The following is a 95842-nucleotide window of genomic DNA, read 5'->3' on the forward strand; positions in this document are numbered from 1 at the left end:
TTTGACGGCGAAGAGATAGATGAGACCCTGATTCAAACGACCGGGAGGAAGAAGAAAAAGGAGAAACGTATAGGTTGACAAGGCAGCCGCTTTCAGAGATAGGGGAGGGCCTTCAGGCCCTCCCGAAAAGAGGGAGCAATTCGTAGGGGCGGATCTTTAGATCCGCCCGTATTGGGAGCATCTGAAGATGCTCCCCTACGAATCGGCATTCTGTTAGAGGCTCTTAGGCTGTCCCGATGACGCTACACTATTTCAATACGAGTGGGCCACACGCATCCACGCAATGAGGTTACGCCACATCAACAAATAGTCATAAATATATCAATAACTTATATGATCCATCGAAGGCATGGATGTTGCTATGTATTATCTCGGAATGAAAACAGGATCGATAGCAGCAACGATTGGTTGGATGGTTATGTCCTCAATTGTGGCTTCCTGCGGCGTTGACCCCATTGCCTCCTCCAACGAGCACTTGGCCCTTCTCGATCCACAGGCTACGCTCCAAGCGGATTCCGTTGACTCGGAATTGGCAATCGGCAAAGCAATTTATCGTGCGTCTTCCCGAGTGGGCGCCTACGAAGGTTTCGAATCCTTTGCCGATGGGTTTTCATTTCCACCGGGGTACTCCAGCAACGGCTTGGCGTATTATGCAAACGCAACCGCGAATAGGGTGACCGCACAGAATCCCATCGCCGGAACCCGGAGCCTCCAGTTCAGCTCCATCCTTAACGAAGGGTTGTTCATCTTGGTGGAAAACACGCAGGATTTCGGCACGGTCACCGGCGGCTACGTCCGTTACGCATTCGCCGTGGACAGCGGAGTGACTCAAGTGGACCTCGGCGGGTACAACTTATCCCTCATCGTGAATACCACCGGTCAAGTGGTGCCTTGGAGCTCCGTCTTGGGCGTGGAAGTACCGGCCCACTCCCTGATACTTAGGGATGGAAATCTGGACGTCCTGCTCAGCGAACCCTATGTGACCGGTTCCATCGTTTCGGTCGAGGCGGTGCCCGTCCTTGCCGATGGATCGGGTGGAACGCTCACGGTCAACGGCAACGTTCTCCAAGGCCTGGGGTCGAATCCATACCAGATCGGAACCTTCTCTACTGTCCCCGTCTCCGGATTCACCGGGACAACACTGCGCATTGATGAGATTGAAGTTCTGATCCAAGCTGACACCATCAAGCAGAAGAAAGACAAGAAAGACAAGAAGGACAAGAAAAAGTAGGCCGTCCTTCGGGCCCGTCCTCCCCCTCCCCGGTCTCTCGGCTTTGGTTTGTCCTTGGTTGTCCATTCTGATACTCTTTGGGCTGGAGGATGGGTTGAAGGAATTCCGCAAACCTTCTGTTCATGTGTTTTCAGACCGAGTGTTGAAGAATCACCGAACTGTGGGGAAAACTGACAAGGGGCGCGCCGCGGCGGCAGATGGTTTGAAAACGCCTCCGATTCGGGTTCCTTCCTCGGCTCCTAGTGGCGCGCTTCTTGCGCCAGCCTTCGGATCGGCATGAAAAGCTTCGGCGCCTTTGGTCGCACCGCACTCTTGTGTCTCCTTTTCGCGCCCTTCTCCTTTCGGGAAGTTTTGGCGGCGAGCGAGGGGATGGCCGCATTTGCAAGCGGAACGAGCACTACCCCCAACCACCGTACGTGGAACTCAACATTCAATAATGACTTGGATGCGGCCACGGCCACGGCCAACGCCGCGGCGGGGACCATCGAATACTCCGTACTGCGCCGCTGCCCGGTGCGTCGCGAATACATCCTGGGCACGCTCGATTCGGCCGGCACGATCACGATTCAAACCACTTCTGACGACGGAGCAACTTGGACGGCCCGGGGGTCCTGCTCCACCTGCCAAGGCACGACCAACGACGCCTTCGGCGGGCTCGACATCGCCTACGAGCAGTCCTCCGGTGAAGCCCTTATCGTTTTCGAAAATGCTACCGGCAACAACAAGCTCATCCGGTATGACCGGTGGGACGGCACCACGTACACGTCGGCTTCCACCCTCACCATAACGGGCGGGAACACTACCACGCGCTGGGTTCGCCTCAAGTCCCTTGCGGGAAGTGATCGCATTGCTCTTGCGGTCGCCGGCGCGAACAGCACCTTGAATGTCTCCGTGTGGAACGGCTCGACATGGGAGAGCACCTCGACCAGCCTGACGGCTTCTCTGGCCGCCGTGACGGTTAGGGCGTTCGATATCGAGTTCGAACAGTCTACGGGGGACATCTTGGTGGTGTACGGCTCGGGTACCACGCTGAGCCACCACACTTGCCCCGCTCCAGCCGCCTGCACTTGGAGCGGCGCCACCTCAAACAGCCCCTTCAACCCGGGCGTGGCCGTCAACTGGGTGGAAATGGCCGCCGATCCGGCCACGGACGATATCGCCCTGATCGCGCATATGAACGGAACCGGCTGCACAACCGCAACCTGCCGGGCTCAACATGACCTTTGGACCGGCGCCGGTTGGGTAGGGGGAACGACGGCCGACACTTCCGTCAACGTCACGTCCGCCAGCAGCCCCAATATCCCGGTCGCCGTGGCCTGGGAGAAAAGCAGCAGCACCGCCCTTTTCGCCTTCGTAGATGGAAGCTCGACCACTGCGGTGGACTACGTTACGGCCGCCGGCTGCTCGGGCGGTTGCACATGGACCCCCGCGACCGGCACAAACCTCACCAACGCCTCAACCACCACCCAAACCTGGCCGGGAGCAATACCAACGGTCCAGCTCGTCGGCAGCCCCAACGAGAATCAGATCTACCTCCTGGCGGAGAGCGTGGATACGGCCGCACCGGCCGACTATGAGCTCCAAGCCCTCCTCTGGAGCGGCGGGGCCTTTTCCCAAACCGCCACGCAAAGCCAAGTCTCCATCGACGTTGACTCCAACGCTTTCGCGCCGTTCAGTTTCGCGTGGTCCTATCCCTTCTTTCAGCAGGCCAACTACCAGTGGTTTCTGAACCAGAGCACCCCGGTGCTGAATCCGGCCGACCCGGGGGATCAGTTGGCCACGGACAATAACGTGGCTACGGGCGTCTACACAACGAGAGAAGTGAGGCTCCGCGTCAACTTCACCGCCCGAGGGGGGACGCTGGCATCGGGGAAAATCCTGCGGCTCCAGTACAGCAGCGATGCGACGAGTTGCACCACCGGCACATGGACCGACATCGGGAGCACCGAGACAACCAACATGATCTGGCGCGTGATCGGTTCCGGCGGTGTCCTGACGGATGAAACCTCGGTTACGGCCCAACGGGTGGACGGTTCAACCCTGAATGGGCTGTACACCGAGTCGGGAGACAGCACGACCGCCGCGTCCTACTCCCTGGGGGACACCCCGGAATGGGACTGGAGCTTCACCAACTTCCAGGCTCCTCCGAATACGGGATATCGATTCCGAATGCTCGAAGTGGTCGGCGGAACCCCCACGGTTACCGGGTCCTATTCGTCGAACTGCCCGCAGCTTTCGACCACGGATCCGGACGGATTGGTGGCGTACGCAACGACCTCGGGCGCCAACGAACCCAAGTATAAGAACTGGACGGGCACCCAGTTCGATGCGTCGGAGTCCGATGCCGGGACGCAGACGAGCACCATCCGATATGTGGTGCAGAAAACAGCCAAGGTGGCGAGCAACCTCAAACTCATGGGAACGCTCGACAGCACCGGCGCCATCACCTTCCGCTATTGGAACGGCGCCTCCTGGGCCGCCCCCGGCGGGAGCTGTACGTGCAGCACCTCGGCTGCGAACAGCGCCTATCGCGGGTTCGATATCGCCTTCGAGTCCAAATCAGGCGAAGGGCTCATCGTCTGCGATGACGGGACGGCCAACGACAGTGTCAACTACTGCACCACCACCGCAGGCGGGGCGACTCTCTCGAACGCCGGCTCGCTGACCGTTTCCACCGGCTCGGCCAACGCCAACTGGATCAGGCTCGAGGCCAGCCCGGCGGCCGACTACATCGTGATGGGCGTGTTGAACTCCAATACCACCGCCACGGGCGCGGTCTGGAACGGGAGCAGTTGGGTGACCAACACCACCTTTTCGGACACGACCAGTTCAGCTACCAACGAGGCCTTCGACGTGGCATGGCACCGTGTCACCAGCCGAGCCATGATCGCATACGGCACCGGCACTTCTACCAACTACTCCATCTGGCAGTCCGGAACATGGGGAACGCCGGCGGCGGCAGGTAACCCGGGAGCTGCCGTGAGTTGGCTTCAACTCGATGCGTCCCACGTGAGCGATTACATCCTGGAAGTCACGGTGGACGGCGGCTCGGACGTCGAAACGTTTGCCTGGAGCGGGAGCGCTTGGAGTACGCCCGGGAGTTGCGCCGATGCAGCCGCCAGCCTGCTCGCCAATCGGTCGATCGATGTGAAATGGGAAACCGTCAGCAGCGACGCCCTGATTGCCTATGTGGATGCGGCGGGCGGCGGAGGAAACGACAAAGTCACCTACTGGACCTACACGGAGGGTGGGAGTTGCGCGGCGGCGGCCACAATCGGAACATTCACGGACGTGCAGACGGTGCAACTCCGGAACTCGCCCGACGGCGACGAGATCATGCTCCTCGCGTTGGACAGCACGAGCGCCATCAAGGGCTTCATCTGGAGCGGCAGCGCGTTCTCCACGCCTACCGGCAGCGCTCTAACGGCGGCGGCCTCGGCGGCCGCATACGAACCGTTCATGTACGCCTGGAATGCCGGAGCGCCCACTCTCGTCGAACTCGTCTCCTTCGGGGGGTACAGCAGGAGCCGTGGGCTTCAGCCCGCGTCCGACGGTCCGGTAGGCGCAGGCTTTATGCCTGCGTCCGAAGACGCACCCGTAAAGGGTGCGGCTACCAGCGCTGGGGGATACGAAGTGGTCTTGGAATGGGAAACGGCGGCGGAACGCTCCAATGCAGGTTTCTACCTGCATCGGAGCGAGACGCGAGACGCGGGACGCAAGACGCAGGTCAATCAGAAGATGATCCAGGGCCTTGGAACAAGCGCCCGCGGCAAGAAATACGTCTTCGTCGACGACCTCTCCGATCTCATCACTCATCACTCATCACCCATCACGATTCAGTACTGGCTCGAAGACGTCGAATTCAACGGCACCCGCACGATGCACGGCCCGGTGGAAGTCCACGTCGGCCTCGATTCGGACGGCGATGGGATGCCGGATGATTGGGAACGCGCGTACGGATGCGCCTCCGCACTCGGTCGGTCTGCGATTCGTAGGGGCGGATCTTCAGATCCGCCCTCTTGGGGAGACCGTAGGGGAGCATCTTTAGATGCTCCTTCTCTGGGAGGGTCTAAAGACCCTCCCCTACAATGCCTCGATCCCCTCGTCGCAGACGCCGACGGCGACGCCGACGGAGATGGGATCAGCAACCTCCTCGAGTACCTCAACGGCACCTCGCCCACCGCCATCGAAAGCGGGGTGTGGATCACGGACCTTTCCGCGTTCAAATCTAGGGGTCAGGGGTCAGGGGCCAGGGGCCAGGAACTAGGAACCAGGAACCAGGAACCACCCGCTCACCCTGAGCCCGTCGAAGGGTGGCGGGTGACCAAAGAAGACTCCACCGGTATCGAGATGGAATGCACCGGAGAGGGTTGCTCCACTCCGGCCCGCCTCGCCGTCCCGCCGGGCGCCAAACTCCACGATTCTCCTGGTGTCGACGCGATTGCCGAAGGCATCTTCCGGGATCAAACCATTCTGCGAATAGCTTCAGCGGACAAGGAGGTAACCGGCATTCTCCGTGCGCGTCTGGAATTCGCAGGTCCCCACGTTCCGGTAGCCGCAGGCTTCAGCCTGCGTCCCGAGCGCACCCTGAAGGGCGCGGCTACCCCGGATCTCACAAGTCTCCTTGATTCCGTCGTCCTGAACAAGTTCCGTTGGGCGTTTGTCAGTAGGGGAGCATCTTTAGATGCTCCCTTCAACGCGGGCGGATCTAAAGATCCGCCCCTACAAGGCGGAGAGTGGCGATCTCCCTCGCGCTCGACCGGAACATCGCTGAAAGTTTCCGTGACCGAAACCGGCGTCTACAAAATCACCCGCGACGACATCGCCGACGCCGGCCTCGATCCGAATCTCTTCGATCCGGAAAAGGCGCAGGTGTGGGTTCCTGGTTCCTTGTTCCTAGTTCCTGGTGGAGAACGATTACAGCCCGTGAATGTTCAAGCGGACGGTGGGGCATTGTATTTCCTTGGGGAGCCCGCCGACTCGAAATACACCCGCACGAATGCGTATTGGCTTCTCTTGGATCCGTCGAACGTCGAACGTCGAACGTCGAACGAAATCCTGGATTTGACTCAACCGGGACCGGCCGACGAACCGTTCCAAGACGCGCTTCGGCTTGATCCCTCTGCTTGCGTCCTGCGTCCTGCGCCCTCCAGGATGGAGCAAGTGCCGCGAGAGGGCAGGAGCCCGGAGCGGCCGTCCTGCGCCCTCCTTTATTGGCAAGAAATGCCCGGCCCCTCAGACGCGGAACGGTTCTTCTTCGCCCCCGTCCTCAAGGACGGCGATTCACACGACTACGAGTTCGAGCTGCCTGAACTCGCGAGCAACGAGCAACGAGCAACGAGCAACCTCCAAGTAGGGCTTACCCTTCTCGGACTGGCCGAATCGAACGTGGCCCAGAGCCACAAAGTCGAAGTCTCGCTGAACGGTCTGACTCTTGGCGAAATGACATGGACCGGCCGGGATCTCTTCCACTCCTCACTTCGCACTTCGCACTCCGCACTTCGCACCGGACAAAATACAATGACCCTCAAGGTGCTGCTTGCGGAGGGCGCCCAGTTCGATCAAGTTCTGCTCAAAGGTGCGACGATTCCATACTATCGACCTTCGCGCCTCGCGCTCCCGGTCGTGAACCCATCACTCATCACCCATTACGCATCACGCGGCCTCTTGGATGCCACCAATCGGGCCGACTACATCATGATTCTGCCGGAGGCAGGGGTCGGCAAATCTGTAGGGGCGGGTCTTCAGACCCGCCCGGAGGGAGCATCTGAAGATGCTCCCCTACAAGAAGCCCTTCGGCCGCTGGTCGAATACCACGAATCCCACGGGCTCACCGTCAAAGTCGTTTCGCTGGATCAGATCTATGATGAATTCGGGGCCGGTCTCGCCACGCCGCACGCCATCAAGAATTTCCTCCATTTCGCATTTCACAATTGGCAATCTCCGAAACCCTCCTACGTCCTCCTCGTCGGCGATGCCTCATACGACTACAAGGGGTATGAGGATGGGGAACAAGTTCCTGGTCCCTCGTTCCTCGTTCCTAGCTATCTTCTCTATACCCCCTTGGGGGGTGAGGTGCCTTCAGACGCTTGGTTTGTTTCTTTCGATGGAGGGGCGCCCTTCGACAAGCTCAGGGTGAGCGGAGAACAAACCGCTCGTGGTGAGCTTGTCGAACCACGGGGCAACGAGATCGATCTCTTTCCCGATATGGCAATCGGGAGATTGCCGGCGAGGACTCCCGACGAACTCTCAGCAATGGTGGACAAGATCCTTCACTACGCGGACGACGATCCGGAATCGAATTGGCGCCGGAACGTGCTGCTGGTGGCGGACAACTTTCAATCCGATTTCGAAGGGGTTTCGGAAAGCCTCTTCGACCTTGCGCCGCCCAGTCTGCTCCTCACCCGAGGCTACCTCTCGCTCCTTCCCTCCGCGAGCGATCTGTCCGGCGCGATCGTCAAGGAGATCAATTCGGGCGCCTCCCTCATCAACTACCTGGGCCACGGCTCCGCCGAGTTCTGGGCCGCCGAGAAAGTCTTCGGCTCCGCGCAACTCCCTGCGCTGGAAAACCTGGGCCGATATCCTTTCATTTCCACGTTGACCTGTATCAACGGTTACTTTGTCTTCCCGCCGGAGCAGGAGTTTGAGGCCATGGCCGAAGAGTTCGTTCGGGCCCCCGGCAAAGGTGCGGTGGCATTTTTCGCTCCCAGTGGAATGTCCAGCCCCGCCGTTCACGGCGCGCTCAACCGCGCGCTCTACAAGGCGATCACGCAGGACCGAGTCAATCCGATCGGCGCGGCGATTCAGAAAGCCTATCTCGATGTGGCTTCGCAGGTCAGCGCAGGTCGATGGGAATACGTCCCCCAGATGTTCGTCCTCTTCGGCGACCCCGCGATGGACTTGGTGCTTCCGACCTCCGATGCCCCCGCGACTCACGACGCACAACGGACGACTGACGATTCCGGTTGCGGCTGCGCCCACATCGGCGCGCCGGCGGGATGGGCGGGAGGGCTGACGGGGTTCTTTGGACTTCTGGGCCTCTACGCGGTAACGCGGATTCTTCGTCGCCGGCGCCGAAGGTCTTGGCCTAAGTGCAAGTTCATGCGTATGTGCGGATTCGCAAACGGTGGCGCGGACCCTGAAGGGCCCGCTACAGAGCTCAAATCGTGTAGCCGAGCCTTCAGGCTCGGCAAGTCAACCCGCACAATGCGTTGTGCGGGTACGTAGAATCGGTTTTACAACCGTTCTCACGTGGTTCGACGGGTTCACCACGAACGATCCTCAGCTCACAAATCCTCCGTTCGCCCTGGACCTGCCGAAGCGCGGAGAAACGGGCTTGAGGCCGGTTCTGGGCGCGCCTCTCTGACCCTGTACTCCTGCGCACTGTTGTTGCTGGTTGCACTCCCCTATCTCAATACGTTTCGGGTCCCTTTCTACGAGGATGACAGACCACACATCACCAACAACCCTTCCGTGGTTGGAATGGGCGACCTTTCAGCGAAGCGCCTTTGGGATGCTGCTTTCACAAGCCCGCTGCCAAGTCGCCCGGTTCCGAACCTGACTCTCGGGCTCAACTACTATTTGCACGGCTTCAGCCTGCCTGGATACCATGCTTTCAATCAGCTTGTTCACTCGCTTTGCGTGGTCTTGCTCTTCCATGTCTTCTTTCTTCTCCTGACTTTCCACGAGAATCAGATCCTGATTCGGAACCGGCGAATGGTTGCGTTTCTCGCGGCCTTGTTGTGGGGGGTCCACCCTATTCACACGCAGGTGGTGACATACATCGTTCAGCGCATGACGTCCATGGCTGCGCTGTTCTATCTGTCATCTTTCAGGAGCTTCTTGATCTATCGAAATGAAGCTTCCAAGCATCCGAGTATTCATCGGATCCTATCCTGCCTATTCTATGTTCTCGCACTGGGGTCCAAGGAAACTTCGTTGACGCTTCCCCTATTGGTCCTGATCTACGAACTCTTGCTCGTCCCGGGCAAGCCCGGCCAGGCTCTCTGGAGGAGATTTTCCGGAACCTTCTTGTTCGGTGGATTGGCCGCAGGCGCATCCGTCTTCTACACCATCTTCTACGCAACCGGGTTCAACAAGTTCCAGGTTGCCCTTGGCGTTGAGTCTTTTCCGGGGATTCAAGCTTCACTGGGCATGCTGGTTTCGAGAGCATTGACGAACTGTCGCGCGTTGTTTTTCTACTTGGAGCTGTTGGGTACTCCCTCCCCAAAGAATCTGAGCCTCTTTCGGGAGTTCGAGGCTTCCCGCTCTCTCTTCGAACCTCCGACAACAACGCTCGCCTTGCTGGCCACGGCAGGTCTTGTCTGGGCTTGCGTCTCGCTTCGCAAGTCGAACCCGCTTGCCGTGTTTCTTGTACTCTGGTTTCCGGTGCACTTGAGCGTGGAAGGGGCCATGGCTGGACTCAGAGCCGTTTTCGATCATCGAATGTATCTCTCTTCGGCCGGCGTCGTCCTGTTATGTGTTGGCCTGCTCGCGCCCAGAATCCTTAGGAACAGAGCGGTCCTGCTCATGGGTCTGGCATCGGTCAGCCTTGCGTTGGGAACAATGACGTTACTCAGAAACAGGATTTGGGCAGATCCAGAAACCTTTTGGCAATTGGCGGTGAAAAATAGCCCCTCGCAGCCCGGCGCTTGGAACAATCTTGGCATCGTCTACGCGGAGAAAGGCCGCTACGAAGAAGCCTTGGGCTACTACGAAGAGAGCTTGCACAGGAACCCCAACTACCTGTTTGCTCACCAGAACCGGGCGCATGCCTTTATCCAATTGGGAGAATACGAGAAAGCACTGACAGCCGCTGAATTTGTGCTGTCGATCGATTCCGGTTGGGCAAAAAGCCACGAAATCGCCGCGATGGCCTGCGAAAAGCTGGGAGATAGCGCCCAAGCACTCTCCCACTACGAGAAGGCCGCCGCCCTCTCCAAGACTGCGCATAGCTATGCCCTGTTGGGCAGTTACCTGAGCAGGTTGGCTGAGTGGCAGGAAGCTGCCCACGCCTACCAAAAGGCCCTCGACCGAGACCCGAGGTACGAAGACGTTTACGTCAACCTAGGTGCGCTTTACCTGCTTAATCTGAACAAGCCCACGGAGGCTCGCAAGATCGCGGAAAAAGGTCTCGATCACTCCCCAGAAGACCCCGATCTTCTGGTTATTGCGGGCCTCTCGCACTGTCAACTCCTGGACTTTCCTGTCGCGCTAACCCTCCTGTGGAGAGCCAAGGGGCTTACCTCCCCCGGGTATCCGAGATTAGGACTCCTTGAGGATGGACTGGCCAAGGCTTCGAATGGAATCCGATGTTTCAGATAGACTTATCGCCGCCATGCTTTCATGGCGCCGCGGCACGTGCAAGGTATATATCTCCATCCTGTTCCCATGCGACAGTGACATTTCGGTCAGAATCCACGTGGATGGCAGGTCTAGTGTGGAATCGGCCACTGGAGAGTGAAACAGTGGGACCAAAAGTAGCGCCACCGTTCGAAGAGCGTCGTAGCCCGATGGAAGATGAGAGCAAGGATCCCACAGGGGGAAAAACTTCGGCCACAACGTAAACATTCCCCGCATTGTCGGCATCGACATCGGGTTCACCTCCGGACACTCCCGTCCCAAATATGTCCACCGGGATTGAGAATGTCGCGCCGCTGTCTAGGGAACGGCTAAACAAGAGTCTATAGGGGCAGGTGCTATTGGTACGGTCGCAGTCGCGCCAAATCGCATAGGTGCCTGTGCTGGCAGATGAAGTTGCTGGTATCTCGGACCACCCTGGATTATTGGATACATTTACGGGCGGGGAAAAGCTGACACCACTGTCAGCCGAGCGAATGAAGAAAATGTCGCGTTGCGTTTCCCAAGATCCTATGGGATAGCTCGCGACTACAGAGACAGCGCCTGGACCCGGGCCTGTCGCGACATCGGTGAAGGCTGGACCTCCCAGCGGCAGTTGCACGGCCGGCAGGAAGCTGGATTCAGCATCAGTTGAGCGTCTCAGCTTGATGGCCCCCGTAGCCAGTTCATTGTAAGTCACGTACACGGTTCCAATCACCTGCGTATCGGCTGCCACGATTATGTGGACCGGTCGCACGCCAGGAGTGGAGATGGAGATGGGTAAGGAAAAGGTACTCCCTCCGTCCAGCGAGCGGCGGAAGAGCACCTCTCCGGTGACTTGGTTGCGCGTCGCAACAAAGACCTGGCCTGCTGCATTCGCCGCTACGGATGGGGTGGACTCTAGATACTCCACCGTGAGGCCGGCGAGCGCCGTAAGGTCCATAGCAGGCGAGAAACCTACGCCTCCATCGGTTGACTTGGTGAACATGATGTGGACCTCGCCCCCCCCCAAATGTTGCTGCCATATTACGTAAATTGTACTCGGGGCAACACTTGCTACGGCTGCGAAACCTTTGCCTATGAGAGGCGTACCTGAAACGTTAATAGGGGTGGAAAACACCAGAGGGCATGTCCCGCAATCACTTGAACAAGATGAGCAGGTTTCCGCTGGCGCATCACAAACGCTCTGAGAGGTCGCGTTGGGCGAAAAGAGCACGCTTGGGGCAACACCCGAAACGTAGGTCCAGAGATACCCGAGCGAGGCCGAGGTTTGCTCCAGATCGCTGGAATGCACCCCGATGAGTTGAGTCGCTGGAAACCGGCTGGAATCTGCATCCGCGACAGCCGTTGGTGCCGTGTTCGTGGCACAAGCAGAGGTCCCCACACTTGGGGTAACGGGAGATGTCCCGTTGTTGTTTCCGACAACTTGGAAGTTCCGTAACTTCCCACCGGAGCCTATTGTAATACTCCCTGTGAAGTTTCCACCAACAAAGATATTCTCCACTGTCGAACCACCTTGGATGAAAATATCGCCGCTGAGGTTACCGTCGATCACGATGCTTTTCACCTCCGCGGGCCAAGATACCGTAATTCCGCTTCCAGGGTTCAGATTTCCGGTGATGTGAAGTGTACTTACGTCGGCGGAAATGTTTATGGGCTGATTTACATTTCCCGTGATATCAACGGTGCCTGTTGGGGCATCAATGTTCCAAGTGTTGGTGACAGCAGTCAATCCCCCCAACACGGCCAGCGAGCCAAGAGGGCCATCGATCGTCCCGACACCGAGAAAAGGACCACCCAGAACAATTTCGTGTAGAGTTCCCCCCATGAGTACTTCACGCGCGTGTCCTTTGACGCTGATCGAGGTGTGCGGGCCGACTGCGGAGGAGAGAATCTCGTCGACGTTACCTCTTGCGATAATCTGGATCGAGCGGTCGTTGGAACCCAATACCACCAGTCTTGCGACATGGTGCGGGATCGAAACGACTTGAGAAGAGATCAGGGAGATATCAATTGTAACGTCCTTCGGAGGGCCAATTGGAATACCCCCCCCCCCCCGCTGACACAATTCCGCCCACGTCGACCAGTCCAACAAAACCAATAACGGCTGCAAGAATCCAAGGCTTGATTCCAGACGCTCCTGAATGTTTCACTGTTTCACCTCCTTCATTTCGCTTGGCTAGCGGCCCGCCATGTCGAGAGCTCCCCTCCCCCCGATGATACGCAAACCCCCCCCCCTTTTGCACTAATCCAACCTCCTACGGCTTTCCTATGAGGTTCCCTTCTGTTTGTCAAGCTTGAAGTGTTTTCATGCGCTGAGGCTAATGCCGCTCGACCACCCAGGGGAATCCTACAGTCTTACCTACTACACCGCGGAACCGTTCGCGCGACTGACCGTGGGACGCTCCGTCTTTCGACGCCGCAGCCCCCACGCTCCCCCACGCCGTTTCCGAAGGGGAGCCGGCGCGCCGTAGGTGTATCGCTGGTAGTAGTAGTATTGCGAGGACATTCCCTTCAGATCGATGGCGTTCACCAGCACCCCGGCCAGATTGATGCGGTGGTCGCGCAGCACCTGCACACACCGCTGAAGCGTCTCGCGCGGCGCGCGGCCGGCCCGGTAGACGAGAATCGCCACGTCCGCTTTCTGTCCCACGATCGTCGCATCGGCGACGGCCATGACCGGCGGAGTATCCACAATCACAACATCGAACTGTGCTCGGAGATCGTCGAAGAAAGACGTGGCGATCAGTTGTTCCAGGCTTTCGGCGGGATGAGCATCGATCCCTCCCGAGGGAATGATCCGGAAATAGTCCAACCCCGGCCCGCTCGTCAGCATCTTTGAACTGATTCCCTGGGCGAAAAGATCGGAAACGCCCAGCGCGGCCTCGGACCACAGCCGCCCCTCATGGATGACGCTTCTCAAGCCATCCACCTCTTTCAACCCGAGGGTTTTCGCCAGAACGGGTCGGCGCATGTTGCATTCGACATAAATGGCCCGAAGCCCCGTCTGCGCAAAAGCCAGCGTCAGGCCCATCGAAATCATGCTCTTGCCCTCCTGCGGAGTGGCCGAACACACCATGATCATCCTGTTGCGCCCGAATTCGCGAAGGAGACGGGTCCGCAGGGAGCGGAACGACTCCGAGATCGTCGCCTTCGGCTCGGTGTGGACGACCCAGTAAGCCCGGCGATTTCGCGATTCTGCGTCCTCACCTTCCCCGGAACCCGGCTCAGGTTGGTAGTAGGGGACGACCCCCAAGACGATCGAGCCCAGGAGGGCCTCGATATCCAGGATGTTCGTGAGCGAGAAATCAAAACTTTCCCGCACGAGGGCAAGCCCAATGCCCACGATCAATCCCAGGATGACCGCGACGAGTTGAGGCCGCACCTGCTGCTTCCCGAACCGGGGGGTTCTGGGAAGGATGGCCGGTTGAATGATTTCGGCTCTCGAAACCGTGTAGGCGCTCTTGATCCGGTTTTCCTGGTACTCCTTCTCCAGAAAGATGGACATTTCTTCGATGACGGTCACCTCTTTCTCGAGTTTGTAGAGCTGGGATTCGAGGTCAAGGAGCGCGCGGTTCTGCTCCCGATACCTCTGGATCTGTTCCTCGAGTCGGGCGTCGTCCTCCAAGAGCGAGCGAAGAAGTCCCTCAAGACTTTGCACCAGGCTCCGGCGGGAGTTCTCGAGCCGGCCCATGGCCGATTTGACCGACGGATGGTTCGGGGTCTGGTCGTTCGAAAGGTCGATGACTTCGCGCAGGGAGGCGCGGATGTCATTCTCGGCTGCGGCCAGATCCGGATCGATCTTGCGGATCCGGAGTTCTTCCAGCATCTGGAGAGTGACCGCGCCCTTGTCCAGCGTATTCAAGGCCGTCGCCGTCTGCGCCCTCTTCACCTCCAGGGATTCCTTCTGGCGAATAAGCGCCTCGTGCCCTGCCACCGCTGCCGCGATCTGGGGCTGCAGACTCAGAAAGTTGTTTTGGAGTTTGAATTCGTTGAGCTTCCGCTGGGCATCATCGAGCGATCGCGCAAGCTCCTGTTTCTGTCCCCGGACAAACTTCAGGACCTCTTCGTTGGATTTCTGCGAACTCTGCGAGTAGTACTCCACGTAGGCTTGGGCAACGGCGTTGGCCAAGTCGCGGGCCCTCGGCGGCGAGGGGTCTACAACCGTCAGGGTAAGGATCGCGGAATTCTCCACGCGCGAGACCTTCAGCTTCCCCCTCAAATCGGTCAGGAGTCCGAGCCACTGCTCCGAGCTGCTTACCGTTTCCCAACCGATGTCGGGGGGAATCACGCCGACCTTTTTCAGTGCCTCCGTGAGGAGAGGGAAACTTTGAACCACCTGTACCTGGCCCTGGGCCTCGGCGGCCGCGCTGTATTCGACGAACCCCATCTCCTTCTCAAATTGCCCCTTGATTTCAACGCTGGCCTGGGCTTCGTAGACGGGCTCTCGGGCCGGTTTGAAAAAGAAGCTGGCTCCAAAAGACGCCAGCACCGTGAGGGCGACGATATACCGGCGACGATAGAGGATGCCCATGAAGCGCCGGATGTCCATCCCGGCCCCGGCGGGTTGCATGTGATGCACCACGGGCGGCGGTGTGGGGCGTGGAATGGCGGGCAGAACGGGGTCAGTCACGGTCAGGAAGTGGACAAGCTATCAAGTGATCGAGCGATCGAGGGGTCAAGGGTTCGAGTCCGGCCCTGGACCACTTGACCACTTGTCCACTCGACCACTTCCTACGCCGCCAGCTGAATGATGCGGAGTTGCGGTGAGGCCCGAAGATCCAGGTATCGGGGTTGGGTCCCGGGCCGCAACTGGGTTTCCACGCGCACCACGGGCCTCAGCGGCTCATCAGGGTTGACTTGAACCACCGTTCCCTGGGAACCGCTCGAAAGCAGAACGCGGCTGCCGGGCGGGTACAACGTTACGCACCGGAAGGAGGCTTTCCACAGGGCAGAGGAGAATCGGGCGCTCGAGGGATCGCTTCGAGAAGCGAAAAACTCCAGAATGGGCCGTGCGGCGCGCTGGGGCCGGGGCCGGGCAAGCGCTTCCATCTCGTCGGCCATCCCCACAATCTTGGACCAGGGATGGATCTCCTCCCCCCGGATGGCGTACGGGTAGCCGCTTCCGTCTTCCCGCTCGTGGTGCTGAACGGCAATGACGGGCAGCAGCGGAAAATCCTTCTCAATGTTGCGGAAGAAGGGCTGGGCCTCCATGGGGTGGATGCGGATCAGTTTGCGCTCGGGCCCGCGGAGCTCGCGGGGTTCCAGGATGAACGCCCATCGCCGGTCGAGCATCCCGATGTCGTGAAAGAATCCTCCGAGGGCCAACTCGAAAAGCTCCCAGCGGGATAGACCGAGTTCATGCCCCAGCATGGCGGAGATCAGCCCGACGTTCAGGCAATGATGGAGCTTGAAGCCCCGCTTGTACGAGGCCGGTGGACAATGAAAAATCCGGTCCAGGTACGCCGAGTTGTTCTCGGGAATGTCGTCGATCACCACTTGGAGGGCCTTTTCAATGGCCGGTGCGATGAGGAGGGCCTTGTAGGCCGAAGCTTCGGCCATGGTTCGCGTCAGGTGGAATCGCAGATTTTCATAGCGCTGCCCGGCGAGAAAAGATTCGGATTGGAAGTCTCTTCGCACGGCCGGGGAAAGGGCCGGCGCGAGGGGCGAGGGCACCGGCTGGGGACCGGACGCTGCGGGATGGAGATCTCGGACCGGCGCCGAGAGCCTCGGGTCCGGCATGCCGATGCCGTATCGCCGGGGTGCGGGGGGAGCCTGGGGGGCGCCGAGGAATGTGGCCAGGCGATTGAAGAGCATGTTCGACCGCTCGCCCATCTGCTCCGTCGTCTCAAGAACCAGCCGGAGCAGCGCCTTGTTGGATTCCGCATCGCGGCGTTCCACGAATTCATCCGGGGCCGGCTGGGGCCGTTGCTCGAACGCTCGCGTGATCCGCTCCAGCGTGGATGCGAATTCCTGCCGGCTTTCCTGCGACCGTTCGTCCATTTTCTGCACGGCTTCCAGCATGAGGCGGCGTGTGTCCCGCCCCTCCTCGGCGGCCCTCGCCGCTTCCTCCTGCGAGGACCGGCGTCGGGATTCCTCCGTGAGAACCGTGATACGTTCGAGCACGCCAAGAAAATCCTTCCGGTTCTCTTCCGCCCGCTTGTCCATTCGTTCAAGCGACTCCAGCACGAGCCGCCGGGTCTCCCGGGTTTCCTCCCACAGCCGGTTGGCCGCCTCCTCGTCTCGTTGCGATCGCCGGCCTCCAAGGTCCTGACGGACGGTTTCCACCAGCAGGTCCATCTGCTTGAGCAGCACGTCGCGCATCATGATCACGGATGCTGGGGCCGAGACCGCATGACTCTTTTGGCCGGCTTCAGTGGAGGCTGTGGATGAGGTTGGTGTGGCAGGAGGAGAAACCGACGGTTCGTCGGCGGTGCGAGAATCTTTTCCCCGATCGTCTTGAGCGCTCATCCTTGTCGCTCCCGGGCCCGGTCAAAGGACCGTCCCAAAAGTTCACAACATACTACCAGTAATTCTCAAAAAGTCAATCGGGAGGCGGGATTGGTGGTTGTCCTGAAGTTCGGAAACACGGGCAACCTTCACGCTTCATTCCCTTTAGGCCGGAATCGCGCGGCGGCGTGCGACGTCAAATCCCGTCCAAGGTGCGCGGCAATTTTCCAGGCCGCCCTCGCCGCCGCCGCGGCATCCACCGACACGCGCGCCCCGGAATTCTCGAGCGCGAAAACGACGTCTTCTGTGGCCACGTTTCCCGTCGCGCCGGGAGCATAGGGACATCCCCCCAATCCTCCTGCTGAGGTGTCAAAGGTCCGGATTCCATATTCTTCCCAGGCCGCCAGGATGTTGCTGATGGAAGTGCCATAGGTGTCGTGGAAATGGAGGGCCAGGACGCCGGGGGCAGTTCGCGTCAGGAGTTTGTCGAGAAGGGATCGAACGTCATTCGGGACCGCCTTGCCGATGGTGTCACCGATCGAGATCTCCAACACGCCCAAGTCGACGAGCATTCCGGCAACCTCCACAATCTTGGATGGGTCGATCTTCCCCTCGAATGGGCAGTAGAAGGCGGTCGAAACGTAGGCCCGCACCGGAAGGTCCTCCCGTTTGGCTCGTTCCACCACGGGACGGAATCGATCGATCGATTCCGCAATCGACGCATTGATGTTTTTCCGATTGAAGGTCTCGGAGGCAGCGGTGAACACCGCGATCTTGTCGACGTGGCATTCGAGCGCCCGCTCGAAGCCTTTCTCGTTCGGGACAAGCGCCGAGTATTTCACACCGGCCACACGAAGGATCGACTTGAGGACCTCTGCCGAATCGGCGAGCTGAGGGATCCACTTGGGCGAGACGAACGACCCCGCCTCGATTTCCACGACGCCCGTCCGCCCCAACTCGTTGATGAAATCGACCTTGGCGGCGGTGGGGACAATTCGGGATTCGTTTTGGAGACCATCCCGTGGGCCGACCTCGACGATCCGGATCGGTTGGACGGTTGACGATTGGACTGCTGATGCCGCGTCTCGTTCCATCCCGGTAGCCGCGGGCTTCAGCCCGCGTCCGAAGAGGACGCTGTAGGGGAGCAGCCTTGGCTGCTCCCTCTTGTTGGGAGGACCTGAAGGCCATGTTCCATGCCGCGCCATCCCTGGCGCGGCGACATTGCATGGCCCCGTGCCCTCCGTGGCACGGGGTCCTCCCCTACGAAGACGCCGCCCGTTTCCACAAAGGCGCGCGCTTCTCCAGAAACGCCCGGAGCCCTTCCTGGCCCTCGGGGGAGACACGAATCTTCGCGATGGCGTCTGCGCAAAGGGGCAGGGCCTGATCCAAACCAAGGCCACTCTCGGCCCGGACCAGTTTCTTGATGTCGCGCACCGCCTGCGGACTGTTCTTCAACAGCAACTCGGTGAGGCGCCGGATCTCCCCGTCCAGATTCGCGGCATCGGTGACGTGATGAACCAGTCCTATGAACAGCGCGGCGTCGGCCGGCAGAATTTCACCCGTAAGGAAGAACCGCCGTGCGTTGCCCTCGCCAATCTTCCGGATAACGAAGGGGGAGACGACGGCGGGAATCAGGCCGACCTTCACTTCGGTAAATCCGAAGGTCGCTTCGGTGGAGGCCACCACGATGTCGCACACGGCGACCACTCCCGCCCCACCCCCGTAGGCGGCCCCTTGCACGCGTCCGATCACGGGGTGTGGGCACTCATTGATGATCCGGAACATTTGGGCTACGCGGCGCGCGTCCTCCCGGTTCTGCTCGAAGGAGTAGCCGGCGCATTCCTTCATCCAGTTCAGATCGGCCCCCGCGCAAAACACGTTCCCCTCCGAGCGGAGGACCACGACTCGAACGGTTTCGTCTTTCGCGATCTCCGTGAAGGCCCGCGCCAGATCGGTGATCAGCTCGGCGTTGAAGGCGTTCTTGACTTCCGGCCGGTTGAGGACCACCTCAACAACGTCACCCGTCCGCCTTCGCTCGATCCCGGCCACGGCCTGTCGAACTACGCCCCGCGCTCTTTTCTTTCCCTGGCCAGCGACCGCGCCATCCGGTCCAGCTTGAAGATCGTGTTGAACTCGATGTTCTTGCTGATCCAGAGTTTTTTCGTGACCACCGAATCCGTGATGGCGCCTTTGTAGTTGAGGCCGTCCAGGAGAACCTTGAGGTCCTCGCAGGCCAACACGAAGTCCACCTTGGGGGTTTTGCCTTCTTTGACCTTGAAATCGCCGTTGTTGATGATCATGGCGCACTGGCCCGACTTGGTCTTGACGGCGACGTTTCGTTTCCAACCTTCAATGGCCTTCCGGGCGCGTTTCGACTTGTTGAGCTCTTTGGCCAGCGACTCAAGCTCTTTGTAGGATTTCTTAAACGCGGCCGCCTCTTCCTTCGAGGCCTTGCCGTACTTCGGCTCAACCGGCGAAGCCCAATTCAGCTCGGATTCGACCACGCCCTTCTTCGAAGCGAGTTTGGGAGACAGTTCCGAAAGGGGCACGGCGAAGATGTCGCTGATTTCGCCGATCCGATGGTCCTTGAAAATGATCTTCACCTCCGTCCCCTTCCTGATGAGCCCTGGCGTGAGAATTCCCGTGGTCGTGTAGAGCATGACGCTGAGGGCCGTGTCCGCCCCCTTGAGTACGACTCTCCCCCGGCCGAACGGGGCCTTGTCCAGGAAAAGGGAATTGGCGAAATACGTGACGGGAGGCGTACTGAGCATGACGCCCGTCTGTTCCACCTCAACCGACTCGGTGGGGGCGAAATTGCAGTCCGTGCAGTGCGTCACGAATGGGGGGCATCGCACGATCCCGCACTTCGTGCACTTGCAGGCGAGGATTGTTTTCTCATCCCGCATCGCGACGAAGAAGGGTGAGAACTCGCCGATGCTTCTCTCGTAGAAGGTGAACATGGCGTCGTTCATAACGAGGTACTCTTTCCCACCGATCTTCTGAAATCGGCCTTCACGGTTCGGAATGAATCCGAACGGAATCACTTTTTCTTTTTTTTGCTCCTTTTTTCCCATCGTCGTTCCTCCGACTACTCGTGTTCGAGAACCATGGCGACACCGTATTGGCAGATGGTGCTGCCCGTGCCGTGGACGAGACCGCCGCGATAGTTCTTCTTGATCATCTCATTACGGCAGGCCCAGGCGGACATGATGTTGCTGGCCCCAACCGCGTGGCCGCAGTAGATCAAGCCGCCGCTCGGGTTCACCGAAAGCGGGCCGCCGGGCATCATGATTCCATCCTCCACGAGGGAGTCGGCCTTTCCGATGGGCACGAATCCCATCTCCGCCATGCTGATTTCGAGCTGATGCACGAAGGCATCGTGGAGTTCCACCACCTGGATCGACTTGAGGGGATTCTCGATGCCCGCCATCTTGTAGGCCATCTTGGCCGCGGCGTGGTGCGACATGATCCGGCCCCAGTTGTTCTGGTTCTTGCCCGCAAACGAGGTCTCATTGGCCTCGCCCATGCCCGTGATCCAGATGACGGGTTGCCCCGTGTTCTTCGAAATCGCCTTTGCCGTATTCTCTTCCGCGAAAATGACGGCGGCGGCGCCTTCACTGTAGACGCAGATTTCGAGTTCCTTGAGAGGATACACGATGTAGCGCGAGTTCATCACTTCTTCAGGCGTGCACTGATCGAACTGGCGCTGCGCGAACGTATTGCCTTTGACCTGAAGGCTGAGCTGCGACGAGATTTTCGCGGTGATTTCGGGCTTGAGGTCGCCCGGATGCTGGTCCATGTAGGCGAGGATCACTTCGGAATAGCTGTCCGACGCGGTCCAGCCGATTTTCTGCTCGAAGAAACTGTCGCCCGACCAGCCGATGACCTTGATTACCTCCGGCGTGGAGGACATGGAGGTGAAATCGAAGCAGTCCGTGGCCTTCTCCACGCCGAGGACCATGACGCTGTCGTATCGGCCCGCGGCGACATACGCGTGGGCGGCCGACATCGCGTAGGCGCCCGTGGCGCCTCCGTTCGTCACCCGAAGTCCGGGCTTGTTCTGCATCCCGATGACGCCTTGAAGCGGATGCTCGGGGATGCACGTCCGCTCGAAGATGTCGTTGTAGATGCCGTAGACGACGGCGTCGACCTCCTTGGTGGTGATGGCCGCGTCCTTGAGGGCGTCCCGCACCGCCATCTGGGCGAGTTCGTAGTACGTCTTTTCGTACCACTTGCTTTTGAACGGCGTTACCGCCGCACCGACGATTCCGACTCTTCTTCCCATCTCGCCTCCTTCGTTTGGGCGGCATCCTATCGGCGGCGTCCCACCGGGTCAAGCCAGGCTTCGGAATCTTCCATGGATGCTTGTAGAGTGGGCTTGTCATGGAGCGGCGTATGATGCCATCATTGCCTGAATCGGAGAAAGGAGACCAAGGATGAACAATCCCCATCGTATTCGACGGGCGCTCTTCGGAACCCTGCTCGTCGCTTTACCATTGCACTCAATGACGGCCGAGGCAAAAGCGGAGGAGTACCCGAAAGCCAAGCTCGTCGCAAAAGGATTCATGGGGTATGGCCATGATTTCACCGATGGGGCGATGGACAAGAACGAGTTCGAGATCACACGGATGTATTTGGGCGCAAAGTTCGATTTTTCCGAAAATATGCGGGCCGCCATCATCCCTGATCTGGCGCCTTGGCGGGTTCCCGGCGTGACCGTCAAGGATGACGGCACACCCTTCTCCGCTACGGAGGACAAGGTGCGGGGCGATTTCAGTCCAACCCTCAAGGCCGCATACCTTGAATATGGCAATCTCCTGAACGTCATGGACACGCCCGTCATCAAGGCCGTCCGGTTCGGTCAGGCGGATCTGTGGATTCCGTTCGCCGAGGGGGCCTGGAAATATCGGTTCGTTCAGAAGATCATCCTCGACCAGGAAGGCAAGATGTTGTCGACCGACCTCGGTTTGTTTCTGGAAGGAGACATGCCCTCGAAGTTCGGAGGATACCATCTCGCGGTGGTGAACGGCGAAGGATGGCATGCCCCCGAGGCCAACAAGTTCAAACACGTCTATGCTCGGTTTACGCTGGTCCCCGCCCCCTGGATTGATCTCCTTGCCAAGTTGAGCTTGAGCGGAATGCTGTTCGTAGGCGACAAGGAGAAGGACAAGGAGGTCAACCGCTTTGCGGGCCTCATCAGCTACGCCTACGCCCCCGTCAGTGTGGGGTTCGAGCCTGCATGGACGAGCGACGCCGGCACGAAGGGCTTTGGCTGGAGCGCCTTCGGCGAGGTTGCCTTACCGGCGGACCTCTCCGTATTCGGACGCTTCCAAAGTTGGGATGCCGACACGGAGAAAGACCGTGATGCCTACAGCCGGATCGTGGCCGGCGTGGCGCACAGGTACAACGCTTATGTGAGGACGGCCCTCGACTACCAAGGGCGCATTTTCCAGGACGATGGCAAGAAGACCGAGCATGGACTGTTTGTCCATACCGAGCTCGTATATTAGGAGCGTCTAACAGACTGCGTAGGGGAGGGTCTTCAGACCCTCCCGACAAGAGACAGCATCTGAAGATGCTCCCCTACGAATCGGCATTCTGTTAGAGGCTCTGGGGCAACTCCGTGCTTCGATCGCATGGGGAAGCCGATCGCGGAGCTCAGTGTGCGGTGGACGCGCAGAAGGCTTCGTAGTCGATCAGCTTGTGGATGCTGGCTTCAGGCCCGCAAACGGGGCACTTGGAATCCCGGTGCAGCTTGACGGTCCGGAACGACATTTTCTTTGCATCGTAGAGGAGCAGCCGGTTCTTGAGCGGTTCCCCGATGTTGAGAAGAACTTTCAGGGCCTCGGTCGCCTGGATTGTCCCGATCACGCCCGGTAGGACGCCGAGCACGCCTGCCTCGGCGCAATTCGGCGCGAGATCGGGCGGCGGCGGCGCCGGATAGAGGCAGCGATAGCACGGCGTGTCGAACGGAACGAACACGGAGGCCTGCCCCACAAAACGCTCGATCGCGCCGTAGATCACCGGCTTCCTCAGCAGCACACAGGCGTCGTTCACCAGGTATCGGGTGGGAAAATTGTCGCTCCCGTCCACCACCAGGTCGTAGTCCTTGAAAATCTCCATGGTGTTCTCGCTGGAGAGCCGCTCCTGATAACCCACGACTTTCACATCCGGGTTGAGGGCGACCAAAGTCTCTTTGGCGGACTGGACCTTCGGTCGTCCCGCGTCGAACGTTGAGTGGAGGATTTGCCGCTGGAGATTGGATTCATCCACCACGTCGAAGTCGATGATCCCCAGTGTGCCCACACCTGCGGCCGCTAGGTAGTACGCCGCCGGGCAACCCAGACCACCCGCGCCGATCAGGAGAACTTTGCTCTTGAGAAGCTTCTTCTGCCCGGCCTCGCCGATCTCGGGGAGCTTGATGTGCCGGTCGTAGCGGCTGAAGAACTTGTCCTGATTGCCGTTGGTCTCCGTCATTTCGAAGGGGAATCCCGAACGTTTCCAGAGTCCGAACCCCCCGGACATGGAAAGTACATTCGTGTATCCGAGGTCCTGCATCGCCTTGGCCGCCATGGCGGACCGCACACCGCCCTGGCAGTAAACGATCACCGGACTCTCCTTGTCCGGGATGGCATCCTCGACCTTGATCTCCAGGAAACCGCGGGGGATGAACAGGGCCCCTTTCACATGACCCGCGTCGAATTCATCCTTCTCGCGAACGTCGAGCAAATGGACAGGCGTTCCCTCTCCAAGCTGCCGGTTCACCTGGGCAGGAGGGACCTCGCGAATGGAGGCCCGAACCTGTCTCATCAAGTCTTCAAACTTGGACATAACAAGAAAATATCACAAAGGAGGCTGGAGAGGAATCCCGGCAGGCGCGGCACACCGCGCCCCTACGAAGCATCCCGTAGGGGAGCAGCTTTAGCTGCTCCCTCTTCTTGGGAGGACCTGAAGGTCCTCCCCTACGACCGGAAGATCTTTTCGATCTTTTCCCGGCACTCGGCCGGGATGCCCTTCGACTGCTCCAGGATCCGCGCTTTGTCGACGGCCTTGTGGGTGACGCGGAGGCTCTCGATCCATCGTTCGCAGGGGGGGCACTTCTTGAGGTGCAGCCGGACTCGGAATCGGCGCAGGAACGACATGCGGCCTTCGAGATAGTCGCTGATCTGTTGCGCCGTTTCCTTGCAGGTTCCCGCAAGGACTGAAGGCATGATCATGTCCCTTCTCCTTTTGCCCAGGCCACCAATCGGTCTCGGAGGTGCAGTCGGGCTCTGTGGAGCAAAACCCTGAGATGAGTGTTGGTGATGCCGAGGGCGTTACAGATCTCCTCCGGATCCCACTCTTCGATGTATCGGAGGTGAAACGCGCTTCGCTGGAGGGGCGGTAACCGGTCGATCTGGGCGCGCACTTCGTCGGCGGATTCTTTCCGGAGTAGGATCTCCTCGGCGTTCCCGGCGTCCATCGGCGCGGAAGTGACGGGATGCCCGTCCGCGCTGAACTGGTCGTCGGGTGGGTAAGGCTCCTCGCCGATCGGTTCTTCACGCCACCCCTCGCGCCGCATCTCCCGGATGACGTTGTGGAGTATCCCGAACAGCCACGTTCGAACTTTGGATTGGCCCGCGAACTTCTCCGCGTTTTCGAGGCAACGGAGGGCGGTCCGGGCGACGGCTTCCTCGGAATCCTGGGGTGACCCGGTCATGCGGAGCGCGTAGCGATACAGCGCAGGGGCTTCCGCCAGGAAAATTTGGCCGATTTCTTCGCGGGTCAGGGGCATGGTCCTACTCCCAATCGGAGAGGGTTACGGGCGCTCGCCCCGCCTTCTTTTCGGACTGCGCATGCTTGTCCCTCAGCACCTTCTCCTTGGCTCGCCGGGATCGGCGCCTCTTCTGCCGGCGCATTTTCGCGACGCGGCGTTGCTCCTCCGACTTCCGCCCAAGAATACGATTCTCGATCTTGTCGGCCAGCAGACGCCGGGCGAGAAACCGGTTGAGGGCCTGCGATCTCTCCTGCTGGCATCGCACGGTGATGCCGGTCGGCTGGTGCCGCAGGACCACGCACGTGGCCGAACGGTTGACGTGCTGGCCGCCGGGTCCGGAGGAGGGGACGAAGCTCTCGCTCAGGTCTTCTTCAAAGATTCCCAACCGGGCCATACGCTCCGCAAGGGCCTTCTCTTTGGATTGACCGACGGGGAACATCAAGAGCCTCTAACAGAATGCCGATTCGTAGGGGAGCATCTTCAGATGCTCCCTCTTGTCGGGAGGGTCTGAAGACCCTCCCCTACGCATTCTGTTAGACGGGGTCCGGCCTCCGAGAGGAATCAGATCGCGGGGGAGAGGACCGCCTCGGGCTGTGAATTCCGCTGCCTGATATCCCTCGTCAGCGATCCGCCTTCCACCATGCCCCGAGGAAATTTCTGGAAAACGAGGCAGAGGATGTCCGAAAGAGTCCGGCGCTCTTGAGGCGGCAGGCCGGCGCCCTCCTTCGCCGCCTTGGCTTGCCAATCCGCCATGTTGTTCGCCTGGCCGTCCTGGCCCAGCCACCACAGAGCCACCTCGAGGAAAAGGGCGGCCACGGGACAGTGGTAGAGTTTCCACAGTCCGAACCACTGTCTGACGGCATTCTCCGGACGCCCCTCAATGGCGTCCAAAAGAGGGAGCATGGATCGGCGGACAGGTTCGTGGGTGGGACTGCACTCCGCCGCGAACAAGCCTCGGGCTTGGGACAGTTTCTCGTCGAAATTCCGTTTCAGTGAGCCATCCCGGGCGTCGGCGGTCTGGAGGGCCATGTTCAGGAGGGAGCGCCCGAGAAGGAATCGCGCATCACGAGGGTGGAGAGGGGGCTCCGCGGATGGATCCATGGCGCGGGTGACGAGAGATGCAAGTTGAAGGCCGCGGACCGGCAATGTGTGGCGTTCCTGGATGCTCTGCCAGCCGGCCAGAGCGATCGAGAGGCGTTGCTCATCGTGCTCCAGAAAGTAACGGATTTGGTCGAGCGCATCCTCCACGTCGTTGCACCGATAGAAGGCGAAATGCTCGCCCTCCCGGAACAATTGGAGCAAGTCGGAGGCGGGAGAATCAGCCAGGTGCATGGCGCCGTGGCCCATCGCGTCGAACACGCGCCCATTCAATCCCACGGCGTGAGGTTGAGGATGGAGCGGGTCCGGGACATAGGCCCATGCGGGACGGGTTGTGAAGTTGATCACGATTTTTGCCTGTGAGTAGATACTGCCGACCGGTCCCTCGTGCCGGCCCAGCAGAACGCGATACCGGTTCTTGAGGCGCTCGGCCAATCTCTGCATGAAGTCCACGCGGTGGGGCATGGCGAGCGGATTCATCGAGCCGATGAAGGCGACATCGATGGGACGCCTGGAATAGGGGGGGTGATGGCGGACCTCCTCCGCCGTGCCGTGGAAACAGGGCGGGCACCAGAGGATCGAATTGGGGTTGTTTCTCCAGAAGTAGGGCGCTGCGCTGTGGACCTCGAGAACCGTGGTGTGGAACAGCGGAGCGAGTTCAGCTTGCCAGGTGAAGGCGTAGTGGGAATCGATGAAATGGCCGATGCTGCGGCTCGGAAGCGCCTCCCAACCTTCGTAATCTCCCGCGAGGCTCGGATTCCAGAAGTAGTACAGATCAGGATCGAGACCGGATTCGGCGACCCGACGCAGAAGTTCCGGGAGGCGGAGTCTGTCCTGTCCAGCCCGGAGGAACTCTTCCGCATATCGAAGATCGAAATGAGCTTCCAAGCCCATCAAGAGCGGCGCGCCTTCGCCACCCCTGCCCCCGATCCAGAGAATGCGGGGCTTTGGACGAGACTCGGGTTCAGTCATCGGACGCGTGGAAGAAAGTTGCGCGCGGGAGCGGTCATATTACACACCAGTATTCGAAATCGGCTGGATGGGGTGGATCTTGACAGATTAGATCGATTGCTATAATAATTCTAGATCATGATGATTTTAGAATCAGAATCAGTACTTACAATAGGCACAGTTGCCTCGAAAGTGGGGGTCAGCACCCATGCGGTTCGGCTCTACGAAAAGGAGGGACTCCTGCGCCCCAAGAAGACACCAAAGGGGCAGCGGGTCTACGCCGGTTCGGACGTCGATCTCTTGATGGCCACTCGACGTCTGCTGGCGACGGGGCTCAACTTTGCGGGCATTCGCCGACTCTACGCGACGCTGCCCTGCCATCTCTACAAACCTTGCTGCATTCCGCGACTCGGCCACTGCACCATTCAAGATCGGCCGGGCGAGCCCTGTTGGAGTATCCCCGATTCTTGGTGTAGATTGACTCACCAAGACTGCCAATCGTGCAAGGTATATTTTCTGGCCGCACGGATCGACACGGTGCGCGAGACGTGGGGCCAGTCTCAGATTCAGCCGAGGCCCGCGGTGTTCACACCCCGGGAAGGAAACGGCGCCCCGGCCGCGGTTGAAGGGAGTTGAAGCGAACGATGGAACCTGGTCAGACACAAAACGCGGGGACCGTTCCCGCCACGCGACTGCCGGACCCCAAAAAAGGTGAGGGGTCCACGCCCCAGGCGGCGGCGGAAATCATGGCGCCCCTGTGGGCCTCCTACAAGACGGACGAGTGGGGAACCGCGCGGGGCGCGATTTCGGAGCTCCAGAACCAGGAGATCGCCAATCTCGAAAGCTACATTCAGCGCTTCCTGGAAGGCCGGATGGACGAAAACATGTTCAAGCCCATGCGGCTCTACATGGGGATCTACGGCCAGCGGCAGGGCGGCACGAACCAGATGGTCCGGATCAAGATTCCCTTCGGCCGATTGAATGCCGACCAACTGGAGCGGATCGCCGACGTGGCGGACACGTTTGCCCCACGAAAAATTGCGCATGTCACCACGCGTCAGGATTTTCAGCTCCATTTCGTCCAGTTGAAGAACGTGCCGGCGCTGCTTCGTCGGCTCGCGGAAGCCGGCGTGACCACCCGCGAGGCGTGCGGGAATACCGTTCGAAACGTGACCGGTTGCCACCGCCTCGGAGTCTGCCCGACGGAACCGTTCGACCTTTCGCCGTACGCGGACGTCGTTTCGAAGTTTTTCCTGCGGAACCCCCATTGCAAGAACCTTCCCCGGAAATTCAAGATTGCCTTCTCCGGCTGCCCGCACGACTGCGCCGCCGCGAGCATTCACGACATCGGCATCTTCGCTAAATCGAGGGACGTGGACGGAAAGAAGGAGTACGGGTTCCGAATCCTCGCAGGAGGCGGTCTCGGCGCGGCGCCGCGGTCCGCCAAACTCCTGGAGGAGTTCATTCCTGTGGAGATGCTTCTCCCGACGTGCGCCGCGCTCGTTCGCGTCTTCAATCGCACGGGGAACCGCAAGAATCGATACCGGGCCCGGATGAAGTTTGTGATCCAGACCCTTGGTTGGGAGAAGTTTGTTCAGGAAGTGAGGAAGGAAAGGGATGCGGTCCTGAAGGAAACCTTGCCCACGCTACCGGTTCAGGTGCCTAACCCCCTTTTGGCCGGGGGATCAAACGGAGCAGGCCGCGCGGTTCCCGCCGGAGTGGATCTCATGTGGTTTCAGAAAGCATGCAGCTCCCAGCGCCAGTCGGGTCAATTCCTCGTCAATCTTCATCTCTTCCGGGGAGACGTGACCGTGGCCCAGATGCGGGGTCTGGTTGCGCTACTCCGGCGCAACCCCGAGATCGAACTCCGGTTGACGTTCCAGCAGAACATGGCGCTCCGCAACGTGGGCGGGGGCAAGCTGAAAGCGGTTCACTCCGAGCTTTCCGCGCTCGGCCTGGCCCGCGCCGATGCGGAATCGACCATGGATGTGACGGTTTGTCCCGGAGCGGATACCTGCAATCTGGCCAAGACGCACTCGTACGGCTTGGCCTCCCAGCTTACGGCGCAGCTCAAGGACAATCCGACGGTGAACGGGTATCGGATCAAGATCAGCGGGTGCGAGAACGCCTGCGGTCAACATCAGGTGGCCGACTTGGGATTCTATGGGTGCATTCGCAGGGCGGGGGGCCGGATCGTTCCCCACTACGTCATCCAATTGGGGGGCGGAACCTCCGAGGATGGCGCCGTCTTTGGCCGCGAAATCGTGAAGGTTCCGGCCCGGCGAATCGCGGAAGCGGTTCGCCGACTGGCCGAGATGTATCAGAAGGAGAAAGCGAACGGAGAAAAATTCTCGGGCTTCTTGCGGAGGGTCGACAAGGAGCACGTGAAAGAGTCGATCCGGGATCTGATCGCGCTTCCCACCTTTGAGGAAAATCCCGATGCGTATCGCGATGTGGGCGAGGAAAAGGACTACGAATTCCTCGAAAAAGAGGGCGAGTGCGCCGCGTAGTGAAGCGCACGCTCACCGCGCATCATGACCGAAGGGGAGAACCCGCCGCAGTCTGACCCTCCGGCGTCCGGCGACGACGCCTTTCCACTCAACACGGTCATCGTAGGATCCACCGGCCCGGGCGCACCGGGATCGGGACGGCGTCGCGCTTCGCCCTCACACGTCTGGGAGCGCCTGACCCATCTCCTCACGGAGCGCGGCCTCGTTCGCGCCCTTTCGTTTCTGCTGCGACGGTTGCACAAACCGCTGGTTCTGCTGGGCGCCTTGATTCTGTACCGCGTGGTCTCGTCCTCCTCCCTGCTTCAGGGTCTGGATGACACGGGCCGAAAAACATTGGCCGTCTTCGGAGTGGCGGTGCTCCTGTGGATGACGGGCGTTCTCCCCATGATGGTCACGAGTCTCCTCGTGCTTCTCCTTCTCCCTTCACTCGACATCCTGACGCCGAGGGAGACCTTCGCCCTTTTCACGAATGACGCCTCGATTTTCATCCTCGGGGTTTTCATCCTGAGCGGGGCATTGATTGAAACCGGGATCACCCGCCGGATTGCGCTCCTCCTCATGCGGCGATTCGGACAATCCCCGCTCTCTCTTCTCTTCGTCGTATTCATCACCAATTCCGCGCTGTCGTTCTTCATTTCGGAGCATGCGGTGGCGGCGATGATGTTTCCCATCCTTCTGGAGCTGGCCCACGCCATCCAGATGGTCTCCCCCTCCGCTTCGTACACGCGCGCCCTCGTTCTCTGCGCGGCATGGGGGACCACCACCGGAGGGATTCTCACCCTCCTGGGCGGCGGCCGCGCCCCGTTGGCGCTTGGAATCCTTCGCGAAACCACCGGCCAGTCGATTGGATTCTTCGAATGGATCAAGTTCTCTCTGCCCGTGACCGTGGCCATGATCGCGGCGGCCTTCCTGACGCTGCGCATTTTCCTGAAATCGGATCTCCAGAGCATGGCCGGGGCGCGTCAATATCTGGAGCACCGGGCCAAGGAGTTGGGGCACGTTCGGCTGCGTGAAGTGATCTGCCTGGGAATTCTGGTCTTGTGCATCGCCCTGTGGGCAATCCTGGGTGAGAAGCACGGGATGGCCTCCATCGCCCTCCTGGGCGCCGTGCTCGTTTTTGTTTTCGGCGTGTCGCACTGGCGGGATGTCGAGGCCAACGTGAACTGGGGGATCTTTGTGATGTACGGCGGCGCGATCTGCCTCGCCCAAGCCCTGAACAAGACCGGCGTGGCGGGATGGGTCTCTCAGAACGTGGTGGTCGGATTTGGGCAGTCTCCCGCAGCCGTGCTCGTCCTCGTCATTCTGATGGCACTGGTGCTCACGGAGTTCATGAGCAATGCCGCGGTGGTGGCCGTATTGCTTCCAGTGGCGCTTCCTCTGGCCGCTCCCCTTGGCCTCGATCCGAAGATTCTGACTCTTGCCACCGCGTTGCCCGCTGGGCTCAACTTCATCTTTCCTATCGCAACACCCGCGAACGCCATCGCTTTCTCCTCAGGCTTCCTCCGCATCAGGGACGTCTTCCTTCCAGGCCTGCTCCTCGACCTCACGGCGTTCAGTGTACTGGTCGTGACGGCCCTCTACATCTGGCCCCACCTCTCCTAGACCGGCTACATCACCATGGCGGCCGACACCGGGGGCCGTGCGTCAATCGGACAACGATTCTGAAGCTCGGCCGCCCGCGTTTTCGCATTCTCAAGCGGTGAGTAAGACTCCTTATCCTCCAGTACATTTTGACGAACGTCGATGTGGGAAAGTCTATGGGTGTGAGAATCGGCGTCACCGTCAACCACGCAGTCAATGCCCTCAACCGGCATGCGGCTGCGGCTCAGCACAGCATCGAGAAGCTCTCATCGGGCCGCCGGGTCGTCCGCGCGGCGGATGACGTCGCCAATCTAGGAAAGATCAACCGGTTCACCGTGGACGCGGCGGCGCGGGGCGTGGCCGTCCAAAATGCCAACTCGCTCATCAATGTGCTCCAGATCGCGGACCAAACGCTGGCGGACACCGTGGAAAAAATGAACAAGATGAGGACGCTCCTGCTCCAAGCGGCGAACGGGACGGTCTCATCCGAGGCAAAGGTCTCGCTTCAGAACGAGCTGGCAAGTTTGCTTTCGGAAATCAACCGCGGCGCGAGAGGGGCCAGATACGGAAGCAACTATCTGATGGCGCCGGAGATCCGGGATTTTGACAGCCGGACGCCGGTCATGACGTTCGTGGATTCAGTCCAGGCGTCCGTCTCCTCCGGATCGGCCTACAAAGCGTTGAAGGCGAGACTTCCACAGATGATCACGGGTTCGATCAACAGGGTCTACGGCACGCTGGGCATTCTCCCTCCCTCAAACACACCGATGACGGTGACGCTTCAGGATGATCCTAACGGCGGCGATGGAGAGCAAGGGATACTGGCGACGGGCGGCGGGGGCATGGCGCCCGCGATGACGCTGGTTATCGATGTGGACGACTTCCTGAACCTCAATGGAGGAACGGCCACGGTGAGCGACGATTCCTCCACCGGCGCGACCTTCACTCCGGAAATGATTGTTGTCCACGAAATGGTGCACGCGGTTACGGCCACCATCGGGGCCGGTCCGGGCGTCGGCGGCGATTCGGATTGGGGGAATCACATACTCGCCAACTGGGTATCCGGGGAAGGCGGGATGCGCACGAAGGGCGACCCTGCGGGAACTTCGGCTGAGATGGCGGACGGCATCTACGACTGGGCCGGCTCCTCGTCGGACTACACGCAGAACGCACTCATCGGGCAGTTTCTCGCCAAGGATCTGGGAGCCGAGCGGTTCGAAAGGATCATCCGGTACGTTCAGGCCGTGGGCGCGGGGGCCACGCTCTGGCGGGACGCCGTTCTCAGCTCAGTCTCCGACACATACGCCGGGTCCGCTGCTCTCCAGACCGCCGTCCAAGCCTACGCCACGGACTACATCAACAACCAACTCTACAACCGGCTGGAGCAGGTGGGCATGGGCTGGACGTCCGATTTCGACGGCGGCACGCCGGGGACGGTCATCCAGTCTGTCTACAGCCCCACCGCCGATCGGATCGTGGAGTTCAACATACCCTACGCCACCGCGGGAGCGATCAACTACCTCGCCCTCGTGGATGGATCCACTTCAGATCTCGCGCAGCTCTCACTGGCGACGGTGGACGAAGCGCTGGAATCGGTGGCGTTCGAACGCGGACAACTCGGAGCCCAGATGGGGATGCTTCAGGAAGCCGCCCGCGCGTTGGAGAACGAACAGACAACGCTGACCTCGGCCCTGTCGAGTCTCGCCGACGTGGATACGGCGGACGAGATCACGGAGTTCACCCGGAGGTCCCTGCTCACACAGTCCTCCACCGCGTTCCTGGCCCAGGCACAGAACCTGGACCGGGAAATCGTTCTGGGGTTGTTGACCTAGTTCTGCCCGAGGACGACGACGCAGGAAACCGCGCCGGGGCCGCCCACGTTGTGTGCGAGGGCATAGGGACGGCCGTTGTTCACTTGATTCTTGGCTGCGCGCCCCTGGAGTTGGCGGGTGGCCTCCACGATCATTCGGACGCCGCTCGCGCCGATGGGATGTCCGAACGATTTCAGACCGCCGCTGGCGTTCACCGGGATGTCGCCGTCGAGCGCCGTCCGCCCCTCTTCAATCAATCGCCAACCCTCCCCCTTTTTCGCGAATCCGAGATCCTCGTAGTTCGAGATCTCGGTCCAAGTGAAGCAATCATGCACTTCGGCGCAACGGATCTCCTTCGCCGGCTCCTTGATCCCCGCCTGCTCGTAGGCCTGCTGGGCGGCGAGTTGGGTGGCTTTGAATCCGAGATAGTCGAATTGGGAATCGTTGTAGGGGCGACCGCTGGTTACGGCGAGGCCGACGCCTTTGAGAAGCACGTAGTCCTTGCGGAACTGCTTGGCCATGTCCGCCCGGCAGATGATCGCTGCCGCGGCGCCGTCCGTCGTCGGACAGCAATCGAACAATCCGAAAGGCGAGGCGATCAATGGGGCTTTCATGACCTGATCCAAGGTGACTTCCATCTGGAAATGTGCCTTGGGATGGAGCGAGCCGTTGTGGTGGTTCTTCACGGCCACTTTGGCGAGGGTCTCCTTCTTCACGCCGAACGTGTGCATGTACCGGTTGGCTGCAAGGGCGAAAATGCCGGGAGCGGTATTGCCGCGTCCGAGCAGGGGGTGGCCGTAGTCGCGCGCGATGCCGCGTCCGCCGCGGTCCTTCATTTTCTCCGCGCCGAGCGCGAGGACAACGTCGTACATGCCGGAGGCTACGGCAAAGGCGGCATTCCGAAACGCTTCCATGCCGGTGGCGCAGAAATTCTCGACGCGTGTGATGGGGATATTGTAAAGGCGCAAGGGGTCGGCGAGGCTCACGCCGGCCTTTCCGCCGTGCGCTCCCGGGTTGTACGTTCCAATCCAGGCCGCCTGGATACGATCCGGCTCAATCCCCGCTTCCGCGATCGCCTCGAAACCGGCCTCCACGACGAGTTCGTCAAACCCGGCGTCGAACCGATCGCCGAACTTGCAACACCCCGTTCCGATCACGGCGACCTTGTCGGTAATACTCATCTTCTACCTCCCGTCGATCACGCTCGCGCGGGTCGGGCTTTCCAGAAGTAGTTCCGGAAGCCGCCGCCATCGTGGAACCAGCGCAGCGACATCTCCACCGGCATTCCAATTTCGAACTTGTCGGCATCGCAATCGGTCGCTTGGGTGTATACGCGTCCGCCACCCTCCAAGTCGACAACGGCCATCAATTGGGGAGACAGGGTGCCTTCGAAGAGATAATCCTTGGTCATGGTGAAAACCTTCCCCCGGCGGGAAAGCCGCTTTTCCTCCATTTGATCCTTGGTCCGACATCCCTGGCAGACGCGTGCTTGAGGGAAGTGAACGAAACCGCATTTCTTGCAACGGCTCCCGTGGAGTTGAAGGTTTTGCGCGTGTTCCTTCTGCGCCAGCACGTTCGTGACATTCGGCGCGGGAATGCTCGGCCCGAGGATCCCCTGGACTTTCAGGTATTCCTCGTAGTTTTTCATCTCGCGCCGAAAGCCGAGGATCTTTTCCAGGTCCAACTTCTTCTTGAGGTCGTTGATCCTATCCGTCGTGCGCAGCAGAAGGATGTCGCATCCATCTCCGTAGCCGACCATGGCGTAGCGCTGATCGGGTTTAGACTTGGCCAGCGCGGCGGCGAGTCCCAAAAAGATATGCGGGGTTCCCGTGAAGCCGGTCTTGTCCGCAAATACCTCCTGATACTGCCGGGCAGGATCGAGCCCGAGGCTCTTCGCGAATCCTTGCCCCGTCTTGGCATTCGCCGCCGGCAGAATGATCCCGTCCAAGTCGGCTGCCTTGAAGCCGTCGGCTTTGGAGAGTGCTCCAAAGGCCTGCTTGAGAACGCGCCCCATGCCGTACTGCTGGCCGAACCGTGTCTCGTCACCCGCGATGAATTCGTCCGATTCCTTTCGCCACTCGTCCAGGAAATCATCGGTCCAGGTGGAGACCTTCTCGATTTCGACGGCGATATTCTCGTTGGAGATCAGGAATGCCGCCGCCGCATCACCCGAGGTGGATTCCTGCGGAGTTTCCGGCTCGGTGGGACGCCTGTCCGCGGCCACCACGAGGATCGATTCGGCCGATCCGGCGAGAATCGCGTTGCGCGCGCCGCGGAGAGCGCTTGTTCCTCCGCGCAGACTCCCCGCGAAATCAATCGTGTCCATTTGGGCGGGAAGGTCGCACGCGGCGGCGATCACACTCGCCGCCTGCTTCTGGAGATACGGGGAGGTCGTGGAGGCGAAGTAGAGGCCGTCGATCGACTTGCGCGTAGGCTCGCCCAAGGCGGCCAAAGCCGCTTCGGCGCCGAGCGTCAGCGCGTCCTCGTCAAAATTGGCGACCGCCTTCTCGCCGCCGCCGCTCTTCCCACCCCAAGCGCGGGCGATCTCCTCCCGCTTCAGCCGGAAGGCTGGGACGTAGACGCCGATATCCGAAATGCCGACCGGAGTGGACGCCACTCGCTACTCCATCATGATCTTCTTGATGTTCTGCTGGATTTCCGGGGCTGACCAGATACCGGAATCCTTCCGGACACCGTTGGACACGGCCATCTTGTATTCGAACAGATGCCGACCCTGAGTGCCGAAGATTTTTCCGGTGATATCGGCGGAGAGATCCGACGCGAGAAAAAGAACGATGGGCGTAATGTGTTGGGGGCCGAGCTCCTCCTCGCTGACGCCCTGGAACATCGCGAGGTCCGATGTCATCCGGGTGAGGGCGGCGGGGGCGATCGCATTCACGGTGATGGCGTATTTCATTCCTTCCATCGAAACGGTGCGGGTGAACCCGTAAATGCCGGCCTTGGCCGAGCTGTAGTTGGCCTGGCCGAAGTTCCCCATCAAACCCGATACCGAAGTGGTGTTAATGATGCGGCCGCCCTTGCCGTTTTCCTTCATCCACGTAAATACGGGCTGGGTGACGCAGAACGTGCCCTTGAGGTGGACGGCGATGACAGCGTCCCATTCGGCTTCGCTCATTTTCGCCAGCGATTTGTCACGCAGGATGCCCGCGTTGTTGACCAAGATGTCGACCTTCCCGAATGCGCTCAACGCCGACTTGAGAATGTTTTGACCGCCCTCCACCGTGGCCACGTTGTCGTAGCTGGGCGCGGCCGCCCCGCCGGCTTTCTTGATTTCATCGACCACCGTATCGGCCGCCATCTTCCCGCCGCCGCCGCCGGATCGGTCGCCACCGAGGTCGTTCACAACAACCTTGGCACCCTCTTTCGCAAACGCCAGGCAGTGGCTCCGGCCGATGCCGTTCGCTCCGCCCGTGATAATTGCTACTTTTCCGTCGAGTAGTCCCATGGGAAACCTCCTTCTAAGAGCCTCTGACAGAATGCCGATTCGTAGGGGAGCATCTTCAGATGCTCCCTCTTGTCGGGAGGGTCTGAAGACCCTCCCCTACGCATTCTGTTAGACAGGTTGTGCGGATTGGTCCTCCCTTATGTGGGGCGCTCGGCCCTTGCTTCAGTATCCTGCACACGCGGGGGAGCATAGGACAGGAACGGGAGGGAGGTCAAGAGGAACATAACGCATTGCGTCGAACCCGCCGTGGGCGTGAGGCGGTTGACCGTCGCCCCGTCGCGCCGCGTATGGCGTGGCTTCACGGGCTCGCCCCAGTTGGCTGCAATGTCTATTGTCAAGTACGTCCCCGAAAAACCGTTCCATACCGCACCGTAGCCGATGGACACCGCGCAAGAAGCGCCCCCCGCCGCGCGGAGATCACATCCCGCCGCACCGGCCGCTACTTGAGAAGGAGAGGAAACTCCTGGAGAAGCTCGAAATCGCCCTCAGGTGGAGCGGCCAACAGTTGCACCCGGAGATCGGCCCCGAGGTCCGCCTTGCGAAGTCCCCGTGGGCAGAAGAGATCGAGGCGGTGGAGGGCGAAGGGCCCCGGCGCCTTGTCCGGAGGCGAAAGATCCACGGTCTCCCAAGGCTGGCCGCCCTTCAGAAACGTCGCACGGTAGCGAAGATCAGAAGGGAGGATTCTGCCGAGCGATCTGACGCCGATGGCAAGTGAAATGTACGCGAAACCTCCCTGGTCCACCTTGCGGGCTCGCTCACCCGGCTGGGCCTGAGCTGAAATGGCTTTTCGGCCGGTGTTCGGCGTCCATACGAACCCCCGCTCGCCGCCTTCGGTCTCCACGTCCAGCCATTCCCCCGCTTCCTTGCTGATTCGAAGCAGAACGCCGGGACCCAGCTCTTCCACAAGATCGTGCTCAATCCCCGGGCCGGACCGCAGCCGGGTCTTGCTGGTCGTGACGGCCATGCCCTTGGGGAGGCCGAGCGGCGTTTCGGTTGCCAGATCGCTCCACGCGGGTTCAGGTGGTTTCGGGGGGGGGGCGGCCTCACCGATGGCGGGAGCGGGCTCCGAGACGCGGGGGAGCGCTTGGATATCGGGTGCGACCGTTCTGGGAAGGGTGTCTGCCAAGCGGTCGAAACTGCTCTGAACGGCCGCGAACTGCTGTTGGAGTTGATCCACTTGTTTCTGCGTCGTGACGCTTCGCCGTTCCCATTGAGCGTTCTCGACGGCGAAATAGGAAAGACCGGCCACGGAGATCGCCAATACGGCCGAGGTCGCAAGCGACTTCGGTGAGATCCGGGTGGACACGAAAGGAATGTTTTTTTCCTCCGGTTTGCCCGCTCCCTTGGCGGCAGGTAGAGCGTCGGCTTGCTGGCGGGCTTTCAGGGTTTCGATTTCGCTTTCCAGGGCGAGTTTCACCTTGACCATCGGCTCAAGCTCCCGGTTGCGGCGTCGAAGTTTGGAAACCTCCTCCTGAAGGTCGTCGATCTCCTGCTTGAGTTCGAGAATCTCGCTCGCGTCCCGCTGGACGGAGGGCGGCGCCGTGAGTGGTTCTGGGGGAATGACGCTGGGTGGCGGTTGAGCCGTGGTGACCGGTTCCTGAACGGCTTCGATGGTCAACGGCGGCGCCACCACCGCGGGAACCGGCCCCGATGGGGGCAACGTCGCTCTTGGCGCAGGGGCTTCGGCCTCATCATCCTCCTTCCACCAGAAAGTGAATTTTCCCTCCTCTTGGGCCATCGTGAAAGGCTCGGGCGGTGGAGGAGCGGTGCGCATGGTTTCATCCCAGACGGGCGCGGAGGGCTTCGATGGGGTGGCCGCGGCGCGCGGGGTCCCGGCCGGAGCCGGGGATGTTTCCGCGGAAAGGTCGTCGGAAGGCGGAGGGATGATCATGGGCGCCGGGCTCTCGGATGAGCCCATTCCTCCCTCGCGGAAATTGACCCGCAGGTTGCGGTGCATGAGCGCTTTTCGGGCCACGTCGCGAATCTGGTACTCCTCCACGGGTGTGGACAGGTAGTCAAAGGCACCGATCTTGAGGGCCTCCCACTTCGTGTCCTGGCTGGGGGATTCGGTTAGAACGATAATTTCAGACAGGGGCGCCGACTGCTTGATGTCCCGCAAAACCTGCAATCCGGTCGAGTCTTCCAGCTTGAGCCCGGTGATGATGATTTCATATTCCTGCCGGCCCAGTTCGCGCAACGCTTCCTGCCGGCCGGCGGCAGGCCGGAGGGCAAACCCGTCCTTCAAGAGGGCTTTTCCTATGTTGGCCCACATGGGGCCACCCTCTTCTATCAGGAGGATTGAACGTTGCGTGCCCTTCCGTTCTGTCGCCATTTACAGGTCTGTTTTTGCGAGGCCCATTTTAGGCGAAGCATTTGAAAAGTCAAGAAGATTCGGGTGATTTTTGAATCCATCCTGCTTTGGCCAGGAACCAGAGGGCAACCAGCGTGACTGCCAGTGATATTCCGTATACCACGGAGGAGGACATGTGTTTGAGGAAAAAGAATCCTCGTTCCGCGCTGGGGAGGGGAAGACCGAGCAGGATGGCGGCAATCGCGAGCGCCCGAAGTCCGACGAAAACGGAAAGGAGGCGTGCGAACCAGCGATGACCCTTGAACAGGAGATATGGAAACAGGAGCGTGATGAGGAGCCCGACGGTGAGGAAGAAGGCTGCGTACACCTTCGAAAGGCCCGGCGGGAGACCGTGGCTCACGATCTTTTGGAGGGCGAATCCCTCGTAGAGGAGACCGTAGACCAAATAGGCGATTGCGGCTTGCGTGAAGGGCTTCCGCAGGTCCATGGCGCCATGGTACGCCGTGTGGCGACGCGACGCCATGGAGCGTTTTGACTTGGTGGATGCGCTTCGGTACGGTGATTCAGTGCGTCCAACAGAATGCGTAGGGGAGGGTCTTCAGACCCTCCCGACAAGAGGGAGCATCTGAAGATGCTCCCCTACGAATCGGCATTCTGTTAGAGGCTCTTATTATGCCCGAGTCGACGACCGAGGGCTGGAAATCGAATCCCCTTCTTTTCGGCCACGACCCTACGCCCGGCATTGTGGCGGTCGAAATCGAACACGGCGCCGAGCGGGTTCGAGTTTTCCGGCGGGAGGCCGGGAGGTCAGGTACCGAATCCATTCCCTTCGAGCCGTTCATTCTCCTTCGCGACAAGGATCTGCTGGCGGGCTACAAAGGCGAAACCCGATCGGAGAAGTTGACGGGAAGTCACCCCCTCGCATGGCGGATTACGCTCCCCAACGGGTTGGCGCTCGAAAACCTGCGGAAGCACCTCCAGAAAAAAACGGACCGCGTCCCCTCCGCGCTCGACGCGCCCTACCTCTACATCTCCGATATGGTCCAGCAGTATCTTCTCGCCTCGGGCCGGACCCAGTTCAAGGGAATGGGCTTCGGCGATCTCGTTCGCATGCAGATCGACATCGAAACCTGGTGCGCCCCCGGCTACGAATTTCCGAACGCGAAGCGGGAGTCGGACCGGATGATCTCCATCGCGCTGTCCGATACCACGGGTTGGGAGCACGTTCTCTTCGGAAAAGACATGAAGGAATCGGAGATGATCGAGCAACTCAACACGCTCATTCGGGAGCGGAACCCGGATGTGATCGAAGGCCACAATCTCTTCCGATTCGATCTGGAATACATTCAGACCCGCGCGAAACGATACGGCGTGAAGCTCCTGTGGGGGCGGGGAGGGGAGCCGATGGAGAGCCACCCCTCCCGGATGCAAATCGGCGAGCGGTCGATCACCTACACCAAGTTCGAGATCTTCGGACGGCACACGGTGGACACGTTCATTCTCGTTCAGCACTACGACATCGCCACACGGGAGTTGGAGAGCCTGGGGCTCAAGGAGGTGGCCGTCCACTTCGGGATCGCCTCCAAGGATCGGATCTATCTCCCCGCCGACCAGATCAATTCGGCATACGAGAAGGATCCCGAAAAACTGCGTGAATACAACCTGGACGACGTGCGGGAGACGCGGATGCTGAGCGACATCCTTCTTCCAAGTTACTTCGTACAGGCGCAGATCTTTCCGATCGGATTCCAAAGTACGATGCTTCGAGGAAACGCCGTGAAGATCGATTCGCTTTTCCTCCGCGAGTATCTCCATCGCGGCCATTCCCTTCCGTTGGCAAGTCCCGCGTCGCCCATCCAGGGGGGCTACACGGACATCCTTTTTCACGGCATTGCGAAGAACGTTCTCCATTGTGACATTACGTCACTGTACCCGTCGGTCATGCTGGTGCACCGGTGCTTTCCGAAGAGCGACGAACTGGGCGTCTTTCCCAACTTGCTCGAAGACCTGCGCGCCTTCCGGATTCGGGCCAAGGAGCAGGTGAAAGCGGCGCAAGATCCCCAGGAGCGGAACTTCGCCAACGCACTCCAATCGACCTTCAAAATTCTCATCAATTCGTTCTATGGCTATCTCGGTTTCGACATGGCCCATTTCAACGACTATGAACAGGCCAATCGCGTTACGCAGATCGGACGCGATACGATCCAGGCCATCATGAAGGCACTCGAAGCGGAGGGCTGCCGGGTGATCGAAGTGGATACGGACGGAATTTACTTCATGCCGTCAAGTCCGCTCCCGGAGAGGGACGAAGCGGCCCTGATGGGCCGGGTCACGGCGAACCTGCCGGAAGGGATACACCTGGAATTGGATGGTCGATTCCCCGCGATGCTCAGTTACAAGATGAAAAACTACGCGCTTCTAAAGGCGAAGGGCGAGCTCCTGATCAAAGGCTCCGGTCTCAAGTCGAGGGGACTGGAGCGTTTTCAGCGCCAGTGGATGGAGGAGATGTTCCTCCTTCTCCTGCATGGTCGCCGGGACGCGGTGGAGAAGCTCTACCGGGATTTCCGCGATCGCATCGAGCGTCACGAATTCCCGGTCAAGCTCTTTATGAAAACCGAGACGCTTCAGGAATCACCCCAGAGCTACCAGGAGAAGGTAAGGGCCAAGAAACGGAACGTCGCGGCTTCGTACGAGCTGGCGTTGCGGTCCACCAAGAACTATCAGGCGGGCGATCAAGTGTCGTACTACGTGACGGGAACCTCGCGGAAGGTTAAAGTACATCAGGCGTGCAAGCTCGCCGCCGAATGGGATCCGAAGAATCCCGACGAAAATGCCGATTACTATCTGTCCAAGCTGGAGGAATTGCATGAGAAGTTCAGGCCCTACATCGAGGCCGAACCGGGCCAGGCTGTCGCCGTGGATGAGTAGGCTTGCAGCATGACATCGGTCACAACCGATCACATTCGCAAGGTCAAGGGAACGGTTAGGGAAGGGGTCCGCGTTTTTGGCCGCCGAAAACCGGGATTCGAATACGCGGATGTCCGCTTGGAAATCGAAGAGAGCCGCTGGGGAATGAGCGAGTGCGGCGAGCCTCGAATGGCCGAGCAGGACGTGGAGATCAGCCTCGGTGTGAGAGTCCTTGCCCGAGGCTCCGCAGCGCCCGATTCCCCGGTTGCTCCCGGCTATTACGGAATGCGCTTGGGACCGGGCGACGTAGGGCGGATCTCAAGAGTCTTGAAGCCCGCATTGAGCCACGCGTACGAACGGGCGCGTGCGGGGGCCAAGGCCAAGGAGGCGTCAAAGGCATCGTTCGGTCCGTTGGGCGACTCCCTTTGGTCTTGCGAACTCGCAAAGGCCCCGGTGGCCGAGGCGGTCATCCCCGCGAGGTTCAAACACGACCCGCGAAAAGTGCCGCTGAAGGAAGTTTTGGAGACGGCTCGGGACGCGGCGGCAGGGGCCATGGCGAAGGGGAAGGCGGTGAAATATGCGTATTCCGCTGCCATGATCGCGCTGCGCCGCCAGCTTTTCGTGAATTCGGCCGGTTCCTGCGTCGATCAGTCGTGGGCCTTGGCGGAAGGGGATGCGTACGTTGTGGCGGAAAAGGACGGCGTCACGCAGGAGTCCTACGATACTCTGGGATCGAATGTGGGGTGGGAGCTTCTTTCCGACGGGATGAAGACGGATTACGAACGCTTCCCCCGATTCAAAGATTTCATGGGCGTTCTCGCCGATGATGTGGTTCAACTCTGCTCGGCGCCGCGGCTCCCGGTGTCGGAAAAGCCGGTGGTGGTGGTGACGGACCCTCACTACAACACGCTGCTTGTGCACGAGATCGTCGGTCATCCGGTGGAACTGGACCGCGCGCTCAAGATGGAGACGGCGTACGCGGGGCGGACATGGCTGTTCGGCTCGGCGAAGGACAATCTCCTCGGCCGGCGCATCGCGTCCGAAAAACTTTCGGCCTATTCCGACCCCTCGTTGCCCGGCTACGGCTATTACGCCTACGATGACGAAGGCGTACCGGGGGGGAAAGTCATGCACGTGGAGAACGGAATTTTCCGTGGTTTCATGAACAGTCTGCAGACCTCGGCGATGCTGCGTGGCGCCGGACTGGTCTCGACGCCCAACGGCCACTACAAGGCGACTTCCGCGCCGATGGTCCCGCTCATCCGGATGTCGACGACCGTCTTCGCACCCGGTCAGGACGATCCAAAGTCCATCCTCGGCGACGTGGAGCACGGCTACTATCTCGTCGGGCACAAGATCCCGTCGATCTCGGAGTCGCGTGAAAACTTTCGGATCTCAGCGCGGAAAGTCTACGAAATCCGCAACGGCAAGATCGGACAACTTTACCGGGATGGTGGAATGTTCTCTGATAGCCGCGAGTTCTTCATGAACGTCGACGCCGTGGGCAATGACTTCCGTATTTATCCCGTTCCCAACTGCGGCAAGGGCCAGCCGATGCAGACGAAACGCCTGGGGAATGGCGGTCCCACCCTCCGCTCCCGCGCCCGGCTGATTTAACGCTCCTTCCGACCACGCTCCAGTTCTTTTCGCTTCCGGTCGTTATACCGGCGGGCCGCTCGCGGTGCATCGACAAGATCGTATACAAAGAGGGCGAACCACCCAATGCCTGCAAACGCGGCAATCGTGCCCAGCGATTTGTCATCGGCAATAAGTGCCGCTGGGGCCACAGCGACCATCGTTCCAAATAGCCCGAGGCGAAGCCCTGAGAAAACAAGCGCGTGGCGGTATTCCTTGGCATAGATATGTCCCGCGCTTGGGGTAACCGCTATCGACAAGGCCATGGGTGGGATAGAGTAGTAATTCCATCCGTCATGCTTGAAAAAAAGTCTGTCATTGAGTGCTGCAATCCCCCAGAATCCGAGAATGGATCCCACCGCCAATCCGCCAGCCAGGTAGGGGCTTTTGGGTTCGAACTTTTGCCTGGGCGAGGGCTTAAGATCCGAATTATTTGCGGAAGAAATCCAAGCGTTGTGCTCGATGTCGATCGGTGAATCTTGGGCGCCCGCAGGTCGAACAAGGCAAGCGGCAAAAAGAAACGTCATGCCCATGGCTCCCCACTTCACGTCGGTCATGCTACCAGTTGACAAGAGGGGGCGTCAAAGACTATTAAGGCGGGGGCGTAAGAGCAGGAAAAAGCCGTTCGGAGCCCGCAACTAATCCAGAAGGAGTGATTCATGGTAAAACCACGCATCGCCGCCATCGTTCGAACCCTAGCGGCCATTCTCGCCGTCATGCTGCTGCCCGTTCTCCCCGCCCTCGCGGGCGAGGCCGATCTCAAACTTCCGCCTCTCGACTCCGTCAGTTTCAATGTCCTCGGAACCAGCGTATCGGGAATGTCGTTGCTTTATCTCGGCCTCGTCATTTGTGTCATCGGCGCGATCTTCGGCGTGATCCAGTACAAGCAGACGAAGGCCCTTCCCGTGCACAAGGCGATGGGCGACGTGTCGAACATGATCTGGGAAACCTGCAAAACGTACCTTACGCAGCAGGGTAAGTTCCTTGCGATTCTGTGGGCGCTGATCGCACTCTGCATGGGCTATTACTTCGTCGGCCTTCAAGGGGCGCCCATCGGCAATCTCGTGGTCATCCTGGCTTGCTCCGTTCTCGGCATCCTCGGGTCGTACGGCGTGGCGTGGTTCGGCATTCGGATCAATACGGTTGCAAACTCCCGTACGGCGTTCGCCTCCCTCTATAAGAAACCACTCGATGTCCTCGCGATCCCGCTGCAATCCGGAATGAGTGTTGGGCTGCTTCTCGTCAGCGTCGAACTTTTCTTCATGATCTGCATTCTGTCATTCCTGCCCCAGGAATTGGCGGGACCGTGCTTCATCGGATTCGCCATCGGCGAATCGCTCGGCGCGAGCGTCCTCCGCATCTGCGGCGGCATTTTCACCAAGATCGCGGACATCGGATCGGACCTTATGAAAATCGTTTTCCACCTGCCGGAAGATGATCCGAAGAATCCCGGAGTAATCGCCGACTGCACGGGCGACAACGCGGGCGACAGCGTCGGCCCCACCGCGGACGGATTCGAAACCTACGGTGTCACCGGTGTGGCGCTCATCGCTTTTCTCGCGCTCGCCCTGGTCGGCAAGCCGGAAATCTGCGGCCAGCTCATCGTGTGGATCTTTGTCATGCGCATCCTGATGATCCTGACCTCGCTCGTGTCCTACTTTGCGAACAATGCCGTGAATCGCGCGCTCTTGGGCGACAAGAAGGAAATCGATTTCGAAGTGCCGCTCACCCGGCTGGTGTGGCTCACCTCCGCGATCTCGATCGCTGTCACGTTTATCGCCAGCTACCTCTTGCTGGGTGACTACGGCGATCTCTGGTGGGTGCTTGCGGTCATCATCTCCTGCGGCACGGCGGCCGGCGCGCTGATTCCGGAATTCACCAAGATCTTTACAAGTACAAACTCGGGACACGTCCGCGAGGTCGTCAACTCCGCGCGCCAGGGAGGCGCATCGCTCAACATTCTGTCCGGACTCGTCGCCGGGAATTTCTCGGCTTTCTGGGAAGGACTGCTGATCCTGATTCTCATGCTGATCGCGTATCTGGTCTCGCAACAGCCCTCGCTCCTCGCGATCATGCCGGCCGAATATAGCTTCGCCGCGCCGATCTTCGCCTTCGGCCTCGTGGCCTTCGGGTTCCTGGGCATGGGGCCGGTGACAATCGCAGTCGACAGCTACGGCCCGGTGACGGACAACGCGCAATCCGTTTACGAACTCTCGATGATCGAGAAGATTCCCGGCGTAAAGCAGGAGATCAAAAAGGAGTTCGGAATCGAGGCCAGCTTGGAACATGCGAAGGATCTTCTCGAAAAAGGGGATGGCGCGGGCAATACGTTCAAAGCCACGGCCAAGCCGGTCCTCATCGGTACGGCCGTCGTCGGCGCCACCACCATGGTCTTCGGCATCATCCTCCTTCTCGAACACATGTTCGGGAACGCAGCGCTCCGATTGAGTCTCGTGCAGGGTGAGGTCATCCTCGGACTCCTCATGGGCGGCGCGGTCATCTACTGGTTCACCGGCGCCTCGATGCAGGCGGTGGTGACGGGTTCCTACCGGGCGGTCGTGTACATCAAGGAGAACATCAAGCTTGATGCCACGAAAGCCTCTATTGCGGACAGCAAGAAAGTTGTGGAGATTTGCACGATCTACGCGCAAAAAGGCATGATCAATATTTTCATCGTCATCTTCTGCATGACCTTGGCTTTGGCGTTCTTCAACCCCTACTTCTTCATCGGTTACCTTGTCGCCATGGCATTCTTCGGCCTCTTCCAGGCGATCTTCATGGCCAACGCGGGCGGCGCATGGGACAACGCCAAGAAGGTTGTGGAGGTGGATCTGAAACAAAAGAACACGCCGCTGCATGAGGCGACCGTGGTCGGCGATACCGTGGGTGATCCGTTCAAGGATACTTCGTCCGTCGCGCTGAACCCGGTCATCAAGTTCACCACTCTCTTCGGTCTGCTTGCGGTCGAGATCGCGGTGACGATGCAATCGCAGAACCTGAAATGGGCCATTGGCTCGGTCTTTTTCCTCGTGGCGCTCGTGTTCGTTTATCGGTCGTTCTACGGCATGCGCATTCCGGAGGAAGCCAAGGCCGCCAAGTAACTCCTTGCTCCCCGCAGCCAATCGCCTCATCTTCCCGGCCACGCGCTGGCTGACGTTCGACTGCTACGGAACGCTCATCGACTGGAAGTCAGGCATCCAGGGGGCGTTCCGGCGGTTTCTCGCCCGAAAGGACCGCGAGACCGATCTCGACGAACTGTTCCGGAAATGGGAGCGCATCCAATTCGGACTTCTGAGGCCCTATCGGCCCTACCGCGATGTCATGAAAGAGAGTTTTGCGAAAGTCATGCGCGGACTTCGCTTGAAGCCAAGTTCGCGAGACGCGAATGATTTCGTGGTCTCACTGAAGACTTGGGAGCCGTTCCCGGACGTCCGCCCCGCCCTGGAGCGACTCAAGAATCGCTATCTGATCGCGCTGGTGACGAACATGGACGACGACCTGGTGAAACTGACTCAAAAGCGATTGGGGGTTTTCTTCAACGTCGTCGTCACGGCCGAGCAGGTGCAATGCTACAAGCCCAACCCCAAGCACTTCAAGAAGCTGCTGGAGGCGACGACGACACCACCCGAAGAGATGATCCACTGTGCCTTCGGAACGAAATACGATCTGTTTCCTGCCCACCGACTGGGGTTCAAGACCGCCTTGATCGAGCGTGGGCCGGTCCCCAGGACGTCCGTCGTCCCCGACTACCGATTTGCCAACCTGACCGAAATGGCCGACCTCTTCCTCGCCCAGTTCAGGGCGTAGGAAATAACAGTGACAGTATACTTAATTTATAGAAATAGAGTATACTGTCACCGAAAATCACAGGCTTGTCAGGGGATCGGCTCCAGGGCGTGGAGAGTGACGTACAGGGCTTCCAGTTCCATGTCCTCCAGTTGCCCCATCGCGCGCCAGGGCATGGTGTCTTTCATCACTTGGCCATCGGGCGTGACGCCGGTCCGCATGGCCTTGAAAAAATCCTCTTTGGACCAGCGGGGCATGATGAGCGTCAGATTCGGCGCCGGAGGATTCGGAGGAGGAGCGCGGCCATCCAATTTCGGTCCGTGACACCCATCGCAACTGACGAAATCCAACACGTATTTTCCGTACTCTGGCGTCACGGCCCTCGGAGGCGCGGCCCGTTCCACGGCCGGCGCGGGGTCGATGGGCATGAGCCCGGCGCCGATGAAGAGCGCAAGGAGGAGCGTGGGGCGGTAGGCTGGGGTCTCATTCTGGACGCTCTGGGCCGACCTCAGATAAGCGACTAGGCATTCGGTGTCCTCGTCGCTCAACAGTCGCGAACCGAGCATCGACATCACCGTGCTGCGGCCTTCGCGATTCACGCCTGTGCGAATCACCCGAAAAAGCTCGGCGTCGGTCCAGTCCTGAATCGTGCCACCGGGAGTGACGTTGGGTGGGTAGACGTCGCCCAGCGGAAGTCCGGCGTCATCCGACAGGCTCCGGCCGCCGCTCAAGGGAAGGCCGCCGTTGGTCGCATGGCATGCCGCGCAGAGGGAGGCGGCGATCATCTGCCCGCGAGCGACCCGCCCGGGTGTAATTTCAATCGGTCGGATCGCGGGGAGCGGGCTGTGGCGGGCGTAGAGCTTATAAGTGCCTCTGGCGCCCACGACGACCAGGCAACCCATGAGCAGGGTGAAAATCCCCGCGAGGGCGACTCCCGGCCATTTGAGCCAAGCTCGATGCGCGAGCCAAGCCCGACGCGCCAGCCAACCGAAAAGGACGGCGAGAGCCGCGACGATGATCAGTGAAATAATCAGTGTTGCCATGGGCAAAATATACTGAGGGGACGCACAGTCTGCTTGACCGTTTTGATGGTCGCTACTCGGCGGGGAGGGGTTCCGGGGAGAGACGGCCTTTCACCACGGGAATATGTAGTTCGGCCGAGAAGGGTAGGCGGGCTTGCCTTTCGGCGGCCTCCGGATAGAGCCAAGGCTCGGGAGGTGTTTCGTACACATCAAAGAACCGGTCGTCGCGCCACGCATAGGGTCCAGGCATCATCCATCCGATGGCAAAGCGGTGCCAGAAATCCTCCAACTCCTCCACCCTCCCAAAGAAGCTCACTACCGCATCCGTTCCGCCCGGCAGGTCCTGAACGGCCACTTGGTCATTGCCTTCAAATTCCGGCTCTACGGTGATGCCGGCATCGTAGCGGACGCGAGCCGAATCCGTGAGAACGGAGGGGTTTTCATAGTGCAGGGAGACCATCCTTCCCGCCGCCTTCGCCCAGCCTTGATCGCGGGCCAGGCGAAGCAACCGCGGCCAGATCGTTCCGGCCCCCAGAGTCGGGCCGACGAATCGAATGAAGGCCACCCGCCATGAAGGACGCTCGACGAGCCGAACAGGAAGGTTGACCGCCCGTCTTTGAAAGTCTTCGGCAGCGCCTCGCCGGCACTCCCGGTAGGCTTGCGGCGATTTCCCGTAGGTTCGGTGGAAGGCTCGCGTGAAACCCTCATGACTGTCGAAGCCGCAAGACAGGGCGATGTCCAGCACCGGATCGCGGGTGAACGTCAGAAACATCGCCGCCCGTTCGAGACGCAACCTCCGAATGTAGCGCGCGAGGGGCTCCCCGAGGGCTCGGCGCAATCGGGCGCGGAAGTGAACGACCGATAGCTCGGCGACTTCAGCCAGGTCGGCAGTTTCGATTTCTTCATGGATGTGTCTTTCGATGTGGACAAGCGTGCGGGTGAGTGTGGAATCGGCCAGTACGATGTCTCGCTTCCCGGCGCGTCGGTTTCTCCGAAACTTGATCCCTCCGGCCACCCTGGGAGCTTAGCCGAACGGCCCTGCGATTCAACGTCGGACGAGGATCATCTTGTGGTGTGTCGCACTCGCCTCGGTATCGCGGGCTTCCTGCCCGCCGAAATCGTCGCGAGTACGGCCGGCATCACGCCGGACCGCATCGCCTCGTACAGCACGATGCCGGCGGCGGTGGAGAGGTTGAGAGATCGTGCGGAAGGCCGAATGGGGATCCGATAGAAACGGTTGCGGAATTGCCGGTGGAGCGCGGACGGCAGCCCTTTTGATTCGCTTCCGAAAATCAGGAAGCTGTCGCGCTCGTACGGGGCGTTCCAAAATAGGGGCTTCGCTTTGGCGGAGAAGAACAGGAGCGAAGCATCGGTGGGCAGGGCACGGAGAAAGGCGTCGAAGTCTTTGTGATGCTGCCATCTGAGATTCGGCCAGTAGTCGAGCCCCGCGCGGCGGATTTCCTTCGATTCAATCCTGAAACCCAGCTTGCCGACAAGATGGAGCGTTGCGCCAACGGCAACGCACGTCCGCCCGATGTTTCCCGTGTTCCAGGGAATCTCGGGGTTGAGGAGAACGACGTTTAGGGGCACGGCCGTTGAGAAATTCCCGCAGGCTAAAGCCTGCGCCTACCCATGACCTGCTTGGAGACCTATCGGTCGATCTCGCCCAAGACGATGTCGAGCGAGCCGATGCAGGTGATCACGTCCGAGAGCAACCGGCCCTCCACCATCTTGGGAAGAATTTGGAGATTGATATAGGAAGGAGAACGAATGCGGAGCCTGTAGGGAATGGCGCCGCCACTCCCGATGATCCCGAAACCGAGCTCACCCTTCGGATTCTCGATGCCGTGGTAGACCTCGATGCCCTCGGGACCGTGGTAGCCCTCCGAGGCGATCTTGAAATGGTGGATGAGCGCTTCCATTTCGGCGTACACACGGTCCCGCTTGGGAAGCGTCACGTTCGGGATGTCCGCCATGTACTCGCCTTGCGGTAGTTTCTCCAGACACTGACGGACGATCTGGAGGCTCTGTCGCATCTCCTCGACGCGGACGAGATAGCGCGAAAAGGCGTCCCCCTCGTAGGCGATCGGGACTTCGAAATCGAGATCGTTGTAGACCAGGTACGGTTTGGCTCGCCGCAGGTCGTACGGAACCCCAGAGCCTCGGAGGTTCGGCCCGGTCAGGCTGTAGGCCACGGCTTCCTCCTTGGAGATCACGCCCACATCGCGGGCGCGCTCCAGGAAGACTTTGTTTCCGGTGACCAGCCGGTCCAGCTCGTCGATCTTCGCAGGAAACTCGGCCAAGAATTTCCGGATCAAGGCCTCGGCTTCGGGCGTGAGGTCGCGCTCCACGCCGCCCGCCCTCGTGTAACTTGTGGTCATGCGGGTGCCGGTGATCTTCTCGAAAATGGTGTACAGCTCTTCACGATCGCGAAACGTCAGGAAGAAGACCGAAAGAGCTCCGAGATCGAGCAGGTGGGTTCCGATGCCGAGCAGATGGGCCGAAATCCGCGCGAGCTCGCAGCAGATTGTCCGGATGTACTGGGCCCGCGGCGGAGCCTCGACGCCCAGCAGTTTCTCCACGGCGAGGATGTACGCCACGTTGTTGGATAGAGGCGCCAGATAGTCAAGCCGGTCGGTGTAGGTGACGAACTGGGTGTGTGTTCGGTTTTCGGCCAACTTTTCGAATCCTCGATGGAGGTAGCCCAGATCCGGAATGCACCGGAGCACGCGCTCGCCATCGAGTTCGAGAATGAGTCGAAGCACGCCGTGAGTCGCCGGATGGGAGGGCCCCATGTTCAGGATCATGATGTTGTCGCCTTCCCTCGGCTCGATCTGCCGAAGGCCGGGAAGCGGCACTTTGATGGATTCGTCTTTGGGCGGCAGTTTCTCCACGAGACCCTGCCCGTTGCTCTTGGACACTTTGTCCTGAATTTTCTGGATGGCGTAGATGAGGCCTTCCGGTCGGGGAGGGCACCCCGGAACGTAGATGTCCACCGGGACGACTTTGTCGAGTCCCTGCACCACCGGATAGCTGTCGAACATCCCGCCCGTGCAGAGGCAGGTGCCCATGGCCACCACCCACTTCGGCTCGGGCATTTGTTCGTAGAGTTGGCGGACGGCGTTGGCCATCTTGTAGGTGAGAGTGCCGGCCACGATCATGAGGTCCGATTGGCGGGGGGAGAAGCGCAGGACTTCGGCGCCAAAACGCGAGACGTCAAATTTGGGCGCGAGCATGCCCATCATTTCGATGGCGCAGCAGGAAATGCCGATAGGGAGCGGCCAGAGGGAGTTCTTTCGGCCCCAGTTCCGCACTTCATCCAATCGAGTGAGGATGACTTCCGAGGGCTGGCCGGTCATTACTTCAGGCATGATTCTCCGCTCTGGGTTCGAGATTCACCACGCGGGTGACCTCCGGGATGTTTTCCTTGATGCTCTTCTCGATGGCGTATTGCAGCGTCATCCCGATGCTGGGGCACACCGTACACGCGCCTTGAAGCCGTATTTTCACTACACCGCCTTCTTCCACGGCAACGAGTTCGACATCGCCGCCGTCCATCTGCAGCGCCGGTCGGATCTTTTCGATCGCTGCCTGCACTTTGTCGAGCATGGGGCCTCCTTCTCCCGCGGATGATGGGCACTTGCCGTTCCAGCGCCGCCCGTCCCTGGGACGGCTCTCCGTGGCGGCAAGTACCGCACCGTCCATGGCTGGAATCAGGACGACGGGACTCAGGCCCCCGGCAGAGGTTAGTCCCAAGCTCAAACCTCACTCGCCGTTGAAATGCCTCACTATCCTGCTCGGCTTGGTGCGGCGAGTACCGCACCATCCATGGCTGGCACCCCTTGACGGCGGAATAAGGGCCTAACTTGATGCTATCAACTGGGTCGCCCATGTCAACCTACGGTCGGAGTGCGGATTTCAGGAAACCCGGTCGGTTGGAGATGATCCCTTTGCATCCGGCACGGAGTAGGGCCAGAGCTCGGTCGGGATCGTCTACCGTGTAGGGCATCAAGAAATAGCTCGTGTCCGGCGCGGGCACCTTCTCGAAATTTTCATGGTAGGGGAGAACGATGTTGGCTCCGAGTGTTCGCGCCTTGGCGAAGGACCAATCCCAGTGATCATCCCCGGTGAGGACTCCGATCTCGCCGACCCAGCCCTTCGATCTTGCCAGGTCCAGAAACTTCGGTGAGAAGCAACTCAGGTAGAGGCGGAGGCGGGGCGCGTACGGCCGGACCGTCCGGAGGGTGGTTTCAACGAGGGGCTCGGGCTCCGGGGTTTCGGATTTCATCTCAACGTCGACCACGGCACCGTCCGGCAGGATCGCGAGAACTTCGTCCAAAGTGGGGATCTTCTCTCCGGCGAAGGAGCGGTTGAAGCGGGATCCGGCGTCCAACGCCCGCAATTCCGCGAAGGTCATCGCGGTGAGCTTGCCCTCGCCGTTGGTGGTCCGCGATAGAAGTTCGTCGTGAAATACCATGAGGGCGCCATCGCGGCTGAGTTGGACGTCCAGCTCCACGCCGTCGGCGCCGAGATCCATCGCGCGGCGGAAAGAGGGGATAGTGTTTTCCGGCGCTTCGAGCGGCGCGCCGCGGTGGCCGAGGATCAGGGGAAGTTCGCCCGGAGCGAGCCGGCGGATGAAAGATTCGGCGGGAATCGCTAACCGGCCTTTTCGAGAATTTGAAGAGCGGCCTTGGCGCTCGACAGCGTCATGAGGTGAACGCCCGGGCTGTCCTTTTTGAAGGCCCGGAAAAGTTCGGCCGCGAGCTTGACGCCCTCCTTCCTGGGATTGGGCGACTTCTCAAGGCGATCGATCGTGTCCTGGGGGAGCTCGACGCCGGGGACCATCTGTGCCGCGCGCCGCGCACCCTCCGCGGATTTCAGGTACAGAATGCCGGGGAGGATAGCCGCATGATTGAGGTACGCCGCCTGCCGCCTGAAACTCTCGTATTGGGCCAGGCTGAAGATCGGCTGCGTCTGGATGAATTTCGCACCGGCGGCCAGCTTGCGTTCGAGTTTCTTGATGTGGGGCTCGATATTGCCGACCGAAATATTGAGCGCGGCCCCGGCGAAGAAGCCGGTCGCGCCGCGGAGCTCGTGGCCGGAGAGATCCTTCCCGGAATTGAGCGTCTCAATGGTCTTCAAGAGGCGGATCGAATTCATCTCGAACACGCCTTTCGCTTCCTTCTGGTCGCCGAACACGACGCCATCGCCCGTGAGGGCCAGAACGGTCTTGATCCCATGCGCCCAGAGACCCAGGAGGTCGGCTTGGAGGGCGATCCGGTTGCGGTCGCGGCAGGTCAGTTGACAGATCGGTTCCACCCCTCCGCGCAGCACTTCCAGGGCCGCCGCCCAAGAGCTCATCCGCATGACGGCGAGTTGACAGTCTGTCAAGTTCACGGCGTGGACGTGCCCGCGGACCATCTCGACCCTTTGGCGGAGGACGGAGAGGTCCGCCCCTTTCGGGGGGGCGAACTCCGCGGTAACCACGAATTCGCCGGATTTCAGGGCTTCCTGGAAGGGCAACATGCCGAAATGACTTTTCCTCCTGCGTCCGATCCTATATAATAGTACGACTGCTTTCAATGATTGAACTTACGGGAGAATCCAAGAAAACGGTTGAGATCGATGCGGACCCGGAGGACGTTTTCGCCCTCCTCACGAACTACCCGAAATCCGCCAAACACCTGCCAGGGGTGCGGAAATTTTCGAAGGTCAAACCCGATGTCTATCGATGGGAGTTCGAACCGAAGGGTCCCGGCAAGTACGCCATTGAGGTGGCGTACGAGACGAAGTTTTCAACGGTCAAGAACAAGGAGGTACGCTGGCAGAGCATCCCGGGCTCCGGGAATGCCGAGGTTGAGGGGTCGTTCACCCTCGAACCCAAGGGGAAAGGAACACTGCTGACGCTGGAGCTCAACGTCGAATCCCAGTTGGACATCACGCGCCTGCTGAAGCTGGTCGCCCAGAAGATGGCGCGGGCCGAGCTGGAGAAGACGGTGTCCTCCTACCTGAGCAACCTCAAGGACGCTCTTGAAGCCTGAGTCCTCCACCCATCCCGGAACAGAGGTCCCCCGGCTGAATCGCATGCGGCGCGGAATTCGCGCGGGCGGCGAATCTATCGGCCGCCGCCTTGAGCAGGCCCGGTGGGTTGGAGGTGGACCCTTGTGGCCGGATTGCCTTCGATCCTGAAGAGGCCCCGGGCCTTTCTCCTCGGGCTTGTGCCGCTCGTCGCGGTCGTATCCCTCGCGCAAGCAGATTCGCCTTTGAAATATCAACTTCTCGGATACCCGGCGGAGGAGGCCGTCCTCCTGGCCAACCACTCGGACCTCTACTACTTGGACCGCTATTTTGAGCTGAATCGGAACCGGCCCACGATGCTCCTTCGAGGGTTGGGGCATCCGCGTTTTGCGCCTTCGCTTCAGATCTACGGCATGCTTCTTCAGGTCCGCGGTGATGACGATGCGCAGAAGATCGTATCCGCGATCCTCAACTACATTTCGACGCTCCCGCAGCCGGGAAAGACCTACGCTTCGATCCGGACCTATTCGGAGCGGGTGGATCAGTTCGGGGAAGACATCCGCGACTGCAACCGGGCGCACGGACTTCCGGTCACGCTCATCAAGGCGATTATCATCCAGGAGTCCACCGGGAATCCGATCGACGTTTCACGCGCGGGCGCCATGGGGCTGATGCAGCTCATGCCGGAGACGGCCCGCAAGATGGGGGTGCGGAATCCCTTCAATCCCAGGGAGAACATCTGCGGCGGCATCCGGTATTTCAAGGAAATGCTGGACCGGTTCAATTGGGATGTCACGCTGGCCCTCGCCGCGTACAACGCGGGCCCGGAAAAGGTGGTGGCCTACAACGGAGTTCCGCCGTATCGTGAGACGCAGGGATACGTGCGCTCGGTGAAGTGGATCAAGAACTATCTGGATGCGTATGCGAGGAACTAGAATGGCGATCAGCTTTCAGCGGTCAGCGGTCAGCTTTGGGGTCGGACTGGTGGCGCTGCTGCTTCTTGGGGGCGTCGAAGCCAACGCTCAACTGTTGGATCCGCCGGAGGGGAAGGTCCACTGGAGGCAGGAAGCGGCAAGCGGACCGCCGCTCTCCGATGTAACACAGATCATCGCGGCAGAGGATTTGGCCGAGCCGAAATGGGCGCCGGGCATGCGGTACATCGGAGTGACGCGGAAGAACCGCCGGGGCCTGTGGGTGATCCGGCTGACCGACGGCAAAGTTCTCCGGATTTCGCCGGCGTACGGATCGGGTCGGGACTACGCCTTTTCCTTTGACGGCACGAAAATCATCTTCAACATCCGCGAGCCCAAGGACATGGCCGCCCTACACGATGGACCGCCGCATTGGACGTTCATGATCGTGGATCTGGACAAGGAGAGGATCGACTACCGCGGACCGGTGGAAAAGGGCTTCCTTCATCTCTCCTGGTTTCGTCCCACCGAGTTCCAGACCGTGGTGAGGTACGATCGCACGCTCGAGGTACGCCACTACATGTCATCCGATCGCGTTCCGGCCTTCGAAAAAGGGCGAATGCAGCGGTGGGGTGTGGTGGGTGTGACGGAGGCCGCGGGCACGCTTTGGAAAATGCGGGCCGACCACACGCGGCGCGGATACCGATTCGAACTTCCTCCCGATCTCTTGAATCCCAATCTTTCCCACAACCAGCGCGTCATCGCGGCTCAGAGCGATGAAGGTCGCGCCTACCTGATCGGTACGGCCACAGACTTCGTGGTGGATTTGGGCGAAGGGCAAAACGTCCGTTGGGGATGGTGGTATGACAAGGCCGTTTTCGAGCGGGTGCAGAAGGCCGGGGATGAGGTGGTTTCCTCGGAAATCATCCTGGCGGATCTGAAAAAATTGAAATCGTACAATCTGACCCAGACGCCGGGAGTCATCGAGCGATATCCGGATCTATCGTTGAATCAGAAGTGGGTGACCTACGTGTCGCCGGAAGGCCTGTTTGTGGGCCGTGTTCCCCCTCTGGAGGGAAAGAAATAGAAGACCGGCAGAACGCAATGCCCCCATTTCGTCGTCTAACTTTCATTGTTGCCATCCTCTTGGCGCTGCCGTTGGAGACGGCCTTCGCCCAGAAGGAGTTCATTTCCCGAACCTTCCGCAAGCGGGGCAAAGAGACGCCGCTCCTGGGGCCGACGCTCATCGGTCAAACGGGACTCTACGATGTTTATTCCGCCGACCGCTTTCCCAAAGGGGGCGTGGGGGTAAGCCTCTTCTCGACCTATTTCAAGCAGGACCAATTTCTATCTCCGACCATCAACCACGCCAAGCAGGATGCCTTTCTCTCCTTCACGGTAGCCCCGTTTGAGACAACGGAGCAGCTCGGCATGGAATCCGGCTTCGAATTCTCCCTCATGGGGAAGGTCACCTCCGATCGCGTGAAGGACACGCAGGTCAACGAGAGCCGCCAGGTTCAGGCCGCGGGCGACGTCGCGGTGGGATTCAAGTACTCGCTCAACCCCTGGGGGCCGCTCTACACCGGTATCAACGCATTCGGGTTTTTTCTGACGGGAGAGGAATCCGGTTCCTACGATGGGTCTGCCACCGGCGGCGCGGGGAGGGCGCTCATCACGCTCGACTTTGCCGAGGGGAAATCCGAGGAATCGATCGGTTTCCGGGTGCACCTGAACGGGGGCTATGCAATGGATCGGAGCGAGAACCTGCTGGCGAAGCGCAAGTTTCCCGTTCCGATGTCCGAGCGTTTCGCCCTGGGCGTGAACGGGGAGGACCAGTATCTGGCCGGCGCGGGGTTCGAGGTCATCCGCACTCCTGTGGCGTTCGTGGCGGAGGGGTCGCTGTCGTACGACACGGATTCCACGATCCTCGACGATGACGAACAGCCCTTCAAGATCCAATTCCGGAACAACCCGCTCTACTTGACCCCGGGACTGCGACTGCTGCCGTTCGAGAACCTTGTGATTGACCTGGCTGTGCGGCTCGGCCAGCTCACGGAGCCGATTGCCTTCACAGAGGAGCGATCGGAAAAACTGGTGCCCGACCTCACCTATGTTTTCGGCATGAGCTACACGGACCTACCGAAGCGGGCTCGCGTGAAACGTGTCGTCAAGAAACTCGCCCAAATCCGAGGGATCGTGACGGATGAGGCGACGCAGGCGCCCGTAGGAGGCGCCGTCATCAGCTTCGTGGATCCGCCGGACATACCGGCCGTGGCCAGCGATCCCGAGAAGGGGACGTACCTCGTGCAGAACCTCAAGCCGGGGGCCTACAGCATGAAGATCGAGCGGCCCGGGTACCACCCGCAGAACGCCGAGGCGGAGATCAAAGCCACTGAAACGGTTGAACTCAACATTCAGATCGCGAAGATTCCCGACATTGTCCTGGGTACGCTCGAAGGGCGCGTGGAAGATCCGAACGGGAATCCGCTCGTGGCGGTCATCACCGTGGATCGGGACCGGGGGCGAACGGGGACGAGTCCGGCCACAGGCCAGTTCTCAATCGCGCTTGAGGAAGGCGATCACTCGGTCATGGCCGAGAGCCAGGGGTTCAAACCTTACGTGAAAGACGTTGCGATTCAGACCGACAAGCCGACCCAGATCCTCATTGTCCTTGAGCCCAGGGAGAAAGTCCGCGTCACCCAGGACAAGATCGTCATCTATGAAAAGGTTAATTTCCGCACCGGGGCGGCGGACATTCTGCCTGTGTCGTATTCCATCCTGGATGCCGTGGTGGACGTCATGAAGAAGTATCCGCAGTTCCGCGTGCGCGTGGAAGGGCACACGGACAACGTGGGCGGCCGGAAACGGAATATTGAGCTCTCGCAGGATCGAGCGGAGGCCGTGACGAAGTACTTGGAGTCCAAGGGTGTGGATGAATCGCGCTTGGAAGCAAAGGGGTATGCGGATACGGTTCCCCTCGCCGACAACGAATCGGCGGAAGGGCGGAGCAAGAATCGCCGAGTGGAGTTTACGATTCTCGCCGGTCAATCCGCCCCGCCCGATTCCCGGCCTGCCGCCCCGGCAGCGCCTCCAACGACGCCCGCGCCGGGCGCCCCTTCTCCCGCGCCCACGCCATCGGCAACTCCGGCGGGCCCGGCGGCTCCATCAGGTCCGCTTGTGGAAATCGTAGATAAGAAACCCGTGGAGGCATTCTCTGTTCCGGGCGGACCGCTCACCGGCGGAAGTGTCGTCGGAACGGTGAAGCCGAAATCGAAAGTGCCGCTACTCGATCAGAAAGGTGACTGGCTCAAGGTGCGACTGCCCAACGGCCAGGAGGGCTGGATCAACAAGCGTTCGACGCGCCCGCTCGTCAGGTAGAAGTATACTTCCTAGTCGTCAAGAACAAGTTACAAGTAGCTGTAATCAGACAAATATCAATTCGTGCCATAGTACATATTGGTAAGTGTATATACTTATAAGTATTTGTAGTTTATTGGAATATTAGCATTGCATTGTTGTGTATATTATATATACATCATGCGTGTTCGATCGGCCGAAAGATCAATATGCGCATGGTATATAATGTAATTATAGATAATTACAGGCTTGGCGCGTGTTGATGTGGCATCCGCATTGCATTTATGTTCTTCATGAACATGAAGAGCTGGACGAAGGCAATCGGAATCGCGATGATGGCGGTGTCTCTCATGAACGCTTCGGAAGGCAGTTGCGGAGGCGGAACGACTCCGACCCCGACTCAGCCCAAGAATAAGTATCCGATCGTTTTCGTCCACGGCTTCGGCGGCTTCGATTTCCTCGCGGGTATTCCGTATTTCTACGGCGTCGAGAATCTTCTGAAGGCGCAGGGCTATCAGGTATTCATGACCGAAGAGAGTTCGTTCAACAGCGTTGAAGTTCGCGCGAAGCAGCTTTCCACGCAGGTCGAGAAGATCCTGGCGATCACGGGCGCCAAGAAAGTGCATCTGGTCGGACACAGCATGGGCGGGTTGGACATCCGGTACGCCGCCACGCTGCTTCTGGGGAAGGACAAAGTGGCGTCGGTGACGAGCATCGCAGCCCCCCACCACGGGACCAAGATCGCCGACCTCGCCTGGGAGGCCGTCCGATTTGGAAAATACACTCCGGTCCTCAACGCGTTCATCAGCAGCATCGGTGGAACAATCACGAACGGCCGGATCGATCTTCCGCAGGACGTGGTGACGGCGCTCTGGAACCTGACAAGCGACTTCACCGACGGCGGCGGCACCAACACCGGCGCCGCATTCAACGAGATTGTGAAAGACCTGCCCGGCGTGCCGTACTTTTCCTACGCGGGCGTGACGACGTTTCATTTGACCCTCGACCCCGCCGATATTCTCCTGGCAGGTACGTCAGTGATTTTCCTGCCGGAAAAGAGCGACGGGATGGTGGAGCAATCTTCGACCCACTGGGGCACGGTGGTGAGCGACAAGTTGCCGGCGAATCACTTGGACGAGACCAACCACCTGCTCGGCGACTCCGGCGAGTTCGATGCGGCGGGCTTCTACACGTCCCTCGCAAGCAAGCTGGCCACGACCGAAGCGTCCTTCTCCACGCTCATCGCTTCGAAGTAGGTTTCGAGGTCGAAACCGAGAGCAGCTATCGAGGCTTGGCCTCTATGGGAACTTAGAGCCTCTAGCAGAATGCGTAGGGGAGGGTCTTCAGACCCTCCCGACAAGAGGGAGCAACCAAGAGGGAGCACCTGAAGGTGCTCCCCTACGAGGAGGCAAGGACAAGAGTAGAGGCTCTTACGCCGGGACGGGAACGGGGAGTACGGCGACCCATTGATCGTAGGCCCGCTGCATCCGGTCCATGAACTCCGAAACGACCTTCTCGCAATGGGGCTGCATTTCGGATTGGAGCTTGAAATAGCCTCGCTCGAGATTGCGCATGCCTTCGGCGAGGTGTCCGGCGAGTCGAATCCGTTTTTCGGGAAGGCTGAGCTTGGAATCCCCGGCGAGATGATGAAGCGTTTCAGTCCATAGCTGAAGCGTACTCTCCATCCGGCCGATCCATCGGACGGACTTGATTTCCGCGTAGCTTCGATCCCGGACGTAGATGGCGCCCGCCAGCCCCGCTTTGCGGAGAGCGTGGACGGCCGTCCAACCGAGATCGAATTCCCACCAGTGTTCCGAGAATCGGGCCGACCGGGGGTAGCGGTGATGATTGTTGTGCAGCTCCTCACCCCCGGCCACGATTGCCCAAGGCCAGAGGTTGCGGCTGGCGTCGTCCGTGGGGTGATTGCGATAGCCGAAGTAATGCCCCACGCCGTTGATCAGGCTGTTGCCGAGGAAGGGATGCCAGAGAATTTGGATCAGCCACGCGATGAGACCGGGGAGCCACCCGAAAACCGCGCAGCAGATCGCGAGGAGAAGCAGGACGCCAACGATATTAAGAGGGGTGTAGATTCTTTTTTCGATCCAATCTTCCGGTGTTCCGCGGCCATATTTCTCGAGGACCTCCGGATCGCGGCTGGCGCGGCGGTAGTAGACCACGCCTCTCAAGAAAATGTTCCAGAACCCTTCCACCTTGGGGGAATGAGGATCGCCCTCGCGATCGACAAACGCGTGGTGCTTGCGGTGAACGGCGACCCACTCCTTCGTCACCATTCCCGTCGTGAGCCAGATCCAGAAGCGCATGAAATGAGCGGCGGCCGGATGGAGGTCCAAGGACCGGTGCGCCATGCACCGATGAAGAAAAACCGTTGCCGAAATGTTATTGAGCTGAGCGGAAATCAGCGCAGAAACGATCGCGGCCGTCCAATGGTCGCCGTTGAACATCTAGGAGTCATCCTACCCCATTCAGCCAATGTGGACAAGGGCAGTCCACTTGCGCCGATCCGAGGATAGGGATGCTTCGTTGATTGTCGCCGGGACGGCTTGGGGCTTTTGGCAGGGCATCGGTTCGAGCGTGGCGGCCGACGCGAAGAATCGTCAGATTGCCGGGGCGAGCTTCGTGGGTACATCGACCGCCGGTTTGATTTCGATGGGCGCGGCCCTCAGGCTGGATGTACCGCCGATGAAAACGGCGCTTGCCGTGAGCGGTGGATTTTGGGGGGGCGTGGATTCCGTTTTGGGGCGGAATCGCGGGGGAACTGTCTTCGCGTCGAATTACGACGCTATGCCTCGCGGGAAGTGACATCGGCTTAGTGGGTGCTTCGTTGGCGATGGCCGGCAGCGAAAGATCGGTGCGGGGGCTTCAAATCATGAATGTTGGGGGCTTGTCGGGCGCTGCGTTGGGAAGCGTAGTTGCGGGAATCGCCACTGTCCGGGCGAAGCCGGTGGCGGCCGCGACATCCATTGGAAGCGGAGCGGGATTGTTCATCGGCGCGATTGTGGCCGGCGCCACCGAGGGGCAAGGTAGGGATTCTGACGACGGGAGAATCGAGTTTTGGCGACGGAGGGGCCATTCGCTCTGGAACCACGTGGGCTATTTCCCGGTCTATGAGCCGGATTGGAATGGATCCGGCCGGCCGATGCTTGGCTTCAGCGCGTTCGCCAGTATGGGGAAGTAGCCGTTTGCCATCGGTTCCGCGCCACCTGCCGCCTGGCGAAGCACCCAGTCGGATTCCGCTGATTTAGGTATTGAGAGCGTCTAACAGAATGCGAAGGGGAGGGTCTTCAGACCCTCCCGACAGGAGGGAGCAACCAAGAGGGAGCACCTGAAGGTGCTCCCCTACGAGGAGGCAAGGACAGGAGGGAGCATCTGAAGATGCTCCCCTACGAATCGGCATTCCGTTAGACGCTCTCAATGCCACGCCTGACCTTCGGCCTACTCGTACGACCTATCTGTGGCGGCGGCGCGCGCGGAACCTGGACCGCCCGAAACGGCCATGGAACCCGCCGCCGGGGCTTTTCCCCGGCTCAGGCTGTCGCGGGTGGCTTGGCGCGTGGGACGGCTGCGCCGCGTGGAGGGGCTTCCCGCCGGGGTGACCGGGGGCGCGCCTAGGTGGGTGCGTTGGATGGGCCGCGCGCGCGGGGGCGGCGGACTGCTTGGCGGAATAATCGAACCCCTCGATCTTTCGGCGCTCGAGGCGTGCGCCCAGCGCTCGCTCGATGTCGCGCACCATGGACTCGTCCTGATGGGTCACCAGCGTGAAGGCATCGCCGGTCTTTGCGGCGCGGCCCGTGCGACCGATGCGGTGGGTGTAGGCATCGGTCGTGTCGGGAACGTCGAAATTGATCACGTGCGTAATCTGGGAGATGTCGATGCCGCGCGAGGCGATGTCGGTGGCGACGAGGATATTGTAGCGACCCTCCCGGAAGCCATCGAGCGCGGCCTTTCGCCGGTTCTGCGAGAGATTACCCTGCAAGCAGGCAACCTCCCGGCCCTTGTCCTGAAGATTCCTTGCCAGACGCTTGGCGCGGTGCTTGGTGCGAGTGAAAACCAGCACGGACGACCCGGCGGTCTGCTCCAGCAGCCTCGCCAGCAGCGCGGGCTTCAGGTGCTCGACCACCGGGTAAAGGGCGTGGGAAACCGTCGCCAGTGGCACGGTATGGTCGACTTGGACGGTGACCGGTTGGCGGAGGATCTCGTGCGCGAGCCGGCGGATGTCGTCCGGCATCGTGGCCGAGAAGAGCAACGTCTGCCGATTGGCCGGGAGTTGCTTGAGGATTCGGCGGATGTCGGGCAGGAAGCCCATGTCAAACATGCGGTCGGCTTCATCGATCACGAGGACATCCAGGTGCGATGGCTTGAAGGCACCGTGCTGCATATGGTCGAGCAGGCGCCCCGGGCAGGCCACGACGATTTCGACGCCGTTCCCGAGGCCGGTGACCTGGGGGCCGGCGCCGACCCCGCCGTACACCGTCAGGCTGCGCAGTCCCGTCTGCCGGCCGAGCTCGCGAAAAACATCCGCGATCTGGTCGGCCAGCTCGCGCGTTGGCGCGAGGATCAGCGCCCGGGTGACGCCGCGCGGGCCCGTAAGCAGGTGCTGAAGTATGGGGAGGGCGAAGGCCGCGGTCTTTCCGGTCCCCGTCTGCGCCAGGCCCATGACGTCGCGGCCCTGGAGGATGGGTGCGATGGATTGCAGCTGGATGGGCGTCGGTTTGGAATAGCCCAGCGCGCGGATGCCCGCAACGATCCTGGGATCGAAGTCAAAAGAAGAGAAGCTCATGGTGTCACCCTTTCTATCTGTACGCGACCGGGAATTCCCGCATCAGCGAGCAAACGGCTTGTCCACGATGGGACTTGTCGGCGGCCTTGCAGAGGTGGGAGCGCCCTCGGCCGCTGTCTATTGTCTAACACATTCGGAGGCGGCCAACCCAACGTCGGCATGGCCATCCGCTAACCGTCATAGTATTATTTTGGAAACTTCTCAAACGAAGCGCTGATGGAGTACACTGTCCGGGCTCATGATTCACTGCGGCCCAGATCCTGACGATGTCATGATTGATGGCAGATATACATCTTTGACCTTATGAAGCCCCGTTCCGAAATCCGCACGATCGCCTTTGTAGGGAACTACCTGCCCCGGCTCTGCGGTATCGCCACCTTCACAACGGATTTGTGCACGTCCGTGACGGCCCAGTTCCCGAAGGTACAGTGCTTCGCCGTGCCCGTGAACGACATCGAGGGGGGCTACGACTACCCCCACGATGTCCGTTTTGAAATTGAGGAGCAGAACTTGGCCTCGTATCGGCGGGCGGCGGATTTTTTGGGTATCAGCGACGTGGATGTGCTTTGTGTCCAACATGAGTACGGTATTTACGGAGGACCGGCGGGCGGGTACCTTCTAGCGCTCCTGCGCGAAGTGGATCTGCCTATCGTCACCACGCTCCACACCGTGCTCAAAGGACCCAACGCCGATCAAAAACGGGTGATGCAGGAACTGATCCAGCTCTCCACCCGCGTGGTGGTGATGTCCCATAAGGCGGAGGAATTCCTGAAGGGAGTTTACCATGCCCCCGCCGCCAAAATAGACATGATTCCCCACGGCATTCCCGAGACCTCTTTTGTGGATTCCGCTTTCTACAAGGATCTCTTCGGCGTGGAAGGCAAGCAGGTTCTCTTGACGTTCGGTCTGCTTTCTCCCAACAAGGGAATTGAGAACATGCTTAACGCCCTTCCCAAGATCGTGGCGGAACGCCCCGACGTGGTTTACATCATCTTGGGAGCCACCCATCCGCACCTTTTGCGGGAGACGGGCGAGTCCTACCGCCTGGGCCTGGAATTGCTGGCCGAAAAGAACGGCGTCAAGAAGAATGTGATCTTTTACAACCGCTTCGTGGATTTGGCCGAGCTCAAGGAGTTCATCGGCGCTGCGGACATCTACGTCACCCCCTATTTGGACGAAACCCAGATCGTGTCCGGGACTCTGGCCTATTGTTTCGGCGCGGGCAAGGCGGTGGTGTCCACTCCCTATTGGTACGCACGGGAGCTCTTGGCTGATCATCGGGGGGTATTGGTGCCCTTCAACGATCCGGGCGCCATCGCCCGGGAGGTGGTGGGGCTTTTGTCGGACGATACCCGGCGCAACGCCCTGCGCAAGAACGCATACAAAATGGGGCGGGAGATGGTGTGGGGCAACGTGGCCTGTTCCTACATGCAGGTTTTTGAGAAGGCCCGGAATGAACGGGCCGGCTTGACCCGAAAGCTTTTCACGGTGAAGACGCTGGACAAGCAGCTCACAGGGCTGCCCGAAATGAAGTTGGACCACCTCTACCGGATGACCGACTCCACCGGCCTCTTTCAGCACGCCATCGCGGCGGTGCCGAACTTCCACACCGGGTACTGTACCGACGATAATGCCCGCGCCCTGATTTTGACGGTTCTTCTGGAGGAGTTGGGGATGGATTCCTCCCGTCTCTTGGACGCCGCCACCACCTACGCTGCCTTCCTGCAATACGCCTTCGACCCGAAGCTGAAGCGTTTTCGGAACATCATGGGATTCAACCGGTCATGGAAGGATGAAACCATATCCGAGGACTGTTGCGGCCGCGCGCTGGCGGCCCTGGGAACCTGCGTGGGCCGATCAAGAAACTCCGGCTTTCAAGTCCTGGCGGGACAGGTCTTCGCACAGGCGCTCTCTCCTGTGACGGGATTCAGCTCGCCCCGGGCTTGGGCGATGGCCTTGATCGGCGCCCACGAATACCTGCGACGATTTAACGGAGACCGGCAGGTCAGCCAGCTCCGGGACGCCCTCACCGACCTTCTGATGGGTCTCTACCATCGCACCGCCACCCCCGAGTGGCCTTGGTTCGAGGACTCGGTGACTTATATGAACGCCGGGCTTCCCCACGCGCTGATTTTGAGCGGAAGGGAAACCTCCCGTGCCGACGTGCTCGAGATGGGCCTGAATACCCTGCGCTGGCTCACCAAGATCCAGACCTCCGAAGGGGGCTATCTGCGGCCCATCGGCTCCAACGGTTTTTATAAACGCGGTGGCGAGCGGGCGAATTTCGACCAGCAACCCATCGAGGCTCAGGCCATGGTGTCCGCCTGTTTGGAGGCTTACCGATGCACCTCGGATGACTATTGGTTCAGCCAGGCGCGCCGCGCCTTCGACTGGTTCTTGGGACGCAACGACTTGGGCCTTTTCCTCTACGACCCCAATACGGGCGGATGCCGGGACGGGCTCCACGTGGACCGCGTGAACCAGAACCAGGGGGCCGAATCCACCCTGGCGTTCCTCGTTTCTCTGGCGGAGATGCAGCGGGTGCACAACGAACTGGCCGCCTTCAAGAACTCGCCGCCCTCTTGAATGAAACGGTCCTCCCTCAAACAAACACCCATCCACATCCGCCGGACGGAGATCCGGTTGGCCCCGGACCAAAACCGGGTAGTCCTGCGGCCTCTGGGGTTCGCCTCCGATGAGGAATACGTCAGGATCATCCGTCGGGCGCAGGCGCTTCCGGAGCAGGATGTCCAGCGCGTTCTTGATCGGGTCCTGCAGGAGTTTTCCTCCCGCCATCGGTGGCTGATCAAGCGCCTCTTGGCGAGGTTTCACCACCTGGAACATTTCCTGCCCCCGGGAGGCGACATCTCGGAAGCGCGAAAACTGCTGATCGGCTCCTACTTCATGTTTGAATATTCGGCCGAGTCCGCGGCGCTCTTCAACCCATCCATCCTTCACCATCCCGACCAATCGGGGCTGCCCAAGGGAAGTCTGCGCTTCCTTCTGAGCCTTCGGTCGACGGGGGAGGGTCACGTATCTTCCATTTCTTTCCGCAGCGGCGTTATTGACGCGCACAACGGCATTTCCGTGGACCCGGCATCGCGTTTCTTGACCGAGCCCGAGCTCATTGAGAACCCGGCTTATCACAAAGTTCTCTTTGGGCGGAAGATCGCGGAAATGGGCTTGGCCGGCGAATGGGCGGAACGCGTGATGGGCCGCCTGGGAGACTTTTTCACCCTCAAAGAACTCAAGCATGGCCTCAAGGAGGTGCTTCAAGAAACGGCCCCCGGCCAAAAAATCGGGGACGACAACACCGCCAAAGGCCTGTGGCTTTTGGCGCAGTCCAACTACGACATTCGGTTTCCGCCGGACCAGGAGCTCTCCGAAAGGATCATTTTTCCCGTCACTCCCATTCAAAGCAACGGCATCGAGGACGTGCGTCTGACGGCGCATCGAGCCGAAGGGGGAAACACGGTTTATTACGCCACCTATACCGCCTACGACGGCCGCAACGTGCTTCCCCAGCTCTTTGAAACGGAGGATTTCCTGCACTTCAAGTTCGCCACGCTCAACGGCCCCGGGGTGCAGAACAAAGGGATGGCCCTCTTCCCGCGCAAGATCAAAGGCCTCTTCGCCATGCTCTCGCGCCAGGACGGCGAGAATGTTTTCCTGATGTATTCCGACAACGTGCATTTTTGGAACGAGTCTCAGCTCATCCTCTCACCCGCTCACCCCTGGGAATTCGTGAAGATGGGCAACTGCGGGTCTCCCATCGAGACGGAGGCGGGCTGGTTGGTGCTGAGCCACGGGGTTGGGCCCATGCGGAAGTACTGTCTCGGCGCTTTCTTGCTGGACCGGAATGATCCTTCCAAGGTGATCGGCCGGCTGCGGAAGCCCTTGATGTCCCCCGAAGGGACCGAACGGGAGGGGTACGTTCCCAATGTCCTCTATACCTGCGGAGCGCTTGTGCGCGGCGATCAGCTTATCCTGCCCTACGGCATGTCGGACCGCGTGACCGGATTCGCCATCATTCCCATGGATGAAATCATGGCCCCCATGGCTTGAAGGGCAGTCCCGATGACTCATAGGGGATTTCGAGAGAAGCAAGGGCGCCAGGCATGATTCCGGACCCGCTTGAAAGGGAACGGAATACCATCGGGCGAGCCCATCTCACGGAGGTGAATGGAACATCCATCTCGTGGGGTGAGATGGGAAAGGGCGACTCGCTGATTCTCCTTCACGGCATTTAGGACTCCCATCGAACGTGGCGAAGGTGCGCGCCCCTTCTCGCCCGGCATTTCCGAGTCCTGATGCCCGATCTGGCGGGCCACGGCTATTCCGGCAGGCCGGACGCCCCGTACACGCTTTCATGGCACGCCCGCATCCTCATCCAGTGGATGCGTAAGCTGAGCATGCCACGGGCGCACGTGGCAGGGCATTCCTACGGCGGGGGCGTGGCCCAATGGATGCTTTTGGAGGACCGGAAACGCGTGCGCCGCCTGGCGCTTGTCTGCTCGGGAGGGCTTGGTCGGGAGGTGGCGGTCGGGATGCGCCTCGCCTCGTTTCCGTTATTCGGTCCTCTTACTCGCTCCGGTGCTGATGAAATTCGGCTCGCGCATGTGCCATGGGGTCAAGTCTTGACTTGATACTTCTCAGGTTCGCCGATGAAGCAAGTTGTGCCAAGTCAAGACTTGACCCCTTGCCCTTGCCCCCGGCGAGAAAGGAAGAAGGCGAGGAGCAAGACGGAGGGGAGGAGGGTGCTCCAGGGGTCGGTGGGAGAGCCGGGGAGGACGGCGCAGCCGCAGGTCATGCCGGCTTCGGAGGAGTCGGACTTGTACTCGACGGTGAAATGGTACTGGGTGAATTCCTTATTGTCCGCTTCATCGGTGGCGCGGACGAGGAGGTCATGCGCGCTGCCTTGTTCGAGCCCGCTCAGTTCTACGAGGCCGTCCTGCGGCAGGGCTTGATACGCGGCCCCGTCGAGGCTCCATTCCGCATTGATGTCGCTCCGTTCGGATACATAGTCTGTGACATGGGCGGTGAGGCGGACGAGGTCTTTCCCTGGATAGGCGGGGCCGATGACGCGGATGACGGGGGGTTGGGAATCGACTGCATATTTCAGGACGGCCGGTGTGGAGTCGATGTTGCGATCGGTGTCGATTCCCTGGACTTCCAAGGTGTGCCGACCTTCGATCTGCGGACCGAGGTGGAGGTCGGGATCAGCGGAGAAGATCTGCCAGGGCATGTCGTCGACGCGCCAGGTGTATTTGGCCGACGTGTCCCGATCGTCTTCATAGAGCACATAGACGACGCCGCCCGCCGGGGAGATGCCGTTGGCCACGGTCTGCTTGGGGTCGAGGTTGATGAATTCCTGGGCGGGGCCGCTTTTTGAGAGGGCGATGAAGGTTTTCGGCGCGGCGGGGCTGTCGGCCACGGTGGAGCCGGCGCCCATGCGGGCCGGGGCGAAGAGGGCGAATCCGCCGCCGCTGCTCTCCGGGGAGCAGGTGGTGAGGCAATCGCCCTTGGACAGGGCATCTCCCGAGAACATCGACTCTCCGAGTCCGGCCGAGCAGACTTTGTCTCCGGCGAAGCAGTCGGTCGTGCAGTGGAAGTCCGTGCGCCCATCCGTGCACGTGCCGTCTTTGGCCTCGCACCCTTCGCAGGACTTGTTGCCACAACAGGGTGGGGCGCCGCAGTCTGAGCAGCCGCAGTTCGTGGCGGTTCCCGTGCACTCGCCCTTTTCATTGGCGGTGTAGACCTTCGAGCCGCACTCCGTGTATTTCTCGCCCTGACCCATCTGGCAAATTCCGTCGCCGCATTTGCAGTCTTCGCTGGGTCCGTACCACTTGGCCTCTTCGCCGGGCGCACAGTACTGGCTGTTGCGCGTGGCGCAGTCGTCAGGGCAGTTCAGCTCCGTTTCGCCGATGTTGAGTTGGCACGTGCCGTCATCGTTGCATACGTCGGAGGGGATGAGGTCCGTTCCGAGCAGGCCGATGATGTCGAACTGTTTGAAACGGGCGTAGACGGTAAAGTAGTCTTTGGCGCCGTTGCCATCGGCGTCTGAGCCCTCGGTGCCTTCGTTTTTCGTCATCGGTTCCGGCCCCATGTGGAGGAACTTGAACTTGATGCCGGGGATGGAGAACTTTGTCTTCACGTCCGCGTAGAGGGACATTTCGAGCATTTCGCCGAGGAGTTCGGCGATGCCGCTCGTGAGGCGTTTGCCGCTGTCCGTCAGCGTCTTCCCGGGCTCCACATCGAGATACTGGATGCTGTCGACGTCCAGCTTGGAATCGAAGTAGAGCGAGATGCAGGCGTCATCGTCGTCCGTGAGGTCGTTGTCGTCGAGCCCGAGGCAGGCGACGCCATCTTTGAAATCGGACTTGGCGCATTTGGCGCAGTCGGCGATTTCGCCGTACTCGTTGTCCGCGCAGCCGTATTCGAATCCGATCGGGCAGCAGGTGGGGGAGTTGGCGGAGTCGGTGCAATCCTTGCCGCTGACGGTCTTTGAGGGCGTGCAGGCCGGATCGGAGTTGGAGCTGTCGAAATCCGAGTTCGGGCAGAAGCCTTCGCCGGTGAAGTAATCCACGGAGACTTGGTATGCCATTCGGGTCCGCAGGGACATGAGCCGTTGCTCGGTGCCGTCCAGGTTTTTCAGGATGAAGTCGACGTCGAAGTTGGGGAGGGAGAATTCGAAATCGGTCCGGCAATCCTGGGGGCAACTGTCTTTCGTTTCGTTCGAGTTGCACACGAAGTCGGGGCAGGTTCCGGCGGTGGTGGAGGTTTTCCAGCGGGGGTTGCCGATCTTGACATCCGGTGTGCCTCTCGGGATGGTGCGGAGGATGACGGGCTGGCTGGCTCCGCCTTCGGTCTGGAAATTCTTGAAGGCCGGGAAGAGCGTTTCGAGCGAGCCGAGAGTGAAGGCGAAGGAGGCCGGGTTCGCGATGCTGGTGATATCGAAGCCGTCGAGGAGGCTCGACGCTTCGGTGGAAGAGGTCGAACCGTCCGTGGATTCGGGCGCGGCCGGCGGGGGGATCTGCATGCAGAAGCTGCCGGAGACGTAGAGTTGGTAGAAGATCCAGCGGAGGAGTTCCTGCGAGATGCCGAAAGCCATGTGGTAATTGGTGCCGTTGAATTTTCGGTATTCGAATTTCACCGCCGTGGCCGTCTGGGGGTTGGGCGGGCTGGTCTTATCGATGGACTCGAAGCACTCGGAGCTCTTGAGTTGGGAGAGATCCGTGGTGATCGGCTTCATGCCGAAGTCGAATGGCAGGAGGAAGCCGTTGTTGTCGATGTCCAAGTGGGGATAGAAGGCCATGCCGACGAGCGAATTGCCGCCGCCCTGGACGCCGTAGTAGCGCGCGGAGTTGGGGTTGCACTCGGCCGTACACCATTTGGGATCTTCCGCACCGCCGCAGGTGGGATCGCCCGTAGCAGGAATCGTGCCTTGCGGGATGGCCGTGGGTTGGACCCAACTGGTCATGAGGGCCATGACGTCGATGGGGAGGGAGCCTTCGAGCATGCCTTTGACTTGATCCATGAGGGGGCCCGCCAGTTGACCGATGAACAGGCCCTTGAAGGCGTTGATGAGTGCGCTCAGGAGGAAAGTGCAAATCTCTTTGATGATGGGGACTCCGCACAGGCCGCCCAATTCCAGCGTGATCTTGCCCGCGTCGATGCCGCTGTTATCGAGGCCCTTGGTTGTATCCACCCCCAGGTCGATGCTGAGAATGCTCGGATAGGGAGAGAGGTCGGTGCGCTTCACCGGGTCGAGCTTCAGGTACAGGGTGAGGTATTCGATCGTGGCCCTCCCGCGCTCGAAGCCGAACCCGTCTATCTTGAGCTCGGCGATCATATTGTCGATACGGATATTGATATTCATCGTGTCGTTTGCCGTGTCAATGGGCAGAGTGGGTGTCATCGAGGAGTAGTCCATGATCTTCCCCATGCAGAATTGCGTGTCGGACGGATTGCAGACGCAATTAGCGTCTCCTGTGCTGTTGGCCGGGCAGGTGTGGCCGTTCTGGTCCGGGTAGGTGTCCTTCAGCCAGATCTTGACTCCGAGCATATCCGCCACGGGGTCCGTGGGCATGCTTGTGTTGATGATCCACTTGATGAGGTCGGATTTCATGAGGTCCAAGATTTGAACCTTGATTTTTTCGAAGCCCGTGTCCGTATCGGCGCCGGAGGGATCGGCGGTGAGCCTGAACGGGATCGCTTCCGTGTTGAGGAACGGAGCGGGGTTGCAGGTGGCCGGATCGTGTCCGAACTTATCGGCGCAGGCGCCGCCTTTGGTCGGATGGGGAATCGGCGAGAGCGGGATTTTGGTGTCTTCATCAACGAAGGACTTTCCCGACTTGGGGGGGAGTGCGGCGCCGCAGCCTCCGCAGCCGGCGCCCTCGGAGCAGGCGGCGAGCGCGAGCATGGCGAGGATGAAGGCGCCTTGGGCGATTCGTTTGGGGGTGAGAAAGCGCGGGCTAAAGCCCGCGGCTACCGAGGTCTCCACGAACGTCCTGATCGTCCTTTCTTCGCCTGTTGCTTTGTCACTTGTCACATGTCACCTCAGAAGACGTCGGTTACGAAGGGGTTGAGGAGCCGGAGGAGGAGGCGCCGTTGGAGGCTTGTATCCGGCAACTGATCGAAACCTTCGTAGGCGATTCCGATGACCCAGCCTTCGAGGGCGGATTCGGAGTATGTGAACGAGGCCATGGAGGACCACAGGCCGACGATTTTGGGGGTATCCAGCGACTGGATGGCCCACGAGAACGCCTCGGCGGCTCCCGGGTCGGCGACTTGGACGGCCAGTTTGAGGTCTCCGGTGGCGCCATCCCGGTAGGAGATGAGCGGACGCTGGTTGGGTCCCATGGCGATGGTGCTCTCGAGACCGGTTCCCGGATCGATGCCGTCTTCCACGATCTGGCCGACCCATTCTTCGAGGAGAACTTCGCCTTCCGACTGGCTGAATTCGGTGAGGTTTTCTTCGCTGACCAGCACGAGATTCGCGGGCCGGCCATCTCCAATGGGAGCCACTTCCTCCCTGACTTGCAATGTTCCGCGGTCGAAGTTCTTGATGCGGCGGAAGCGCGGGTACCACCGTTTCAGGTTCGCATCGTAGACGATGTATTTCAGATCGCCGGCGAGCGCATCGGTGTAGCTGATGTGGAGGCGGCCGCGGTGATCCACGGTCACGGAGGCCCATCGGCCGACGTCGCTTGGCGTGCCGTCGCCCGGACTTTGGGGGCCGGCTTGGAGATCGTCAAGGGTCGTGATTTCCCATTCGCCGCCCACCACGGGTTTTTGGGCGAGTTTGAGATCGCCGTTGGGCTGACCGCCGCCCTCGCGGTTGGGATCGTAGTAGACGATGTACACGGTGTCCGGCTGGTGTTCGGCATCGGCTGCCGAGATGGCGATGGAGGTTTTGCTCGGATCATCGCCGCGGGCGAGTTGGTTGGGATCGAGGAGGACTCCGGCGACAGGCGGTTTGTCGCCATCCACCGCGGGATCCCATTCGCCGCCTTCCTCGGGCCGTTGCCGGTCCCACCGGAGGTACTTTACCGCCCCTTTCCGGGTGGGGTCGAACGAGACATAGGCGGCATGGATGCTGCCCGATTCGTCCAGCACGGCGGAGATCCACTGGCCGACGTTTCGTGATTCGGAGTCGAGGGTCACGATCTTGTGTTCCCAGACGCCGTCTTTCCGCTTGGTGGAGCCCCAGGCATATTTGATCTGCTTGTTGTCGTCGTCGTAGTACACGATGTGGGGTCGGCCGGTTGGGTCCACGTTGAGGGCGTTCCATTTTCCCATGCCATCGCCCTCTTTGTGGGTTCCCTTGTCTACGGGCTGGCCCTTGACGGTCCGTTTCTGGCCGGTGGGAAGTCCGAACTGGTCCACCTCGTCGAATTCGACGGTGGGGATCCACTTGCCCGCGCCTTCGGCCGTCTTGGCGAAGTAGATGTATTTGAGCCCCTTCTCCTTGAGATCGTAGTAGGTGAGATGGGGCATGCCGCGCACGTCGAACTTGAGGGAGGCGCCGATGCCGGCGTCCGAGGAGTCATCGACGACGATGGAAGGGACGGGCAGCGGGCGGACGGAGTCGTGGCTGCCGGCGCGGCCGCACGCGGCGATACACGCCGCCGAGGCGGCGAGCATCGCCGCATTTGAGATTTGAGATTTGAAATTTGAAATTTTCATCAGGTGCCCAGCTTCTCGAAGTATCGGAAGAGCAGGGTATGTTTCCGACTGCCCGTTTCGAGGATCTCGTAGCCTTGGTAGGCAATTCCCACTTTGAAATCTTCGGGCGTTTTTCCAGGGATCGTGCGGAGCGAGGACCAGATGCCCACGGTTTTCACATTGTCCAGTGGAACGGTGGCCCAGGCGTGTCCGGTGGGCGAGGGTGTGAGTGAATCCTGGAAGGCGATCTTGAGATCGCCCGTGGTGCCATCGCGGTAGGACAGGATCGCGCGGTTGAAGGGATCCAGCGTCATGGCTGCGCCCACCCCCGTGCCTGCTCCGGAGCCGTTGTCCACGATCTCGCCGGCCCATTCTTCGAGAACGGTCGTGCCTGTGCCGGACACATCGCTCATCGGCAGTTCGCTGACTACGCGGATGTCCGGTGTGCCGTCTTCCTTCGGCGGGAGTTCCACCTGGAGCTGGTTCTTCCCGACGTCGAAGTTCTTTACCCGCCTGTAGCGCGGGTACCACAGGCTGGTGGAGGGGTTGTACAAGATCTGTTTGAGGTCTTTGTTCGTCTCGTCGGCATACGCGATGTGGAGGATGCCTTTCGAGTCGATCTCGGCGGCGGTCCACGTGCCGACGTTGTCTTGGTGCGTATCTCCGCCCACGGTCTTGTCCGTGCTGCCCGGTACTTTGCTCGGCGGCAGATCGTCCAGGATTTGTACGGCAAACGGCGATCCGGAGGGCGCCGAGATGTTTCGACGGGCGAGTCGGAGGTCGCCGTCCGAGGATGAATAGTAGACGACAAAGACATCCTGTTTGGAGAGGGCGATGGCGGTGCGCGAACCCTCGGCGGTGGCGAGCGGTTTCCCTACGGGCTCCGTGCCGGGAAAGTTTCCGAGGTCGACCAGATCGATGGTCTCGATTCGGGGCCGGTCTTTCTGCGATTCCTCGTCCCACGAGCGGTTCCATCGGAGGTACTTCACTTTTTTGAACTGGCCGTCCGTGTAGGCCACATGGATGTTCTGGGGGGTTGCGTCGTCCATCGCGGCCGTGAGCCATCTGCCGACGATTGCGCCTTCGGAGTCCAGGAAGACTTTCTTGAAGACCCAGGAGCCGTCGCCCGCTTGGCCGATGGCCCAGGCGTACTTGAGCTGGCGGGTGTCCCCGTCGTAGTAGACGATGTGGGGCCGATCTTCTCGGTCCAGCACGAGCCAGTTCCAATAGCCCACGCCTTTCCCGGAGCGCGGACCCATGTCCACGATTTGCCCGCGGATGATCGTCAGATCGTTCTCCAGTTTTCCGCAGTCCTTGTAGTTCGGCTCGGCCGTTTTGACTTGAGGCTGCCAGTTGAACCGGCCCGGCTCCACTTGGACGCCTTCGATGTATTTCAGGGCCTTGCAGCCGGCGTCGTAGTAGCTGATGTGGGCGTTTTTCTTGGAGTCGAATTTGAGGGAGGGGGCGATGCCTGCGTCCGAGGTGTTGTCGATCACGGAGCCCGGTGTGAAGGGAATGCGGAAACTGTCCTCGCCGCCGGAGCGGCCGCAGGCGGCAGCGAAGGCTGCCGCCGTGATGAGTGATGAGTAATGTGTGAAGCGACGGATCATGCCAAGAGCCATCAGAGTGCCCTCCCGCTCATGCTTCGACGGCGCTCAGCACGAGCGGAAAAAAGCCGTTCGCCCTTGGCCTGTCGAAGGGTGAACGCGGCGTTGGCCCTCCAAAGCCTACCAACCAAGTTTCCTCCGAGAGAGCCAGAGGAGGGGTGCGATCAGGAGAAGGACGGCAGAGCCCATGGGCGCTGATGATCCGAAGGGGATGGACGCGCAGGCGCCTCCGCCCCCTGGCGCGTCTTCCTGCACGCGGAACGGGTGGGAGATTTCGCTGACGTTTTCCGCGTCGTCCTTGGCGCGCAGCTTCAGCTCATGGTCGCCGAGGGCGAGATCACGGAACTTGAGATCGCGCCGATCGGAGAACTCGCTCCAGGCATTCCGATCCAGACTGTAGGAGACCAGAATCTTCTCTTCCGGCGTCTGGACATCGTTGACGGATACGGTGAACTTGGGACTTTCCCGCACGATCGTATTCTGGGTGCCCAGGAGGCGGATGTCCGGTCCCGCGGAGTCGACGCGGAAGTAGAGTGTGGCGGGCGAGGCATCGACGATGTTGTCCGCCGAGCGCGACTTGATTTCCAGGCGGTGGAGACCTTCGTACAGGCCGGGGAGCATGGCGTAGCGGTCGCCCGTGTAGATGTGCCACGGGCCGAAATCGAGCTTCCACGAGAAATCCTTGGCGCCGTTCTCACCCGCGAAATCGAGGACGGAGTCGAACGTGGTGATTCCCGCTTTCTTGGTTTCCAAGGCGTTCAGGACCAGCCGATCGCCGAAACGCCCGTCGGTGAGTTGGACGAAGGTGTCCGGCTCGAGGGCCGCGTAGTCGGGAATCGGTTGTTGGCGCGCTGGAGCGGCGCTGGGGCAGGTCGGATTCGGGAGTGTGGCGCAGACGGTGTCGCCGGAGGGCGGCTTCGCGCAGTACTTGGCGCGAACCGTGCTGCACGTGCCGGCCTGCGGGCAGAGGCTGCAGAGCTGGGCGAGAATCGGCTTGCACATGCCGTCCATGGCCTTCGCGGGATCGGCTTCGCAGAGAAAGCCCGTCACGAGATTCCAGAGGTCCTTCGGTCCGATGATGTCCGGGTCCGTGTCGGCGTCGTTCTCGCTGTCCAGCAGGTTGAGGCCGATGCCGAGGTAGTCGCCTTTGTCCTGGTCGTCCGCCACGGTGTTGCCCCGATCGTCCGTGATGGGGAAGGGATCTTTATCATCGCCCATCGGATCGATGATGAGGTCGAACATCGGGAGCGTCATGCCCAGGAGTTCGTTGGGGTTCACTTCGATCTCTCCCACGAGACCCGCCACGACGCCGATGAGGAGGCCGAAGAGATCGGAGACAAACTGGTGGGGCGGTTTTTTGGCTTTGTCGAACACTTCCGTGTTGAAGGTGAACGCCTTGATGTCCGGGGCGTTCTCGATGCCGATGCCGAGGACCATCGTCCAGCTCGGGTTTCCCTGACTGTCCTTGATGGGTTGCCCCTGATCGTTCTTCACTTTGCGGGTTACGTCGATGCCGACGCCGAGATCCATTCCGAGGTCGACTTCGGCGGCCGTCTGGTAATTCTTGGCGCGGTCCACGTCTACTTGGATTCCGAATCCCAGATGGGGGATGCGGGCGAGGATGTCCGATTGGATTTCTTTCCCGTTGGCGCTGAGGATCTTGCCGCCGATCAACAGCGTCGGAGTGTCTTCAAGCTGAACGTAGCGGCCGTCTTTCGGATCGACGAGTTTTGGAGCGATGCTGAACTTCACTTCGGCGTTGGGGAAGGCCTTGGACAGGTCGCCCCAGAGGAACCCGATCTTGTCCGTGTTGAAGAAGTCCGCCGGGTTGATGCCCCCCAGGCTGCTGGAGTCGCTGCCGAGGGATCCCATCAGGGTCGAAACGAGAGCCGCATCGATCCCGATGCAGGCCACGCCGGAGGTGAGCGCGTTGTACATGACGGCGCTGAGGACGTCTTGGTGGAGACCGATGCCGAGCATCTGGTTGGAGAAGATGAGCGGTGTGATCTCGGTGATGATGGGAGCGGCGGAGGGCGGCCGCAGGACGCAGTTGAACTCCTTCGGATAGTCGAGCCCGATGCCCAGACCGCCCTTGAGCTCGACGCCGCCCTTCTCGGTTTTGGGATCGCAGAATCCGGAGTTCTTCCCGTTGCAATCCGCGAGGAAATCGAAGTTGAAGCCGAGGTTGAGCGTGATGCACCCTTTGGTGAGAGGGTGTTCGATGCCGCCGGAGGCCGAGCAGGTGGAGGCGGTGGACGTGGTGGACGAGCTGCCGCCGAGGCCGGGAATGAGGCTGCTGCCGCTGCCGCCCGTGAGGCCGGCCAGGAGGCTGGAGGCATCCATGATCGGCGTGGGCCCGAAGTACTTGGCCACGGCCTTGTCGAACTCGTTGGTGAGTTCCAGCTTGAGGTTCAGCTCGAGGAAGGGCAGGAGGCTGGCGAACTTCTTCGAGAGGGCATCGGGGTTGCTCGGAAGCTCCAGTTTAATGTTGAAGCCGGTCCCCATTTTCACGTACGGGAGTTCCAAGGCGAGGCTGGTGCCGGGGTTGAGCGGCCGGAGCGGTTCGCCGTTTGCGTCGGCGGATACGGGATCTCCGCCGAGGGGACGGAGGGCAAGCGAGAGAGTGAGATTGGGGATGTTGCCCTTGGCGTTAACCGTGACGAATTTGGCCGGATCGGCGACGTATTGGCTTGGATCGGTCGGATCGGGTTTGGGGCCTCCGCCTTCCTGGACGGCGCAATCCGCCTCACCGGTGCGCGTGGGGGCGCGGAACTTGAAGTCGGCCGACATGGGGGCGAGGTCCACCACCACGGCGAGGGCCTTCTTGTCCATGTCCGGCTTGAAGCCGAGTTCGCGCACGGTGTAGTCGAGGGACTTGCCGTCGTTGTCGAGATCTTCGATGTAGAGCGCAAGGCACATGTCCGGGATGAAGGGATCGAGGCCGAATTTGAATTCGAAGAGCGCATCCCCGCTGCCGCCGAGAAGATCCGTCACCAGGCCGGCGAGGATGTTCTTGGTCATGTTCAGTTCGGCGTCCTTGTTGGCGGGGTTGGAGTAGTTGCAGCGGTCTTCCTTGCCGAGGAGGCAGTTCAGGGTTCGGTTGAGGTAATCGAGGAGGGTGTTGTCGATGCGCAGGTCGAAGGAGTTGCAGAGGTCGCACTTGCCGTCCGCGTCCACGTCGAAGGAGGGGATTTTGACGGTGAGCGGTTTGGCCGGCGCGGTGCTTGAGCTTGAACTCGATCCGAGGCAGGAGCTGTTGCAACTGCTCCCTCCGGACGAACACGCGAAAACGGCGAGAAATGCGGCGAGAAGAACGCCTAGTCTGAACTTGTGTCTCATTGATCCCTCCATCTGGGCAAACGTATCAGTATCATGATTACCTGTCAACCGATATTAACCCTGCAAGGTGATGGCCAAAGCCTTGGGAAACAGGTTGCAATCCATTGAAATCAATAGATTGTTCAAGTATCGATGCGGGCTGTCGGAAATTGGGGACAAAAGGGACCGGCATCGGGTAATTAGTTCTTTTCCCAACGTGTCGTCGCGTTGGGATTGAATAGCTGTCAGCGGTCAGCTTTCAGCGGTCAGCTTCCGGAAGGATTGGTCACTGGGTACGGACAGGACGTTTAGGAATGGGCCTTGATTCTGATGCGTTTCTGGTGAGCTGACAGCTGAATGCTGATCGCTCAGTGCTGGAAGCCTATTTTGGGGACATCTGCTCACGGACTTCTTGGAGGAGGTCCTCGGTGATCAGGGTGACTCCTCGCTGCCGGGCGACTCGTTCGATTTCCTGCTGGACCATAGGGCGTATGAAGAGAGGGATTCTCTCAAGGCGGAGTTCGGCATCGGTAGTCCACGCGAGGGAAGGGCGAGGCTCCACCGAGGGCTTTTTTGCCTCGTCGGCTGCAAGCATTTGCGGAAAAGGACACCCTGCGCCTGTGCTCGGTGCGACGTTCGACGTTCGACGTTCGACACTCGTTTCGAGGGACTGGCGGGTCATTTCGAGAGGCTGGGCCGGGGCGTCGCGCCCCCCAACCTTGACACCCAGTGCGTTTACCATCTGGGTTTCACCGGGATTCGTCACCATGGAGAATCGGTGGCCGCACTGGGGGCAGGAGAATGTTATACCGAGCGATCCATCGGAGATCTTCTCCTGCTCCGCATAGGTCATGAACGTTTCACAGGATCGACAAACGAATTTCACGGCGGTCCTCCCTTCGTCAGCCTTAGTGCGTCTAACAGAATGCGTAGGGGAGTGTCTTCAGACCCTCCCAACAAGAGGGAGCAACCAAGAGGGAGCACCTGTAGGTGCTCCCCTACGAGGAGGCAAGGACAAGAGGGAGCATCTGAAGATGCTCCCCTACGAATCGGCAATCTGTTAGCGGCTCTTATGATGCTTGGGACCCTTCCAGAAGTCCCGCAAGTTTGGCGGCGATCTCACTGAACGGCGCGGGAATCTTCCCATGCTCCGGCCCGGCGCCCACGGCCGGATCGAAGGGGACGGCGGCGAGAAGGGGGATTCCCAGCTCACCGGCGATGTTTTCCAGGCGCTCTGCGCTCAGGTTCCCGCCCTCGAAGATATTCTCGACGTGGCCGCAGTGGGAGCAGGTTTTTCCCGCCATGTTGACTACTAGTCCAAGCGGCCGGATGCCGGAATCCCGCGCGTAGGCCACGGATCGGCGCACCACGTCCAATGCGATCGCGGAGGGGGTGGTCACCATGACCGCGCCGTCCAGATCCGGAATGAAACTCATGAGGGCGGGCGGCTTGTCCGCGGCGGCGCCCGGGGGCAGATCGGCCAGCCACCAATCCAGTTCGCCCCATAGGATGTCCGCCAGCAGTTCCCGGAGGACCGTGTATTCCAGGGTGCCGAGCCAGACGGGACTCAGCTCCATGGGTCCGTTCCACCGGGTAGGCGAGCCATGCTTCAGGAGAAAATCGAGCGAGGCGATTTTCATGCCCAGAGGTCCCTCGATCGGTGTCGCGCCATCGGCCCGAAAGGCTAGGGACCGGCCATTCAAGCCGAGCAGCTTGGGGAGGCACGGGCCGTTGAAATCGACGTCCAGCACTCCTACCCGATTTCCCAGGGCGGCCAGGGCCGTGGCGAGGTGCGCGGTGACGGTGCTCTTCCCGACGCCGCCTTTGCCGCTCATGACGAGGATTTTTCGTTTGATTCCGGCCATTCGAGCATGCACCGCGGAGGTCTGTTCGTGAATTTGGGAGGCGATTTTCGCATCGTCCGCAAATCTAATATTTTTGAGAATGGTTTTCAGGTCGCCGCTCACGAGGGGGATGCTAGAAGATTCCCCCTTGCGGGTCAATGGATCCATCCCACGGCCTGGGAGGGCCGTTTGACATCGGAAGGGTGAGCGGGGAAGATGCCTGGAACGGTCGCGAAACGAATCCAAGATGAGAGCCATCTGTTTATTGATTGTCGCGGGCGTGCTCGCGGCTGCGGGCGCGCAGGACCCTTTGAAGGTGTCCTTGGAAAAGCTTGTGCGCTCGCCGGAAGAGTTCGTGTCGATCCCTCTGGTCGAGGTGGAGGGCGTTCTCAAGAACGCGGGCCAATCCTATTTCAAGGGGGCGCGTTTTGAGATACGCGATGGAGGGTCGGCCCTCGAAGTGGCGCCGTGGCTTCCCCTCGAAGTGGCGCCGCCGAGGCCGGGTTCGGATACTCCAAGACGAACGGTGATGTCGGACTTCCTCAGCAAGAGGGTGCGTCTCCAGGGCCGGATTGTGCCGGCGGGCTCGGAAGGGGCGAAGGACAAGAAGGAAACGCATCGATTTTCAGTCGAGCGCGCCGAAGTGATTTCCCCGGAGAGGCTGAAGTGATCTTGAACCCGCGAACGCCGATTGCCGCGCTTCTCATCGGGTGTTTGGGTTGTGGGGGTGGGGACGAATCGCAAACCCGCCAGTACGCCGCTCCCTCGGACCCCGCCTCATGCCCGTCCGTGGCCGCCGAGAAGAAAGTTCTCGCTCGATCCCGTCTTGCCCCCTATCCCCGGCCGATTTCGTGCGCCTTCCGGCCGCGTCCGTCCCTGCTCGATCCCCTTACGGGTCGATTCTTGCACACGGGCCGAGCGGTGCCCCAGCTCGGAATGCCGAATGTGAGCCGGCGCGATTTCACGCTCCCGGAACGCCCCGAGCCCCGACAAATCGTGACACCCCGCCCGGCGATTCGGGACGTGCGCCCCCCCGGCGAGATTCGCGTTCTGATTCTCTTGGTGGATTTCAACGACAACCCCCACGATTCGGGCATCCCCGTGTCGAAAATCGAGGACACCTTCGTCGGCTCGATCTCCACCGGTAGCATGCGGGAATACTATGAGGAAGTTTCCTACGGGAAACTGAAACTTTCCGGTCAGGCTTTCGGCTGGCGCTTCATCACCACGTCATCATCGAGCAAGTGCGGGAGCACGCCGATCTATTCCTGTTACGTGAACGAATCCTGCGGCGAGGGATCGGGATTGTGTCCCTCCGAGCCGAACTCCCTAACCCTTGCCCGGGACGCCGTGAAGGAGTTCGATTCGACCGTGAACTTTTCACAGTTCGACGGGAACGGGGACGGGTTTGTGGATGCGCTCATGGTGGTCCATCCGGGGCTGGGGGGCGAGGAGTCGAGCCTCAAGCGCGACCTGTGGTCCTCCATGACCATGCTCTCGAACTCCCCGGTGGTGGACGGGGTGCGCGTGCGGGATTTCATCGTTGTTCCCGAGCGGAGCTGCACCGGGCCGGCGCGCGATCCGTGCTCCCAAAAAGGATCGGTGAACATCGGTGTCATCGCGCACGAGTTCGGTCACATCCTCCAATTGCCGGATCTGTACGACACGGGTCGCGGCTCCAGCGACGGCGTCGGCATTTACAGCATCATGGGCACCGGCGCGTACGGTCCCGACAATGAATCCCCCTTCAAACCGACACATTTCCTGGCCTGGGAGAAGGCGCTCCTCGGATGGCTCACACCGCGCACCTTGGCGAAGGATGATTGCGATGCCCGGCTCATGCCCGTTGAAACCAACGAGGACGCGATCCGGATCGATGCGAATGGGCCGGATGATTCCCAATATTTCCTTCTTGAAAACCGGCAGCCGGTGGGATTTGACAGTCGAATGTCAGGGAAAGGGCTGCTGATCACCCACATCGATGAAAAGGTTTGCGAGGCGGGATTTGACGACAACACGGTGAACGCCGATCCGAAACACAAGTGCGTGGACGTGGAAGAGGCCCACGGGGGGACCCAGCAGTTGGACGCGGACGAACGGGAGCACAATCAGGGGACCGCGGAGGATTTCTTTCCGGGTCCGAAGGGCACGAAGACGGAGTTTAAGCGCGACAGTGACCCTTCCTCGGCGCCGTACATCGACGGGCTCCGGAAGGATTCCGGGGCGAATGTGGCTTTGACGAACATTCGGCTGGACGGATCCGATGTCCGCCTCTGCGCTTCGGGCGCGGCCGCCGGTTGCCCCGCCGCGTCCGAAACGGACATCTCCACCGCGCCCGAGACCGCCATCGGAAAAGGGACGGAGTCGACGAACAGCACGGGGGCTGGATCGGGCGCCTCCACGCCGGTGTCCAAGCCGGCGTCGGAGCCGGCGTGGGGGTGTACGGCATATTCGTTTTCCTCGTCCGGCACAGGCGGGCTATTCGACCTTCTCGCCCCGCTCGCGGCGTGGCTCTTCCTGCGTCGCCGCCGTTCCGGTTGACCCCGCACCTATCCCGGCAAATACTTTTCCCCGGTTGGATCGAGGTGACACCCCGATGCTTTCAGATCGCCAGACCCGAACCCGCTGCCGCCGAGCGAGAGGATAGGTGCGGGGTTGACTCTTCCCCCTTGCCCGTGATACTCGCACGCGCATGAAAGCCATGCCGAAGCACGGACGCTTCGTCCCCCTTCGCCGGCCGGGTCGACCGTCCTGGTCGCTTCCGGCACGGCCTGCACTTCCTGTGCGCCGCCTGTGCGCGGCGACGCTTCTGACGCTGTTTCTCCCGGTCGCGTCGGTTCGGGCGGACAATGTCGGCGCGCCCGCCGGGGTCCTCGGGCGCCACAAAGTCGGCTTTTCGGTCAATTCCGGCGTTTTTCAGCGGGATGTGGAATTCAAGGAGGGATTAAGCCAGGCGGGAGCGGCCAACGAGGACAAGGCCGTTTTGACCTCCATCCGCCCCATCGTGCTCAAAGCCCAGGGGAACATTCTCGATTGGCTCAACCCCTACGCCCTCTTCGGCATCGCCGATCTGCGTCTGGACGAAAACAACTACGAAGGGACGATGAAGCCCTATGTCGGGGGGGGGGCGGTTTTCCGGGTGGTCGATTCCCTCGAGGCGGGACCCGACATCAGTTTCCAATTGCACTCGGCCTACACGTACAGCAACGCGTACATCTCAAGCGAAAATGAGAGTTTCGATCTGAATTACTGGGAGGTCCAGGCGGCGCTCATCCTCCACAAGCGCATCAGCAATTTCATTCCGTTCATGGGGATCGCCTACTCGGACACGTTTTTGTCGGAGCTGTCCGGCAACAACGCGAAACTTGATTACGGCGCGCGTACCGTGCCGGTGGGATTGTTCGCGGGTCTCGACTATTTCATCACACCGAACGTGTACATTCACTCGGAGCTGCACAATTTTGTGGAAGATGCCATAATCGTAGGCCTTGGTTTCGACCTCTAGACGATGAAAATATTTTTGGACAGCGCGAACATTGAAGAGATCCGCCAGGTGAACGACTGGGGCATCCTGGACGGACTCACGACCAACCCGTCCCTCATCGCCAAGGAGAAGCGCGACTTTCACGACGTGGTGAAGGACATCTGCGCGATTGTGAAGGGGCCGGTGAGTTTGGAAGTCGTGGCGACGGAAGCCGACAAGATGGTGGCCGAGGGAAAGAAGCTGGCCAAGATCGCCGACAATGTGGTCGTCAAAGTGCCGATGATTCCGGAAGGCCTCAAGGCGATCCGCCGACTATCGGGAGAAGGGATCCGAATCAACACGACCCTCATCTTCACGCTCCCCCAGGCGCTCCTGGCCTCAAAGGCCGGTGCCTCCTTCGTCAGCCCCTTCATCGGCCGGCTGGACGACATCGCGCAAAACGGTGTGGAGTTGATCCGGCAGATCGTCACCGTATTCAAGAACTACGGCATCCGGACGGAGATTCTCGCCGCCAGCCTGCGTCACCCTCTTCACGTCATCGATGTGGCCCTCGCCGGCGCTCATTGTTCAACGATCCCCTTCAAAGTGATCGAGCAACTGATGAAACACCCCCTGACCGACGCGGGGCTCAAGAGGTTTTTGGACGATTGGAACAAGTCCGGGCTGAAATTTTGAGTCGAACGATGCTGAGATCGCATGATCCTTCCACTCATCGTCCCCGCAGCGAAGCGGATGGGACGAACGGCCGTCAGTCGGCGTTCGACCGGTTCCGCGTCCACGTCGAAGGATTCATCTACCTCCTGGAAGATTTCACCTGGATCCTGCTCCTCGGTCCGCTTGAAGACGCGTTGGACTCCCATCCGCCGCTTTCAGGAGATCGCGTCGGCCACCCCATCGTGGCGGTGCACGGTTTCGGCCAGACGATGCACGTCTACCATAAGATGCGCCGATACATGAAAACGCACGGGCGGGAGTTTCACCTGTTCAACTACTTCACGCCGGAATCGATCAAGAAAACAGTCGGCAAGCTGGATCGATACGTGGATCGCGTGCTGGAGAAGACCGGGGCCGAGAAGGTGGACCTCATCGGCCATAGCCTGGGCGGTTTGGTGGTGCGGTATTACGTGCAGGCCGGCGGAGGGAGCCGGAAAGTTTCCACGTGCATAACCCTGGGAGCGCCCCACGATGGGACGCGGATCTCTCCCTACCTGCCGGTGATCCGGAGCATGGCCGAGATGAGCCGGACGCTTCGGGAAAGCCGCTTCTGCCGGGAACTCAACGCGATGGAGAAGCCGGCCGGCGTGCGCTTCATCAATATCTACTCTCCGAACGACTTCTTCGTCCGATCGAAGGGGCGGGGTTCCTGGGAGGAGGCCGACCGGAATGTCGGTGTGGATTTCGTGGGCCACCTCGGGATGATCATGGACTATCGGTTCTTCGACGTCCTGCTCAGGGAACTTCGGCCGGCGCAGCAGGCGGGAAATGTAATCTCCATGCAGGATCGGCATCGCTGATACGAGAGGGAGAGGAATGGCGAAACAAACGGCGGCGAAATCCAAGTCGAAAACCGGATCCAAGGCGAAACAAATCATCATGGATGATTTCGACCGGGAGCTGAATGAAAGTTTCAAGTACCTCGAAGGAAAGCTGGGGGACGTGTTCGGCGGGCCGCTGGGTAGGATCGTGCGAAAGGTGGCCGATGAGCTGTTCGGGTGGTTCGTCAAGATGGGCGGGACGGAGAGGGGGCGCCGTTCATTCGAAATGATTCTCGACGAAGCGCAGAGATTCAACGGGAAGAACGTGGACGATATTATTGAAAAGTCCATGGAGGCCTATCTGAAACTGAATGAGCTTTTCCTCCGGGCCGATCGAAATCACGAGTCTCTGGATAAACTGAAGGCGCTCCTTCACGAAGAGTATGAGGCGCGCCTGAAAATCTACGGACCCCTCATGGGCGCCACCGCCGATTCGTATGGAGAGTTGGTGCGAAAGACGTTCCCGGATCGGAAAGTCCTGGACAAGCTCATGAAAGATCAGTTTGATGCGACGGAGAAAGTCTTGGACCTTATCGCGAATGAGAACGGCCTCATGAGGATTCCGACTCTTGTCCGCAAGCCGGTGCTGAAGGTGGTTCGCTCGTCCTACGCCTTGATGCGCGAACGTATCGAAAAAGGCACCGACAAGATCTACTCATGAACCGCCTCTCGTCTCCCGCCTCCCCCCTCTCGGACCCATGCTGACCCTCATCCGGCGCAAGCGGTTCCGACGATACGTCAAGATCGTGTTCGGCGTCGTCGCGTTCGTGTTCATCATCGGATTTGCGCTCGACGTGTCGAACGTGGGCCAGCAGCAGGACGCGCTCGTGGCCGCGAAAGTGAACGGGGAGGTCATCAGCACACTCGAAATTTCGCGGATCTACCGCGACCAGGTTCGCGACCGATATTCCGAGTTGACACCGGAGCAGCGAAAGCAGCTCAACCTGCCGAAACAGGTTCTGGACGATGTGATCGAGAGCCGGCTGATCCTCGCCGAGGTGCCGGAACTCGGCTTCAAGGTCGGCGGGGAGCAACTCAGGGAGAACATCCAAGGCCGTCCGTATTTTCAGGAGAAGGGCCAGTTCAGTATGGAGCGCTACCGGCGGATTCTCCAGCAGGCGGGAACCAATCCGGCGCAGTTCGAAGCCTCCGAACGCGACTCCATCTCGTTGGAAGCGGTCCAAAACCTGCTCTCTGCCCTCACCTATGTGCCTGCGGCCGCGGTGGATCGCGCCTCGCTCATGAAAAATATTCAGGCCAACGTCGAAGTATTGGAAATCGATCCGGATGAGGTGGCCAAGACCCTGAAGCCCGGGGCCGCCGACCTCCAGGCCCATTTCGAATCGCACAAGGATTCCTACAAGACGGATGAGAAACGGAAAGTCGAGTTTGTCGAGTTTCCCGATCAGTCGGCCGTGCAAAAAGCGGCTGAGGCGTTGGGCGAGTCCAAGGATCTGGCCAAGAGGGCGGGCGAGATGAAATGGGAGCTAAAGCGAACCTCTTGGCTGACGCGCCACGGGACGGTGGACGGGATTTCGGATGCGGAGAATTTTCTGGCGCAAGCGTTCCTCCTGGGGGCGGGCGAGATCGGTCCACCGCTCAATACGGGCGGGAAATACTTCCTAATCCGCGTGGCCGAAATCGAGGCGCCCCGCCCGGCGGCGTTCGAAGAGGTGAAGGAGCGGGTCCGCGCGGATTGGCTGAAGGACAAATCGGGTGAGGCCGCGCGCCTCAAGGCGGAGACCCTTCTGGCGAAGGCCCGGGGCGCGAAGAATTTGAAGTCGCTGAAGATAGCCGGGGCACCTGTCTCCTTCGAGACCGGCCTTTTTTCCGCGGAGACTCCGTCCATTTCAAGAATCGGAGACTCGAAGGATTTCAAGGTAGCCGTTTTCGGGTTGTCGCCCGAGAAGAGATGGCCGGACAAACCGGTTCAAGTCGGGCGGAAGTGGTACGTCCTGCGGCTCGTGGAACTCAAGCTGCCCACAAAGGACGATTGGGTGAAGGACAGGACCGAGGCCCAAGACGATCTCTCTCGATTGAAACGTTTCGAACTCCTCCGCCACTGGCGTCAGACGCTCAAAGACAAATCCAAAATCAAGATCAACGAAGACGCGCTGAAAACACTTTCCTGAGTCGGCCCGCGTCTCCGCGGAGGGGGATTCCACCCGATACGATCAAGTCATCCGCGAAGGCATCGCCTTATGTGGACAACAGCGGTCTTGATTTGACTGGCCTCCTTATGATACGAGATCGCTCCATGGAGGTAAGCATATGAAACACGTTTTTGCAGCAGTCCTTTTCCTCATGATCGCTGGTCCAGCGCTGGCGAGTGGTGGGGAACACGCAAAAGATGAAGACGCGATTAGGGCGGCGTGGGCCGGACACGTCGCCGGGATGAACAAGCATGACGCGAAGGCCGCGGCGGCGTTCATGTCCGAGGATGGGGATCTCATGGACCCCATGGGCAAAATGGCCCGGGGTCGCGTCGAGATTGAGATGTTGCTGGCGGAGCATTTTCAGTCCGACATGATGAAGAACGGCACCGGCGAGCTGACCGTCACGAACGTGATGTTCATCAAGCCGGACGTCGCGGTGGTCGATGGCGATGCGACGATGTCCGGGATGACGGGTCCGGAAGGGAAGCCGATGCCGCCCATGAAACACCACGCCACCGGTGTAATGGTCAAGAAATCAGGGAAGTGGTGGGCACAGGCCATTCGAGTCATGATGCCGCCCCCGCCGCCGGTCCCTGCCGGTCAGGCTCCGGCCAAGAAGTAGCCCAGCCGAAAACCAAACCAATCGAAGCCCTTCCGGTCCGCCCGGGAGGGCTTTTGTTTTGGAGTGCTCGACACCGTTGATATCCTTCATCCTAACCGCGGAGCATCGTGGCTGCGATGTACATTCCTGCGTTGACGGCGGTGTGGGTAATGAGGGCGGGCCAGAGGCTTCCCGAGCGGTTTTTCAGCCAACCCCAGAAGAATCCGGCAGCCAGTGGTGCAAGGACGCTGGGAAGCGCCCCTGCCCATCCGACGTAGGCCGCGTAGAGCGGGTAGTGCATCAGGGCAAAGCATGCCGAGGTACGAATGAGACCTGTTTTCGGCTGGAGAAACCCGCGCCAGTAGTATTCCTCGGCGAACGGGTTTACCAGAATCCAGTACACGCCGAACAGTCCCCATGGCTCCGTCGAGAGAAATGCCTGCATGTCTGCCGGTGGCTGGAACCCTCGGGATCGTAATAGGAAGCCGGCTACCAGAAACGCGAGAAGGATCAGCGCCGAAGTCGCCAGGGTCAGGATGATCCATCGTGCGGTGGGCATGGAAGCGAGTCCTGCCTCCCGCATCGAAATCCGGGGAATGCCGATGCAGCCCACGTGATCCGCGATCAGCGTTGGCCACACCATCCCTCCGCTTGCCAAAGAGGCGACCAGTACCACCACGGGCGGCCACAGCGAAAGAGTCAGGATCGCCATTCCGGGCATTTCGACGCGCAGTGTAGCGCATTACGGGTTGCTCTTGTGGGTCGGGAATCACCCTTGTAGAATTGCCTCTCGAAAGGATACGGTTGGCGACCTACCGGAGGAGCACCACACGCAAAGTGAGTAGTGAGTCTGAGTCATCTAGCGAAAGCGAGAGTCTTCATCCTGAAGGCTTTAGGGATGCCCTTGAATCGATCCGAAAGAGTGTCGTCTTTTTGGGGACGGGTTCGGCAGAGAAGAATTTCACGCCATGTGCGACCGGATTCCTGGTCGCTTCGATGGGAGTCTTGGTAGTCATAACGGCCAAACACGTAGTGCTCAAGGGCGGGACTGATGTAATCAACGATGATCTCTTGGTGGCCTTCCGACAGGTTGGAGGGGGCCTGGCTACTCGGAGCGTTCGAGAGATCAAGACCACTTTCAAGGACGAATTGGAGTGGGTGTTCCATCCCAGCGAAGATGTCGCGGCCATTCCATTCCTGCACCAGCCCGGCGTCGACGACCTCAAATCCATTCCTCAGGATTTTTGTTTGGAGAGCAAGAACCTCTGCGGACTTATGCAGGTGTTTTTCCCTGCCTACCAGCCTGGAGCATCTGAGATAGCAGGGATACGGCCCATCATGAGGGTCGGGCATATCAGCGATATTGGGCCAGGGCGGAAGTTTCTTCTGGATGGGGCAGCCTTTCCTGGGAACAGCGGGTCGCCGGTATTCACTGCCCCGTCGCACATGAATCTTGTTTCAGGAATAGGTGGCCCTCGGTTGGTCGGCCTGATTTCCGGTTATCTCACGTATCGAGATGTTGCCGTCAGTGAGCAGACTCAGATGCCGCGCGTGATGTTTGAGGAGAACACAGGACTTTCAGTATGCTGCACGTATGACGCTATTGACGATGTTCTTACTGGGGAAGAGTTTCAAGTCATGCTCAAGCGACTGGCGCCTCTCAGGGGAGTAGAAACTTCCAAGTAGGATTGAGCAAGTGCGGGGTCAGGTCTTTCATTGTCATATTTGTCTCTGGGATGGAAATGGTGCCTTTCGCCGGGAGTTGAATGTGGTCCTATTTGTGACTACAATAAGGGAATGGCGATGATGGATCTATTGCGTGCCGAATACATCGGGGTGCGGACCCTCAAGACCCATCTCTCAAAATACCTGCGAGGTGATCGACCGGTTGTGGTGACGGAGCGTGGCCGACCCAAGCGTGTCATCCTTGGCTACAACGATGCCGTCGATCTTATCGAGATGATGGAAGAAGCTCGCGACAGCGAATGGACCGCCGAGGTTGAACGATCCCGCCGGGCATACCGCAAGGGCGGGGGAGTGCCTTTCCGGGGGGGCTCACTTCGCCGTCGAGTGGGTCTCGGGCGCTAGCCGACCTCTCCCTTACCTACGAGAATGGGCCCCTACAGACTGGTCTACGCGGCTGATCGCAATCGACGGGCGATCGAGCGGTTCCTTTTGGGCATTCCCAGGAACGAACGCGTGCTTCTTGTGGGCAAACTGGAATCCCTGGCGGTCAACCCTAAACCCGTGCAGTACAGAATGCTGAGGCCGCCCGTTCCGATCGAGGGATACCTTGCGCCTCATCGACTGCGGGTCGGAGACTACCGGATTTTCTACGACATTGACGAGTCCGCGAAGACTGTCGTCTTGATCGGCATCCGTCGCAGGCACGAACACACCTACAGGTGACCCGGCCGTTCTGAAGACGCGTGCTGAAGCCTGTGGCTGCCGGAAGGAAGGGAGGTGGACGGGGTGCGGGGCTACTTGATGCGGACGCGTTGGACGACGACGCGCTTCCGGGGCGGTTTCGCGACGCCCTTGGACTTCATCTCGGCCCACTGCTTTTTCGCGACGAGGATCTTTTCCAGCAGCGATTTCGGATAAACTTTGTCCGCCAGTTCGTCCCACACCGGCTGCGTCTTGTTTTTCAAAACCTGGAGGGCGGCCGGGTCCGGCTTCACGAGCTGGATGCCGTGCTTCAGCATCGCCTCCATGGAGCGCTCCTGGTCGGGCCGTTCAAGCTGGAAGAAGTAGTCCGAGAGTTCGGAGCTCGTATCAAGGAACACCTGCTGGAGGTCCGCCGGCATTTTGTTCCAGCTTGAATTGTTGATGAGGACGACGCCGGGATCGTAGTAGAGATTCATGTCGTAGACGTACTTCACCTGCGTGCTCCATTGCATTCCGACGGCGGCGAGTGGACTGGCCGTCACCACGTTCAGAAGCCCTGTTTGCAGCGAGGGAAGCACTTCGGGAACCGGCGTTTGAATCGGGCTTTCCACGCCGAGGGCCTTGAAGGTGGCCATGCCCACGGGTTCCGTGCTCCAGTTCCACACGCGTTGGCCGCGGAAGCCCTCCGGCAATTCGATTTTGTTCTTGGAGTAGGGCAGGTCGAACCCTTCCTCCACCAGGCCGATGAGCTTGAAGCCCTTCTTGTCCATCAGGGCGTCGATTTCGTTGAAGAGGGAAAGCATCACGTAGTCGGCTTCGTCGTTGTCTTCGAGAAGGAAAGGGAGGCCGAACACGGTCAGCTCGTTGAGCGCGGAGAAGGTGCCCTTCATGGTGAAGCCGCCCACGTCGAGTTGACCGATGCGGAGCTTCTTGATCATGTCCGGCTCATCGCCGACCACGCCGCCCATGAAAAGGATATTCTTGATCCGGCCCTTGCTCTTTTCTTCGAGACGCTTTTTCCACATCTCCATCGAATCCGTGTAGGCCGTGCCTTGGGGGGCAAGCGAGCCCCATCGGAGGGTGACTTCAGGTTTGGGAGCCTGAGCATGGGAGGGTGGAACCGAAGAGGCAAAGAGGGCGGCAAGGAGCAGGCAAAAAGGGATGCCTCGAATCAACATTCGTGGAATGTAGTCCGAATTGGGTTTGCGGGCAAGCGTGTACTCTCTCCCTCATCGCGGACATCCTCTCCGCCGGAAATGTCGAGAGTACGGCCGGCATCATGCCGGACCGACCGGCGCGGGGGTCGCCGTCAGATGCCGGAGGCCTTCTTCATCTGGAGCCGACGGGCTTTCTCGAAGGCTTCGTCCATCCTGGCGTATCGAATTTCCCTGTAGCCGCGAACCTCTTCCGGGATTCGGAGCGCGGCCACGGCAGCGTCGTAGTCGGGAAAGGCCCCGACGAAAAATCCGCCTACCACGTGGTCGAGATACCATTGAGCAAACTGTTTTTCCCGTTCGTGCCAGCCGGGGAGCCAGCGCCGGAGAAAGCGCATGTGCCTCATGGCGCGAAGCATCCAGTCGCGCGCGTTCACGTTGAACTCGAAATCGCGACCAAACACGGTGAAGCGGGGACGGTTGTAGTGGACGTACCGGACCCGATCGTGCAGGCCGAGCCCGAGCGCCGCGCGGTCCTTCTCGTATTTCTCGGGTCGGGTGAGTAGGTGGGCCACGTAGACTTCATCTTTGATCAGGAGGACGCGGAACAAATTCTCGATCACGGCGCGAGTGGCCGCCCATCCACGATCCGCGGAATCTTTTTCGGAGATCCGCACCACCGTGTGTACGAAGGTCCTTGCCGCATCCATTCCATCGAACTCCGTGAGGTCGGCCGTGTATCGGATGAATTTGCGCCGGTCGGATTCCGCGAGCATGAGCCTCGGCAGCGTCTTGTCGATCAGCCGCCGGAACTCCTGCGATTCGCGCCAGCCCCGGGCGCGGGAGAAGAAGCTCCGTTCGATGGATCGGGCACGCTGTCCCACCCATTCCCGGAGTCCCACCGGCGCGGGGAGGGACTTCGTCTTGATCCCGTCCAGTGCGGCCGAGCGGCCGATCTTGAATGCGAGCCGGTTCTTTTCCGCCATCTCGTTGGAGAACGTTTCCCGGAGGGCTTCCGTCAGGTGCGCCTCCCGCAGCGGAAGAAGGCCGAGCTGGTAGGCGTATCCAAGCAAAATGACATTCGAAAAGAGTTTCGATCCCAGGTGTTCCTCCGCGAGAAGCGAGAGGTTGGCCCGAAGGAGGGTCTTCACCGTCGACGCGAAAAGCCGGTCCCAATCCCCCGGAACGGCCTTGTCGCCGATCAGCATTTCGACGGTCAGCATCGGGTGGGTGTTCAACACCGCGGTGCTCTGCGGCCCCGCGTACCGGAGCCCCCGGGCGGCTTCGAGCGACTCCAGGCCGAGCAGAAGGTCCGCGCTGCCCTCCGGCACCACCGGTGAGTGAACTTGCTCGCGGCGGTCGAGCGTGAGGTGGGCTTCGACGCCGCCGTTTCGAATGGCGAGTCCTTTCTTCTCCATGAAATGGATCCGGAAACCGTCCTTCTCCGCGGCCCGCGCGAGGATCTGGACCATGAGTCCGACGCCCATGCCACCGACGCCGGCCGCGACCATCCGCCAGGGGAACGCGAACGTTTGGAGGGGCACCGGGGCGTCCCGAAGGAGGGGATCGGGAAGGGTCGGCGGTCCCTTCCTCTGGATGACGACCTTCTCGAACGAGGGACACGCCTTGATCTGGGTGCAGTAGGAGTCGGATACGCAGGTCGACTTGTCGATGGCCACTTTAGTGCCGTAGTCGGTATCCACGAATGTGAGGCCAGGGCAGGCCGTCGCCTGGGTGCAGGCCAGGCAGAACTCGCAGACCTCCGGAACGATCTGAATGCGCTCTTCCACCGGCAGGTAGCCGTGACGGTGGATCACCTCGCGCTGCGCGGCGCGTTTGCGGTGGTGAAAGGTGATCCCGCACTCCTTGTCCGAGATGACCACGTGTGTGCCCGTCCGTCGGGTGAGCGAATCCAGAAGCGTCCGATAGGCCTCGCGGTTCGGCGAGTGCGCGCGATGCACGTCCACACCCGGGCCGAGGCTTTTCACGATCCGTTCGATCTCCTGGGGGGGGATCCGTTCGCCCATCACGTTCAAGTCGGAGGCGGCCGTGCCTTGATGGCCGGTCATGGCCGTGTTCTTGTTGTCGAGGATGATGTACGTGATGTTCTGTTTTTCCTTGATCGAGTTCGAGATGGCGAGGAGGCCGCTGTGGAAGAAAGTGGAGTCTCCCATGAGCACCACCTGGGGATTGCTCACGAACGGGTCGGCACCTGCACCGGCCGCGCCGCCGAGGCCCATGCCGGACATGTTGTGCATCGTTCTGAAGGGCGGGAGATAAGCCATCGAATAACAGCCGATGTCGCCATGAAACAAGAAAGGAGCTTCATCACCATGCTCGGTGGTGAGCGCGATCGGATTCTGTCTCCGATCGCCGAGGTCTTTCAGAACCGAGAGCGTCTCCCGGTGCGGACATCCGGGGCAAAACGTCGGCGAGCGGGGCGGAAGTCCCGTCGCCGCGGACGAACTGTTTCCATCGCGGCCTGAAATTCCCTGGAATGGCCTCCCTCCTTGCGGTGCGCGCGCTCCGGCTGAACCCCATGAATCCACTCGCGCTTTGCCTTTGATGTCGAAAGGCAGGGTGCCTCCGGAGGGGGGGCTGCTCTGGACGGATGCGGTGGGCAGCGCCTTTCCATTGGATCCGGCCATCGCGCGTATTCGCGGCTCGGCGGAGAGCGCTTGCGCGATCGTTCCGGACGAGAGGCCGCCGGCTTCCGCAAACCCATTCCCGAATTCGAACTGCTTGCCCCAGATATGCACCTCCGTGCGATCTCGAAGGAGGTGCCGAATTTGTGCCTCGATGAACGCGCCCTTCTCCTCCACCACGTAGATGTGGGAAAGCCCGTCGGCGAATTCCCGCAGAATCGTGGGCTCCATGGGATAGAGGAGGCCGAGCTTGAGGAGGCGCGGCTTCTCTTCAATCGCGAGCGAACGGAGCGCCTCGTGGAGATAGAGCCAGCAGGCGCCGGAGGCCACGATCCCGAAGCTCGCTTCCTGCGTTTCGGGCACGATGTTGTCGATGCCCCTTCGCCGTGCCCAGGCGTGGAGCTTGTCCCGGCGGCCTCTCAGAATGTCCTCTTCATTCCGGTTTGAATTCGGCGGAATATTCACGCGGCGATCCAGACGGATCCGGTGGGTGTCGATGCTGCGCGGCGAACGGGTATCCGCGTGAGGCCGCCGGTTCGGATGAAGCGCCACGGTGGCCCCGCCTTCCGCCTGTGGCGTGGTGATCCAGTAGCCGGCGATCAATCCGGATTCGCGCGAACCTTCAAGCCCCAACGCAATCCAATCCTTCAGCTCTTGGAACGTGGACGGCGCGAGGATGGGTATCTGGAGATGGCGGAACAGCCAGCGCGAGTCGGCGCCGACCTGCGTGCTCGAGAGGGCCGGATCGTCGCCCACCACGACCATGGCGCCTGCATCGGGCGAGGTGCCCGCGTAATTCGCGATGGCCAGCGCATCCGCCGCTACGTGGAGGCCGACGCTTTTCATGAAGGCCACGGCCTCGGCTCCTGCGTCCTGCGCGCCGTTCAACATCGCGGCCGCTTGCGCCTCGTTGTTCGCTTGCGCCCCGCGGATGCCGTTCTTTTTCAGGAGCACCGACTGATCGGCGAGGATCGAGAAGATCTCGGCCACTGGCGAGCCGGGGTAACCTGTGATGAGGCTTGCGCCGGCTTCGAGACAACCTTTGAAGAGAATCTCATTCCCATTGAGGAATCGTGTGCCGGATTCGGCGTCGTAGTGATCGCGCCTTGCCATTCTACCGTTTCTCCACCACGGTAACGACCGCCCGGGCCGAGCCGGGTCCGACCGATCGGAACCCATGAGGCCGGTTCGAGTCGAACATCAGCGCGTCGCCGGATCGCAAGACCACCGTTTGGTCCGGCGTGCTGAATTCGAGGCGTCCGTTGAGGACAAAAATGAACTCCTCCCCCTCGTGGTCGAAAAAGGAGACCTCCTCCTTTTCCTTCGGTTCGAATTCGACGAAGTACGGATCCATGATCTTGCGCGTCTTGAGGTGCCCCAGAGAGAAATATTGGTAGCCCACCGGATGGCCATCTCTTGAGAGCCGCCGATTCACCGGGCGACGATCACGGGCGCGAACCACCGCGAGGGCGCCGGAAGCCTGCTCCTCGAAAAAACCGACCAAGGGGACCCCGAAGAACCGGCTGATCTTCAGGAGCGTGGGGATGGGGGGTACGACCTGTTCGTTCTCGATCAGGGATAGGAGGGCAGGAGAGAGCCCTGTGCCGCGCGCCACCGTCTTGAGGATGTATCCCTTGCTGCGTCTCAACCACCGGAGGCGCTGACCGATATGTAGATGGTGGACCTCCCGGGCCGGCCCGCTCTTAGCCGCGGTCCGCCCGTTGCCTCGCTCCTGTGACTGACCGTGCCCCTGCGCCATTTCAGTATGGTTAAATTATATTCGGCACTACTGAAACTGTCAAGCGGATGGGGATCATTCAGACACCCTGCCCTCAATGGCCCCGACCACTCGCACTCCCCCCCCAGTCGCCCTCAAACTCCCTGATTCACATGATCCCCCGTAGCGGAGCCTTAACCTGAATCCGGCGTGAAGGTGAGTATATCACAGCTGGATTCCTTGCTTGGCGAGGGGCTAGTGCGTATTCTGAGGGGATGGGCCGTTTCT

71 protein-coding genes are annotated in these 95842 nt (G+C 60.4%); 34 read left to right on the plus strand and 37 right to left on the minus strand.

Translation table 11 applies throughout. The annotated features are described in order from the left end of the window. The first annotated feature begins 412 nt into the window (after nucleotides 1–412). The 4 genes from HYT87_16785 to HYT87_16800 all read left to right on the plus strand — a co-directional run bounded on the left by HYT87_16785 (nucleotide 413) and on the right by HYT87_16800 (nucleotide 10555). A complete protein-coding gene (locus HYT87_16785) occupies nucleotides 413–1231 on the plus strand; it encodes a hypothetical protein (protein ID MBI2061396.1) in 819 nt (272 codons plus the stop codon). Between the two features lie 369 nt (nucleotides 1232–1600). After that, entirely contained in the window at nucleotides 1601–8458 is a 6858-nt protein-coding gene (locus tag HYT87_16790) for a hypothetical protein (GenBank protein MBI2061397.1), read from the plus strand. Next, nucleotides 8445–8597: a hypothetical protein gene (locus tag HYT87_16795; GenBank protein MBI2061398.1), complete on the plus strand. Its 153-nt coding sequence runs from the start codon at nucleotides 8445–8447 to the stop codon at nucleotides 8595–8597. Before HYT87_16790 ends, HYT87_16795 begins: the two co-directional genes overlap by 14 nt. Before the next feature lie 23 nt (nucleotides 8598–8620). Continuing rightward, the gene (locus HYT87_16800; protein MBI2061399.1) at nucleotides 8621–10555 is read left to right on the plus strand and encodes a tetratricopeptide repeat protein; all 1935 of its coding nucleotides are present in this window, start codon (nucleotides 8621–8623) and stop codon (nucleotides 10553–10555) included. 19 nt (nucleotides 10556–10574) lie between these two features. On the opposite strand, the gene HYT87_16805 is transcribed toward HYT87_16800, so the two are convergent. From HYT87_16805 to HYT87_16835, 7 genes are all read right to left on the minus strand, one after another. Further along, nucleotides 10575–12518 (minus strand): exo-alpha-sialidase, encoded by a 1944-nt coding sequence (locus tag HYT87_16805; GenBank protein ID MBI2061400.1) that lies wholly within the window; start codon nucleotides 12516–12518, stop codon nucleotides 10575–10577. Between the two features lie 417 nt (nucleotides 12519–12935). Continuing rightward, nucleotides 12936–15203, minus strand: a complete 2268-nt coding sequence (locus HYT87_16810) for a hypothetical protein (GenBank protein MBI2061401.1) — start codon at nucleotides 15201–15203, stop codon at nucleotides 12936–12938. Between the two features lie 101 nt (nucleotides 15204–15304). Then, on the minus strand, nucleotides 15305–16897 hold the full coding sequence (locus HYT87_16815; protein MBI2061402.1) for an HD domain-containing protein: 1593 nt from the start codon (nucleotides 16895–16897) through the stop codon (nucleotides 15305–15307). Between the two features lie 272 nt (nucleotides 16898–17169). Next, on the minus strand, nucleotides 17170–18114 hold the full coding sequence (locus tag HYT87_16820; GenBank protein MBI2061403.1) for a hydroxymethylglutaryl-CoA lyase: 945 nt from the start codon (nucleotides 18112–18114) through the stop codon (nucleotides 17170–17172). Between the two features lie 166 nt (nucleotides 18115–18280). Next, complete coding sequence (locus HYT87_16825; protein ID MBI2061404.1) at nucleotides 18281–19069, minus strand: enoyl-CoA hydratase/isomerase family protein; 789 nt, start codon at nucleotides 19067–19069, stop codon at nucleotides 18281–18283. A gap of 11 nt (nucleotides 19070–19080) precedes the next feature. Continuing rightward, the gene (locus HYT87_16830; GenBank protein ID MBI2061405.1) at nucleotides 19081–20094 is read right to left on the minus strand and encodes a hypothetical protein; all 1014 of its coding nucleotides are present in this window, start codon (nucleotides 20092–20094) and stop codon (nucleotides 19081–19083) included. A 14-nt stretch (nucleotides 20095–20108) separates the two neighbouring features. Then, nucleotides 20109–21305, minus strand: a complete 1197-nt coding sequence (locus tag HYT87_16835) for a thiolase family protein (protein MBI2061406.1) — start codon at nucleotides 21303–21305, stop codon at nucleotides 20109–20111. Between the two features lie 220 nt (nucleotides 21306–21525). Here HYT87_16835 and HYT87_16840 point away from each other — a divergent pair, with 220 nt between their 5' ends. Continuing rightward, complete coding sequence (locus HYT87_16840) at nucleotides 21526–22530, plus strand: hypothetical protein (GenBank protein ID MBI2061407.1); 1005 nt, start codon at nucleotides 21526–21528, stop codon at nucleotides 22528–22530. A gap of 148 nt (nucleotides 22531–22678) precedes the next feature. Here the strand turns inward: HYT87_16840 and moeB are convergent, their stop codons facing one another. The 5 genes from moeB to HYT87_16865 form a co-directional block, all read right to left on the minus strand. Beyond that, nucleotides 22679–23851, minus strand: coding sequence for a molybdopterin-synthase adenylyltransferase MoeB (gene moeB / locus HYT87_16845; GenBank protein ID MBI2061408.1), 1173 nt, complete (start codon nucleotides 23849–23851; stop codon nucleotides 22679–22681). Between the two features lie 131 nt (nucleotides 23852–23982). Next, nucleotides 23983–24231: a zf-HC2 domain-containing protein gene (locus tag HYT87_16850; GenBank protein MBI2061409.1), complete on the minus strand. Its 249-nt coding sequence runs from the start codon at nucleotides 24229–24231 to the stop codon at nucleotides 23983–23985. Nucleotides 24232–24233: 2 nt separating this feature from the next. Further along, nucleotides 24234–24794: a sigma-70 family RNA polymerase sigma factor gene (locus HYT87_16855; GenBank protein ID MBI2061410.1), complete on the minus strand. Its 561-nt coding sequence runs from the start codon at nucleotides 24792–24794 to the stop codon at nucleotides 24234–24236. Between the two features lie 4 nt (nucleotides 24795–24798). Next, a complete protein-coding gene (locus HYT87_16860; protein ID MBI2061411.1) occupies nucleotides 24799–25215 on the minus strand; it encodes a peptide chain release factor-like protein in 417 nt (138 codons plus the stop codon). Between the two features lie 122 nt (nucleotides 25216–25337). Next, a complete protein-coding gene (locus tag HYT87_16865) occupies nucleotides 25338–26846 on the minus strand; it encodes a glycosyltransferase (protein ID MBI2061412.1) in 1509 nt (502 codons plus the stop codon). Nucleotides 26847–26963: 117 nt separating this feature from the next. Here HYT87_16865 and HYT87_16870 point away from each other — a divergent pair, with 117 nt between their 5' ends. From HYT87_16870 to HYT87_16885, 4 genes are all read left to right on the plus strand, one after another. Further along, entirely contained in the window at nucleotides 26964–27461 is a 498-nt protein-coding gene (locus HYT87_16870) for a MerR family transcriptional regulator (GenBank protein MBI2061413.1), read from the plus strand. Nucleotides 27462–27469: 8 nt separating this feature from the next. Continuing rightward, entirely contained in the window at nucleotides 27470–29335 is a 1866-nt protein-coding gene (locus HYT87_16875) for a nitrite/sulfite reductase (protein ID MBI2061414.1), read from the plus strand. 24 nt (nucleotides 29336–29359) lie between these two features. Beyond that, the gene (locus HYT87_16880; GenBank protein ID MBI2061415.1) at nucleotides 29360–30937 is read left to right on the plus strand and encodes an SLC13/DASS family transporter; all 1578 of its coding nucleotides are present in this window, start codon (nucleotides 29360–29362) and stop codon (nucleotides 30935–30937) included. Between the two features lie 155 nt (nucleotides 30938–31092). Next, a complete protein-coding gene (locus tag HYT87_16885) occupies nucleotides 31093–32748 on the plus strand; it encodes a flagellin (GenBank protein MBI2061416.1) in 1656 nt (551 codons plus the stop codon). Here HYT87_16885 and HYT87_16890 read toward each other — a convergent pair. The 5 genes from HYT87_16890 to HYT87_16910 form a co-directional block, all read right to left on the minus strand. Then, nucleotides 32745–33908, minus strand: coding sequence for an acetyl-CoA acetyltransferase (locus HYT87_16890; GenBank protein MBI2061417.1), 1164 nt, complete (start codon nucleotides 33906–33908; stop codon nucleotides 32745–32747). The two genes, HYT87_16885 and HYT87_16890, sit on opposite strands and share 4 nt — an antisense overlap. Nucleotides 33909–33925: 17 nt before the next feature. Continuing rightward, nucleotides 33926–35344: a hydroxymethylglutaryl-CoA synthase family protein gene (locus HYT87_16895; protein MBI2061418.1), complete on the minus strand. Its 1419-nt coding sequence runs from the start codon at nucleotides 35342–35344 to the stop codon at nucleotides 33926–33928. Between the two features lie 3 nt (nucleotides 35345–35347). Further along, entirely contained in the window at nucleotides 35348–36193 is an 846-nt protein-coding gene (locus HYT87_16900; protein ID MBI2061419.1) for an SDR family NAD(P)-dependent oxidoreductase, read from the minus strand. Between the two features lie 439 nt (nucleotides 36194–36632). Continuing rightward, nucleotides 36633–38465 (minus strand): response regulator, encoded by a 1833-nt coding sequence (locus HYT87_16905; GenBank protein MBI2061420.1) that lies wholly within the window; start codon nucleotides 38463–38465, stop codon nucleotides 36633–36635. Nucleotides 38466–38574: 109 nt separating this feature from the next. Continuing rightward, a complete protein-coding gene (locus HYT87_16910) occupies nucleotides 38575–39027 on the minus strand; it encodes a hypothetical protein (GenBank protein ID MBI2061421.1) in 453 nt (150 codons plus the stop codon). Nucleotides 39028–39176: 149 nt separating this feature from the next. Between HYT87_16910 and HYT87_16915 the strand changes: the two genes are divergently transcribed. Together HYT87_16915 and HYT87_16920 are read left to right on the plus strand one after the other, a co-directional pair. Further along, entirely contained in the window at nucleotides 39177–41432 is a 2256-nt protein-coding gene (locus HYT87_16915; GenBank protein ID MBI2061422.1) for a DNA polymerase II, read from the plus strand. Between the two features lie 9 nt (nucleotides 41433–41441). Further along, nucleotides 41442–43028, plus strand: a complete 1587-nt coding sequence (locus HYT87_16920; GenBank protein MBI2061423.1) for a TldD/PmbA family protein — start codon at nucleotides 41442–41444, stop codon at nucleotides 43026–43028. Here the strand turns inward: HYT87_16920 and HYT87_16925 are convergent. Continuing rightward, complete coding sequence (locus tag HYT87_16925; protein ID MBI2061424.1) at nucleotides 43025–43603, minus strand: hypothetical protein; 579 nt, start codon at nucleotides 43601–43603, stop codon at nucleotides 43025–43027. The genes HYT87_16920 and HYT87_16925 overlap by 4 nt on opposite strands. A 102-nt stretch (nucleotides 43604–43705) precedes the next feature. On the opposite strand from HYT87_16925, the gene HYT87_16930 reads away from it, so the two are divergent. Next, entirely contained in the window at nucleotides 43706–46147 is a 2442-nt protein-coding gene (locus HYT87_16930; protein ID MBI2061425.1) for a sodium-translocating pyrophosphatase, read from the plus strand. Nucleotides 46148–46151: 4 nt separating this feature from the next. After that, nucleotides 46152–46853 carry an HAD-IA family hydrolase gene (locus tag HYT87_16935; GenBank protein MBI2061426.1) on the plus strand — a complete coding sequence of 234 codons (702 nt, stop codon included), beginning with the start codon at nucleotides 46152–46154 and terminating at the stop codon, nucleotides 46851–46853. A gap of 68 nt (nucleotides 46854–46921) precedes the next feature. On the opposite strand, the gene HYT87_16940 is transcribed toward HYT87_16935, so the two are convergent. The 7 genes from HYT87_16940 to HYT87_16970 all read right to left on the minus strand — a co-directional run bounded on the left by HYT87_16940 (nucleotide 46922) and on the right by HYT87_16970 (nucleotide 53380). Then, complete coding sequence (locus HYT87_16940; GenBank protein ID MBI2061427.1) at nucleotides 46922–47875, minus strand: cytochrome c; 954 nt, start codon at nucleotides 47873–47875, stop codon at nucleotides 46922–46924. A 52-nt stretch (nucleotides 47876–47927) separates the two neighbouring features. Next, complete coding sequence (locus HYT87_16945) at nucleotides 47928–48869, minus strand: AraC family transcriptional regulator (protein MBI2061428.1); 942 nt, start codon at nucleotides 48867–48869, stop codon at nucleotides 47928–47930. 47 nt (nucleotides 48870–48916) lie between these two features. After that, nucleotides 48917–49444 (minus strand): tRNA (cytidine(34)-2'-O)-methyltransferase, encoded by a 528-nt coding sequence (locus HYT87_16950; GenBank protein ID MBI2061429.1) that lies wholly within the window; start codon nucleotides 49442–49444, stop codon nucleotides 48917–48919. 59 nt (nucleotides 49445–49503) lie between these two features. After that, nucleotides 49504–51225 carry an NADH dehydrogenase (quinone) subunit D gene (gene nuoD, locus HYT87_16955; protein ID MBI2061430.1) on the minus strand — a complete coding sequence of 574 codons (1722 nt, stop codon included), beginning with the start codon at nucleotides 51223–51225 and terminating at the stop codon, nucleotides 49504–49506. Next, nucleotides 51218–51463, minus strand: coding sequence for a NifU family protein (locus HYT87_16960; GenBank protein MBI2061431.1), 246 nt, complete (start codon nucleotides 51461–51463; stop codon nucleotides 51218–51220). Before HYT87_16960 ends, nuoD begins: the two co-directional genes overlap by 8 nt. A 289-nt stretch (nucleotides 51464–51752) precedes the next feature. Then, the gene (locus HYT87_16965) at nucleotides 51753–52508 is read right to left on the minus strand and encodes a hypothetical protein (GenBank protein ID MBI2061432.1); all 756 of its coding nucleotides are present in this window, start codon (nucleotides 52506–52508) and stop codon (nucleotides 51753–51755) included. A 2-nt stretch (nucleotides 52509–52510) separates the two neighbouring features. Then, entirely contained in the window at nucleotides 52511–53380 is an 870-nt protein-coding gene (locus HYT87_16970) for a methylenetetrahydrofolate reductase (protein ID MBI2061433.1), read from the minus strand. Nucleotides 53381–53436: 56 nt separating this feature from the next. Here HYT87_16970 and HYT87_16975 point away from each other — a divergent pair, with 56 nt between their 5' ends. The 5 genes from HYT87_16975 to HYT87_16995 all read left to right on the plus strand — a co-directional run bounded on the left by HYT87_16975 (nucleotide 53437) and on the right by HYT87_16995 (nucleotide 59396). Continuing rightward, a complete protein-coding gene (locus HYT87_16975; protein MBI2061434.1) occupies nucleotides 53437–53895 on the plus strand; it encodes an SRPBCC family protein in 459 nt (152 codons plus the stop codon). 333 nt (nucleotides 53896–54228) lie between these two features. Then, entirely contained in the window at nucleotides 54229–54807 is a 579-nt protein-coding gene (locus HYT87_16980) for a lytic transglycosylase domain-containing protein (GenBank protein ID MBI2061435.1), read from the plus strand. 1 nt (nucleotide 54808) lies between these two features. After that, entirely contained in the window at nucleotides 54809–55870 is a 1062-nt protein-coding gene (locus HYT87_16985) for a hypothetical protein (protein MBI2061436.1), read from the plus strand. A gap of 17 nt (nucleotides 55871–55887) precedes the next feature. After that, nucleotides 55888–58161 (plus strand): OmpA family protein, encoded by a 2274-nt coding sequence (locus HYT87_16990; GenBank protein MBI2061437.1) that lies wholly within the window; start codon nucleotides 55888–55890, stop codon nucleotides 58159–58161. A gap of 278 nt (nucleotides 58162–58439) precedes the next feature. Next, nucleotides 58440–59396, plus strand: coding sequence for a triacylglycerol lipase (locus tag HYT87_16995; protein ID MBI2061438.1), 957 nt, complete (start codon nucleotides 58440–58442; stop codon nucleotides 59394–59396). Nucleotides 59397–59570: 174 nt separating this feature from the next. Here HYT87_16995 and HYT87_17000 read toward each other — a convergent pair whose 3' ends face one another. Then, nucleotides 59571–60602: a fatty acid desaturase gene (locus HYT87_17000; GenBank protein ID MBI2061439.1), complete on the minus strand. Its 1032-nt coding sequence runs from the start codon at nucleotides 60600–60602 to the stop codon at nucleotides 59571–59573. Between the two features lie 79 nt (nucleotides 60603–60681). Between HYT87_17000 and HYT87_17005 the strand changes: the two genes are divergently transcribed. Together HYT87_17005 and HYT87_17010 are read left to right on the plus strand one after the other, a co-directional pair. Then, a complete protein-coding gene (locus HYT87_17005) occupies nucleotides 60682–60960 on the plus strand; it encodes a hypothetical protein (GenBank protein ID MBI2061440.1) in 279 nt (92 codons plus the stop codon). Nucleotides 60961–61009: 49 nt separating this feature from the next. Next, entirely contained in the window at nucleotides 61010–61336 is a 327-nt protein-coding gene (locus HYT87_17010; protein MBI2061441.1) for a hypothetical protein, read from the plus strand. 270 nt (nucleotides 61337–61606) lie between these two features. Here the strand turns inward: HYT87_17010 and HYT87_17015 are convergent, their stop codons facing one another. Continuing rightward, nucleotides 61607–62938 carry a DEAD/DEAH box helicase gene (locus tag HYT87_17015; protein MBI2061442.1) on the minus strand — a complete coding sequence of 444 codons (1332 nt, stop codon included), beginning with the start codon at nucleotides 62936–62938 and terminating at the stop codon, nucleotides 61607–61609. A gap of 303 nt (nucleotides 62939–63241) precedes the next feature. Here HYT87_17015 and HYT87_17020 point away from each other — a divergent pair, with 303 nt between their 5' ends. The 3 genes from HYT87_17020 to HYT87_17030 all read left to right on the plus strand — a co-directional run bounded on the left by HYT87_17020 (nucleotide 63242) and on the right by HYT87_17030 (nucleotide 67584). Continuing rightward, nucleotides 63242–65524, plus strand: coding sequence for a glycosyltransferase family 4 protein (locus HYT87_17020; protein ID MBI2061443.1), 2283 nt, complete (start codon nucleotides 63242–63244; stop codon nucleotides 65522–65524). A 30-nt stretch (nucleotides 65525–65554) separates the two neighbouring features. Continuing rightward, nucleotides 65555–67003, plus strand: coding sequence for a glycoside hydrolase family 130 protein (locus tag HYT87_17025; protein ID MBI2061444.1), 1449 nt, complete (start codon nucleotides 65555–65557; stop codon nucleotides 67001–67003). Between the two features lie 242 nt (nucleotides 67004–67245). Next, nucleotides 67246–67584, plus strand: a complete 339-nt coding sequence (locus tag HYT87_17030) for an alpha/beta fold hydrolase (GenBank protein ID MBI2061445.1) — start codon at nucleotides 67246–67248, stop codon at nucleotides 67582–67584. Between the two features lie 38 nt (nucleotides 67585–67622). Here HYT87_17030 and HYT87_17035 read toward each other — a convergent pair whose 3' ends face one another. From HYT87_17035 to HYT87_17060, 6 genes are all read right to left on the minus strand, one after another. Continuing rightward, entirely contained in the window at nucleotides 67623–71489 is a 3867-nt protein-coding gene (locus HYT87_17035; GenBank protein MBI2061446.1) for a hypothetical protein, read from the minus strand. A gap of 8 nt (nucleotides 71490–71497) precedes the next feature. Continuing rightward, complete coding sequence (locus HYT87_17040) at nucleotides 71498–73126, minus strand: hypothetical protein (GenBank protein MBI2061447.1); 1629 nt, start codon at nucleotides 73124–73126, stop codon at nucleotides 71498–71500. Continuing rightward, entirely contained in the window at nucleotides 73126–74715 is a 1590-nt protein-coding gene (locus HYT87_17045; GenBank protein MBI2061448.1) for a hypothetical protein, read from the minus strand. The genes HYT87_17040 and HYT87_17045 overlap by 1 nt, the downstream gene beginning before the upstream one ends. A 117-nt stretch (nucleotides 74716–74832) precedes the next feature. Beyond that, nucleotides 74833–78051: a hypothetical protein gene (locus tag HYT87_17050; GenBank protein ID MBI2061449.1), complete on the minus strand. Its 3219-nt coding sequence runs from the start codon at nucleotides 78049–78051 to the stop codon at nucleotides 74833–74835. 361 nt (nucleotides 78052–78412) lie between these two features. Further along, on the minus strand, nucleotides 78413–78916 hold the full coding sequence (locus HYT87_17055; protein MBI2061450.1) for a PCP reductase family protein: 504 nt from the start codon (nucleotides 78914–78916) through the stop codon (nucleotides 78413–78415). A 184-nt stretch (nucleotides 78917–79100) separates the two neighbouring features. Then, a complete protein-coding gene (locus tag HYT87_17060) occupies nucleotides 79101–79997 on the minus strand; it encodes a P-loop NTPase (GenBank protein ID MBI2061451.1) in 897 nt (298 codons plus the stop codon). Nucleotides 79998–80121: 124 nt separating this feature from the next. On the opposite strand from HYT87_17060, the gene HYT87_17065 reads away from it, so the two are divergent. From HYT87_17065 to HYT87_17100, 8 genes are all read left to right on the plus strand, one after another. Beyond that, the gene (locus HYT87_17065; protein MBI2061452.1) at nucleotides 80122–80544 is read left to right on the plus strand and encodes a hypothetical protein; all 423 of its coding nucleotides are present in this window, start codon (nucleotides 80122–80124) and stop codon (nucleotides 80542–80544) included. After that, on the plus strand, nucleotides 80541–82415 hold the full coding sequence (locus HYT87_17070; protein MBI2061453.1) for a M6 family metalloprotease domain-containing protein: 1875 nt from the start codon (nucleotides 80541–80543) through the stop codon (nucleotides 82413–82415). Before HYT87_17065 ends, HYT87_17070 begins: the two co-directional genes overlap by 4 nt. 151 nt (nucleotides 82416–82566) lie before the next feature. Beyond that, nucleotides 82567–83379: a hypothetical protein gene (locus tag HYT87_17075; protein MBI2061454.1), complete on the plus strand. Its 813-nt coding sequence runs from the start codon at nucleotides 82567–82569 to the stop codon at nucleotides 83377–83379. 3 nt (nucleotides 83380–83382) lie between these two features. Then, nucleotides 83383–84033: a fructose-6-phosphate aldolase gene (fsa, locus tag HYT87_17080; GenBank protein MBI2061455.1), complete on the plus strand. Its 651-nt coding sequence runs from the start codon at nucleotides 83383–83385 to the stop codon at nucleotides 84031–84033. An 8-nt stretch (nucleotides 84034–84041) separates the two neighbouring features. Next, complete coding sequence (locus HYT87_17085; protein ID MBI2061456.1) at nucleotides 84042–84872, plus strand: alpha/beta fold hydrolase; 831 nt, start codon at nucleotides 84042–84044, stop codon at nucleotides 84870–84872. Nucleotides 84873–84888: 16 nt separating this feature from the next. Further along, a complete protein-coding gene (locus tag HYT87_17090) occupies nucleotides 84889–85554 on the plus strand; it encodes a hypothetical protein (protein MBI2061457.1) in 666 nt (221 codons plus the stop codon). Between the two features lie 37 nt (nucleotides 85555–85591). Continuing rightward, nucleotides 85592–87025 (plus strand): SurA N-terminal domain-containing protein, encoded by a 1434-nt coding sequence (locus tag HYT87_17095; GenBank protein MBI2061458.1) that lies wholly within the window; start codon nucleotides 85592–85594, stop codon nucleotides 87023–87025. A 139-nt stretch (nucleotides 87026–87164) separates the two neighbouring features. Beyond that, entirely contained in the window at nucleotides 87165–87671 is a 507-nt protein-coding gene (locus tag HYT87_17100; protein ID MBI2061459.1) for an SgcJ/EcaC family oxidoreductase, read from the plus strand. Nucleotides 87672–87762: 91 nt separating this feature from the next. Here the strand turns inward: HYT87_17100 and HYT87_17105 are convergent, their stop codons facing one another. Next, nucleotides 87763–88362, minus strand: coding sequence for a CPBP family intramembrane metalloprotease (locus HYT87_17105; protein MBI2061460.1), 600 nt, complete (start codon nucleotides 88360–88362; stop codon nucleotides 87763–87765). Between the two features lie 92 nt (nucleotides 88363–88454). Here HYT87_17105 and HYT87_17110 point away from each other — a divergent pair, with 92 nt between their 5' ends. The 3 genes from HYT87_17110 to HYT87_17120 all read left to right on the plus strand — a co-directional run bounded on the left by HYT87_17110 (nucleotide 88455) and on the right by HYT87_17120 (nucleotide 90059). Then, nucleotides 88455–89336: a trypsin-like peptidase domain-containing protein gene (locus tag HYT87_17110; GenBank protein MBI2061461.1), complete on the plus strand. Its 882-nt coding sequence runs from the start codon at nucleotides 88455–88457 to the stop codon at nucleotides 89334–89336. Nucleotides 89337–89453: 117 nt separating this feature from the next. Beyond that, entirely contained in the window at nucleotides 89454–89738 is a 285-nt protein-coding gene (locus HYT87_17115; GenBank protein MBI2061462.1) for a type II toxin-antitoxin system Phd/YefM family antitoxin, read from the plus strand. 24 nt (nucleotides 89739–89762) lie between these two features. Next, complete coding sequence (locus HYT87_17120) at nucleotides 89763–90059, plus strand: type II toxin-antitoxin system RelE/ParE family toxin (protein ID MBI2061463.1); 297 nt, start codon at nucleotides 89763–89765, stop codon at nucleotides 90057–90059. Nucleotides 90060–90130: 71 nt separating this feature from the next. Here the strand turns inward: HYT87_17120 and dctP are convergent, their stop codons facing one another. The 3 genes from dctP to HYT87_17135 all read right to left on the minus strand — a co-directional run bounded on the left by dctP (nucleotide 90131) and on the right by HYT87_17135 (nucleotide 95596). Next, nucleotides 90131–91216: a TRAP transporter substrate-binding protein DctP gene (gene dctP / locus HYT87_17125; protein MBI2061464.1), complete on the minus strand. Its 1086-nt coding sequence runs from the start codon at nucleotides 91214–91216 to the stop codon at nucleotides 90131–90133. Nucleotides 91217–91347: 131 nt separating this feature from the next. Then, the gene (locus HYT87_17130) at nucleotides 91348–94950 is read right to left on the minus strand and encodes a 2-oxoacid:acceptor oxidoreductase family protein (protein MBI2061465.1); all 3603 of its coding nucleotides are present in this window, start codon (nucleotides 94948–94950) and stop codon (nucleotides 91348–91350) included. A 1-nt stretch (nucleotide 94951) separates the two neighbouring features. Next, nucleotides 94952–95596 carry a cupin domain-containing protein gene (locus HYT87_17135; GenBank protein MBI2061466.1) on the minus strand — a complete coding sequence of 215 codons (645 nt, stop codon included), beginning with the start codon at nucleotides 95594–95596 and terminating at the stop codon, nucleotides 94952–94954. Nucleotides 95597–95842 lie beyond the last annotated feature (246 nt).

This window comes from Nitrospirota bacterium (genome assembly GCA_016180645.1).
Taxonomy (GTDB): Bacteria; JACPQY01; JACPQY01; order JACPQY01; family JACPQY01; genus JACPAV01.

Bases quoted from the DNA above. Each gene is read 5' to 3' on its own strand.
- HYT87_16785 (MBI2061396.1), top strand. From the start codon at position 413: ATGGTTATGTCCTCAATTGTGGCTTCCTGCGGCGTTGACCCCATTGCC.
- HYT87_16790 (MBI2061397.1), top strand. From the start codon at position 1,601: ATGGCCGCATTTGCAAGCGGAACGAGCACTACCCCCAACCACCGTACG.
- HYT87_16815 (MBI2061402.1), bottom strand. From the start codon at position 16,897: ATGATGCGCGACGTGCTGCTCAAGCAGATGGACCTGCTGGTGGAAACC.
- HYT87_16820 (MBI2061403.1), bottom strand. From the start codon at position 18,114: ATGGAACGAGACGCGGCATCAGCAGTCCAATCGTCAACCGTCCAACCG.
- HYT87_16830 (MBI2061405.1), bottom strand. From the start codon at position 20,094: ATGGGAAAAAAGGAGCAAAAAAAAGAAAAAGTGATTCCGTTCGGATTC.
- HYT87_16835 (MBI2061406.1), bottom strand. From the start codon at position 21,305: ATGGGAAGAAGAGTCGGAATCGTCGGTGCGGCGGTAACGCCGTTCAAA.
- HYT87_16840 (MBI2061407.1), top strand. From the start codon at position 21,526: ATGACGGCCGAGGCAAAAGCGGAGGAGTACCCGAAAGCCAAGCTCGTC.
- moeB (MBI2061408.1), bottom strand. From the start codon at position 23,851: ATGTCCAAGTTTGAAGACTTGATGAGACAGGTTCGGGCCTCCATTCGC.
- HYT87_16850 (MBI2061409.1), bottom strand. From the start codon at position 24,231: ATGCCTTCAGTCCTTGCGGGAACCTGCAAGGAAACGGCGCAACAGATC.
- HYT87_16855 (MBI2061410.1), bottom strand. From the start codon at position 24,794: ATGCCCCTGACCCGCGAAGAAATCGGCCAAATTTTCCTGGCGGAAGCC.
- HYT87_16860 (MBI2061411.1), bottom strand. From the start codon at position 25,215: ATGTTCCCCGTCGGTCAATCCAAAGAGAAGGCCCTTGCGGAGCGTATG.
- HYT87_16865 (MBI2061412.1), bottom strand. From the start codon at position 26,846: ATGACTGAACCCGAGTCTCGTCCAAAGCCCCGCATTCTCTGGATCGGG.
- HYT87_16870 (MBI2061413.1), top strand. From the start codon at position 26,964: ATGATGATTTTAGAATCAGAATCAGTACTTACAATAGGCACAGTTGCC.
- HYT87_16875 (MBI2061414.1), top strand. From the start codon at position 27,470: ATGGAACCTGGTCAGACACAAAACGCGGGGACCGTTCCCGCCACGCGA.
- HYT87_16880 (MBI2061415.1), top strand. From the start codon at position 29,360: ATGACCGAAGGGGAGAACCCGCCGCAGTCTGACCCTCCGGCGTCCGGC.
- HYT87_16885 (MBI2061416.1), top strand. From the start codon at position 31,093: ATGGGTGTGAGAATCGGCGTCACCGTCAACCACGCAGTCAATGCCCTC.
- HYT87_16890 (MBI2061417.1), bottom strand. From the start codon at position 33,908: ATGAGTATTACCGACAAGGTCGCCGTGATCGGAACGGGGTGTTGCAAG.
- HYT87_16900 (MBI2061419.1), bottom strand. From the start codon at position 36,193: ATGGGACTACTCGACGGAAAAGTAGCAATTATCACGGGCGGAGCGAAC.
- HYT87_16905 (MBI2061420.1), bottom strand. From the start codon at position 38,465: ATGTGGGCCAACATAGGAAAAGCCCTCTTGAAGGACGGGTTTGCCCTC.
- HYT87_16910 (MBI2061421.1), bottom strand. From the start codon at position 39,027: ATGGCGTCGCGTCGCCACACGGCGTACCATGGCGCCATGGACCTGCGG.
- HYT87_16915 (MBI2061422.1), top strand. From the start codon at position 39,177: ATGCCCGAGTCGACGACCGAGGGCTGGAAATCGAATCCCCTTCTTTTC.
- HYT87_16920 (MBI2061423.1), top strand. From the start codon at position 41,442: ATGACATCGGTCACAACCGATCACATTCGCAAGGTCAAGGGAACGGTT.
- HYT87_16925 (MBI2061424.1), bottom strand. From the start codon at position 43,603: ATGACCGACGTGAAGTGGGGAGCCATGGGCATGACGTTTCTTTTTGCC.
- HYT87_16930 (MBI2061425.1), top strand. From the start codon at position 43,706: ATGGTAAAACCACGCATCGCCGCCATCGTTCGAACCCTAGCGGCCATT.
- HYT87_16940 (MBI2061427.1), bottom strand. From the start codon at position 47,875: ATGGCAACACTGATTATTTCACTGATCATCGTCGCGGCTCTCGCCGTC.
- nuoD (MBI2061430.1), bottom strand. From the start codon at position 51,225: ATGCCTGAAGTAATGACCGGCCAGCCCTCGGAAGTCATCCTCACTCGA.
- HYT87_16960 (MBI2061431.1), bottom strand. From the start codon at position 51,463: ATGCTCGACAAAGTGCAGGCAGCGATCGAAAAGATCCGACCGGCGCTG.
- HYT87_16970 (MBI2061433.1), bottom strand. From the start codon at position 53,380: ATGTTGCCCTTCCAGGAAGCCCTGAAATCCGGCGAATTCGTGGTTACC.
- HYT87_16975 (MBI2061434.1), top strand. From the start codon at position 53,437: ATGATTGAACTTACGGGAGAATCCAAGAAAACGGTTGAGATCGATGCG.
- HYT87_16980 (MBI2061435.1), top strand. From the start codon at position 54,229: ATGCTCCTTCGAGGGTTGGGGCATCCGCGTTTTGCGCCTTCGCTTCAG.
- HYT87_16985 (MBI2061436.1), top strand. From the start codon at position 54,809: ATGGCGATCAGCTTTCAGCGGTCAGCGGTCAGCTTTGGGGTCGGACTG.
- HYT87_16990 (MBI2061437.1), top strand. From the start codon at position 55,888: ATGCCCCCATTTCGTCGTCTAACTTTCATTGTTGCCATCCTCTTGGCG.
- HYT87_16995 (MBI2061438.1), top strand. From the start codon at position 58,440: ATGAAGAGCTGGACGAAGGCAATCGGAATCGCGATGATGGCGGTGTCT.
- HYT87_17000 (MBI2061439.1), bottom strand. From the start codon at position 60,602: ATGTTCAACGGCGACCATTGGACGGCCGCGATCGTTTCTGCGCTGATT.
- HYT87_17015 (MBI2061442.1), bottom strand. From the start codon at position 62,938: ATGAGCTTCTCTTCTTTTGACTTCGATCCCAGGATCGTTGCGGGCATC.
- HYT87_17020 (MBI2061443.1), top strand. From the start codon at position 63,242: ATGAAGCCCCGTTCCGAAATCCGCACGATCGCCTTTGTAGGGAACTAC.
- HYT87_17040 (MBI2061447.1), bottom strand. From the start codon at position 73,126: ATGAAAATTTCAAATTTCAAATCTCAAATCTCAAATGCGGCGATGCTC.
- HYT87_17045 (MBI2061448.1), bottom strand. From the start codon at position 74,715: ATGATCCGTCGCTTCACACATTACTCATCACTCATCACGGCGGCAGCC.
- HYT87_17050 (MBI2061449.1), bottom strand. From the start codon at position 78,051: ATGAGACACAAGTTCAGACTAGGCGTTCTTCTCGCCGCATTTCTCGCC.
- HYT87_17065 (MBI2061452.1), top strand. From the start codon at position 80,122: ATGAGAGCCATCTGTTTATTGATTGTCGCGGGCGTGCTCGCGGCTGCG.
- HYT87_17075 (MBI2061454.1), top strand. From the start codon at position 82,567: ATGAAAGCCATGCCGAAGCACGGACGCTTCGTCCCCCTTCGCCGGCCG.
- fsa (MBI2061455.1), top strand. From the start codon at position 83,383: ATGAAAATATTTTTGGACAGCGCGAACATTGAAGAGATCCGCCAGGTG.
- HYT87_17085 (MBI2061456.1), top strand. From the start codon at position 84,042: ATGCTGAGATCGCATGATCCTTCCACTCATCGTCCCCGCAGCGAAGCG.
- HYT87_17090 (MBI2061457.1), top strand. From the start codon at position 84,889: ATGGCGAAACAAACGGCGGCGAAATCCAAGTCGAAAACCGGATCCAAG.
- HYT87_17095 (MBI2061458.1), top strand. From the start codon at position 85,592: ATGCTGACCCTCATCCGGCGCAAGCGGTTCCGACGATACGTCAAGATC.
- HYT87_17100 (MBI2061459.1), top strand. From the start codon at position 87,165: ATGAAACACGTTTTTGCAGCAGTCCTTTTCCTCATGATCGCTGGTCCA.
- HYT87_17105 (MBI2061460.1), bottom strand. From the start codon at position 88,362: ATGGCGATCCTGACTCTTTCGCTGTGGCCGCCCGTGGTGGTACTGGTC.
- HYT87_17115 (MBI2061462.1), top strand. From the start codon at position 89,454: ATGATGGATCTATTGCGTGCCGAATACATCGGGGTGCGGACCCTCAAG.
- HYT87_17120 (MBI2061463.1), top strand. From the start codon at position 89,763: ATGGGCCCCTACAGACTGGTCTACGCGGCTGATCGCAATCGACGGGCG.
- dctP (MBI2061464.1), bottom strand. From the start codon at position 91,216: ATGTTGATTCGAGGCATCCCTTTTTGCCTGCTCCTTGCCGCCCTCTTT.
- HYT87_17130 (MBI2061465.1), bottom strand. From the start codon at position 94,950: ATGGCAAGGCGCGATCACTACGACGCCGAATCCGGCACACGATTCCTC.
- HYT87_17135 (MBI2061466.1), bottom strand. From the start codon at position 95,596: ATGGCGCAGGGGCACGGTCAGTCACAGGAGCGAGGCAACGGGCGGACC.